Annotated in this window: 99 protein-coding genes and 4 tRNA genes; 47 read left to right on the top strand and 56 right to left on the bottom strand. The window is 56.4% G+C overall.

Annotation, left to right across the window (positions count from 1 at the left end; translation table 11 throughout):
* Positions 1–116 precede the first annotated feature (116 nt).
* Complete coding sequence (locus tag AB6V08_RS17180) at positions 117–500, bottom strand: winged helix-turn-helix transcriptional regulator (RefSeq protein WP_368544024.1); 384 nt, start codon at positions 498–500, stop codon at positions 117–119.
* 84 nt (positions 501–584) lie between these two features.
* Between AB6V08_RS17180 and AB6V08_RS17175 the strand changes: the two genes are divergently transcribed.
* The 3 genes from AB6V08_RS17175 (at position 585) to AB6V08_RS17165 (ending at position 3,380) form a co-directional block, all read left to right on the top strand.
* On the top strand, positions 585–1,433 hold the full coding sequence (locus tag AB6V08_RS17175) for an SDR family oxidoreductase (protein WP_368544023.1): 849 nt from the start codon (positions 585–587) through the stop codon (positions 1,431–1,433).
* An 81-nt stretch (positions 1,434–1,514) separates the two neighbouring features.
* Positions 1,515–2,339, top strand: coding sequence for an AraC family transcriptional regulator (locus AB6V08_RS17170; protein ID WP_368544022.1), 825 nt, complete (start codon positions 1,515–1,517; stop codon positions 2,337–2,339).
* A gap of 75 nt (positions 2,340–2,414) precedes the next feature.
* The gene (locus AB6V08_RS17165) at positions 2,415–3,380 is read left to right on the top strand and encodes a DMT family transporter (protein WP_368544021.1); all 966 of its coding nucleotides are present in this window, start codon (positions 2,415–2,417) and stop codon (positions 3,378–3,380) included.
* Positions 3,381–3,457: 77 nt separating this feature from the next.
* Here AB6V08_RS17165 and AB6V08_RS17160 read toward each other — a convergent pair whose 3' ends face one another.
* The gene (locus tag AB6V08_RS17160; protein ID WP_368544020.1) at positions 3,458–5,107 is read right to left on the bottom strand and encodes a methyl-accepting chemotaxis protein; all 1,650 of its coding nucleotides are present in this window, start codon (positions 5,105–5,107) and stop codon (positions 3,458–3,460) included.
* A gap of 247 nt (positions 5,108–5,354) precedes the next feature.
* Between AB6V08_RS17160 and ytfE the strand changes: the two genes are divergently transcribed.
* A complete protein-coding gene (ytfE, locus tag AB6V08_RS17155; protein ID WP_368544019.1) occupies positions 5,355–6,017 on the top strand; it encodes an iron-sulfur cluster repair protein YtfE in 663 nt (220 codons plus the stop codon).
* Between the two features lie 95 nt (positions 6,018–6,112).
* On the opposite strand, the gene cycA is transcribed toward ytfE, so the two are convergent.
* A complete protein-coding gene (cycA, locus tag AB6V08_RS17150; RefSeq protein WP_368544018.1) occupies positions 6,113–7,522 on the bottom strand; it encodes a D-serine/D-alanine/glycine transporter in 1,410 nt (469 codons plus the stop codon).
* Positions 7,523–7,832: 310 nt separating this feature from the next.
* The gene (gene fklB, locus AB6V08_RS17145; protein ID WP_368544017.1) at positions 7,833–8,453 is read right to left on the bottom strand and encodes an FKBP-type peptidyl-prolyl cis-trans isomerase; all 621 of its coding nucleotides are present in this window, start codon (positions 8,451–8,453) and stop codon (positions 7,833–7,835) included.
* Positions 8,454–8,686: 233 nt separating this feature from the next.
* Here fklB and AB6V08_RS17140 point away from each other — a divergent pair, with 233 nt between their 5' ends.
* Positions 8,687–9,331: an OapA family protein gene (locus AB6V08_RS17140; RefSeq protein WP_368544016.1), complete on the top strand. Its 645-nt coding sequence runs from the start codon at positions 8,687–8,689 to the stop codon at positions 9,329–9,331.
* Positions 9,332–9,375: 44 nt separating this feature from the next.
* Here the strand turns inward: AB6V08_RS17140 and AB6V08_RS17135 are convergent, their stop codons facing one another.
* From AB6V08_RS17135 to rpsF, 5 genes are all read right to left on the bottom strand, one after another.
* The gene (locus AB6V08_RS17135) at positions 9,376–10,305 is read right to left on the bottom strand and encodes a DMT family transporter (protein ID WP_368544015.1); all 930 of its coding nucleotides are present in this window, start codon (positions 10,303–10,305) and stop codon (positions 9,376–9,378) included.
* Positions 10,306–10,457: 152 nt separating this feature from the next.
* Positions 10,458–10,907, bottom strand: a complete 450-nt coding sequence (gene rplI, locus AB6V08_RS17130; RefSeq protein ID WP_234673016.1) for a 50S ribosomal protein L9 — start codon at positions 10,905–10,907, stop codon at positions 10,458–10,460.
* Positions 10,908–10,948: 41 nt separating this feature from the next.
* Positions 10,949–11,176 carry a 30S ribosomal protein S18 gene (gene rpsR, locus AB6V08_RS17125; protein WP_000135199.1) on the bottom strand — a complete coding sequence of 76 codons (228 nt, stop codon included), beginning with the start codon at positions 11,174–11,176 and terminating at the stop codon, positions 10,949–10,951.
* 4 nt (positions 11,177–11,180) lie between these two features.
* Positions 11,181–11,495 (bottom strand): primosomal replication protein N, encoded by a 315-nt coding sequence (priB, locus tag AB6V08_RS17120; protein WP_014068638.1) that lies wholly within the window; start codon positions 11,493–11,495, stop codon positions 11,181–11,183.
* A 6-nt stretch (positions 11,496–11,501) separates the two neighbouring features.
* Positions 11,502–11,897, bottom strand: a complete 396-nt coding sequence (gene rpsF, locus AB6V08_RS17115; RefSeq protein WP_014068637.1) for a 30S ribosomal protein S6 — start codon at positions 11,895–11,897, stop codon at positions 11,502–11,504.
* Between the two features lie 343 nt (positions 11,898–12,240).
* Here rpsF and yjfY point away from each other — a divergent pair, with 343 nt between their 5' ends.
* Positions 12,241–12,516 (top strand): DUF1471 family protein YjfY, encoded by a 276-nt coding sequence (yjfY, locus tag AB6V08_RS17110; protein ID WP_368544014.1) that lies wholly within the window; start codon positions 12,241–12,243, stop codon positions 12,514–12,516.
* Between the two features lie 135 nt (positions 12,517–12,651).
* Here yjfY and AB6V08_RS17105 read toward each other — a convergent pair whose 3' ends face one another.
* Genes AB6V08_RS17105 through ulaA form a run of 6 tightly spaced genes read right to left on the bottom strand, consistent with a single transcriptional unit; the run spans position 12,652 to position 17,059 of the window.
* Positions 12,652–13,338 (bottom strand): L-ribulose-5-phosphate 4-epimerase, encoded by a 687-nt coding sequence (locus AB6V08_RS17105; RefSeq protein ID WP_368544013.1) that lies wholly within the window; start codon positions 13,336–13,338, stop codon positions 12,652–12,654.
* Entirely contained in the window at positions 13,325–14,191 is an 867-nt protein-coding gene (locus AB6V08_RS17100; RefSeq protein WP_368544012.1) for an L-ribulose-5-phosphate 3-epimerase, read from the bottom strand. Before AB6V08_RS17100 ends, AB6V08_RS17105 begins: the two co-directional genes overlap by 14 nt.
* Positions 14,192–14,200: 9 nt before the next feature.
* Entirely contained in the window at positions 14,201–14,851 is a 651-nt protein-coding gene (gene ulaD / locus AB6V08_RS17095; protein WP_368544011.1) for a 3-keto-L-gulonate-6-phosphate decarboxylase UlaD, read from the bottom strand.
* Between the two features lie 12 nt (positions 14,852–14,863).
* Entirely contained in the window at positions 14,864–15,331 is a 468-nt protein-coding gene (gene ulaC, locus AB6V08_RS17090) for a PTS ascorbate transporter subunit IIA (RefSeq protein WP_368544010.1), read from the bottom strand.
* Between the two features lie 9 nt (positions 15,332–15,340).
* A complete protein-coding gene (gene ulaB / locus AB6V08_RS17085; protein WP_002885682.1) occupies positions 15,341–15,646 on the bottom strand; it encodes a PTS ascorbate transporter subunit IIB in 306 nt (101 codons plus the stop codon).
* Positions 15,647–15,658: 12 nt separating this feature from the next.
* A complete protein-coding gene (gene ulaA, locus AB6V08_RS17080; RefSeq protein WP_368544009.1) occupies positions 15,659–17,059 on the bottom strand; it encodes a PTS ascorbate transporter subunit IIC in 1,401 nt (466 codons plus the stop codon).
* 359 nt (positions 17,060–17,418) lie between these two features.
* On the opposite strand from ulaA, the gene ulaG reads away from it, so the two are divergent.
* The gene (ulaG, locus tag AB6V08_RS17075) at positions 17,419–18,483 is read left to right on the top strand and encodes an L-ascorbate 6-phosphate lactonase (protein WP_023299142.1); all 1,065 of its coding nucleotides are present in this window, start codon (positions 17,419–17,421) and stop codon (positions 18,481–18,483) included.
* A gap of 109 nt (positions 18,484–18,592) precedes the next feature.
* Complete coding sequence (gene ulaR / locus AB6V08_RS17070; protein WP_368544008.1) at positions 18,593–19,348, top strand: HTH-type transcriptional regulator UlaR; 756 nt, start codon at positions 18,593–18,595, stop codon at positions 19,346–19,348.
* Here the strand turns inward: ulaR and yjfP are convergent.
* On the bottom strand, positions 19,345–20,070 hold the full coding sequence (gene yjfP / locus AB6V08_RS17065; protein ID WP_368544007.1) for an esterase: 726 nt from the start codon (positions 20,068–20,070) through the stop codon (positions 19,345–19,347). The genes ulaR and yjfP overlap by 4 nt on opposite strands.
* 137 nt (positions 20,071–20,207) lie before the next feature.
* Between yjfP and bsmA the strand changes: the two genes are divergently transcribed.
* From bsmA to AB6V08_RS17050, 3 genes are all read left to right on the top strand, one after another.
* Complete coding sequence (bsmA, locus tag AB6V08_RS17060; protein WP_368544006.1) at positions 20,208–20,537, top strand: biofilm peroxide resistance protein BsmA; 330 nt, start codon at positions 20,208–20,210, stop codon at positions 20,535–20,537.
* 148 nt (positions 20,538–20,685) lie between these two features.
* Positions 20,686–20,961, top strand: coding sequence for a DUF1471 family protease activator YjfN (yjfN, locus tag AB6V08_RS17055; protein ID WP_368544005.1), 276 nt, complete (start codon positions 20,686–20,688; stop codon positions 20,959–20,961).
* 170 nt (positions 20,962–21,131) lie between these two features.
* Positions 21,132–23,063, top strand: a complete 1,932-nt coding sequence (locus AB6V08_RS17050; RefSeq protein WP_368544004.1) for a methyl-accepting chemotaxis protein — start codon at positions 21,132–21,134, stop codon at positions 23,061–23,063.
* Here AB6V08_RS17050 and AB6V08_RS17045 read toward each other — a convergent pair.
* Entirely contained in the window at positions 23,060–24,682 is a 1,623-nt protein-coding gene (locus AB6V08_RS17045) for an isovaleryl-CoA dehydrogenase (RefSeq protein WP_368544003.1), read from the bottom strand. The genes AB6V08_RS17050 and AB6V08_RS17045 overlap by 4 nt on opposite strands.
* Before the next feature lie 207 nt (positions 24,683–24,889).
* Between AB6V08_RS17045 and AB6V08_RS17040 the strand changes: the two genes are divergently transcribed.
* On the top strand, positions 24,890–26,164 hold the full coding sequence (locus tag AB6V08_RS17040; RefSeq protein ID WP_368544025.1) for an MFS transporter: 1,275 nt from the start codon (positions 24,890–24,892) through the stop codon (positions 26,162–26,164).
* A gap of 90 nt (positions 26,165–26,254) precedes the next feature.
* Here the strand turns inward: AB6V08_RS17040 and rlmB are convergent, their stop codons facing one another.
* The 5 genes from rlmB to AB6V08_RS17015 form a co-directional block, all read right to left on the bottom strand.
* The gene (gene rlmB / locus AB6V08_RS17035) at positions 26,255–26,989 is read right to left on the bottom strand and encodes a 23S rRNA (guanosine(2251)-2'-O)-methyltransferase RlmB (RefSeq protein ID WP_010427468.1); all 735 of its coding nucleotides are present in this window, start codon (positions 26,987–26,989) and stop codon (positions 26,255–26,257) included.
* A gap of 69 nt (positions 26,990–27,058) precedes the next feature.
* Positions 27,059–29,503 (bottom strand): ribonuclease R, encoded by a 2,445-nt coding sequence (rnr, locus tag AB6V08_RS17030; RefSeq protein ID WP_368544002.1) that lies wholly within the window; start codon positions 29,501–29,503, stop codon positions 27,059–27,061.
* Between the two features lie 38 nt (positions 29,504–29,541).
* Positions 29,542–29,967, bottom strand: a complete 426-nt coding sequence (gene nsrR / locus AB6V08_RS17025) for a nitric oxide-sensing transcriptional repressor NsrR (RefSeq protein ID WP_014068620.1) — start codon at positions 29,965–29,967, stop codon at positions 29,542–29,544.
* Positions 29,968–30,159: 192 nt separating this feature from the next.
* The gene (locus AB6V08_RS17020; protein ID WP_006178975.1) at positions 30,160–31,458 is read right to left on the bottom strand and encodes an adenylosuccinate synthase; all 1,299 of its coding nucleotides are present in this window, start codon (positions 31,456–31,458) and stop codon (positions 30,160–30,162) included.
* A gap of 103 nt (positions 31,459–31,561) precedes the next feature.
* Positions 31,562–31,759 carry a DUF2065 domain-containing protein gene (locus AB6V08_RS17015; RefSeq protein ID WP_003855996.1) on the bottom strand — a complete coding sequence of 66 codons (198 nt, stop codon included), beginning with the start codon at positions 31,757–31,759 and terminating at the stop codon, positions 31,562–31,564.
* Between the two features lie 293 nt (positions 31,760–32,052).
* Here AB6V08_RS17015 and AB6V08_RS17010 point away from each other — a divergent pair, with 293 nt between their 5' ends.
* Positions 32,053–32,343, top strand: a complete 291-nt coding sequence (locus AB6V08_RS17010; protein ID WP_368544001.1) for a hypothetical protein — start codon at positions 32,053–32,055, stop codon at positions 32,341–32,343.
* A gap of 58 nt (positions 32,344–32,401) precedes the next feature.
* Here the strand turns inward: AB6V08_RS17010 and hflC are convergent, their stop codons facing one another.
* The 9 genes from hflC to nnr all read right to left on the bottom strand — a co-directional run bounded on the left by hflC (position 32,402) and on the right by nnr (position 42,611).
* On the bottom strand, positions 32,402–33,406 hold the full coding sequence (gene hflC / locus AB6V08_RS17005; RefSeq protein WP_368544000.1) for a protease modulator HflC: 1,005 nt from the start codon (positions 33,404–33,406) through the stop codon (positions 32,402–32,404).
* 2 nt (positions 33,407–33,408) lie between these two features.
* Positions 33,409–34,671 (bottom strand): FtsH protease activity modulator HflK, encoded by a 1,263-nt coding sequence (gene hflK, locus AB6V08_RS17000; protein ID WP_368543998.1) that lies wholly within the window; start codon positions 34,669–34,671, stop codon positions 33,409–33,411.
* Positions 34,672–34,727: 56 nt separating this feature from the next.
* Positions 34,728–36,008: a ribosome rescue GTPase HflX gene (gene hflX / locus AB6V08_RS16995; RefSeq protein WP_368543997.1), complete on the bottom strand. Its 1,281-nt coding sequence runs from the start codon at positions 36,006–36,008 to the stop codon at positions 34,728–34,730.
* A gap of 74 nt (positions 36,009–36,082) precedes the next feature.
* On the bottom strand, positions 36,083–36,394 hold the full coding sequence (hfq, locus tag AB6V08_RS16990) for an RNA chaperone Hfq (protein WP_368543996.1): 312 nt from the start codon (positions 36,392–36,394) through the stop codon (positions 36,083–36,085).
* 85 nt (positions 36,395–36,479) lie between these two features.
* On the bottom strand, positions 36,480–37,430 hold the full coding sequence (gene miaA, locus AB6V08_RS16985) for a tRNA (adenosine(37)-N6)-dimethylallyltransferase MiaA (protein WP_368543995.1): 951 nt from the start codon (positions 37,428–37,430) through the stop codon (positions 36,480–36,482).
* The gene (gene mutL / locus AB6V08_RS16980) at positions 37,423–39,270 is read right to left on the bottom strand and encodes a DNA mismatch repair endonuclease MutL (RefSeq protein WP_368543994.1); all 1,848 of its coding nucleotides are present in this window, start codon (positions 39,268–39,270) and stop codon (positions 37,423–37,425) included. Before mutL ends, miaA begins: the two co-directional genes overlap by 8 nt.
* 9 nt (positions 39,271–39,279) lie before the next feature.
* Positions 39,280–40,614 (bottom strand): N-acetylmuramoyl-L-alanine amidase AmiB, encoded by a 1,335-nt coding sequence (amiB, locus tag AB6V08_RS16975; protein WP_368543993.1) that lies wholly within the window; start codon positions 40,612–40,614, stop codon positions 39,280–39,282.
* A gap of 16 nt (positions 40,615–40,630) precedes the next feature.
* Complete coding sequence (gene tsaE, locus AB6V08_RS16970; protein WP_368543992.1) at positions 40,631–41,092, bottom strand: tRNA (adenosine(37)-N6)-threonylcarbamoyltransferase complex ATPase subunit type 1 TsaE; 462 nt, start codon at positions 41,090–41,092, stop codon at positions 40,631–40,633.
* The gene (gene nnr / locus AB6V08_RS16965; protein ID WP_368543991.1) at positions 41,085–42,611 is read right to left on the bottom strand and encodes a bifunctional ADP-dependent NAD(P)H-hydrate dehydratase/NAD(P)H-hydrate epimerase; all 1,527 of its coding nucleotides are present in this window, start codon (positions 42,609–42,611) and stop codon (positions 41,085–41,087) included. The genes tsaE and nnr overlap by 8 nt, the downstream gene beginning before the upstream one ends.
* Between nnr and queG the strand changes: the two genes are divergently transcribed.
* Positions 42,610–43,749 (top strand): tRNA epoxyqueuosine(34) reductase QueG, encoded by a 1,140-nt coding sequence (gene queG, locus AB6V08_RS16960; RefSeq protein WP_368543990.1) that lies wholly within the window; start codon positions 42,610–42,612, stop codon positions 43,747–43,749. The genes nnr and queG overlap by 2 nt on opposite strands.
* A 270-nt stretch (positions 43,750–44,019) precedes the next feature.
* On the opposite strand, the gene AB6V08_RS16955 is transcribed toward queG, so the two are convergent.
* The 4 genes from AB6V08_RS16955 to orn all read right to left on the bottom strand — a co-directional run bounded on the left by AB6V08_RS16955 (position 44,020) and on the right by orn (position 45,307).
* Positions 44,020–44,095, bottom strand: a tRNA-Gly gene (locus AB6V08_RS16955).
* A 156-nt stretch (positions 44,096–44,251) separates the two neighbouring features.
* Positions 44,252–44,327, bottom strand: a tRNA-Gly gene (locus AB6V08_RS16950).
* A 162-nt stretch (positions 44,328–44,489) separates the two neighbouring features.
* Positions 44,490–44,565 (bottom strand) — tRNA-Gly (locus AB6V08_RS16945).
* A 196-nt stretch (positions 44,566–44,761) separates the two neighbouring features.
* Entirely contained in the window at positions 44,762–45,307 is a 546-nt protein-coding gene (gene orn / locus AB6V08_RS16940) for an oligoribonuclease (RefSeq protein ID WP_368543989.1), read from the bottom strand.
* 107 nt (positions 45,308–45,414) lie between these two features.
* On the opposite strand from orn, the gene rsgA reads away from it, so the two are divergent.
* The 3 genes from rsgA (at position 45,415) to mscM (ending at position 50,876) form a co-directional block, all read left to right on the top strand.
* On the top strand, positions 45,415–46,467 hold the full coding sequence (rsgA, locus tag AB6V08_RS16935) for a small ribosomal subunit biogenesis GTPase RsgA (protein ID WP_368543988.1): 1,053 nt from the start codon (positions 45,415–45,417) through the stop codon (positions 46,465–46,467).
* Positions 46,468–46,564: 97 nt separating this feature from the next.
* Complete coding sequence (asd, locus tag AB6V08_RS16930; protein ID WP_368543987.1) at positions 46,565–47,533, top strand: archaetidylserine decarboxylase; 969 nt, start codon at positions 46,565–46,567, stop codon at positions 47,531–47,533.
* A gap of 19 nt (positions 47,534–47,552) precedes the next feature.
* Positions 47,553–50,876: a miniconductance mechanosensitive channel MscM gene (mscM, locus tag AB6V08_RS16925; protein ID WP_368543986.1), complete on the top strand. Its 3,324-nt coding sequence runs from the start codon at positions 47,553–47,555 to the stop codon at positions 50,874–50,876.
* A gap of 47 nt (positions 50,877–50,923) precedes the next feature.
* Here mscM and AB6V08_RS16920 read toward each other — a convergent pair whose 3' ends face one another.
* The 3 genes from AB6V08_RS16920 to epmA form a co-directional block, all read right to left on the bottom strand.
* Positions 50,924–51,241 (bottom strand): YjeO family protein, encoded by a 318-nt coding sequence (locus AB6V08_RS16920; RefSeq protein ID WP_368543985.1) that lies wholly within the window; start codon positions 51,239–51,241, stop codon positions 50,924–50,926.
* Positions 51,241–51,948, bottom strand: coding sequence for a hypothetical protein (locus tag AB6V08_RS16915; protein ID WP_368543984.1), 708 nt, complete (start codon positions 51,946–51,948; stop codon positions 51,241–51,243). The genes AB6V08_RS16920 and AB6V08_RS16915 overlap by 1 nt, the downstream gene beginning before the upstream one ends.
* A 163-nt stretch (positions 51,949–52,111) precedes the next feature.
* Positions 52,112–53,089 carry an elongation factor P--(R)-beta-lysine ligase gene (gene epmA, locus AB6V08_RS16910; protein WP_368543983.1) on the bottom strand — a complete coding sequence of 326 codons (978 nt, stop codon included), beginning with the start codon at positions 53,087–53,089 and terminating at the stop codon, positions 52,112–52,114.
* Between the two features lie 311 nt (positions 53,090–53,400).
* On the opposite strand from epmA, the gene frdA reads away from it, so the two are divergent.
* From frdA to AB6V08_RS16880, 6 genes are all read left to right on the top strand, one after another.
* A complete protein-coding gene (gene frdA / locus AB6V08_RS16905) occupies positions 53,401–55,191 on the top strand; it encodes a fumarate reductase (quinol) flavoprotein subunit (protein WP_368543982.1) in 1,791 nt (596 codons plus the stop codon).
* A complete protein-coding gene (gene frdB, locus AB6V08_RS16900; RefSeq protein ID WP_028016426.1) occupies positions 55,184–55,918 on the top strand; it encodes a fumarate reductase iron-sulfur protein in 735 nt (244 codons plus the stop codon). Before frdA ends, frdB begins: the two co-directional genes overlap by 8 nt.
* A 10-nt stretch (positions 55,919–55,928) precedes the next feature.
* Positions 55,929–56,324 (top strand): fumarate reductase subunit FrdC, encoded by a 396-nt coding sequence (frdC, locus tag AB6V08_RS16895; protein WP_234673157.1) that lies wholly within the window; start codon positions 55,929–55,931, stop codon positions 56,322–56,324.
* 10 nt (positions 56,325–56,334) lie between these two features.
* A complete protein-coding gene (gene frdD, locus AB6V08_RS16890; RefSeq protein WP_000609653.1) occupies positions 56,335–56,694 on the top strand; it encodes a fumarate reductase subunit FrdD in 360 nt (119 codons plus the stop codon).
* A gap of 110 nt (positions 56,695–56,804) precedes the next feature.
* Positions 56,805–57,947, top strand: coding sequence for a CMY2/MIR/ACT/EC family class C beta-lactamase (gene ampC / locus AB6V08_RS16885; RefSeq protein ID WP_368543981.1), 1,143 nt, complete (start codon positions 56,805–56,807; stop codon positions 57,945–57,947).
* A 102-nt stretch (positions 57,948–58,049) separates the two neighbouring features.
* On the top strand, positions 58,050–58,580 hold the full coding sequence (locus tag AB6V08_RS16880; protein WP_368543980.1) for a lipocalin family protein: 531 nt from the start codon (positions 58,050–58,052) through the stop codon (positions 58,578–58,580).
* On the opposite strand, the gene sugE is transcribed toward AB6V08_RS16880, so the two are convergent.
* On the bottom strand, positions 58,577–58,894 hold the full coding sequence (gene sugE / locus AB6V08_RS16875) for a quaternary ammonium compound efflux SMR transporter SugE (RefSeq protein WP_014068595.1): 318 nt from the start codon (positions 58,892–58,894) through the stop codon (positions 58,577–58,579). The genes AB6V08_RS16880 and sugE overlap by 4 nt on opposite strands.
* 262 nt (positions 58,895–59,156) lie before the next feature.
* Between sugE and AB6V08_RS16870 the strand changes: the two genes are divergently transcribed.
* Positions 59,157–59,756 (top strand): helix-turn-helix transcriptional regulator, encoded by a 600-nt coding sequence (locus AB6V08_RS16870; protein WP_368543979.1) that lies wholly within the window; start codon positions 59,157–59,159, stop codon positions 59,754–59,756.
* A 29-nt stretch (positions 59,757–59,785) separates the two neighbouring features.
* Here the strand turns inward: AB6V08_RS16870 and ecnB are convergent, their stop codons facing one another.
* The 3 genes from ecnB to efp form a co-directional block, all read right to left on the bottom strand.
* Positions 59,786–59,932 carry a lipoprotein toxin entericidin B gene (ecnB, locus tag AB6V08_RS16865; RefSeq protein ID WP_003855942.1) on the bottom strand — a complete coding sequence of 49 codons (147 nt, stop codon included), beginning with the start codon at positions 59,930–59,932 and terminating at the stop codon, positions 59,786–59,788.
* A 108-nt stretch (positions 59,933–60,040) separates the two neighbouring features.
* On the bottom strand, positions 60,041–60,172 hold the full coding sequence (locus AB6V08_RS16860) for an entericidin EcnA/B family protein (protein WP_368543978.1): 132 nt from the start codon (positions 60,170–60,172) through the stop codon (positions 60,041–60,043).
* A 59-nt stretch (positions 60,173–60,231) separates the two neighbouring features.
* Positions 60,232–60,798, bottom strand: a complete 567-nt coding sequence (efp, locus tag AB6V08_RS16855) for an elongation factor P (RefSeq protein WP_010427766.1) — start codon at positions 60,796–60,798, stop codon at positions 60,232–60,234.
* 41 nt (positions 60,799–60,839) lie between these two features.
* Here efp and epmB point away from each other — a divergent pair, with 41 nt between their 5' ends.
* Positions 60,840–61,871: an EF-P beta-lysylation protein EpmB gene (gene epmB / locus AB6V08_RS16850; protein ID WP_368543977.1), complete on the top strand. Its 1,032-nt coding sequence runs from the start codon at positions 60,840–60,842 to the stop codon at positions 61,869–61,871.
* A gap of 87 nt (positions 61,872–61,958) precedes the next feature.
* On the opposite strand, the gene AB6V08_RS16845 is transcribed toward epmB, so the two are convergent.
* Positions 61,959–62,528, bottom strand: a complete 570-nt coding sequence (locus tag AB6V08_RS16845) for a transcriptional regulator (RefSeq protein WP_368543976.1) — start codon at positions 62,526–62,528, stop codon at positions 61,959–61,961.
* A gap of 792 nt (positions 62,529–63,320) precedes the next feature.
* Between AB6V08_RS16845 and AB6V08_RS16840 the strand changes: the two genes are divergently transcribed.
* The 8 genes from AB6V08_RS16840 to yjeJ all read left to right on the top strand — a co-directional run bounded on the left by AB6V08_RS16840 (position 63,321) and on the right by yjeJ (position 73,522).
* The gene (locus AB6V08_RS16840) at positions 63,321–63,881 is read left to right on the top strand and encodes a fimbrial protein (protein ID WP_368543975.1); all 561 of its coding nucleotides are present in this window, start codon (positions 63,321–63,323) and stop codon (positions 63,879–63,881) included.
* A gap of 54 nt (positions 63,882–63,935) precedes the next feature.
* The gene (locus AB6V08_RS16835; protein ID WP_368543974.1) at positions 63,936–64,628 is read left to right on the top strand and encodes a molecular chaperone; all 693 of its coding nucleotides are present in this window, start codon (positions 63,936–63,938) and stop codon (positions 64,626–64,628) included.
* Positions 64,629–64,661: 33 nt separating this feature from the next.
* Positions 64,662–67,217 carry a fimbria/pilus outer membrane usher protein gene (locus AB6V08_RS16830; RefSeq protein WP_368543973.1) on the top strand — a complete coding sequence of 852 codons (2,556 nt, stop codon included), beginning with the start codon at positions 64,662–64,664 and terminating at the stop codon, positions 67,215–67,217.
* A 15-nt stretch (positions 67,218–67,232) separates the two neighbouring features.
* The gene (locus tag AB6V08_RS16825; RefSeq protein ID WP_368543972.1) at positions 67,233–68,252 is read left to right on the top strand and encodes a fimbrial protein; all 1,020 of its coding nucleotides are present in this window, start codon (positions 67,233–67,235) and stop codon (positions 68,250–68,252) included.
* A 518-nt stretch (positions 68,253–68,770) separates the two neighbouring features.
* Positions 68,771–69,145, top strand: coding sequence for a hypothetical protein (locus tag AB6V08_RS16820; protein ID WP_368543971.1), 375 nt, complete (start codon positions 68,771–68,773; stop codon positions 69,143–69,145).
* Between the two features lie 91 nt (positions 69,146–69,236).
* Complete coding sequence (locus AB6V08_RS16815) at positions 69,237–70,523, top strand: HlyD family secretion protein (RefSeq protein WP_368543970.1); 1,287 nt, start codon at positions 69,237–69,239, stop codon at positions 70,521–70,523.
* A complete protein-coding gene (locus tag AB6V08_RS16810) occupies positions 70,516–72,642 on the top strand; it encodes a peptidase domain-containing ABC transporter (protein WP_368543969.1) in 2,127 nt (708 codons plus the stop codon). Before AB6V08_RS16815 ends, AB6V08_RS16810 begins: the two co-directional genes overlap by 8 nt.
* Positions 72,643–72,664: 22 nt before the next feature.
* Positions 72,665–73,522 carry a YjeJ family protein gene (yjeJ, locus tag AB6V08_RS16805; protein ID WP_368543968.1) on the top strand — a complete coding sequence of 286 codons (858 nt, stop codon included), beginning with the start codon at positions 72,665–72,667 and terminating at the stop codon, positions 73,520–73,522.
* 101 nt (positions 73,523–73,623) lie between these two features.
* Here the strand turns inward: yjeJ and AB6V08_RS16800 are convergent, their stop codons facing one another.
* The 3 genes from AB6V08_RS16800 to AB6V08_RS16790 form a co-directional block, all read right to left on the bottom strand.
* Complete coding sequence (locus tag AB6V08_RS16800) at positions 73,624–73,977, bottom strand: DUF4156 domain-containing protein (protein ID WP_368543967.1); 354 nt, start codon at positions 73,975–73,977, stop codon at positions 73,624–73,626.
* A 152-nt stretch (positions 73,978–74,129) separates the two neighbouring features.
* Entirely contained in the window at positions 74,130–75,773 is a 1,644-nt protein-coding gene (groL, locus tag AB6V08_RS16795) for a chaperonin GroEL (RefSeq protein ID WP_368543965.1), read from the bottom strand.
* 38 nt (positions 75,774–75,811) lie between these two features.
* Positions 75,812–76,105 carry a co-chaperone GroES gene (locus AB6V08_RS16790; RefSeq protein WP_003855929.1) on the bottom strand — a complete coding sequence of 98 codons (294 nt, stop codon included), beginning with the start codon at positions 76,103–76,105 and terminating at the stop codon, positions 75,812–75,814.
* Positions 76,106–76,283: 178 nt separating this feature from the next.
* On the opposite strand from AB6V08_RS16790, the gene yjeH reads away from it, so the two are divergent.
* The gene (yjeH, locus tag AB6V08_RS16785) at positions 76,284–77,522 is read left to right on the top strand and encodes an L-methionine/branched-chain amino acid transporter (protein ID WP_368543964.1); all 1,239 of its coding nucleotides are present in this window, start codon (positions 76,284–76,286) and stop codon (positions 77,520–77,522) included.
* Positions 77,523–77,599: 77 nt separating this feature from the next.
* Here yjeH and AB6V08_RS16780 read toward each other — a convergent pair whose 3' ends face one another.
* Entirely contained in the window at positions 77,600–78,064 is a 465-nt protein-coding gene (locus AB6V08_RS16780; protein WP_368543963.1) for an FxsA family protein, read from the bottom strand.
* A gap of 333 nt (positions 78,065–78,397) precedes the next feature.
* Between AB6V08_RS16780 and aspA the strand changes: the two genes are divergently transcribed.
* From aspA to AB6V08_RS16755, 5 genes are all read left to right on the top strand, one after another.
* Entirely contained in the window at positions 78,398–79,834 is a 1,437-nt protein-coding gene (gene aspA, locus AB6V08_RS16775) for an aspartate ammonia-lyase (protein ID WP_003855923.1), read from the top strand.
* A 117-nt stretch (positions 79,835–79,951) separates the two neighbouring features.
* Entirely contained in the window at positions 79,952–81,253 is a 1,302-nt protein-coding gene (locus tag AB6V08_RS16770) for an anaerobic C4-dicarboxylate transporter (protein ID WP_368543962.1), read from the top strand.
* Positions 81,254–81,366: 113 nt separating this feature from the next.
* Positions 81,367–81,690 (top strand): divalent cation tolerance protein CutA, encoded by a 324-nt coding sequence (gene cutA / locus AB6V08_RS16765; protein WP_368543961.1) that lies wholly within the window; start codon positions 81,367–81,369, stop codon positions 81,688–81,690.
* Positions 81,666–83,369 (top strand): protein-disulfide reductase DsbD, encoded by a 1,704-nt coding sequence (locus tag AB6V08_RS16760; RefSeq protein ID WP_368543960.1) that lies wholly within the window; start codon positions 81,666–81,668, stop codon positions 83,367–83,369. The genes cutA and AB6V08_RS16760 overlap by 25 nt, the downstream gene beginning before the upstream one ends.
* Before the next feature lie 49 nt (positions 83,370–83,418).
* Positions 83,419–83,994: a transcriptional regulator gene (locus AB6V08_RS16755; protein WP_368543959.1), complete on the top strand. Its 576-nt coding sequence runs from the start codon at positions 83,419–83,421 to the stop codon at positions 83,992–83,994.
* Here the strand turns inward: AB6V08_RS16755 and AB6V08_RS16750 are convergent.
* Both AB6V08_RS16750 and AB6V08_RS16745 read right to left on the bottom strand, forming a co-directional pair.
* A complete protein-coding gene (locus AB6V08_RS16750) occupies positions 83,991–84,581 on the bottom strand; it encodes a LysE family translocator (RefSeq protein WP_368543958.1) in 591 nt (196 codons plus the stop codon). The genes AB6V08_RS16755 and AB6V08_RS16750 overlap by 4 nt on opposite strands.
* 37 nt (positions 84,582–84,618) lie before the next feature.
* Entirely contained in the window at positions 84,619–85,464 is an 846-nt protein-coding gene (locus tag AB6V08_RS16745; RefSeq protein ID WP_368543957.1) for an AraC family transcriptional regulator, read from the bottom strand.
* Between the two features lie 169 nt (positions 85,465–85,633).
* Here AB6V08_RS16745 and AB6V08_RS16740 point away from each other — a divergent pair.
* A tRNA-Phe gene (locus tag AB6V08_RS16740) sits at positions 85,634–85,709 on the top strand.
* Between the two features lie 243 nt (positions 85,710–85,952).
* Here the strand turns inward: AB6V08_RS16740 and AB6V08_RS16735 are convergent.
* From AB6V08_RS16735 to AB6V08_RS16720, 4 genes are read right to left on the bottom strand one after another with little or no spacing between them, the layout of a single operon-like run.
* Complete coding sequence (locus AB6V08_RS16735) at positions 85,953–86,630, bottom strand: vancomycin high temperature exclusion protein (protein ID WP_368543956.1); 678 nt, start codon at positions 86,628–86,630, stop codon at positions 85,953–85,955.
* A gap of 18 nt (positions 86,631–86,648) precedes the next feature.
* Positions 86,649–87,842: an SGNH/GDSL hydrolase family protein gene (locus tag AB6V08_RS16730; RefSeq protein WP_368543955.1), complete on the bottom strand. Its 1,194-nt coding sequence runs from the start codon at positions 87,840–87,842 to the stop codon at positions 86,649–86,651.
* Positions 87,835–88,941 carry an SGNH/GDSL hydrolase family protein gene (locus AB6V08_RS16725; protein WP_368543954.1) on the bottom strand — a complete coding sequence of 369 codons (1,107 nt, stop codon included), beginning with the start codon at positions 88,939–88,941 and terminating at the stop codon, positions 87,835–87,837. Before AB6V08_RS16725 ends, AB6V08_RS16730 begins: the two co-directional genes overlap by 8 nt.
* Entirely contained in the window at positions 88,928–90,319 is a 1,392-nt protein-coding gene (locus AB6V08_RS16720) for an MBOAT family protein (protein WP_368543953.1), read from the bottom strand. Before AB6V08_RS16720 ends, AB6V08_RS16725 begins: the two co-directional genes overlap by 14 nt.
* Before the next feature lie 376 nt (positions 90,320–90,695).
* On the opposite strand from AB6V08_RS16720, the gene AB6V08_RS16715 reads away from it, so the two are divergent.
* Both AB6V08_RS16715 and AB6V08_RS16710 read left to right on the top strand, forming a co-directional pair.
* Positions 90,696–91,649 carry a nickel/cobalt transporter gene (locus tag AB6V08_RS16715; protein ID WP_368543952.1) on the top strand — a complete coding sequence of 318 codons (954 nt, stop codon included), beginning with the start codon at positions 90,696–90,698 and terminating at the stop codon, positions 91,647–91,649.
* Positions 91,650–91,791: 142 nt separating this feature from the next.
* Positions 91,792–93,705 carry a tyrosine-protein phosphatase gene (locus AB6V08_RS16710; protein WP_368543951.1) on the top strand — a complete coding sequence of 638 codons (1,914 nt, stop codon included), beginning with the start codon at positions 91,792–91,794 and terminating at the stop codon, positions 93,703–93,705.
* 50 nt (positions 93,706–93,755) lie between these two features.
* Here the strand turns inward: AB6V08_RS16710 and proP are convergent, their stop codons facing one another.
* Positions 93,756–95,258: a glycine betaine/L-proline transporter ProP gene (proP, locus tag AB6V08_RS16705; protein ID WP_368543950.1), complete on the bottom strand. Its 1,503-nt coding sequence runs from the start codon at positions 95,256–95,258 to the stop codon at positions 93,756–93,758.
* 649 nt (positions 95,259–95,907) lie between these two features.
* Here proP and kdgT point away from each other — a divergent pair.
* Entirely contained in the window at positions 95,908–96,900 is a 993-nt protein-coding gene (kdgT, locus tag AB6V08_RS16700) for a 2-keto-3-deoxygluconate transporter (protein WP_368543949.1), read from the top strand.
* Between the two features lie 514 nt (positions 96,901–97,414).
* On the opposite strand, the gene AB6V08_RS16695 is transcribed toward kdgT, so the two are convergent.
* Both AB6V08_RS16695 and crfC read right to left on the bottom strand, forming a co-directional pair.
* Positions 97,415–98,290: a diguanylate cyclase regulator RdcB family protein gene (locus AB6V08_RS16695; RefSeq protein ID WP_368543948.1), complete on the bottom strand. Its 876-nt coding sequence runs from the start codon at positions 98,288–98,290 to the stop codon at positions 97,415–97,417.
* Entirely contained in the window at positions 98,287–100,641 is a 2,355-nt protein-coding gene (gene crfC / locus AB6V08_RS16690; protein ID WP_368543947.1) for a clamp-binding protein CrfC, read from the bottom strand. Before crfC ends, AB6V08_RS16695 begins: the two co-directional genes overlap by 4 nt.
* Positions 100,642–101,239: 598 nt before the next feature.
* Between crfC and AB6V08_RS16685 the strand changes: the two genes are divergently transcribed.
* From AB6V08_RS16685 to phnD, 4 genes are all read left to right on the top strand, one after another.
* Positions 101,240–101,575: a zinc ribbon domain-containing protein YjdM gene (locus tag AB6V08_RS16685; RefSeq protein ID WP_368543946.1), complete on the top strand. Its 336-nt coding sequence runs from the start codon at positions 101,240–101,242 to the stop codon at positions 101,573–101,575.
* Positions 101,576–101,695: 120 nt separating this feature from the next.
* The gene (gene yjdN, locus AB6V08_RS16680; protein ID WP_368543945.1) at positions 101,696–102,130 is read left to right on the top strand and encodes a VOC family metalloprotein YjdN; all 435 of its coding nucleotides are present in this window, start codon (positions 101,696–101,698) and stop codon (positions 102,128–102,130) included.
* A 136-nt stretch (positions 102,131–102,266) separates the two neighbouring features.
* Entirely contained in the window at positions 102,267–103,055 is a 789-nt protein-coding gene (gene phnC, locus AB6V08_RS16675) for a phosphonate ABC transporter ATP-binding protein (RefSeq protein WP_368543944.1), read from the top strand.
* 23 nt (positions 103,056–103,078) lie between these two features.
* Positions 103,079–104,095, top strand: a complete 1,017-nt coding sequence (gene phnD / locus AB6V08_RS16670) for a phosphonate ABC transporter substrate-binding protein (protein ID WP_368543942.1) — start codon at positions 103,079–103,081, stop codon at positions 104,093–104,095.
* Positions 104,096–104,254 lie beyond the last annotated feature (159 nt).

Raw genomic sequence — 104,254 nt, 5'->3', positions numbered from 1 at the left:
TAAGATTATCTTTTATGCAGGCAATGAAATCGCTGTAGTCACTCATCGCTCGATCGGTCCCCTCTCCCTGTGGGAGAGGGTTAGGGTGAGGGCACCAGCCCGCATTGCACCTGCATTTACGCCGCCCTATCGTCCCGATTCGCCAGCACCTGCGGCGTATGAACCTCGATCCAGTCCGCCAGCGCAGCCACCTTCTCGCTCACCTCAAACCCCAACGGCGTCAGGCTATACTCCACGTGTGGCGGCACCACCGGATACGACACGCGATCGACAAATCCGTCCTGCTCCAGCGCCTGTAGCGACTGGGCCAGCATTTTTTCGCTCACTCCGCCCATCTTGCGGCGCAGATCGCTGAAACGGTGCGTGCCCTCGCGTAACGCCACCAGAATCAACACGCCCCAGCGGCTGGTGACGTGCTTTAACACTTCGCGCGACGGGCACTGCTCGGCGAACAGGTTTCCGTCACGCAGCTGTTCGCTCAGGGTTGGGGTCGTTTTCATACTTACCTTTTTGTACGTACTTACTAAAAGTTAGTGATGGTGATAGTGTGCCACAACACCAGACAAACACGAAGGAGTTCTCTCATGATCGCGATTACCGGCGCCACCGGCCAGCTTGGCCAACTCGTTATCGAACAGCTGCTGAAAACCGTTGCGGCAGATAAGATCGTCGCCATTGTGCGTAACCCGGCAAAAGCCGCGGCGCTGAGCCAGCAGGGCATTGTCGTGCGTCAGGCGGACTACACCGACCAGGCGGCATTCACTCAGGCGCTGAACGGCGTGGACAAACTGCTGCTGATCTCGTCCAGCGAAGTGGGCCAGCGCGCCGTGCAGCACCAGAACGTCATTAACGCGGCGAAAGCGGCGGGCGTGAAATTCATCGCTTACACCAGCCTGCTGCACGCGGATACCTCCCCGCTCAGCCTGCACGTTGAGCACGTCGCCACCGAGAAGGCGCTGGCCGAGTCCGGCGTGCCCTACGCCCTGCTGCGCAACGGCTGGTACACCGAAAACTACCTGGCGAGCGCGCCGCCTGCGCTGGAGCACGGCGTGTTTATTGGCGCCGCCGGAGAAGGCAAAATTGCCTCCGCGACCCGCGCTGACTACGCGGCAGCCGCGGCGAAAGTGATTTCCGAAGACGGTCACGCAGGCAAGGTGTACGAGCTGGCGGGCGACAGCGCGTGGACGCTGAGCGAGCTGGCGGCCGAGCTGAGCAAGCAGAGCGGCAAAAACGTGACCTACCAGAACCTGAGCGAAGCCGACTTTGCCGCCGCGCTGAAGGGCGTGGGTCTGCCTGCCGGACTGGCAGATATGCTGGCCGACTCCGACACCGGCGCCGCGAAGGGCGGTCTGTTCGACGACAGCCGCACGCTGAGCGCGCTGATCGGTCGCCCGACCACAACGCTTGCCCAGAGCGTCAGCGCCATCCTGTAATTGTTAAAAATTGGTTATTTTTTGTGGCATCCCCCGGGGTCATCTCTGATAATGAAGCGATGACCCACGAGGAGGCTCACCGTGCAAGGCGTACCGGAACAGTTCATTGATGAGAGAGACAGCGCGCGCTTTCGCCACCTGGCGCAGGTGCCGGGCATCGAACTTTATCATGCGCATATCTCAGACTACGCCTTTGAGCCTCACACCCATGAAGCCTTCGGCATTGGCACGATAGAAACCGGTGCCGAGCGCTTTCGCTATCGCGGGACGCAGCACCTCGCCCCCGCACAGTCCGTTGTCACCATGAATCCCGACGAGATCCACACCGGTGAGTCCGCCACCGACGACGGCTGGCGCTACCGGATGGTCTATCTCGAACCCGCCCTGCTTGAAGAGGTCACCGGCCTTCGCCACTGGTGGTTTAGCGAGGTAACGCGCCACGACCCGCTGCGCTCGCAGCAAATCGGTCGGCTGATCTACGGCCTGTGGCACACGGACGATCCGCTGGCGCAAAAAGGGCTGCTGCTGGAGCTTATCGACACGTTCCAGCCCTTCGCCCGTCACGAGCCGGAGGTTCGGGAAGGGGCGCACCGCTTCGAGCGCGTGCGCGACTATCTGCACGACAACTATATGCACCCGGTCACCCTGGACGAACTGGCGAACGTGGTGTCGCTGAGCCCGTATCATTTTCAGCGCCAGTTTAAAGCCCACTTTCACGTGACCCCGCACCAGATGCTGATGGCGATCCGCCTGTGGCGCGCCAAAGCCTTTCTCACCCACGGCATGCCCGCCGCAGAGGTGGCGGCGGCGACCGGCCTGACGGATCAGTCCCACCTGACCCGCGCCTTTACTCACCGCTACGGCATTACCCCCGTGCGCTACCAGAAACAGGTGGCGAAGCGCTAATGCGCAACCTCATACAATACGCCCGCCCTCTCCCCACCTACACTGGACGCAGAGTGAATCAATAGGGATGGAAAGATGGTTAGCGGCGTGTTGTATGCCCTGCTTGCAGGCTTAATGTGGGGGCTGATTTTTGTCGGCCCTTTGATCGTTCCGGAATACCCGGCGATATTGCAGTCCACCGGGCGCTATCTGGCGCTCGGGCTGATTGCCCTTCCTCTGGCGTGGCTCGGGCGGGCGCGTTTGCGCCAGCTGAGCCGCAGGGACTGGGGAACCGCCCTGGCGCTGACCATGATGGGCAATCTCATCTATTACGTCTGCCTCGCCAGCGCCATTCAGCGTACCGGCGCGCCGGTGTCGACCATGATTATCGGCACGCTCCCGGTGGTGATCCCGGTCTTTGCCAACCTGCTTTACAGCCACCGCGACGGCAAGCTGGCGTGGTCGAAGATGGCCCCCGCGCTGGCGTGTATCGCCGTTGGGCTGGCGTGCGTGAACGTTGCCGAGCTAAGCCACGGCCCGGTGGATTTCGACCCGTGGCGTTACGGTACGGGCATTGTGCTGGCGTGCGTGTCGGTGGGGTGCTGGGCGTGGTATGCCCTGCGCAACGCCCGCTGGCTGCGGGAGAACCCGGATAAACACCCGATGATGTGGGCAACGGCGCAGGCGCTGGTGACGCTGCCGGTGTCGCTGGTGGGATACGCGGGCGCCTGCGCGTGGCTGGGCATACAGCAGCCGGCATTCGCCCTGCCGTTTGGCCCGCGTCCGTGGCTGTTTGTCGGGCTGATGGTGGCTATCGCGGTGCTGTGCTCGTGGGTAGGGGCGCTGTGCTGGAATATCGCCAGCCAGAAGCTGCCGACGGTGATCCTCGGACCGCTGATCGTCTTCGAAACTCTGGCCGGGCTGCTGTATACCTTCCTGATTCGCCAGAGCGTACCGCCGCTGCTGACGGCCTGCGGCATCGCGCTGCTGGTAGTGGGGGTGGTGATTGCGGTGAGAGCGAAGCCGGAAAAACCGAGCGTGGTTCCGGCTTCGGAGATGTGAGAATGCCCGGCGGCGCTGCGCTTGCAGGGCCTACAAGACCGTAGGCCCGGTAAGGCGCAGCCGCCACCGGGCGCGGTTTAGAAGGTTTCCCAGTTCGCTTCCGACATCGCCGCCGCCGGTTTTGCCGTGGGGACGAACGCCTTCGCGACCGGGGTCTTCACCGCCTGGTAACGGGTAATTTTAAACACCGCCACCGCCTCGTTCAGGCGCGCAGCCTGGTCTTCCAGCGCCGCCGCCGCTGCGGCAGACTCTTCCACCAGCGAGGCGTTTTGCTGCGTCACGCGATCCATCTCGGCCACCGCCTGCCCGACCTGGTCAATGCCGCGGCTCTGCTCGTCGGAGGCCGAGGCGATCTCGCCCATGATGTCGGTCACGCGGGTCACCGCATTCACAATCTCCGCCATCGTCGCGCCCGCCTCGTTCACCAGCTGAGAGCCCGCGCTCACGCGCTCGCCGGAATCGTCGATCAGCGCCTTGATCTCCTTCGCCGCCTGGGCGCTGCGCTGGGCAAGGGTACGCACTTCACCCGCCACCACCGCAAAACCGCGGCCCTGCTCGCCCGCGCGCGCCGCTTCCACCGCCGCGTTCAGCGCCAGAATGTTGGTCTGGAAGGCAATGCCGTCGATCACGTTGGTGATCTGCGCAATCTTGCTGGAGCTGGTGGCGATCTCGTCCATCGTGCGCACCACGCCCTCCACCACGTTGCCGCCCTTCTTCGCGGTGGACGAGGCGTCCAGCGCCAGACGGGAAGCCTGACGCGCGTTATCGGCGTTCTGCTTCACGGTGGCGGTCAGCTGTTCCATGCTGGCGGCGGTCTCTTCCAGAGAAGCGGCCTGCTGCTCGGTACGGGAAGAGAGATCGTTGCTGCCCGCGGAAATCTCACCCGCGCCGGTGTAGATGGTGTCCGCACCTTCGCGCACCACGCCGACGGTGTTCGCCAGAGAGGTTTGCATCTCCTGTACGTTGCGCGCCAGGATCGCCATTTCGTTTTTACCCTGCGCCTGAATCGGCTGGGTTAAATCCCCCGCCGCGATAGCGCGGATATGGTTGATCACCTCTTCCAGCGGCAGCAGCAGCACGCGGCGCATCGCGATCCAGCTGGAGATAATCACCGCCACGACGAGGATCATCACCGCGGAAAGGATCCACAGGATGCGCTTATAGTCGCTTTCATTATCCTGGATACCTTTATTGGTCAGCGCGGCCTGCGCCTCGCGCCACTCGCGATACACCTTTTGCATCGCGGTCTGCTTCTGCTCGGCGTTCTGCTTAAACATATCTTCCAGGTTGCCCTGGCCCAGCAGCACGTTCATTTGCGTCAGGGTCGCGGAATAGATGCGGTACTGCTCCTCCAGCCGGCTCGACAGCTTCTCGTCCAGCCCCGGGGTTTCCGGCAGCGCGTAGTATTTATCGTAATGGGCCTGGGCATCGGCCAGCAGGTTTTTCGCGGTATTAACCAGCTCGTTCAGCTGACCGCCGTTAATCTGCGAGGCCATGCTGCTTTGCAGGCGCAGCATGCCGCGGTTGAGGGTGACTCGCGCCTGGTTCAGGCTTATCCACGCGTCGGTAAATTCCGCCACGTTCTGGCTCGACACCTGCGACACGGTGAAATTGTCTTTATCGTTGTTGAGCGCATTAATGAAAATGCCCGCGGAGATCAGCTGCATGATGCCGAGCACCAGCAGCACCGAGACCAGAAGGGTAATGACTTTTATACGTTTAAACATGCGTTGCCTTTTTTATATGCAGGATATTGTCTGACCTGTATCTATCGGCAGGCAGGCCGGCTTATTTACGCTTTCTTCAGTTTCAAAACCTCTGTTTCGGTAATTTTTCGAATTCATTCAGCACGTTAAAGGGCAATAAATTTTGTGATCTCTTTCACATATTCAACCGTGCCCCTAAAGGGTTATAGCCACGCCGAAAAGATGCATTTAAAATGCATCTTATATTTTTGATGATGAGGTAACTGCTATGGCCTTCCGCGACCAACCCCTCGGCGAGCTGGCGCTCTCCATCCCCCGCGCGTCTGCGCTGTTTCGTAAATACGACATGGACTACTGCTGCGGCGGTAAGCAAACGCTGGCGCGCGCGGCCTCCCGCAAAGCGCTGGACGTCGACTCGATTGAGGCCGAGCTGGCTAAGCTTGCCGAGCAGCCGGTTGAAAAAGACTGGCGCAACGCCGCGCTGGCGGAAATCATCGACCACATCATCGTGCGTTACCACGACCGCCACCGCGAACAGCTGCCGGAGCTGATTTTACAGGCGACCAAGGTTGAGCGCGTTCACGCCGACAAACCCTCCGTTCCGCGCGGTCTGGCGAAGTACCTGACCATGCTGCACGAAGAGCTCTCCAGCCACATGATGAAAGAAGAGCAGATCCTCTTCCCGATGATCAAACAGGGCATGGGCAGCCAGGCGATGGGGCCCATCAGCGTGATGGAAAGCGAACACGACGACGCAGGCGAGCTGCTGGACGTCATCAAACATACCACCCACAACGTTACGCCGCCGCCGGAAGCCTGTACGACGTGGAAAGCGATGTACAACGGGATTAATGAACTGATCGACGATCTGATGGAACACATCAGTCTGGAGAATAACGTTCTTTTTCCGCGGGCATTAGCGGGGGAATAAAAAGGCCACCGAAGCCTGATGCCCTCACCCCGGCCCTCTCCCACGGGGAGAGGGGGCAAAAACTAAAAACGGCAACCGAAGTTGCCGTTTTGCTTTTACCTTACGCCAGCCATACGTTTCTTACCGATAAACAGCCAGCCCAGACCCAGCGCGATAAACCACAGCGGGGTCACGATCAGCGCCTGGCGGGTATCATCTTCCAGCGTCAGCAGCACGATGACGAACGCGAAGAACGCCATGCACACCCAGCACATCAGCTTGCCCAGCGGCATCTTGTAGATCGATTTCTCATGCAGGTGCGGACGCTGTTTGCGGTACACCAGGTACGAGCACAGGATGATGGTCCAGACGAACATGAACAGGATCGCCGACACCGTGGTGATCATGGTGAATGCGCCAATCACGCTCGGGTTAACGTAGAGCATCACCACGCCGCCCAGCAGGCACATGCAGGAGAAGGTCAGCCCTTTCGCCGGAACGGCACGCTTGGACAGCTTGGCAAACGCGCGCGGCGCCACGCCTTCCTGCGCCAGACCAAACAGCATACGGCTGGTGGAGAACACGCCGCTGTTGGCAGAGGACGCGGCAGAGGTCAGCACCACGAAGTTAATCAGGCTTGCGGCTGCAGGCAGCCCTACCAGGACGAACAGCTCAACGAACGGGCTCTTGCTTGGTACAACCGAGCTCCACGGCGTCACCGACATAATGATAATCAGCGCGAACACGTAGAACATAATGATACGCACCGGAATGGAGTTAATGGCGCGCGGCAGCGACTTCTCCGGATCTTTGGTTTCCGCCGCCGTGGTGCCCACTAGCTCGATCCCCACAAACGCGAACACCGCGATCTGGAAGCCAGCAAAGAACCCGCTGATGCCTTTCGGGAACCAGCCGCCGTCATTCCACAGATGGGTAAAGGACGCCTGGACGCCGGTTGGTGACTGGAAGTGGGTCAGAACCATCACCAGGCCGACAACAATCAGCCCCACGATGGCGACGATTTTGATCATCGCGAACCAAAACTCCATCTCACCGAACATTTTCACGGTGGCGAGGTTCAGGCTCAGCAGCAGGATAATCACCGCCAGCGAAGCCACCCAGTCCGACAGCCCGGGGAACCAGAACTGCGCGTAGGCGGTGATCGCCACGACGTCGGCCATGCCCGTCACTACCCAGCAGAACCAGTATGTCCAGCCGGTGAAATAACCCGCCCACGGCCCTAAAAGGTCGGAGGCAAAGTCGCTAAAGGATTTGTATTCGAGATTCGAGAGCAGCAATTCACCCATTGCGCGCATCACGAAGAACAGCATGAAGCCGATGATCATATAAACGAAGATGATCGACGGCCCGGCAAGACTGATGGTTTTACCCGACCCCATAAACAGCCCGGTGCCGATGGCACCGCCGATGGCGATAAGCTGGATATGACGGTTTGTGAGATTGCGCCGTAGCGACTGTTCAGACGGTGCCTCTTCATCGGCAACGACTTTTACCTGATCTACCATTTGATATTTTCCTGTTATGCCTGTCTGTGTTGTTAAGGCTCTTCTGGCCTTTAAATACGTCAACGAATGACTGTCCCCTGTAGGGGCTAATCGATATTAGGTAAGAATCGGCGGGATGAATACTATGATTTGGATATTATGTTAACAATATGTTGAAAGTGAGTGTCATATCACTCATACAGCGCGAAACAGCTCACAAAAATACACGCAACAGTTTCGTTTGCAAGATAAAATGTTGATTACGTCGTAACTATAGGTTTTATCACTATTTTCCTCTCCCCGGGCGGAGAGAGGAAATAAGCAAAGCCGATTACAGGATTTCCAGCAGCTCGACTTCAAACACCAGGGTGCTGAATGGCGGGATGGACGCACCAGCGCCGCGCTCGCCGTAGGCCAGGTTCTGCGGGATAGTCAGTTCCCATTTAGAGCCAACCGGCATCAGGGTCAGCGCTTCGATCCAGCCTGCGATAACGCCGTTGACCGGGAATTCAGCCGGTTCGCCGCGCGCCACGGAGCTGTCGAACACGGTGCCGTCGATCAGCTTACCGGTGTAGTGAACGCGAACGTGGTCAGTGCGCGCCGGGATTGGGCCATCGCCCTGGTTGATCACGCGGAACTGCAGGCCGGACTCGGTGCTGTTCACGCCTTCGCGCTCGCGGTTCTCTTCCAGGAACTTAACGCCTTCTGCCGCCATCTCTTCGAAGCGCGCGCGACGTACCGCGTCAGCACGTTCGTGGATTTCACGCAGCGCACGGTGAACAACGTCTACCGGAACCGCAGGCTGTTTGCCTTCCAGCGCGTCAGCGATACCCGCCACCAGTGCTTCCGGTAACAGACCTTCCAGGCCGGATTCGCTCAGTTGCTGTCCTACCTGCAAGCCGATACCGTAGCTTGCCTGCGCTTCGATAGTGTCAAAAGTCGGGGTGGTCATGGGTTTTCCTTCCATCACATTTAAAGTAGCGGGCAGCATAACAGTCACACCCCATCCGGTAAAACTTTGTCTTAAGTTAAGATGACAAATTGCGGGGAAACAGAAACAATAGAGTCAGTCAGGAATTTTCCCAAATATGTGTCACGGAAGGCCACTTTGTTACGCCCGTCAGGCAGTTAGCAAACTACACTTCTCAGGACAGGATAAAAAAGACGCGGAGCAGGAGGACAGCCATGCCCGGGCGATTTGAACTGAAACCTACCCTGGTGAAAATCTGGCACGCGCCAGATAACTTTCGCATTATGGATCCGCTGCCGCCCTTGCACCGCAGAGGCATCATTATCGCGGCGCTGCTGGTGATCGTTGGCTTCCTGCTTCCTTCCGGCGGCGATGATAGCGTGAGCGAGCCGGTTACCCGCAACGCCCAGCTGGATATCCAGTCTCAGGCGCAGCCGCAGCCTGACGCTCAGCCGATGCAGACGCAGCTGGTGGCACCAACAAACGATCCGGGCCAGGTCGCGCCGGTGGAGCCTGAGCCGATTCAGGACGAACAGCCGCAGGAGCAGACCGCCGCCCCTGAGCAGACCCAGGCGCAGCAGCCGACCGGTATCGAGCAGCAATGGCGTTCGTATCGCGTCGAACCAGGCAAAACTCTCGCACAGCTGTTCCGCGACCATAATCTGCCGCCGACCGACGTCTACTCAATGGCGCAGGTTGAAGGGGCGGGCAAACCGCTCAGCAATTTGCAGAACGGCCAGATGGTACAGATCCGCCAGAACGCCAGCGGCGTGGTGACCGGGCTGACGATTGACGCCGGGAACGGCCAGCAGGTGCTGTTCACCCGCCAGCCCGACGGCAGCTTTATCCGGGTTCGCTAACGTTTTCATGCCGGGCAAGCGCCAGCGCTGCCCGGCAATCACGCCTAAGCGCTACGCTTGTTCACCCACCAAATCCCGGAACACACCAGCACCAGCGCAATCGCGTACTTCACGTCGAGTATGTTTTCGCCGAGGAAAATGGCGGAAAGCACCGTGCCCGCCACGGGAACCACGAAGTTGAAAGGCGCGATCATACTGACGCGGTTCACCTTCAGCAGCACGCTCCACAGCGCAAAGGCCACGGACGAGAGCAAGGTCAGATAGCCGAGCACCGCCACCGCCGCCAGGCTGTGAACCTCCAGCGTTCCGCCCGTTCCGTAGCCTCCCGCCACCAGCACCGCACCGCCGATGGCAAGCTGCCATCCGGTCATCACCGTCGGGTCGACGGTCTGGGAGATGCGTTTTCCGTAAAGCGTCGCGGCGGAGAGAATAAAGGCCGCCAGCACCACGAAGCCGTCGCCGTTCCACACGAACCTGAACTCGCTCAGCCCGCTGTGGAAGTTCACCAGCATCACCCCGCCAAAGCCGAGAATACAGCCAAGCGCCTTGTTATAGCTGAGCCTGTCGTTGTGGTAGATGAAGTGCGCCAGCAGCACGCTGAAGAAGGTGCCGGTGGCGTTCATGATGGAGCCGTTGACGCCGGTGGTATAGGCCAGGCCGATATAAAAGAAGGTGTACTGGATTGAGGTCTGAGTCAGGCCAAGGATCGTGAGCTGGCCAAACTGTCCGGGCGTTAGCCGGGCAATCGGCTTGCGCTGGGCAAGGGCGAACAGCAGCAGGAGCAGGCCCGCGAAGAGAAAACGGTATCCGGCAAAGACAACTTTAGAGGGGATATCGTCCGTCGCAATATTAAACAGCTCATAGCCGCTTTTGATTGCCGGGTAAGAGCTACCCCACAGCAAGCAGCACAGCGTGGCGCAGGCATAAGCGACGTTTTTACGGGCGAAAATCGGTGCGGATAAGGGGGTGTCCATAGCAAATCTCAAAGATAAAATTGCGTTTCATTTTATTATCTGAGAATGCGCCAGGAATAGCTACCATACAAGATGAAAAGGCGGAATGGGGTCGCGCTAAAAAGCAAAACGCCGGCACAAGGCCGGCGCTTCGACGTGAGCAGAGTAAAAAATTACTCAGCTACAACGTTAACTACCAGTTTAGCGAACACTTCGCTGTGAACCTGGAAGTCCACTTCGTGCTCACCAGTGGTACGCAGAACGCCGTTCGGCAGACGAACTTCGCTCTTAGCAACGTTCACGCCAGCTGCAGTTACAGCGTCAGCGATGTCGCGAGTACCGATGGAACCGAACAGTTTACCTTCGTCGCCAGATTTGGAAGCGATGGTAACGGTACCCAGTGCGTTGATTGACTCAGCGCGAGCGTTAGCAGCCGCCAGAACGTCAGCCAGTTTGGCTTCCAGTTCAGCGCGACGTGCTTCGAAAAACTCTACGTTTTTCTTGGTAGCTGGAACAGCTTTACCCTGTGGAACCAGGAAGTTACGAGCGTAGCCCGCTTTAACGTTTACCTGATCACCCAGGCTGCCCAGGTTTGCTACTTTATCAAGCAGAATAACTTGCATTACCTTATCCTCTTAAAGTCGTATTAATGGACCGTGCCCGATTACTGATGACGATCAGTGTACGGCAGCAGAGACAGGTAGCGAGCGCGTTTGATAGCGCGAGCCAGCTGACGCTGGTATTTTGCACGAGTACCGGTGATACGGCTTGGGACAATCTTACCGCTTTCGGTGATGTAGTTTTTCAGCGTTGCGATATCTTTATAGTCGATCTCTTGAACGCCTTCCGCGGTGAAACGGCAGAACTTGCGACGACGGAAATAACGTGCCATATGGCTAGTCTCCAGAATCTATCAAATCAATCTGCTCGGCATGCAGAACCATTTTGCTCAGACCGTTCTTTGCCTTGTGGCAAGAGATGAACCCCTGAACGATTACTGCACTACCGACCGTTATACTGTGAGTAATGGCCTGGTTTTCGTGTCCGCTAATAATAACGGGCATTTGGCACCACGCCTGCCGGTGAAACCCGGCTTCCTCTTGCACAGAACGATGCTCAAGCACGAACTGGCAATGCGGAATTCCTGATGGACTGACCTTTCGAAGGGGGGTCCTGCACACTGTGCCTGACAACACCAGACGGTTGGTCATCAGAAATTACTCTTCAGAATCCCCAGCATCAGAATCATCTGCGGTTTCGTTTGCGAAATCATCGCGACGCTCACGGCGCTCGTCTTTCGCTTTAACCATCGGAGATGCTTCGGTAACTGCGTTTTTGGTACGCATAACCATGCTGCGGATAACGGCATCGTTGAAGCGGAAGGTAGTTTCCAGCTCATCGATCACTTCCTGCGGAGCTTCAACGTTCATCAGAACGTAGTGTGCTTTGTGCAGTTTGTTGATCGGGTAAGCCAGCTGACGGCGGCCCCAGTCTTCCAGACGGTGGATCGTACCTTCTGCACCAGTGATGGCAGCAGAGTAACGCTCGATCATACCCGGAACCTGTTCGCTCTGGTCAGGATGGACCATAAAAACGATTTCGTAATGACGCATCGAATTGCTCCTTACGGATTATTCAGCCTCCTGTCTGGGTCAGCCGAGGCCCGGGGAGGCAAGGAACGTGTTAAAGGTCGGCTGAAAAATTGACGCGTCATAATACTTGCGCGCCCCTGGAAACTCAAGCTGATTGCACAAATAATTCGCACAAAGCGTAAAGCTGGACTAAGTGGATGATTTAAAATTAATCACATTCGAAAGCGTTGTTTTTTTGAACAACAGCATCAGAAATGGTCACCAATCCCCATCAGAGAAGCGATTACACTTTAATCAGAGACCATCCAAAGGCAGAAGGAGAAGTATCAACCGTCACACAGCACGCAGTCGTGGAGCGCATATCATGAAAAAAATCGCAATTGCCATACTGGCTGCGCTTTTGCTTAGTGCAAACGCGATGGCAGCCATCAAAATAGACGGCCGACAGGCCAGAAACATGGATGATGTGCAAAGCTTGGGCGTAATCTACATCAATCATAATTTCGCCACAGAAAGTGAAGCAGATCAGGCACTCAATGAAGAAACCGATGCACAGGGCGCGACCTATTATCACGTGATGCTCACGCGCGAGCCCGGCAGCAACGGCAATATGCACGCCAGTGCGGATATCTACCGGTAACGCTTTAACGCTAGCACCAGGAAAGCCAACAAAGACAAATAGCCATAGTTTGATTTGCCCCCTGCCCGGGGGCATTTTTTTGGATGGCTCTGAAATACCCCCGGTTACAACATTTTGGTATTCCAGAGCACTTTTTCACTTCTGCCCGTAGTAGGCGTTCGGGCCATGCTTGCGCATGAAATGCTTGTTCATCAGGTAATCATCAATGCCCTGAAGCTGCGGGTTAATGCCGCGGGCAATCCACGCCATTCTCGCCACCTCTTCCATCACCACCGCGTTGTGTACGGCGTCGTGGGCATCTTTTCCCCAGGAGAACGGACCGTGCTGATACACCACAATCCCTGGCGTATGCAGCGGTTCACGTTCACCGAGCGTTTCCACGATCACATGCCCGGTGTTGAGCTCGTACTGCCCTTCCACTTCCGCCTGAGTGAGCGCTCGCGTGCAGGGAATATCACCGAAGAAATAGTCTGCGTGAGTGGTGCCCAGCGCCGGAATCGACAGCCCCGCCTGCGCCCAGGCCGTGGCATGGGTTGAGTGGGTATGCACTACGCCGCCGAGGGACGGATAACGCCGGTAAAGCGCCAGATGGGTCGCGGTATCCGAAGATGGACGCCATTTTCCCTCGACGACATTTCCCTCGAGATCCACGACAACCATATCGTCAGCCGTCATGGTGTCGTAAGCCACTCCGCTGGGCTTGATGACAACCCGTCCCTGCTCGCGATCGATAGCGCTGACGTTGCCCCAGGTGAACGTCACCAGGCCATAGCGCGGGAGATCCATGTTGGCTTCATAAACCTGCTGCTTAAGCTGCTTCATGTTTAGCCTCCAGCAAACCGGCCCGCACCATGCGTTCGCGCACCCAGTCTCGCGCCTTCGCCACCTCGCCCGCCGGATCGTCTGACGTTTCACTCCACATCTCAATCAGCCAGGGCCCGCAATAGCCAGCCTGCTTGAGGGTCTGGAAGCACCGTTCGAAATCCACCACCCCGGTGCCGAACGGAACATTTTTGAACACGCCAGGACGCGTATCCTTCACATGCACGGCGACGATATGGCCCATCCCGGCCTGTAGCTCCATCTGCACATCGTTATCCCATGCCGACAGGTTGCCGATATCAGGATAAAGCTGGAACCACGGGTTGTTCAGGTAGTGGGCGTAACCCAGCGCCTTGCTGATGGAGTTCATGAGCGGATAGTCCATGATCTCCATCGCCAGCGTGACCTGCGCACGGCTGGCCATCTCCACGCTCTCTTTCAGCCCATCGCGGAAGCGGCGGCGGGTTTCGTCGTTGGCTTCCTGATAGTAGACATCGTAGCCCGCCAGCTGGATAACGCGGATCCCCACGTCCTGCGCAAACTGAATCGCCTTGCGCATGATCTCCAGCCCCTGAGCGCGCACCGCATCATCTTCGCTCCCCAGCGGGAAACGGCGGTGGGCGCTCAGGCACATTGAAGGCACGCGCACGCCCGTCTCAGCCACTGCGCTTACCAGCGCCAGACGCTGCTCGCGGCTCCAGTCCAGGCGGGACAGGCGTTCGTCGGTTTCATCGACGGACATCTCGACAAAATCGAAGCCCAGCTGCTTCGCAAGCTGCAAGCGCTTTAACCAGCACTCCCCCGCGGGGAGCGCCTTTTCATAAATGCCAAGCGGGACCTGTTTCGACAACATACCCACTCCTTAGCCCCACAGCTGAGCGATAGAGCGTTTGAACTGGCGTGCTGCTTCTACTGGAGAAGCCGCGTCACGGATGCTGCGTCCGGCGATGAAGACGTGAACAGGGATGCCTTTGAACAGCGGCAAATCTTCCAGCGCCAGGCCACCGGTTACGGTCACTTTGAAGCCCATATCCGCCAGACGTTTGATGGCGCTGATATCCGCCTCGCCCCAGGCCACACCTGCGGCCTGCGCATCGCGGCTGCGGTGATAAACCACCTGCTGAATGCCCGCATCGCGCCACTCTTGCGCCTGCTCCCAGGTCCAGAAACCGGTCAGCTCAATCTGCACGTCGCCGTTGAACTCTTTCGCCACATCCAGCGCGCCTTTGGTGGTGTTGATATCCGCACAGCAGATCACGGTGACCCAGTCCGCGTTGGCTTCAAAGCACATGCGAGAGAGGATTTTCCCGGCGTCGGCAATTTTGGCGTCGGCCAGCACGATTTTGTGCGGATACAGCGCTTTCAGGTCGCGAACGGCGCGAACGCCTTCGGCAACGCAAAGAATGGTGCCCACTTCAATAATGTCCACTTCATCAGCAATCAGGCGCGTGGTTTCATAGGCAGAAGACATTGATTGGTTATCCAGCGCAACCTGCAACATGGGTAATGACATTTGAAATTCCTCTTAAACAGCCGCCGCAGTGGCGTTATCAATTAAATCCAGCACTTCCTGCTCGGTACGGCAGGCGCGTAAACGGTCGAAATTGGCTTCGTCATCAAACAGATTCACGATCTGCATGATGCCCACTTCCTGGTGGGTATTGGCGTCGACGGCAGCCATGGTGATCAGAATATCGACCGGGTCGTTATCTTCGTGGTTGAACACCAGCGGCTCTTTGAGCGTCACCAGCGCGAATCCCGTTTTCTTAACGCCCTCTTCCGGGCGGCCATGCGGCATCGCCAGCCCTGGCGCAATCACAAAGTAAGGACCATGTTCCGCCACGCCATCGAGGATGGCCTGGTAGTAGCGCGGCTCAACCACGTCAGCCTTAACCAGCAGGTCAACGCTCAGCTTTACCGCTTCCTGCCAGGTGCTGGCCTCGGCCTGCAGCAGAATCGAATTATTCTCGACCAGAGAATCACGTAGTTTCATGTGCCGTCCTTACTTCACGTCTTGTGGGAAGTGCGCTTTGATCACTTCCAGCAGCTTTGGACCGAAATCGGCAGGCGACAGCATATTGCGCACGCCCACGACGTGTTTGTTGCCTGATACGGTAATTTCACCGGCGATATGGGTAGAGGCGATGATGATGTCCGCGCCGTTCAGTTCACTTTTGTATTCCCCCACCGCGCAGCTGTTCACCGTGTGGTCGATGTTTGACTGGGTTAAAAACTGGTCCACTTTCATCTTCATGATCATGGAGCTACCTTGCCCATTGCCACACACAGCCAGGATACGTACGGTCATAATCGAAACTCCTTAGTGAGCAGACACTTCTGCTGTTTGTTTTTCCGCATCTTCTTCAGCCCGCAGCGAGCGACCAGCGAAGAACATATAAGCCAGAGCAATCAGGATGATGACGGCCATTGAGATCAGCCCGACAGAGAAGAAACCTTGCATCATCGGCGGTGCCAGAATTGACCAGTCAGCCATGCCCATCCAGGCGCTCATGCCGGTCAGCTTGACGGCCCATACGCAGCCGAAGATTTCAACCATGCCCATCACCAGACAAATCTTGAGCGCTGCTCGCCAGCCGCCAAAGTGGTTAGCGAATACGCCAATGGTGGCGTTAGAGAAGAACATCGGGATGAAGCCAGGGATGATAAGAATGGAGGAGCCGCAGCCGACCAGGATGCCGACGGCAATCAGCTGACCGATGGTGCCCCACATAAAGCCCCACACCACGGCGTTTGGCGCAAAGCTATAGATAGCCGCACAGTCGATTGCCAGCACCGCACCCGGAATTAATCGCTGGGAGATACCGTTGAAGGCTTCGGACAGCTCGGCCACGAACATACGCACGCCCTGAGTGATGATGAAAATCGCCACGGCGAACGAGAAGCCGGTTTGCAGGATGTAGATAGTCCAGTGGGTTTTACCCGCCATCGCCTGAACCACGTCGATACCGAAGGAGAGCAGGATGGCACCGAAGAAGATGGTCATGACAATCGCGGTAGAGACAATGTTGTCATGGAAGATGTTCAGCCAGCCCGGCAGCTTGAGATCTTCAACGCTCTCTTCTTTTTTACCTAGGAACGGGGCGACTTTATAGGCAATCCAGGAGGCAAACTGCTGCTGGTGACCGATGGAGAAACCGCAGCCGTCGGTCACTTCCTGGGTCGGCTTGTACATCATATTGGAGGTAATGCCCCAATAGAGCGACACCAGAATCGCCGTGCAGATAATGGTCGTCCACATCGGATAACCGAAGATAAAGAGGGAAACCGCAATCAGCCCGGCCTGCTGGAACATGATATGACCGGTGAGCATGATGGTGCGGATACCGGTGATACGGCGCAGCAGAACGTAAATAATGTTGAGCGCCAGGGCGAGCAGAACGGCATACCCGACCCAGCTGTAGGCATCACCCATGCGGTCGATAGTGGCCATCATGGAGGCGTAGGTGTCAGAGATGGCGCCGTTGATGCCGTACACTTCCGACATTTTGGCAACGACAGGCTTGAACGTGCCGGTCAGAATGCCAGACCCCGCCTGTAACAGCATGAAACCTATAATAGTTTTAATCGTGCCTTTAATTATCACACTCACGCTTTTACGTAACAGGATATAGCCCAGACACGTCACGATACCCAGCAAGAGCGGAGCATTTGTCATTACCTGGTTAAAGAAGACGGTAAAGACGCTGTAGAGAATTTCCATAACACTCTCCAGAAAGTGGATACACGAGGTAACCCCCGTGCGGTTGGTGTCATCACTCTAGTAATCACAAATAATCACCACAAGATTGCATTTGATTATTTGTGAGCCATCACGCAAATTATTTCCCCATACTTAATAGTGATTTTCATTTAGATACAAATCGCCAACATTATTTCTTTAAATTCATACAATTAATCATTTACAGGCTTTATCTGTGTACGCATACATCAAACCCATCCTGCGTCCACCTGGCAAATCAAAGCGAAAAAACAGCATTGCAATGTTGATTTAATGGTGACAACATAAATCACAACATGTCACCATGTGATTACATTTGATTTTTTAGAGGGAGTACGACGATGAGTAAAGTGAAAACCATCACCCGCGAATCATGGATTCTGAGCACCTTCCCTGAGTGGGGCAGCTGGCTGAATGAAGAGATTGAACAGGAACAGGTTGCGCCGGGCACATTCGCCATGTGGTGGCTTGGCTGTACCGGTATCTGGCTGAAATCAGAGGGCGGCGCCAACATTTGCGTCGATTTCTGGTGCGGCACGGGCAAACAGAGCCACGGCAACCCGCTGATGAAAAAAGGCCACCAGATGCAGCGCATGGCGGGCGTGGAAAAGCTTCAGCCAAACCTGCGTACCACGCCGTTTGTGCTCGATCCGTTCGCCATTCGCCAGATCGACGCGGTGCTTTCTACCCACGATCACAACGATCACATCGACGTGAACGTGGCGGCAGCGGTCATGCAGAACTGCGCTGACGACGTGCCGTTCATCGGGCCGCAGACCTGCGTCGATCTGTGGATCGGCTGGGGCGTACCGAAAGAGCGCTGCATCGTCATGAAACCAGGCGATGTGGTAAAAATTAAAGACGTTGAAATTCATGCTCTTGATGCATTTGACCGTACCGCGCTGATCACTCTCCCGGCGGATCAGAAAGCGGCAGGCGTGCTGCCTGACGGCATGGACGAGCGTGCGGTGAACTACCTGTTCAAAACCCCTGGCGGTTCGCTCTATCACAGCGGTGATTCCCACTATTCCAACTACTACGCGAAGCACGGTAACGAGCATCAGATCGACGTTGCGCTGGGTTCATACGGTGAAAACCCGCGCGGTATCACGGACAAAATGACCAGCGCCGACATGCTGCGCATGGCGGAAGCGCTGAACACCAAAGTGGTGATTCCGTTCCACCACGATATCTGGTCAAACTTCCAGGCCGATCCGCAGGAGATTCGCGTGCTGTGGGAGATGAAGAAAGACCGCCTGAAGTATGGCTTCAAGCCGTTCATCTGGCAGGTTGGCGGCAAGTTCACCTGGCCGCTGGATAAAGACAATCTTGAATACCACTATCCACGCGGTTTTGATGATTGCTTCACCATTGAACCCGATCTGCCGTTCAAATCGTTCCTGTAATTGCACGACCATCGCCAGACCCGCGTGTCTGGCGATTTTATATTTTGCTTAGTAATTTCAGGCTATTTCAAATATCATCTTTAAAAATCAATTCTCATCGGAATAGCTCATGACGGAAGCGCAACGGCATCAAATTTTACTGGAACTACTGGCGCAAACAGGGTTTGTCACCGTCGAACAAGTGATTGAGCGCTTAGGGATTTCCCCGGCAACCGCGCGGCGTGATATCAATAAACTGGATGAAAGCGGAAAGCTCAAAAAAGTCCGCAATGGCGCGGAAGCCATTAGCCAGCAGCGTCCACGCTGGACGCCGATGAATATCCATCAGGCGCAGAATCACGATGAGAAAGTCCGCATCGCCAGAGCCGCATCGCAGCTGGTGAACCCGGGCGAGAGCGTGGTCATCAACTGCGGCTCTACCGCGTTTCTGCTGGGTCGTGAGATGTGCGGAAAGCCGGTGCAGATCATTACCAACTACCTGCCGCTGGCGAACTACCTTATCGATCAGGAACACGAAAGCGTGGTGATCATGGGCGGGCAGTACAATAAGAGCCAGTCCATTACCTTAAGCCCGCAGGACAGTGAAAATACCCTTTATGCCGGGCACTGGATGTTCACCAGCGGCAAAGGCCTGACCGCCGACGGCCTGTATAAAACCGATATGCTGACGGCGATGGCCGAACAGAACATGCTGAACGTGGTGGGCAAGCTCGTGGTGCTGGTCGACAGCAGCAAAGTCGGCGAGCGCGCCGGGATGCTGTTCAGCCGTGCGGAGCAAATCTCGATGGTTATCACCGGCAAAAGCGCCGACCCCGTGATCCTCCAGAAGCTGGAAGATCAGGGCGTCACCGTTCTGCGCGTTTAAAGGTGTTGGCGGAAAAACGCCACCGTTGCATCCAGCGCCGCTGGCGTGATCCGATGGCGTACACCGGCTTCCCACAGGCAGGTGAGGTTTTTATCTAACCCTTCGCGGATCAGCGCCTGCTGCAGGCGGAAGGTTTCCCCCGCAGGCACAACGTCGTCGGCTTCGCCGTGCCACAGGAACAGAGGCCTGTTTGCCAGGTTTGGCAGCGCGTAGCTCACTTCCCACTCCGCCAGCGAGGCGATTACGGCTTCTGCATCATCCTGCGGGGGAAACAGCGTCTGCGCCAGCGAAGTGAAGTACCCCGAGCCCATCAGACAGGCCACGGATTTGACCTCCGGATGGCGCGTCATTATCCCCAGCGCCGTCATGCCTCCCATCGACGCCCCGGCCACCGCCAGGCGGTTGTCGGCCACCAGCCCGGCCTGATACAACGCATCGCGCAGCGCGGCGAACTCCACCAGGCTGCCGCGCAGAATCTGCCAGAACTGCCCGAGCCGCGCCTGCTCGTTACCCGTGAAGCGCGCGCCGTGATCGGGCGCATCCGGCATCACTACGCGAAAGCCGGCCTGCGCAAGCGCCACGGCAAAGTAGCTGTAAACCAACTTAGAGGAGGTAAACCCATGATAAAAAACCACAACGGGCAACGGCTGGTCGCCTTTTCCCGCCGGAAATGCGTGGAGAATTTCGTGCTCGCCGAGGCGCTGCGTTTGAAGTTCAATCATTGTCGATCCTGTGCAAATGAATGATTCATAATGTTGAGAACTGGGTTACGCTTTCACGATATTTTCATTCGAAATATACGCCCCAGATAACACTTCGGGAACATTCCCCCAAAACTAAATTTACAGACAACTACACTATGGCTATCAGGAAACGAGATATGGTTATGCGCAGGTTTGCTGCTTTATTGCTGGTATCACTGCTCTGTGGCTGTAGCGCGTTGCAAGGCACGCCGCAACCCGCTCCCCCGGCTACCGATCGTCCGCAGGAAATTCGTCGTAATCAGACGGAAGGATTACAGCGAATGGGAACGATCTCCGCGATGGTTCGCGGTTCCCCGGATGATGCCCAGGACGCCATCAGAGCGCAGGCCGCCGCAGCAAAAGCAGATTATTACGTCATCATTATGGTGGATGAAACCATCATTACGGGACAGTGGTATTCACAGGCGATTTTGTACCGTAAGTAATGGTCATCATTTGAACGACATTTACACTGCTTTGCGTCCATAGACATTTTCCTGTCCACAATAAACTCCATGCCCGCACCAATGGAAGTGAGTTTATTTGCGAAGGATTGCCCGGCGGATACCGGAGACATGTGAAATGGAGCTGACGATGAAACGAACCCTTGCTTTGACCTCTCTGTTGCTTTCTGCAGGCCTTGTAAGCACGACCGCTCAGTCAGCTGAATTTGCCAGCGCTGATTGTGTGACGGGCCTGAATGAAATCGGCCAGATCTCCGTCAATAATATTTCGGGGAGCCCGCAGGACGTTGAACGTGTAGTTGCATTAAAAGCAGATGAACAGGGCGCTTCCTGGTATCGCATCATCCAAATGCAGGAAGATAACCATGTCGATCAGTGGCGGGTACAGGCCATTCTCTATGCTTAATTGTCCATGATAAAAGCCACTCAGTTTTAGTGGCTTTTATTTTTTGCAAATCTTTTATCTCAAAACAAACCTCTCAAAAACAATTAAATAATATTTTGTTACATTAATTTGATAAATGTTATCCCCGCCCTGCCGTTGAAGAGCCATACCTTTTCAATAATGAGCAATTTATGATCAATTCTTTTCGCCGTGCGGGTCTGGGCACTAAGCTATCGCTGCTTACCGGCGTCAGTGTCGCAATGCTTTTTCTGTTCTTCACGTTTTTGCTGAGCCATAAAACCAGCCAGCAGCTGGAATCTCTGGCGGTGGAAGATCTGCATAACCAGTCCTCCGGGATGGTCGATATGGTGCAGATGTTTAACACCAGCCTGAGCGAAGAGGTTGAAAGCTACACCAGACTGTTCAGCACCTTCCTGCCGCAGCCTCTTAATATCGATACCAGCCAGAGCCGTACCATTAACGGTATGAATGTCCCGCTGTTGAAAGGCGGCGACAGCGAGCTTCATGAAAACAACACCTTCTCTGACGACTTCCTGAGCCGCACGGGGGCGATCTCGACCCTGTTTGTTCGCAGCGGGAACGACTTTATTCGCGTGGCCACCTCGCTGCGCAAAGAGAACGGCGACCGCGCGATGGGCACCGTGCTGGATGCTGCAAGCCCGGCCTTCGCCGCCGTGAGCAACGGCGAGGTTTACCGCGGCCTGGCGCTGCTGTTTGGCAAACGCTACATCACCCAGTATCAGCCGGTGAAAAATAGCGAGGGCCAGGTCATCGCGATCGTCTTTGTCGGCGTCGATATCACCCACTCCTGGAACGTGATGCGCGAGAAAATCCTTAACCGCCGCCTGGGCGAGAGCGGCCATTTCTTCGTGCTGGATCGCAGCAATGGCAAAACGCGCGGGCAGTACCTGTTCCACACCCGCGAAGAGGGGCAGCTGCCGAAGTGGGATAACGCCGTTCAGCAGCAGCTGCTGAGCGATAAATCCGGCACGCTGGAGCGCGTCAGCGACGACGGCCGCACGCTGAAAATGGCCTGGACGCCGCTGCCGGGCTGGAACTGGACCATCGTCGGCGAAGTGGATAAATCGGTGCTGCTGTCCAGCATCAACACGCTGCGCGACCGCTTCCTGCTGGCCGGGTTAGCGCTTTCGGCGCTCTTCGCGGGCCTGTTTGTCTTTATCATTCGCCGGATGCTGACCCGCCCGCTGCGCGACGTTATCCATCTCGCGCGCCAGTATGCCGACGGCGATCTTCGCGCCAACCTGCCCGTCACGCGCCAGGATGAGGTCGGTCAGCTGATCGTCGCGATCAACGGCATCGGCGGCGGATTGCAGAAAATCGTTCGCCAGGTGCGCGAGGCCGCAGGCGAGATCCACATGGGCACTAACGCGCTGGCATCGGACAGCGGGGAGATCTCCGAGCAGATCAACAAGCAGGCCAGCAGCGTGGAGGAGACCTCCGCCAGCATGGAGCAGCTGGCCGCCACCGTGCAGCAAAACGCGGCGAACATGGCGCAAACGCAGCAGCTTGTTGGGGAAACGTCCCGCGCGGTGCATCAGGGCGGTAAAACGGTGACCCACGCGGTCGCCACGATGGACGATATCCGCGATGCCTCGAAACGTATCGAAGACATCACCCGGGTGATTGAGTCGATTGCCTTCCAGACCAACATCCTGGCGCTGAACGCCGCGGTTGAGGCGGCGCGCGCAGGGGAGCATGGCAAAGGCTTTGCGGTAGTGGCTCAGGAAGTTCGCGCCCTGGCGGCACGCAGCGCCAATGCGGTGAAAGAGATTGAGCAGCTGATAGGCGATACGCTCAATAAAGTCAGCGAAGGCCACGCGCTGTCAGAGCAAACGCGGCTGGCGATGAACGACATCATCGTTCACATCGATAACATCAGCCAGCTGGTCACCGAGATTAACCACGCCTCGCACGAGCAATCGGCGGGTATTCACCAGGTTAACCTCGCCATGACGCACATCGGCGAAGCATCGCACATCAACGCCGACCGGGTTTCCCGCAGCGAACAAACGGCGCAAACGCTGCGCGAGAAGGGCTCCCACCTCACGCAACTGGTCAGCCTGTTCCAGCTGAAAGGCTAGCCCACTCTGCCCGTGGCGCGCAGCAGCAGGTCGTTTTGCACCTGCTCGCTGATAAGCGACCCGCCGCGGGCATCCAGCATCATGCGACACCACGCCTGCGCCACCGGCGGCGAGGCGTGTCGCAGCATTTGCCCGCCAGCGCCCAGTAAAAAGAGCTGATGCGTAATCTCCCTGCCCTGCGCCTCCTGGGGCCTACGCAGCTTTTGCTGAAGCTGGCGCCAGCTGCGGTCGAAATGCCTGTCCTGCCCCTTCACCTGGGCAAAATCGTCACTTAACAGCTCGAGAATCCCCGGCTGTTTCATCAGCACCCGCAGCACGTCCAGGCACATGATATTCCCGGAGCCTTCCCAGATGCTGTTCACCGGCATTTCCCGGTACAGCCGCGGGAGTTCGCTCTCTTCGCAATAGCCGGTGCCGCCGAGCACCTCCATCGCCTCCGCCACAAACGGGATGCCGGCTTTACAGACGCTGTACTTCGCCGCCGGGGTGAAAAGCCGGGCCCAGGCCGCTTCCTGCGCGTCTTCACGCTTATCCCAGGCGCGCGCAAGACGAAACAGCAGCGCGGTTTGCCCCTCCAGCACCAGCGCCATACGGCTCAAAACGTCGCGCATGAGCGGCTGATCGATAAGGTTTTTGCCGAACGTTTGCCGCTGATGGGCATGATAAAGCGCCACGGATAGCGCCCGGCGCATCAGCCCGTGGCTGCCCAGCGCGCAGTCGAAGCGCGTCAGGCCGCCCATTTTGAGGATTTGCCGGACGCCTTCCCCCTCTTCGCCCAGCAGCCAGCCGCTGGCGTCGAGAAACTCCGCTTCGCTGCTGGCGTTCGAGCGGTTGCCGAGCTTATCTTTCAGCCGCTCCAGGCGCACGCCGTTGCGCAGCCCGTCGGGCAAAAAGCGCGGCACGAAGAAGCAGGAGAGCCCTCCTTTCGCCTGCGCCAGCACCAGATGCGCATCGCTTTGCGGCACCGAGAAAAACCACTTGTGGCCCACCAGCCGATAGCTGCCGTCATCGCATTTTTCCGCCCGGGTGGTATTGCTTAGCACGTCGGAGCCGCCCTGTTTTTCGGTCATCCCCATGCCGATCAGCAGCCCGCGCTTTTGCCCGCCCGGCGCAAGATGCGGATCGTAGCGATCGCTCATCAGCGGCGTGAGCCAGTCCTGAAACGCTTTCGGAAGCGACTGCTGCAGCAGCGGCGTGGCGGCAAAGGTCATGGTCACCGGGCACAGGGTTCCGGCTTCGACCTGCGAATGGAGGATAAAACGGGCGGCTCGGGCCACAAACGATCCTTTGCGCGCCTCCTCCTCCCACGCCAGATTGTGGACCCGGTTGGCGCATAGCCCCTGCATTAACAGGTGCCACGCCGGGTGAAAACGCACGTCATCGAGGCGCTCGCCGGTGGCGTCGTAGCGCAGCAGCTCCGGGGGATTAACGTTCGCCAGCCTGCCCAGCTCCAGCGATTCCGCCGTACCCAGCTGCTGCCCGATGCTGGCGAGAAGCTCCATATCCCACTCGGCGCCTTCGCGGCTCACGGCGTCGCGCAGCGCGCAGTCAGAGAGGAAAAGATTGCTGTTAGTGAGCGGTGCAGGCTGATTAAAAACGGTATGCGTGTGCCAGCGCATGGTGTGTCCCTCCTTCAATGGCAATGAAGGTAAGTATGGACAGGGTGCGGAGGCGCTGCATGGGAGTGGGGTCACACGCTGGCGATCCCGCTGAAATCATTCGTGAATTAGCTCACAGAACATAAGAATAAACTATTTCACCCGCGATTATTTGTTGAATAATTTATTCAAACACTTTCAGTGAGGATCGCTATGCAACCTACAGCCGTGGCACCGGACGCACACAAACGCGCGCTCATCGCGGGCTCTATCGGGAATTTCATCGAATGGTATGAATTCGCGGTCTACGGTTTTCTGGCAACCGTGATTGCGAAGAATTTCTTCCAGCTTGAAGGGGAAGCGGGGCTGACCAGCCTGATCCTCACCTATGCGTCGTTTGCGATTGCCTTTTTCTTTCGCCCTCTGGGGGCGGTGGTGTTTGGCCGCATCGGGGACAAAATTGGCCGTAAGCCCACGCTGATCGTCGTGCTGGTGCTGATGACGCTCGCCACCGCCGCCATCGGCGTTGTGCCGGTGTATGCCAGCATCGGGATTGCCGCCCCGCTGATTATCACGCTGCTGCGCATATTGCAGGGGCTGTTCGCGGGCGGGGAATACGGCGGGGCCGTCTCGCTGATGACCGAATTTGCCCCGCGCGGCAAGCGCGGCCTGTACGGTGCCTGGCAATCCTTTACCGTGGCGCTGGGGCTGTTAGCGGGCGCGGGCATCGTGGCGCTGCTCTCCGCCCTGCTCACGCCCGAAGCGCTGCACGACTGGGGCTGGCGAATCCCCTTCTTCCTGGCCCTGCCGATGGGCGTGGTGGCCCTCTGGCTGCGCGTCAGCATGGAAGAGACGCCGAGCTTTGTGCATCAGCAGGAAAAGCCCGTCGTGGCGCAGGCGCAAACGGCTGCCACGCTAAAAGCCATCGTGATGGGGATCGGGCGAGTCATGGCGTGGTCCGCTGCGGGGTATACCTATCTGGTGATTATGCCGACCTATCTGCAGTCGGCGCTGCACACCGGGTTCAACCAGGCGCTGCTGATTGCGGTGATTTCCAACATCGGGTTTGCGCTGACGATCATTCCGTCCGGGATGCTGAGCGACAGGCTGGGCCGCCGCACCGTGATGCTTATCGCCACCGGGCTGCTGCTGATCCTCGCCCTGCCGCTGCTTAAAATATTGCAGGCCGAGTCCAGCACGCTGGCGATTAAGGCGATGGTCGTGCTGATCGCGGGCGGCCTGGTGGGAATGCTGGCAGGGCCGGGCCCGGCGATGCTGTCCGAAATGTTCCCGACCCGCGTGCGTTACACCGGTCTTGGGCTGGCCTATTCGTTGTCGAACGCGATTTTCTCGGGCTGTGCGGGGCTGATTATCACCGGGCTGATTAAAGAGACAGGCAATCTGGATATTCCGGCGTACTACGTGATGGCAACGGCGGCGGTGAGTATTGTGGCGCTGATGACGCTCAGAAAGGATGACCATTTGCGGTCGTTAGAGGAGTGAGTTTGTCACCGTCTGGTGCCCTCACCCCGGCCCTCTCCCACGGGGAGAGGGAGAAAACACTAAAGGCCGTCCTTTGGACGGCCTTGCTGTTTATTCTCCGCGCTGACGCACCGCTTCAAACAGGCAGATACCCGTTGCGACCGACACGTTCAGGGACGACACGCTGCCCGCCATCGGGATGCTAATCAGCTCGTCGCAGTGCTCGCGCGTCAGGCGGCGCATACCTTCACCTTCCGCCCCCATCACCAGCGCCAGGCGGCCGGTCATTTTGCTCTGGTAAAGGGTGTGATCCGCTTCACCCGCCGTCCCGACGATCCAGATGTTCTCTTCCTGCAGCAGACGCATGGTGCGCGCCAGGTTGGTCACGCGGATCAGCGGCACGTTTTCCGCTGCGCCGCAGGCCACTTTCTTGGCCGTTGCGTTCAGCTGCGCGGAGCGATCTTTCGGCACGATCACCGCATGGACGCCAGCGGCATCGGCGCTGCGCAGGCAGGCGCCCAGGTTATGCGGATCGGTGACGCCGTCCAGGATCAGGAAGAACGGATTATCCAGTTCGGCGATCAGATCCGGCAGATCGTTTTCCTGATACTGACGGCCCGGCTTCACGCGAGCGATGATGCCCTGGTGTACCGCGCCCTCACTTTTCTCATCCAGGAACTGGCGGTTTGCCAGCTGGATCACCACGCCCTGCGCTTCCAGCGCGTGGATCAGCGGCATCAGACGTTTATCTTCACGTCCTTTCAGAATAAACACTTCCTGAAAACGCTCAGGTGCGCGCTCCAGCAGGGCCTGCACCGCGTGGATGCCGTAAATCATTTCACTCATTGATGGTTCTCGTTATGACTGTACTTTTCCCTCTCCCCGCGGGGGAGAGGGTCAGGATGAGGGGAGAATTTACTCCGCCTGCTGTTTCTTTGCAGCACGCTTCGCTTTGGTCGCGGCGGCTATCTTTTGCGTTTTAGCGGAAGGTTTTTTCGCTGAACGCGCCTCTTTCTTCTCGGCCTTCGGCTTTTTCTTCTTCTCGCCGCGGAAGGCGCTGTCCGGCTCGAAGTTTACCTTCTTGCCCGCCTGACGACGTTTACCGCCGCCCGGTTTACCGTTACCGCCTTTTTTCGCTTTCTCACGCTCGGTTTTGCCGACGTTACGCGGGGCGCGCTCGCTGGAGATCAGGCTGAAGTCGATTTTACGCTCGTCCATGTTCACGGCTTCAACCTTCACTTCCACGCGGTCGCCCAGGCGGTAGGTCTGGCCGCCGGATTCGCCAATCAGGCGCTGCCCGACCTGGTCGAAGCGGTAGTAGTCGTTATCCAGGCTGGAGACATGCACCAGGCCGTCGATAAACAGCTCGTCCAGACGCACGAAGAAACCAAATCCGGTCACGCTGGCGATCACGCCTTTAAAGACGTTCCCAACCTGATCCAGCATAAAGTCGCATTTCAGCCAGTCGGAGACTTCGCGGGTCGCTTCATCGGCGCGACGCTCGGTCATGGAGCAGTGCTGGCCCAGCTGCAGCACCTCTTCCATCGAATAGTGATACCCGCCGGTTTCGGTGGTGTTGCCTTTGTGGCCCTGCTCTTGCGCCAGCAAATACTTAATCGCGCGGTGCAGGGAGAGATCCGGGTAACGGCGGATAGGCGAGGTGAAGTGCGCGTAGGACTGCAGCGCCAGGCCAAAGTGACCGCGGTTTTCCGGATCGTAAATCGCCTGCTTCATGGAGCGCAGCAGCATGGTTTGCAGCATTTCTGCGTCAGGACGATCGCTGATGGACTCCAGCAGCTCGGCGTAATCGCGCGGCTCCGGCTTGCTGCCACCCGGCAGTTCAAGACCCAGCTCGGCCAGAACGGAGCGGAAGGCGGTAATCGCTTCGGTGGTTGGTTTGTCGTGAATACGGAACAGCGCAGGCTCTTTCGCTTTTTCAACGAAGCGGGCGGCTGAGATGTTCGCCAGGATCATGCACTCTTCGATAAGCTTGTGCGCGTCGTTACGCTGGGTCTGCTCGATACGCTCAATGCGGCGTTCCGCGTTGAAGATAAACTTCGCTTCTTCGCTCTCAAACGAGATCCCGCCGCGCTCTTCGCGCGCCTGATCCAGGGTTTTATACAGGTTGTGCAGTTCTTCGATGTGCTTAACCAGCGGGGCGTACTGCTCGCGCAGATCCTGGTCGCCCTGGAGCATATGCCAGACTTTGGTATAGGTCAGACGCGCGTGAGAGCTCATCACCGCTTCGTAGAACTTATACCCGGTCAAACGCCCTTTGGTGGAGATGGTCATCTCACACACCATACACAGGCGGTCAACCTGCGGATTCAGGGAGCACAGGCCGTTAGAAAGCACTTCCGGCAGCATCGGCACCACCTGCGACGGGAAGTAGACCGACGTACCGCGGCTGCGCGCTTCGTTGTCCAGCGGCGTGTGCGGACGGACGTAATAGCTCACGTCGGCAATCGCCACCCACAGACGCCAGCCGCCACCGCGTTTCTTCTCGCAGTAAACGGCATCATCGAAGTCGCGGGCATCTTCGCCATCGATGGTGACCAGCGGCAAATCACGCAGATCCACGCGGCCCACCTTCGACTCTTCAGGCACCTCTTCGCGCAGGCCTTCGATTTGGTCTTCTACGGCTTTCGGCCACACGTAAGGGATTTCATGGGTGCGCAGGGCCATGTCGACGGCCATGCCGGTGCCCATGTTGTCGCCGAGCACTTCAACAATTTTACCCACGGCTTTGGTGCGGCGGGTCGGGCGCTGGGTCAGTTCAACGACCACCACAAAGCCCATGCGCGCGCCCATCACCTCTTCCGGTGGAATCAGGATGTCGAAGCTCAGGCGGCTGTCATCCGGGACGACAAAGCCAACGCCCGCATCGGTAAAGTAGCGGCCCACAATCTGGCTGGTTTTCGGCACCAGCACGCGAACGACGCGCGCTTCGCGGCGGCCCTTACGATCGGCCCCCAGCGGCTGCGCCAGGATCTGATCGCCATGAATACACATCTTCATCTGTTCAGATGAGAGATAGAGATCGTCTTTACGGCCTTCGACGCGCAGGAAGCCAAAGCCATCGCGGTGACCAATGACTATGCCTTTCACCAGGTCGAGGCGTTCTGGCAGCGCGTAGCACTGGCGGCGGGTAAAGACCAGCTGCCCGTCGCGCTCCATTGCGCGCAGGCGGCGGCGAAGGGCTTCAGTTTGCTCTTCACCTTCAATATTTAATTCAACGGCAAGTTCTTCACGATTGGCGGGTTTTTCGCGTTTGGTTAAGTGTTCAATGATGAACTCGCGGCTTGGGATGGGGTTCGCGTATTTTTCAGCTTCGCGTTCCTGGAAAGGATCGTGTGACATATCGGTTCCTCCGTTGTCAGCTCCGGTGGAAATTTTCTTCATTCCACCAGCAATAATTTATAAAGCGGTTGATTCTCTTCAACCAAATCGGCCAGCGTGTAGTTATCCAGTTCCTTGAGAAAACTTTGCACGGCCTTAGAAAGCGCCTGTTTCAGGCGGCAAGCGGGCGTAATGTGGCAGAACTCGCTGCTGCAATTCACCAGAGACAGCGGCTCCAGTTCACGTACCACATCCCCAACCCGGATACTCTGCGCCGGTTTCCCCAGGCGGATCCCACCATTTTTCCCGCGGACGGCAGCAACGTATCCGGCACGACTAAGTTGATTGATTATTTTGACCATATGATTACGGGACACACCGTAGACCTCTGTTACTTCAGAGATACTGGTCATCTTCCCATCGGGTAACGACGCCATGTAGATCAGCGCACGTAAGCCGTAATCGGTGAAACTTGTTAACTGCACATCAACCTCAGGAAAAAGGGAAATCGCGGACAAACCGCAGAGATATTCATTAATGATGATAAACCAGCCAGATAGTTAGCGGCTAATTTATTTGACAGACGGGGCGAAAAAGCGGAGATCCAGGAGCGGTCGCCGGATGGCGCTACGCTTATCCGGCCTACGGGTCTCCCCGCAGGCCAGCAGTCACGAAGATTATGCGTCGAACGGGTCGCGCAGGATCATCGTTTCAGTACGATCCGGGCCGGTAGAAATAATATCGATCGGCACTTCGGTCAGTTCTTCAATACGCTTGATGTAATCCAGCGCCGCCTGCGGCAGGCCGCTACGCTCTTTCACGCCGAAGGTGGTTTCGGACCAGCCCGGCATGGTTTCGTAGATTGGCTCAATGCCTTCCCAGTCGTCAGCTGCCAGCGGAGTGGTGGTCACTTCGCGGCCATCTGGCATACGGTAGCCTACGCAGATTTTCACTTCTTTCAGGCCGTCCAGCACGTCCAGCTTGGTCAGGCAGAAGCCGGACAGGGAGTTGATCTGCACTGCACGACGCACTGCAACCGCATCCAGCCAGCCGGTACGACGACGACGACCGGTGGTCGCGCCAAACTCGTTACCCTGCTTGCACAGGAACTCGCCGGTTTCATCAAACAGCTCGGTCGGGAATGGACCTGCACCCACGCGAGTGGAGTACGCTTTGATGATACCCAGAACGTAATCAACGTAACGTGGACCCAGGCCAGAGCCGGTCGCCACGCCACCTGCGGTGGTGTTGGAAGAGGTTACATACGGATAGGTACCGTGGTCGATATCCAGCAGCGTACCCTGCGCACCTTCAAACATGACGAAATCGCCACGCTTGCGCGCCTGGTCGAGCAGATCGGAAACATCAACAACCATACCGGTCAGGATGTCAGCAATCGCCATGACGTCATCCAGTACTTTCTGGTAGTCAACCGCGTCAGCTTTGTAGAAATTCACCAGCTGGAAGTTGTGATATTCCATCACTTCTTTCAGTTTTTCAGCGAAGGTCGCTTTATCAAACAGGTCGCCCACGCGCAGACCGCGACGTGCAACTTTGTCTTCGTAAGCCGGGCCGATACCACGACCGGTGGTGCCGATAGCTTTCGCGCCGCGTGCTTTTTCGCGCGCAACGTCCAGCGCCACGTGATAATCCAGGATCAGCGGGCAAGCTTCAGAGAGCAGCAGACGCTCACGAACAGGGATACCACGGTCTTCCAGACCTTTCATCTCTTTCATCAGTGCAGCAGGAGACAGCACAACACCGTTACCGATGATGCTGGTCACGTTTTCGCGAAGAATGCCTGATGGAATAAGATGGAGGACGGTTTTTTCACCGTTGATTACGAGAGTATGGCCTGCGTTGTGACCGCCCTGGTAGCGTACAACATATTTAGCCCGTTCAGTCAGAAGATCAACAATCTTCCCTTTACCTTCGTCACCCCATTGGGTGCCCAGTACGACGACGTTGTTACCCATTTTTTCAAAATCACCGTTTGCTTAAAAATGGATTCTACCATCGCTTTTTCAGATATACAGCACTTTTTGACCCTTAAATGTGCCAAATCCGACCACTTTTTGATCAGCCAATCGTTTTCCTCAACATGTAGTAGATAACGATACCGGCAACCACAAGTCCGCCACCGAAACGGCGCAAAATATTATCGGGAAGCTGGCTCATGGTGGCGATCATTCGACGCCAGGCACGCGGGTACAGCATCGGGCCTAACCCTTCCAGGACTAAAACCAGCGCCAATGCCAGCCAGATTGTTGAATTCATTTTTCACCCTTATGTAAGCCCAGCGGGATGCTGGCCATCTCTTATCTTTTCTCACTTCATAAACGCTTCACATTGTCAGTTAACATCGCCCTTCTATGAAATGACTTTGTGAAGTGGAATATGTAACCCATTGTTTCTTATCACTTCATAATGACATCAGCGCCAGCCCAATTATGAAGTAACCTCACGAAATAAAATTCATAATCAACTGTATTGAAAGAAATTATTAAAATTGCAAGTATGCCACCGCGTATCAAGCTGGATACGAATATAAGATAATTAGGATGATTATAATGAGAGTATTAACCGCAACTGAAATTGAAACGGTAAGTGGTGCTGGCTGGCTGAAAAACAACCTGGCCTCTCTGGGAAGCAAAATTGGCGCAGCGGTTTGGGCAAACAGCGGCAGCCTGTTTGACATCTCTCTGCCACTGGTTGGCACCGTTAGCCTGACCACTCTGGCACCAGATCTGGGCAAAACCATCGGCGAATCTATGGGTGCAAACCTGGGCGCTGACATCGAAAACACCCTGGCAAACGTGCCGGTGATCGGTGGCCTGCTGAACAAACTGCTGGGCAACTAATCCCGTCAAGATATAAAAAAGGCGCCCTGTGAGGCGCCTTTTTTTATTTCATCGTCAATCAACGCGTGGTCGTTTCCGGTGATTTCATGTAGCGGAAGAAATCGCTGTCCGGGCTCAGCACCATCACATCCTGATTGCTCTGGAAGCTGCTTTCATAGGCGCGCAGGCTACGGATAAAGGCGTAGAAGCCTGGATCCTGGCTGAATGCATCCGCAAACAGCTTAGCGGCTTCGGCATCGCCTTCACCACGAAGGATACGGCCCTGGCGCTCAGATTCAGCAAGCGTCTTGGTGACTTCGTAATCTGCCGCCGCGCGCAGTTTCTCAGCTTCTTCCTGACCCTGCGAACGGTGACGACGCGCTACCGCTTCACGCTCGGCGCGCATACGGTTGTAGATCGCTTCGGACACTTCCGCAGGCAGGTTGATCTGCTTGATACGCACATCGACAACTTCGATACCCAACGCCGCCATACTGTTCGGGTTGATTACCGGAACTTTACCGTTGGTTTCAGTCTGAACACGCTCAGCGGCTTTGGCGATAGCGTCATCCGCTGCCGGCGTAGCCACTTCGTCTTCCGTGCCCGCTGTACCGGAGTTCAGCGCGTCGCGCACTTCCAGGGTCAAACGACCGCGGGAGTCGGTCACGATGTCCTTCACGTCCAGACGACCAATCTCGGAACGCAGACGGTCAGAGAACTTACGTTTCAGCAGAACTTCTGCCTGAGAAACGTCACCACCGCCCGTTGCCAGGAAGTAGCGGCTGAAATCACTGATGCGCCATTTGATATAGGAATCGACGATCAGGTCTTTCTTCTCTTTGGTCACGAAGCGGTCAGCCTGGTTATCCATGGTCTGAATACGCGCGTCCAGCGTTTTCACGGACTGGATAAACGGCACCTTGAAGTGCAGACCCGGCTCATAAATCACCGGACGCTTGTCGCCGTCACGCACCACGCTGCTGAACTGGAACTTGATGCCGCGCTCGCCCTCTTTCACCACAAAGATAGAGGTATAAAGCACGACCAATACGATAACGATGATCGCAATAACTGACTTACGCATCCTTATTCCCCCTGACGCTGGTAGTCGTTACGCTGCGCGTTAGCACGGCGTTGGTCCATGATGTCACCATCGTTCGAAGAAGGCGTTGTTGTCGCGCTGGAGCTACCAGAGGACGCTGGCGGCAGACGCAGCAGGTTGTTTGCACCGCTGTTATCCGCCTTTGACGCAGGGGCAGAGCCGCCTTTCAGCATCTGATCAAGCGGAAGCACCATCAGGTTTCCACCTTTGCTGTCGTTAACCAGCACTTTACGCGTATGGCTCAGCACTTTTTCCATTGTCTCGATATACAGACGCTCGCGGGTAATTTCCGGAGCCGCTTTATATTCCGGCAGGATCCTCGCGAAGCGAGCCACTTCACCCTGAGCTTCCAGGATGGTCTGGGTCTTGTACGCGCGCGCTTCTTCAAGAATACGCTGCGCCTGACCGTTAGCACGTGGCTGAACTTCGTTGGTGTACGCTTCCGCTTCACGGATGTACTGCTGTTCGTTTTCACGCGCGGCAATCGCATCGTCAAACGCGGCTTTCACCTCTTCCGGCGGACGAGCGGCCTGGAAGTTGACGTCCAGCAGGGTGATACCCATGTTGTACGGGCGAATGGTCTCTTCCAGCTCGCGCTGGGTATCGCTACGAATAACGGTACGACCTTCGGTCAGAATACGGTCCATGGTGTATTTACCAATCACGCCGCGCAGGGCGCTATCGGTCGCCTGACGCAGGCTGTCATCGGCACTGGTCACGCTAAACAGATAACGTTCTGGATCGGTCACGCGGTACTGCACGTTCATCTCAACGCGCACGACGTTTTCGTCAGAAGTCAGCATCACGCCTGATGCCGCCAGCTCGCGAACGGATTCCACGTTGACGGCGGTGACGTCGTCAATGAAGGTCGGTTTCCAGTTCAGGCCCGGCTCAACCAGATGGCTGAACTTGCCGAAACGGGTTACCACGCCGCGTTCTGCTTCTTTAATGGTGTAGAATCCGCTGGCAGCCCAGATGATTACCACCGCCGCGGCAACGATGCCCACGATGCGGCCACCCATTTGCGGGCGCGGCCCCTGAGTGGAGTTTCCACCCGAGCCATTACCTTTTCCTCCGCCAAGGCCACCAAGCTTTTTGCTCAGCTTGCGGAAGATATCATCCAGATCCGGCGGCCCCTGCTCGCGACCACCTTTGTTGCCATTTCCCCCAGAGTTGCCGCCTTGATTATTGCTGCTTCCCCACGGGTCGCGGTCTTGTCCGTTGTTACCGGGCTGATTCCACGCCATGTATATGCTCCATATTTGTTATGCAAGGGCGAATTATTCAGGCATCCCCTTTCTGATCAGACGATATAGTCGACCAGCGCAGGTTCTTGTTTACAGAGGCGACGCCAGTCAACGATCGGCATACGCACCTGCATCCCCACGCTGCCGTCATCCTCCATCCACTCTTTTTCTATCGCCTGAAGCTGATAAAACCGGCTGCGCAGCCTGCCTTCCTGTGGCGGCAATCGCAGCGTGTGCTGGGCTACCTCACCGGAAAGACGTTCTGTCAAAGCCTGGAAAAGCAGTGGCACACCAACACCGGTCTGGGCAGAAAGCCAGACCCGAATCGGTTTGTTCTCTTCATCTCTGTCGATACGCGGTTCGAAATCGTCCAGCATATCGATCTTGTTCATCACCAACAGCGTTGGGATTTCGTGGGCGTCGATCTCTTCGAGCACCACATTTACGGCATCAATGTTGTCCTGCACACGCACGTCTGCGGCGTCTATCACGTGCAGCAGCAGCGTTGCCTGTCGCGTTTCCTGCAAGGTGGCCTTAAAGGCCGCCACCAGGTCATGCGGCAGATGGCGAATAAAGCCTACGGTATCCGCCAGAACGGTTTCACCGACGTCCGCTACGTCAATACGACGCAACGTTGGGTCCAGAGTCGCAAACAGCTGGTCTGCGGCATAAACCTGGGCCTCAGTAATCTGGTTAAACAGGGTGGATTTACCGGCGTTGGTATACCCCACCAGCGACACCGTCGGGATGTCGGCCTTCGTGCGCGAACGACGTCCCTGCTCACGCTGTTTCTCAACGCGTTCGAGGCGCGAGAGGATCTGGGTAATACGGCCACGCAGCAAACGGCGGTCGGTTTCGAGCTGGGTTTCACCCGGACCGCGCAAACCAATCCCGCCTTTTTGTCTTTCAAGGTGGGTCCAGCCACGCACGAGTCGCGTCGCCAGATGGCGCAGCTGCGCCAGTTCAACCTGCAACTTACCTTCGTGGGTACGCGCACGCTGAGCAAAAATATCTAAAATCAACCCCGTGCGATCGATAACACGGCATTCGCAAAGAGCTTCCAGGTTGCGTTCCTGGGCCGGAGACAGCGCATGATCAAACAACACGACTGATGCGCCGGTTGCTTTTACGGCATCCGCAATTTCAACTGCTTTACCTTCACCAACAAAATACTTTGGGTGCGGCGCTTTACGGCTACCGGTAATCACCTGCATTGCTTCGACACCGGCGGAAGAGACCAGAGCTTCAAACTCCTGGAGGTCTTCCATATCTTTGTCTTGCGAAAAATAGATGTGTACCAGCACCGCCTGCTCACCGGCATCATAACGGTCAAACAAGCGTAAACCTCTCTAAAAAGATCAGCGGGGAACGCAGGATCCCTGGCTCCCCGTGTGGATAACAGCCAGAGACCTTATTCGTTCTCTTCGCTGTCCTGCGCAGGAGCAGAAGAACCCTGCGCGTTGCTGCCGTGATGGTAGTTACTACCAGTGCCGCCGCCAGCGTTATTGCTGTGATGGGATACCGGACGGGACGGAACAACAGTAGAAATAGCGTGCTTGTAGACCATCTGGCTGACCGTGTTTTTCAACAGGATCACGAACTGATCGAAAGATTCAATCTGACCTTGCAGCTTAATACCATTCACCAAATAAATAGAAACTGGAACACGTTCCCGACGCAATGCGTTCAGGAACGGATCTTGTAAAGATTGCCCCTTAGCCATTCTATCTTTTCCTTATATGCTTGTTTTGTACTTAGAACCTTGCGATTCTGAAAAATTGCGCACGATACGGCTTAATTGTACACATTCAGTGAGCGATATCACCAACAACCTGAATGACTTCGTTTAGCGCTTGTTGTGGTTTTTCACTGTCTAACCAATGAACTCCTTCCCAACCGCGTAACCAGGTTATCTGGCGCTTCGCTAACTGCCTCGTGGCGCAAACACCTCGATAAACCATTTCATCGTATGAAATCTCACCTTCAAGATACGACCACATCTGGCGGTATCCCACACAACGAATGGAAGGCATGTCCGTATGCAAATCTCCACGGGCAAAAAGCGCCCGCACTTCTGCTTCAAAATCTGAAGCTAACATCTGATGAAAACGCTGCTCAATTCGCTGATGGAGCAGTTCACGGCTCGCCGGGGCGATGGCGAACTGATGCACCTGATACGGCAGAGCTTCTCCTGACGTTTGCGTCAGTTCCGTTAAAGTTTTACCCGAAATGAAAAAAACTTCCAGTGCCCGGGAAAGCCTTTGCGGATCATTTGGATGAATCCGTGCTGCGGCAACCGGGTCAATCTCCGCCAGTTGCTGATGCAAAACGTCCCAACCCTGCTCTGCTGCCTGCTGCTCAATTTTGGCTCTCACTTCCGGATCGGCTGATGGCAGAGGCGATAAACCCTCCAGCAGCGCCTTGAAGTAGAGCATTGTTCCGCCAACCAGTAGCGGTATGCGCCCCGCGGCGGTGATCTCGGCCATCTGTTCCAGCGCATCGCGGCGAAAATCTGCTGCTGAGTACGCCTGTGCCGGGTCGAGAATGTCCAGCAAGCGGTGCGGTGCCGCGCGCAGTTCCTCTGCGTCTGGCTTTGCCGTACCGATGTCCATCCCTCGATAGATGAGGGCAGAATCAACGCTAATCAACTCTACAGGCAAAACTTTACGTAACTCAATGGCTAACGCCGTTTTGCCGGAGGCCGTTGGCCCCATTAAAAAAATTGCCTTAGGCAGGCTCGCCTTGCTTACGTCAATCATGTTTTAGGGCGGTCATCGCCGTTTGTAAATCAACAGGTTGTAATAATCCACCCGGCGGCGCTTTTACCAGGTGCGGGCAAAGGCGTTCAACCTCAGCCAGCACGGTAATGGCCTGCGCCATACTCCACGGATTGTGCTCGCTCGCCAGATGGCGGGCGATCCACTGCGCGGTGTTAGCGGCATCAAACGTCGTTTGTTGCGCCAGGTAGCCTATCAGTTCAGGAATCAAGTTTTGTAAATTTTGTTGGCGTAAGGGTAAAGGCACTGCACGAATTGTCACATGTTGCGCCTCTAACACAAACTGAATGCCCATTTCAGCCAGCAGCGCCGTAGCCTGCTGTAATACAACCATTTCCTGTGGGGATATCTTCAGGCGAACCGGAATTAACAGCGGCTGCGCGCAGGCGGCATTGGCCCCAGGCGTAAGCTGCACCTGCTTAAGCCAGCGCTCCGCAACCGGCAGCGCCAGCAGCATCAGCTTGCCATCGCGTTCGAGCAGCGCCATGTCCGGGGCAATAATCGTCAACACCCGGCCAAAGCTCTGGCTGTGTCCATCCAGCGACGGGGCGGGCGCCACAACGGGCTCTTTGCGCTCCAGCGCTGGCGTATCCAGCAGCTTGCGGTACAGCGCCCCCTGCTGTTTTTGGTAGCCAGGCTGCGCGTTCGGGTAGTTCGCCCCGGTAGGACGTGGCGCGCTGCTGCCCGCCGCGGTATAACGCGGCGCGGCGGTTTCACGCGCCTCGGCAGGTTCGGCAAAATGGTTACGCCCCGCCGCGACGCGGTTTTCAGGGATCGGACGCGGCGCAGCGGGCTCGTTTTCCAGCGGCAGCGTCGGCTCGGTCTGCTGCTGCAGTACGCTCAGCACGCCCTGATAGATGAAATCATGCACCAGCCGCGACTGATGGAAGCGCACCTCGTGCTTGGCGGGATGCACGTTAACGTCAACCTGATGGGGATCGATTTCCAGATAGAGCACGAAAGCGGGCTGCTGATCGGCGCCCAGCTTGTCTTCGCAGGCCTGGCGGATCGCATGGTTTATCAGGCGATCGCGCATCATTCGGCCATTCACATAGCAGTACTGTATCTCGGTGAAGGCCGCGCTCGACACTTTCGGATCGGCCACCCAGCCGCGCAGGGCCAGATCGCCGTGCTGCCATTCGATAGCCAGCGCCTGTTCCAGAAACGGCGTTCCGCAGATAGCCCCTAAGCGGCGCTCCTTCTGACCGCCCTCCGCCACGGCGCGATACTGGCGTATCACTTTGCCGTTATGGCTGAGGTTGATAGTGACATCGAAACGGGCCAGCGCGATGCGGCGGATAATCTCATCGATATGACCAAACTCAGTCTTCTCGGTACGCATAAACTTGCGTCGGGCAGGCGTGTTGTAGAAGAGATCCAGCACTTCCAGCGTCGTCCCCACCGGGTGCGCGGCGGGTTTTACCGTCACGTCCATGTCGCGCCCTTCGGCGTAGGCCTGCCAGGCTTCCTGCTGTTCGGCGGTGCGGGAGGTGAGCGTCAGACGGGAGACAGAGCTGATACTGGCCAGCGCCTCGCCGCGAAACCCGAGGCTGATAATAGCTTCGAGGTCGTCAAGGGAGGCGATTTTACTGGTGGCATGACGCGCCAGCGCCAGCGCCAACTCGTCCTTTTTGATACCACAGCCGTTGTCGCGAATGCGGATAAGCTTTGCGCCACCGCGTTCGATATCAATATCGATGCGGGTTGCGCCCGCATCGAGGCTGTTTTCCACCAGCTCTTTCACTACCGACGCAGGGCGTTCCACCACCTCACCGGCGGCGATTTGGTTCGCGAGCTGCGGCGGTAGAACCTGAATCGGCATGACTTCTCCTTAATTTGTTGCGGTCATCTCGCCCGGCACGGCGGCGCTGGCCGTCTGAGCGGCGCCGCCCTGCGGTGCGGACTGCAACGGATGGGCGTCAAAGTATTGACGCAGGCCGTTATAAATCGCCTCGGCAATCTTCTGCTGATAGCTGTCGCTGCCCAGCAGGCGCTCTTCACCGTTGTTACTGATGAAGCCGGTTTCCACAAGAATGGACGGAATATCCGGTGAGCGCAGTACGCCCAGGCTGGCGTGTTCCGGACGGCGCTTATGCAGCACGCCCACGCTTTGCAGCTGGCTCAATACGTTAGTGGCGACATCATACCCGACCCGCTGCGAATGACCGAATTGTAAATCCAGCACCGCCTGGCTGAGATACGGGTCGGCCTGGCTATTGGCCAGCACGTCTCCGGCACCGCCCAGCAGTTCAGACTGTTTCTCGTGCTGCTCAAGCCAGCCGGCCATTTCGCTGTTCGCGCGGCGGTTGGAGAGCACCCAGACGGAAGCCCCGGTCGCATCGCGGTTCGGCGCGGCGTCCGCGTGGATCGACACCAGGAAGTTCGCGTTCTGCTTGCGCGCCACGTCGGAGCGCCCCATCACGGAGATAAAGTAATCGCCGTCGCGGGTCAGCACGCCTTTAAACATCGGGTCGTCGTTCAACAGCGCGCGAAGCTTGCGGGCGATGGCAATGGTGACATTTTTTTCCTGCGTGCCGCCCGGGCCGATGGCGCCAGGATCCTGCCCGCCGTGCCCGGCATCGATCGCGATAATGACCTTATCGCCGCTTACCGCACGCGCGGTCGCCGCAGGACGGGTTACCGTGTTGCTGCTGGTCACGCTGGTGATGCGGTCGCTGTCGGATTTAAACGGATTGCGCGCAGGTGCGGAGGGACGCGGTGTATAAACCGGTTCTTCGACGCGTTTCGCCACAACCGGAGGCGGCGGCGGTGGAGGCGGCGCGTCAGCGTTGATGGTAAAGACCACAGTATAATTGGCGCCATTCTGCTGCTTCACCGCCTGCGTCTTGCCCTTTTCGGTCAAATCGACCACCAGCCTTAACGACTGGTCGTCTTTTGGCGTCCCGGAGCGAATGCGTTTAACCAGGTTATTCCCGCTAAACTGGAGCGGTAGCCCCTGGATCACGCCGGACTGTTTGATATCCAGCGCGACGCTGTGGCTATCGACTTGTGAAAAAGCATACTCAGGATCGCCCATGAAGCTGAACGTGATCCGGGCCTGATTCTCCCCGTTCGACACCTGAATATCCGAGAGGCTTGCCGCACCGGCGTGCGCGCACAGCAGCACCGTTGCAGCCAGTAACCAACCTTTAACGCGATTAATCATCCCGTCATCCCTAAGCTTAACCGGCTAAACGAGCCAGTAAGGAATTACCTGATGAGGAAACAGCACTGATGCGTGCCTCACGCCCTTGTGCCTGGTAATCTAAGTGAATTTTGACATCCGGGTCAGGCAACACACCCGCACCTTGTTGCGGCCACTCCACCAGGCAGATGGCATCGTTGGCAAAGTAATCACGGATCCCCATAAATTCCAGCTCCTCCGGGTCCGCAAGGCGATATAAATCGAAGTGATACACCATTAAATTTTCGAGCGTATACGGCTCAACCAGGGTATAGGTCGGGCTTTTCACGTTCCCGCTATGGCCTAACGCCTGCAAGAAACCGCGGCTGAAGGTTGTTTTACCCGCGCCTAAATCACCGTACAGATAAATGACGGTTGCACCCTGACAGGCCTGCGCCACGCGCTTGCCGAGATCTAAAGTGGCTTGTTCATCAGGTAAAGGAATCGCTCGATTAGTCATTTTCTACGTCAATCACATCCGGGTTAACAACACGCCGCAGCGTGCAAAAAAGATCGGTGGCCAGCATGCCGCGCGTTCCGTACCGCGCCGCAAGCCTGTCTGCGGCGGCACCGTGAACCACGCAGCCCGCGCAGGCTGCATCATAAGGGGTAAGTTTCTGTCCGAGCAATGCGCCGATGATGCCGGAGAGCACATCGCCCATACCGCCGCTCGCCATGCCCGCATTCCCGGCATCGATGATCCCCATCGCGCCAGATTCACAGGCGACGACCGTTCCCGCCCCTTTCAGGACTGCAACACCCCCGTAACGTTTTACCAGACGCTGAGCAGAAAGTAAGCGATCGCTTTCAATTTCTGCGACGCTACAATTGAGCAATCGCGCGGCTTCGCCGGGGTGTGGCGTCAGGATGCGATTGTGACGCTTATCAGGGTTGATTGCCAGAAGGTTCAGCGCGTCGGCATCCCAGAGCATCGATTTACGAAAATTCTCGACCTTTTGCAGCGCCTGCTTGCCCCAGGCCTGCTGTCCCAGCCCCGGACCGATCGCCACCACATCCGCCCATTCGAGGCTCTCCTCCAGCGACTGCGGCGTGAGCTCATGCACCATCAGCTCCGGCCTGGCGGTAATAATCGGCGCAATATTTTCGCTGCGCGTGAGCACCCGCACCAGCCCGGCGCCGCTGCGCAGAGCGGCTTCTGCGGTCATCCGAATAGCCCCCGCCGTGCCGTGGTCGCCGCCGATAATCACCAGCTTGCCGTGATCGCCCTTATGGGACGTGGGGCGACGCGGCGGGAGCCACTGCGAAAGCTGCGAAGCATCAAACCGGGTGAGGCGGGTTTCCTGCCCGGCAAGCCAGCTCTCCAGCCCTAACGCGTTGTGGTGTAGCTCTCCCACCACATCCCGCGCTTTTCCGGTCAGCAGGCCGGGCTTGAGGGCAATAAAGGTCACCGTATGAGCAGCCTGGATCACCGCGCCCGGCGTCGCTCCGGTCTGAGCGATTAATCCCGAGGGAATATCCAGCGCTACCACCGGCGCAGGATGCGCGTTCGCGCGTTCAATCAGGGTGGCAGCCATGTCGCGCGGGGCGCTCTGGAGCCCGGTGCCGAGCAGGCCATCGACGATAAGGTCAATCTCGTCAGGCCAGATGATATCTGCGGCATGAATAACGCCGCCCGCGTTCAGCCAGGCCTCCCGCGCCTCACTGGCCTCTTCCGGCAAAGGTTTATCGCTTTCAAGCGCCAGCAGGGTGACGCCTATCCCCGCCGCTACCGCCAGACGCGCCACCACGTAGCCATCGCCGCCGTTATTGCCGTGGCCGCATAGGATAAGCCAGTGCGTCGAATCGGGATACGCGCCGCGGGCAGCGGTGAAAGCCGCCTCGCCTGCGCGGAGCATCAGTTCATAAAGGGTTATGCCGAGAGCGTCAGCGGCCTCTTTTTCAGCGCGCCGGAGGTCATCCGCATCCCAGATGGAATGTGGTATACTTGCGGGGTTTTTCTTCACAGTATGGTCCGTCATGTCACAGCCCCTCGATCTCAATCAGTTAGCGCAAAATATCAAACAGTGGGGCGCTGAGCTTGGCTTCCAGAAAGTCGGCATTACGGACACCGACCTTTCCGCCAGCGAGCCGAAACTGCAGGCCTGGCTGGACAAACAATACCACGGCGAAATGGAGTGGATGGCGCGTCATGGCATGATGCGTGCGCGTCCACACGAGCTTCTGCCGGGCACGTTGCGCGTCATTAGCGTGCGGATGAACTACCTGCCAGCTAACGCGGCCTTTGCCCGCACGCTGAAAAATCCCTCGCTGGGTTACGTCAGCCGTTACGCCCTGGGGCGTGATTACCATAAGCTTCTGCGTAACCGCTTAAAAAAACTCGGGGAAATGATTCAGCAGCACTGTGTTTCGCTGAATTTTAGACCCTTTGTGGATTCTGCGCCTATTCTTGAGCGCCCGATCGCTGAAAAAGCCGGGCTTGGCTGGACAGGTAAGCACTCACTTATCTTGAGCCGCGATGCCGGGTCATTCTTCTTTCTGGGCGAGCTGCTCATTGATTTACCGCTGCCGATTGACGGCCCGGTAGAAGAAGGCTGCGGGCGCTGCGTGGCCTGCATGACCATCTGTCCAACGGGCGCTATCGTCGAGCCTTACACCGTTGACGCACGCCGCTGCATCTCGTATCTCACCATTGAGCTGGAAGGGGCGATCCCGGAAGAATTTCGCCCGCTGATCGGCAACCGTATCTACGGCTGCGACGACTGCCAGCTGATCTGCCCGTGGAACCGCTATTCGCAGCTCACTGATGAAGAAGATTTCAGCCCGCGTAAGGCGCTGCACGCCCCGCCGCTCATCGAGCTGTTCGCCTGGACCGAAGCCTGGTTCCTGAAGGTGACGGAAGGCTCTGCTATCCGCCGTATCGGGCACCTGCGCTGGCTGCGAAACGTGGCCGTCGCGCTGGGCAACGCCCCCTGGGATGAAGCCAACATTCAGGCGCTCGAAAGCCGCAGAGGTGAGCACCCACTTCTCGACGAACACATTGAGTGGGCGATTGCGCAGCAAATTGAGAAGCGAAATGCCTGCGTCGTGGAAGTGCAGTTGCCGAAAAAACAGCGTCTGGTGAGGGTGATTGAAAAAGGTCTTACGCGGGATGCCTGATATATTCACAGCCTGTGTATAAAAATACAAACTCAGCTGCCATCAGGCTTTGCAAACAGATCAAGTGATCTCAATAACATTTTGAAATCAAATTTTAGCCAATAAATTCAAATTGTTATGAAGATACTATTCACCCTGCGAAGTTTTCATGCCTTTCAGAAAAACCGCGCCATCTGTGGATAAGTCTGTTTAAAAGAGTATTTCAGATGAAATAGAAAACGTCCCCAACGAGTGATTTCGCTGTGGATAATTTAGAGAGTGAGAAGAATTTGGAGCGGGAAACGAGACTCGAACTCGCGACCCCGACCTTGGCAAGGTCGTGCTCTACCAACTGAGCTATTCCCGCTTAATCTGTGTCTTTCAAGCTGCCACTGCGTTGGCTGCCTTCACTCACCTTAGTCACTTACTTAAGTAAGCTCCCAAGGATTCGTTCAGTTGCCGCCTTGTTGCAACTCGAAATCCCACGATTTGGTGGTCTGTATCTTGCGATACTTTCAAATTTTGGAGCGGGAAACGAGACTCGAACTCGCGACCCCGACCTTGGCAAGGTCGTGCTCTACCAACTGAGCTATTCCCGCTTAATCTTCGTCTTTCAAGCTGCCACTGCGTTGGCTGCCTTCACTCACCTTAGTCACTTACTTAAGTAAGCTCCCAAGGATTCGTTCAGTTGCCGCCTTGTTGCAACTCGAAATACTGCGATTGGGTGGTACTGCATGTATCTTGCGATACTTTCCAAATTTTGGAGCGGGAAACGAGACTCGAACTCGCGACCCCGACCTTGGCAAGGTCGTGCTCTACCAACTGAGCTATTCCCGCAAATCTGTACTTATTTTGTTGCTGTCGTAACGTGTAATTCTCTGTCGTTACGGGAGGCGCATTATACGAGAATTCCTTTTGCCTGCAACCCCCCTTAAAGCGATTTTTTTGAAATTCAGTTCAAATGCTTATTAAATCGGCAAGCTGCACAATTTAACGGCAAAAACCCGGCCACGCAAGGCGCCGGATCGCAAAATCACAGCTTAATAAAGTTTTCGCGGTAGTAGGAAAGCTCCGCCACGGACTCACGAATATCGTCCATCGCCTGATGCGTGCCCTGCTTTTTGAAGCCATCGAGGATTTCAGGCTTCCAGCGGCGCGCCAGCTCTTTCAGCGTGCTCACGTCCAGGTAGCGATAGTGGAAGTAAGATTCCAGTTCAGGCATGTACTTAAACAGGAAACGGCGATCCTGTCCGATGCTGTTGCCGCAAATCGGTGATTTCCCGGCGGGAACCCACTGCTTCAGAAATTCAATGGTCGCCAGCTCGGCTTCGCGGTCGCCCTGGGTGCTGGCCTTCACGCGCTCAACCAGCCCGCTGCCGGTGTGGGTACGCACGTTCCACTCATCCATCAGCGCCAGTTGTTCATCGGATTGATGAACCGCAATGGTCGGCCCTTCTGCCAGAATATTCAGGTTAGCATCGGTCACCAGCGTGGCAATCTCAATAATGCGATCGCGCTCGGGATCCAGCCCGGTCATTTCAAGATCAATCCAAATCAGGTTGTTTTCATCTGCGCTCATGTTATTTTCCACCCTTCTCGCATAACCGGCAGTAGCAGGTTAACTAGTATTAATTAGAGTGTATCATAGAGGTTTTGCCCATTACGGGCGACCAGGAGCCAGTGCGATTGAGTAAAAATAAACTCTCCAAAGGGCAGCAGCGCCGCGTAAAAGCCAACCACCAGCGCCGTTTAAAAACCACTTCGGAGAAGGTCGATTACGACGACAACCTGTTTGGCGAACCAACCGAAGGCGTGGTAATCAGCCGCTTCGGTATGCACGCCGATGTGGAATCCGCTGAGGGTGGCGTTCACCGCTGCAACATCCGTCGAACGATTCGCTCGCTGGTCACCGGTGACCGCGTCGTCTGGCGTCCGGGCAAAGAGGCCGCAGAAGGCGTAACGGTTAAAGGCATCGTTGAGGCCGTCCATGAACGTACCTCCGTCCTGACCCGCCCCGATTTCTACGACGGCATCAAGCCAATTGCCGCCAACATCGACCAAATCGTGATTGTTTCCGCGATCTTGCCGGAGCTGTCGCTCAACATCATCGACCGCTACCTTGTTGCCTGCGAAACCCTGCAAGTTGAGCCGATTATCGTCCTGAACAAAATCGATCTGCTGGATGACGACGGCATGGCCTTTGTAAACGAGCAGATGGATATCTACCGTAACATCGGTTATCGCGTGCTGATGGTGTCCAGCCACACCAAAGATGGCCTGAAGCCGCTTGAAGAGGCGCTCACGGATCGCATCAGCATCTTTGCGGGCCAGTCCGGCGTGGGCAAATCCAGCCTGCTGAACAACCTGCTGGGCCTGCAAAAAGAGATCCTGACCAACGATGTCTCGGACGTATCGGGTCTGGGCCAGCACACCACCACCGCCTCGCGTCTGTACCACTTCCCGCACGGCGGCGATGTGATCGACTCCCCTGGCGTGCGGGAATTTGGCCTGTGGCATCTCGAACCGGAACAAATCTTCAACGGTTTTGTCGAATTCCATGACTATTTAGGCGCGTGTAAATATCGCGACTGCAAACACGATAACGACCCGGGTTGCGCTATTCGCGAAGCGGTTGAGAACGGGGAAATTGCAGAGACTCGCTTTGAAAATTACCACCGCATTCTGGAAAGCATGGAAGACGTAAAAACGCGTAAAAACTTTTCTGATTCTGATAACTGACAACTAAGCTAAGCATCGCTAAAATCGTCCCCTTTTTTCAGGTTCCGGCTCGTTGAAGCCGGATCAGGAACGACAAAACAATGGCCTGGAGGCTACCTTGTTAAACTCATTTAAACTTTCGCTTCAATACATTCTGCCAAAACTGTGGCTCACTCGCCTGGCGGGCTGGGGCGCGAGCAAACGAGCTGGTTGGCTGACCAAACTGGTCATCGACCTGTTCGTGAAATACTACAAGGTCGACATGAAAGAGGCGCAGAAGCCGGACACCGCCAGCTATCGCACCTTCAATGAATTCTTTGTGCGCCCACTGCGTGATGAAGTTCGCCCGCTGAACACCGATCCGAACGTGCTGGTCATGCCTGCCGACGGCGTTATCAGCCAGCTGGGTAAAATCGACAACGACAAAATTCTGCAGGCCAAAGGCCACAACTACAGCCTGGAAGCGCTGCTGGCGGGTAACTACCTGATGGCGGATCTGTTCCGCAACGGTTCTTTCGCTACCACCTACCTGTCGCCGCGCGACTATCACCGCGTCCACATGCCGTGCAACGGTATCCTGCGCGAGATGATTTACGTGCCGGGCGACCTGTTCTCCGTGAACCACCTGACGGCGCAGAACGTCCCGAACCTGTTTGCCCGTAACGAGCGCGTCATCTGCCTGTTTGATACTGAATTTGGCCCAATGGCGCAGATTCTGGTGGGCGCGACCATTGTAGGCAGCATCGAAACCGTCTGGGCGGGCACCATCACTCCGCCGCGCGAAGGCGTGATCAAGCGCTGGACGTGGCCTGCGGGCGAAGCGGAAGGCTCTGTGGCGCTGCTGAAAGGCCAGGAGATGGGCCGCTTCAAGCTGGGCTCCACCGTTATCAACCTTTTTGCGCCGGGCAAAGTTAACCTGGTTGAACAGCTCGAAAGCCTGTCCGTGACCAAGCTTGGCCAGCCGCTGGCGGTCTCTGCCGAAACCTTCACCGCCCCGGACGCAGCGCCTGCGCCGCTGGCAGAAGAAGAGATCAAAGCCGAGCACGATGCCAGCCCGCTGGTTGACGACAAGAAAGACGAAGGCTAACTACAGAAGGATCGCTGACGTGCGCCCGATTATCGTTCTACTGATGGCCTGGTGCCTCAGCATGGGGGCGTACGCAGCGACAGCCCCCGACGCCAAACAGATAACCCAGGAACTGGAGCAGGCAAAAGCGGCGAAACCCGCTCAGCCGGATACCGTTGAGATACTCCAGGCCGCGCTGAACGCGCTTGAGGAGCGAAAAGGCTCTCTTGAGCGCGCCCAGCAGTATCAGCAGGTTATCGATAACTTCCCCAAACTCTCGCAAACCCTGCGCACGCAGCTCACTAACCTGCGCGACGAACCCCGCGACGTGCCTGCGGGCATGACGTCCGATGCGCTGAACCAGGAGATCCTCCAGGTCAGCAGCCAGCTGGTGGAAAAAAGCCGCCAGGCGCAGCAGGAACAGGAGCGCGCCCGCGAAATTGCCGACTCGCTCAGCCAGCTTCCGCAGCAGCAAACCGACGCCCGCCGCCAGCTCAACGAAGTGGAGCGCCGCGCCGGAACAGTTTCAGGCAATACCGCGCAAAATCAGGCGCAGAATCTCAACATTCAGGCGGAATCCGCCCGGCTCAAGGCGCTGGTCGATGAGCTGGAGCTGGCGCAGCTTTCTGCCAACAACCGCCAGGAGCTGGCGCGCATGCGCTCCGAGCTGGCGCAAAAGCAGAGCCAGCAGCTCGACGCCTACCTGCAGGCCTTACGCAATCAGCTGAACAGCCAGCGCCAGCGTGAAGCCGAGCGCGCCTTAGAAAGCACCGAACTGCTGGCCGAAAACAGCGATAACCTGCCGGTGGGGATCGTCGATCAGTTCAAGGTTAACCGCGAACTGTCCGCCGCCCTGAACCAGCAGGCGCAGCGTATGGATTTAGTGGCGTCCCAGCAGCGCCAGGCCACCAATCAAACCCTTCAGGTTCGTCAGGCGCTCAACACCCTGCGCGAACAGTCCCAGTGGCTGGGCTCCTCTAACCTGCTTGGTGAGGCGCTACGCGCGCAGGTGGCGCGTCTGCCGGAGATGCCAAAGCCGCAGCAGCTTGATACGGAGATGGCGCAGCTTCGCGTTCAGCGCCTGCACTTTGAAGATCTCCTCAACAAACAGTCGCAAATCCGCCAGATCCGTCAGGCCGACGGGCAACCGCTCACCAGCGAGCAGAACCGCATTCTGGACGCCCAGATGCGCACCCAGCGCGAGCTGCTGAACTCCCTGCTGCAGGGCGGCGATACGCTCATTCTGGAACTCACTAAGCTGAAAGTGTCCAACAGCCAGCTTGAAGACGCGCTGAAAGAGGTCAACGAGGCGACGCACCGCTACCTCTTCTGGACGTCCGACGTGCGCCCGATGACCTTCGCCTGGCCGATTGAGCTGGTGCAGGATCTGCGCCGTCTGATCTCACTGGATACCTTCAGCCAGCTGGGACAGGCCAGCGTGATGATGCTCACCAGTAAAGAGACCATCTTCCCGCTGCTGGCCGCGCTGATTCTGGTGGGCTTTAGCATTTATTCGCGCAGGCACTTCACCCGTTTCCTGGAGCGTTCAAGCGCGCGCGTCGGCAAGGTGACTCAGGATCACTTCTGGCTCACGCTGCGCACCGTGTTCTGGTCAATTCTGGTGGCCTCGCCGCTGCCAGTGCTGTGGATGACGCTGGGCTACGGCCTGCGCGAGGCCTGGCCTTATCCGCTTGCGGTGGCGATTGGCGACGGCGTGACCGCCACCGTGCCGCTGCTGTGGGTGGTAATGATCTGCGCCACCTTTGCCCGTCCGAATGGCCTGTTCATCGCCCACTTTGGCTGGCCGCGTAACCGGGTGGCGCGGGCGATGCGTTATTATCTGATGAGCATCGGGCTTATCGTGCCGCTGATTATGGCGCTGATCATGTTCGATAACCTCAACGACCGGGAGTTCTCCGGCTCGCTGGGCCGCCTCTGCTTTATGCTGATTTGCGGCGCGCTGGCGATTGTCACGCTCAGCCTGAAACGCGCGGGGATCCCGCTGTACCTCGATAAGACGGGCAGCGGCGATAACATGTTTAACCGCCTGCTGTGGAACCTGCTGCTTAGCGCCCCGCTGGCGGCGATCCTGGCTGCGGCGGTCGGCTATCTGGCGACGTCGCAGGCGCTGCTGGCGCGTCTTGAAACCTCGGTGGCGATCTGGTTCCTGCTCCTGGTGGTGTATCACGTGATTCGCCGCTGGATGCTCATTCAGCGCCGCCGACTGGCCTTCGACCGCGCCAAGCACCGACGGGCGGAAATCCTGGCCCAGCGCGCGCGCGGCGAGGAAGAGCCTAACCATATCAACAGCACCGAAGGCACCGCAGAGGCGGATGAAGTCGAGCTGGATCTGGACGCCATCAGTACCCAGTCCCTGCGTCTGGTGCGCTCGATTTTGATGCTGATTGCCCTGCTCTCGGTCATTGTCCTGTGGTCGGAAATTCACTCCGCGTTTGGCTTCCTGGAGAACATCTCGCTGTGGGATGTGACCTCTACGGTGCAGGGAGTAGAAAGCCTTGAGCCGATTACGCTGGGCGCGGTGCTGATTGCGATACTGGTGTTTATCATCACCACGCAGCTGATACGTAACTTCCCTGCGCTTCTGGAGCTGGCGCTGCTGCAGCATCTGGATCTGACTCCGGGAACGGGCTATGCGATCACCACCATCACCAAGTATCTGATCATGCTGCTTGGCGGGCTGGTTGGCTTCTCGATGATTGGTATTGAGTGGTCCAAGCTGCAGTGGCTGGTCGCCGCGCTCGGCGTGGGGTTAGGCTTTGGCCTGCAGGAGATTTTCGCCAACTTTATTTCGGGCCTGATCATCCTGTTTGAAAAACCGATCCGCATCGGCGATACGGTGACGATCCGCGATCTGACCGGCAGCATCACGAAGATCAACACCCGCGCCACGACGATCAGCGACTGGGATCGCAAAGAGATCATCGTGCCGAACAAGGCGTTTATTACCGAGCAGTTTATCAACTGGTCGCTGTCCGACTCCGTCACCCGCGTGGTGCTGACCGTACCGGCTCCGTCGGATGCCAACAGCGAAGAGGTGACGCAGATCCTTTACACCGCCGCGGAGCGCTGCTCGCTGGTTATCGACAACCCGCCGCCGGAAGTGTTCCTCGTGGACCTGCAGCAGGGGATTCAGATTTTCGAGCTGCGTATTTACGCCGCCGAAATGGGACACCGTATGCCGCTGCGCCATGAGATCCACCAGCTAATTCTGGCGGGCTTCCGCGAGCACGGCATCGATATGCCGTTCCCACCGTTCCAGATGCGTCTGGAAAGCCTGGACGGTCGTAAGACGGGAAGAACGCTAACGTCAGCGGCGCGAAAACGCCCGGCGGGAAGTTTGTAGCCAACAAAAACCGGTCATCTAACGTGACCGGTTTTTTTCGACGGCGATTACCACAGGCAGAGCTGATAGCGGATAAAGAACTGCCATAGCCAGTACCCGCTAATCAAAAGAGTGATCAAATAGACAAACCAGTACCGTGTTCTTTTAATAAGGATGGCATAAATTGCGGGGAAAAATACAGGTAGAGAAAAGAAAACCCTAACATCACGTGAATCATCATTCTCGATGTATTTCATGAGATCACAAATATTTTTTATCTCCCCCTGTCCTATCCACCACTCTTTATCCTGAATTGAACAAAACACAATCCAAAACAGGGATGTGATGCACCATAAAAAACCTAAAGTGAAAACTTTCCAGGTCATTATCTTCCCTCCAGTATTTTCATTATTGTCTCTTTCTTTTTTAGAATCTGACGTCCGTACTCGCTGTACTCACGCGAAGATGAACCTATCGGGGCATAAATAGAATTAATAATATCAGCAGCGTTTCTTTGTATTCCACGGTTGTAACGAGAACCAGCCAATATAAATTGTTCATCTGTTATTTTAGACGTATCAATGCCGGGATTGTCATACAAAATTAAGTCTCGCAGATGAAAAGCTACTACCCGAATATTGAAGCTATTATCTAATAAGCACTGAGCAAGCCTGAATTGCTGGAAATGGTCGAGCGTATCAGGATCGATGCCCAGCGTTTGTGCCGCGACTCCAAGCTGGATGGCGATAGAACCAACAGAGGTAGTATTAGAGTATTTATTATTTTCGTCCAGAATTTCATCTATAACCTGCTTTGCCTGTAAAACCCCTAGCCCCTTAAATCGTTCAGGCATTCCCCCTACTTCAGATACAGCAACCCCAGCCAATAAAAGCTCAGGAATTCCAGCTTCTTTTGCATACTGCCTAATCATATCTCTGTGATATATAAACCAAGCGCTTTTATAAAGCCATAGATATGCATCACCGGTCATAAATTCCCAACTTGTGGGAAGAATGTACCAACGAAAAGCATCGAAACCATCCCAATGAGGGAAACCATACTCATCAATTTTGCAATAAATGAAGTCTTTCATTATCATTTTGCATCCTAATTAAAGTTTGCAAAATATCATTGCTACACATTTAAAATGTGACGATCGCAACAAAAAAATAATGAGATAAGTCGTTTTCCATACCCTTTATAAATTGCATGCAATCTATAAAGGGTATGGATATAAAATAGTTGTATTCGCTAAATCAGGCGCGATCGACCGTAAACGCTATCACGTCGCCCAGCTGTTCTGCGCCCAGCGCCAGCATGACCAGACGATCCACGCCCAGCGCCACGCCGGAGCAATCCGGCAGACCGGCTTTTAACGCTTCCAGCAGGTTGGTATCAATCGGCTGCTGCGGCAGGCCGCGGGCGGCACGCTTGCGGTTGTCCTGCTCGAAGCGCTGCTGCTGTTCGCGCGCGTCGGTCAGCTCGTGGAAGCCGTTCGCCAGCTCGATGCCCTTGTAATACACCTCAAAACGCTCCGCCACGCGGTGATCTTCGGTGCTGATCAGCGCCAGAGAAGCCTGGCTCGCCGGGAAATGATAGACAAACGCCGGGCGATCTTTGCCAATTTGCGGCTCAACGCCAAAGGTGAACAGCAGCTGCAGCAGCGTGTCGCGATCTTCTTCGGTATCGGCGACGTTGCTGAGACCCAGCTTTGCCGCCACTTCGCGCAGCTGCGCTTTGTCGGCGGACAGCGGGTCAATTTCCAGATAGCGCTGGAATGCCTGCTGGTAGGAGAGCGTCTCGGCTTCGGCGCAGTCCAGCACCTGCTGCAGCAGATCGTCCACCTCGTTCATCAGGCGGTACATATCGTAGTGCGGGCGATACCACTCCAGCATGGTGAATTCAGGGTTGTGATGACGCCCCATCTCTTCATTGCGGAAGCTGCGGCACAGCTGATAGACCGGGCCACATCCTGCGGCCAGCAGGCGCTTCATGTGGTATTCCGGGCTGGTCATCAGATACAAATTCATGCCCTGAGAGTGGCCTGGGCCAACAAAACGGGTTTCGAACGGGACCAGATGAATATCGGTTACCGTTGCCTGGCTCATGCACGGCGTTTCCACCTCAAGGACTCCGCGATCGGCAAAGAAACGGCGAATTTCCGTCATGATGGCCGCGCGTTTTAACAAATTAGGGATGGACGCGCTCGGCTGCCAGGTGGCCGTTTCGCTCATGGGTTTTTCTCCGATTTCAAACAAGGGCACGAAGTCTACTCGTTAGCCGGGGCAGAGACAAATTTTGCGCAGCAAATGGGTCGTTTTCATTCACTGTTATAATTTCGTGACGCAATTCATCAATCACAGTGATAAAACCGCCGAACAGAACAGCAAAAAAATCGAACACGTCAAATTTCCCTGATTTACACGCGGTTATACTGTTTTACCCATAAAGGAGCAGTGGATACGCTTTCGCGATAGCCCATCCGGGCAGGTGAACTACCTTTAGGTCATCGCATTGCGAAATAACAAAAATCTGGAGGAATGTCGTGCAAACTTTTCAAGCCGATCTTGCCGTAATAGGCGCTGGCGGAGCTGGATTACGCGCTGCGATTGCCGCAGCACAAGCTAATCCAAACGCTAAAATCGCTCTGATTTCAAAAGTCTATCCGATGCGCAGCCACACGGTTGCCGCAGAGGGAGGATCCGCCGCCGTTGCGCAGGATCATGACAGCTTCGAATACCATTTCCACGACACGGTTGCAGGAGGCGACTGGCTGTGCGAACAGGATGTGGTCGACTACTTCGTGCATCATTGCCCGACGGAAATGACCCAGCTCGAACAGTGGGGATGCCCGTGGAGCCGCCGTCCGGACGGCAGCGTGAACGTTCGACGCTTCGGCGGAATGAAAATCGAACGAACCTGGTTCGCCGCCGACAAAACCGGCTTCCACATGCTGCATACCCTCTTCCAGACCTCTCTCCAGTTCCCACAAATTCAGCGCTTTGACGAACATTTCGTTCTCGACATCCTGGTGGATGACGGCGAAGCCCGTGGCCTGGTGGCGATGAACATGATGGAAGGCACGCTGGTGCAGATCCGCGCGAAAGCGGTGGTGATGGCAACGGGCGGTGCGGGCCGTGTTTATCGCTATAACACTAACGGCGGCATCGTGACCGGCGACGGTATGGGCATGGCGCTCAGCCACGGCGTTCCGCTGCGCGATATGGAGTTCGTGCAGTATCACCCGACCGGTCTGCCGGGCTCCGGCATTCTGATGACGGAAGGCTGCCGCGGTGAAGGCGGTATCCTGGTCAACAAAAACGGCTATCGCTACTTGCAGGATTACGGCATGGGCCCGGAAACCCCGCTCGGCGAGCCGAAGAACAAATATATGGAACTCGGCCCGCGCGACAAAGTGTCCCAGGCGTTCTGGCACGAGTGGCGCAAGGGCAACACCATTTCGACCCCGCGCGGCGATGTGGTCTATCTCGACCTGCGTCATCTGGGCGAGAAGAAGCTGCTGGAACGTCTGCCGTTCATCTGCGAACTGGCGAAAGCCTACGTTGGCGTCGATCCGGTCAAAGAGCCGATCCCGGTGCGTCCAACCGCGCACTACACCATGGGCGGTATCGAAACCGATCAGCAGTGTGAAACCCGCATTAAAGGGCTGTTCGCCGTCGGCGAATGTTCTTCCGTTGGCCTGCACGGCGCTAACCGTCTTGGCTCTAACTCGCTGGCAGAGCTGGTGGTGTTTGGCCGCATGGCGGGCGAGCGCGCCATGGAGCGTGCGTCAACGGCAGGCGAAGCCAACGGCGCCGCGCTGGATGCCCAGGTGGCTGACGTTGAAAAACGCCTCAAAGACCTGGTGAACCAGGAAGGCACCGAGAACTGGTCGAAAATTCGCGATGAAATGGGCCTGTCGATGGAAGAGGGCTGCGGTATCTACCGTACCCCTGAGCTGATGCAAAAAACCGTCGACAAGCTGGCGGAACTGCAGGAGCGCTTCAAGCGCGTTCGCATCACCGACACCTCCAGCGTCTTCAATACCGACCTGCTCTATACCATCGAATTGGGCCACGGCCTGAACGTGGCGGAATGTATGGCGCACTCCGCGCTGGCGCGTAAAGAGTCACGCGGCGCGCACCAGCGTCTGGATGAAGGTTGCACCGAACGTGATGACGTCAATTTCCTGAAACACACCCTCGCCTGGCGCGATGCGGATGGCACCACGCGTCTGGACTACAGCGACGTGAAGATCACCACCCTGCCGCCAGCTAAACGTGTATACGGTGCAGAAGCAGAAGCCGCCGAGAAGAAGGAGAAGGCGAATGGCTGAGATGCAAAAACTGAAAGTTGAAGTGGTGCGCTACAACCCGGAAGTGGACACCGCACCGCACAGCGCTTTCTATGAAGTCCCTTACGACGAGCAAACCTCTCTACTGGATGCGCTCGGCTACATTAAAGATAACCTGGCGCCGGACCTGAGCTACCGCTGGTCCTGCCGCATGGCGATTTGCGGCTCCTGCGGCATGATGGTGAACAAGGTGCCGAAGCTGGCCTGTAAAACCTTCCTGCGCGATTACACCAAAGGCATCAAGGTTGAAGCTCTGGGTAACTTCCCGATCGAGCGCGATTTGGTGGTCGATATGACCCACTTTATCGAGAGCCTGGAAGCCATTAAGCCGTACATCATCGGCAATCCGCGCACGCCGGATCAGGGGCCAAACACCCAGACCCCGGCACAGATGGCGAAGTACCACCAGTTCTCCGGCTGCATCAACTGCGGCCTGTGCTATGCCGCCTGCCCGCAGTTTGGCCTGAACCCGGAGTTCATTGGCCCGGCCGCGATTACGCTCGCGCACCGCTATAACGAAGACAGCCGCGACCACGGCAAAAAGGAACGTATGGCGCAGCTCAACAGCCAGAACGGCGTATGGAGCTGTACGTTTGTGGGTTACTGCTCCGAAGTGTGTCCGAAGCATGTCGATCCGGCCGCCGCTATTCAGCAGGGGAAAGTGGAAAGCTCGAAAGACTTTCTTATCGCTACCCTGAAACCACGCTAAGGAGTGCATGATGACGACTAAACGCAAAGCCTACGTGCGGCCAGTGCCGTCCACCTGGTGGAAAAATCTGCCGTTTTATCGCTTCTATATGCTGCGTGAAGGCACCGCTGTTCCTGCGGTCTGGTTCAGCATTGAACTGATGTACGGCGTGTTCGCCCTGAAGCACGGTCCGGAAACCTGGATGAGTTTTGTGGGCTTCCTGCAAAACCCGATCGTGGTGATCCTGAACCTCATCGTGCTGGCAGCGGCTCTGCTTCATACCAAAACCTGGTTTGAACTGGCGCCAAAAGCGGCGAACATCATCGTAAAAGGCGAGAAAATGGGGCCAGAGCCGGTTATCAAAGGGCTTTGGGCAGTGACGGCGCTCGTCACTGTTGTCATCCTGTTTGTCGCGCTGTTCTGGTAAGGAGACTACCGTGATCAATCCAAATCCTAAACGTTCCGACGAGCCGGTCTTCTGGGGTCTGTTTGGCGCAGGCGGTATGTGGAGCGCCATTATCGCGCCGGTCATCATCCTGCTGGTGGGCATTATGCTGCCGCTGGGGCTGTTCCCGGGCGATGCCCTGAGCTATGAGCGCGTTCTGGCCTTCGCGAGCAGCTTTATCGGCCGCGTGTTCATCTTCCTGATGATCGTCCTGCCGCTGTGGTGTGGCCTGCACCGTATTCACCACGCCATGCACGACCTGAAAATCCACGTGCCGAGCGGCAAATGGGTGTTCTACGGTCTGGCGACCATCCTGACCGTGGTGACGCTGATAGCGGTCGTCACCATTTGAGTATTCAGGCCCGCCGTTCGGTGGGCCTTTTATTTTTCCGCGTTATCCAACACACTCTCCTCTTCTGATGGGCCGGACATCCCTTGCCCCGCAATTACGGAAGATGACTCATGAAAAAATCCCTTTGCAGCCTGCTGCTGCTCACCGCCTCCTGCTCTGCTTTGGCCGGAACGATGTCGGACAAACAGCTGGCTGACGTCGTGGAACGCACCGTTACCCCGCTGATGAAGCAGCAGGCTATCCCCGGTATGGCAGTGGCGGTCATTTATCAGGGTAAACCCCACTTCTTTACCTTCGGTAAGGCCGATATCGCAGCCGATAAGCCCGTCACTCAGCAGACGCTGTTCGAGCTCGGCTCCATCAGCAAAACCTTCACCGGGGTGTTGGGCGGCGATGCGATAGCGCGCGGTGAGATTTCACTGAACGATCCGGCGACCAAATACTGGCCCGAGCTGACGGGCAAGCAGTGGCAGGGCATCCGCCTGCTGGATCTGGCGACCTATACCGCAGGCGGGCTGCCGTTGCAGGTGCCGGATGCGGTAACCGACAGCGCCTCGCTGCTGAACTTCTACCAGACCTGGCAGCCGCAGTGGAAGCCCGGCACCACCCGCCTTTATGCCAACGCCAGCATCGGCCTGTTTGGCATGCTGGCGGTGAAGCCTTCCGGGCTGAGCTTCGAACAGGCGATGACCCAGCGCGTATTTAAGCCGCTGCAACTCTCCCATACCTGGATTAACGTGCCGAAGTCAGAAGAGCAGCACTACGCCTGGGGCTATCGCGACGGGAAGGCGGTTCACGTATCGCCGGGAATGCTGGACGCCGAAGCCTACGGCGTGAAAACCAACATCGGCGATATGGCAGGCTGGGTGATGGCAAACATGCAGCCGGACAGCGTTAAGGACGCCTCGCTGAAGAAAGGCATTGCGCTGGCGCAGTCCCGCTACTGGCACGTGGGCTCGATGTATCAGGGGCTGGGCTGGGAGATGCTGAACTGGCCGGTTGACGCTAAAACCGTCGTGGACGGCAGCGACAACAAGGTCGCGCTGGCGCCGTTGCCTGCAGCGGAAGTGGTACCGCCTGCGCCGTCAATGAAGGCATCCTGGGTGCATAAAACCGGCTCTACCGGCGGTTTCGGCGGCTACGTGGCCTTTATCCCGGAAAAGAACCTCGGGATCGTGATGCTGGCGAATAAGAGCTACCCGAACACGGCGCGGGTCGAGGCGGCCTACCGTATTCTGGAAACGCTGCAATAAGACGCTGCCGGGCGCAGCGCCGCCCGGCAAAACCTCCCGCACAAAACCCGCATTTTTCCTGCTGTCATCTACACTTAACAAAAAACCAGTAAGGAAACACCTATGCGCATTTTGCCTGTTATTGCCGCAGTAACAGCCGCGTTTTTAGTGGTTGCCTGCAGTTCTCCTACCCCGCCTCCCGGCGTCACCGTCGTCAGCAACTTTGATGTTCAACGCTTCCTTGGAACATGGTATGAAATCGCCCGTATGGACCATCGGTTCGAACGGGGATTAGAGAAAGTCACCGCGAATTACAGCGCGATGGATGACGGGGGGATCCAGGTCGTCAACCGGGGCTATAACCCCGATCGCGAAATGTGGCAGCAGTCGATCGGCAAAGCCTACTTTACCGGCAGCCCGACCCGCGCCGCGCTGAAAGTCTCATTTATCGGCCCCTTCTACGGCGGCTATAATGTGATTGCCCTCGACAGAGAGTACCGGCACGCGCTGGTCTGCGGGCCGGATCGCGACTACCTGTGGATACTCTCGCGCACGCCAACGATATCCGATGAAATGAAACAGCAGATGCTGAACGTCGCGACCCGGCAGGGGTTTGATGTAGCGAAGCTAATCTGGGTTAACCAGCCCCGTTAATGGGCGCTGAGCTTTAAGCCGATAATTCCGGCCACAATCAACGCGAGGCTGGCGATACGCGCCAGGCTCGCGGATTCACCCAGCAGTAAAATCCCCGTAATCGCCGCGCCAACGGCGCCGATCCCCGTCCAGACCGCATAGGCCGTGCCAACGGGCAGCGTCCGCATGGCCCACGACAGCAGCGCAATGCTGACCACCATCGCCGTAACCGTAATCAGGCTGGGCATCAGGCGGGTAAAACCGTGGGTGTATTTCAGGCCAATGGCCCATACCACTTCGAGCAAACCGGCGATAACAAGAATAATCCAGGACATATCAGGCTCCTTAACTTAACTGAAAGTTGGGGCCGTCCCCGGTGAAAGAGGCGCTTACGGGTCGTCCCGTAAGGCAGAGATTAGGCGTCATATTTTGGTTAACGGATGATTTTTTTTCAATACCTTTGTATGGCTGAAGTTAAGGCGAGAAATAGCCTCAGTATGGCGCGGAGTTCACGCTTTTAGCACTCATCCGACTTCTCTATGATGGTGTGCTTTCTGATGGCAGGAAGCCAAACCACCAGCCGACTGCGAATAAAACATGTTCAAAATTTTATTGATTGACCGTTGTCACTTCACCCGCGCAGGGTTTGAAGCATGGCTCAATCATTCAGGCCTGTTTCCGGGTCACTACGTCGTAACCGGACTCAATAACCTTTTCCTCGCCAGAGAGCATATCCTGCAGTGGAAGCCCACGCTGGTCATCGCTGACCTGCACGGCTTCAGGCAGGACACGCACCCCTTCCAGCAAATCAACGCGCTGATGAAGGCCTGCGCCACACAGCCCTTTATCCTGCTGCAGTCGGACGACGCGCCAGAGATGAAAGAGCATCTGGCACCGTACCCGATATGGTCATCGCTGCTGAAAAATACCGGGCTTGAACAGCTGGCAACCGTCATTAACGATGCCCTTGCCGCCTGCGCCAGCGTCGAAATACCGCAAATCGCCGCGCCGCTCTTAACCCGCCAGGAAGAGAAAGTGCTGAATATGTGGATGGATGGCGCCAGCAACCAGAAAATCGCCAGCTATTTGAGCATCAACGGGAAAACGGTTTATACCTATAAGCGAAATATCCGCATGAAGCTTCACATGGATACGCGCTTCTCGCCGTTTCTCTCTCTACAGGGTGCAGAAAATTGACGGTACGATAACGTACCGTCTTTGCTTCGTTAGTTCTGAGCTTTTGTCGCAGCACCGGAAATGGCGTTACCACCGTCGGAGATATCTTCCCCTACGCCGCGGGTGGTATTACATGCGGTCAGTACTGAAGAAAGCACCAGGACAGAAAAGATCGCTGCAATTGTTTTCTTAACCATAATATCTTCCTTTTATAGCCAAAGTTATTTTGTGTATAGCAACTTAAGGATAGACAAGATCCCGACGTTTGACGGAAAAGGAAGCATTTTTAGGAGAATTGGAAGCAGTCAGCTGGCAGCGTGAGAAATCACGTGACCCAGATCTTTGATGTCTTCACCTACGCCGCGCGCGGTGTTACAGCCGGAAAGGAAGGTGCTGGCGAGCACAAACAGAAGCAGAATTTTAACGGTACGTTTCATCATCCCTGCCTGAGTCAATCAGGCGCAGCGGGCGCTGCGCCTCAAATCATTCACATGAATTACTTCACGCGTGATACGTATTCGCCGGAGCGGGTATCAACTTTGATCACTTCGCCAGTCTGAACGAACAGTGGCACTTTAACCACTGCACCGGTAGACAGCTTAGCCGGCTTGCCGCCAGTACCCGCGGTGTCACCTTTCAGACCTGGATCGGTTTCAACGATTTCCAGTTCAACGAAGTTTGGTGGCGTCACAGCGATAGGCTGGCCGTTCCACAGGGTCACGATGCACTCTGCCTGATCCAGCAGCCATTTAGCGCTATCACCTACTGCTTTCTCATCAGCTGACAGCTGTTCGAAAGTAGAGTTGTTCATGAAGTGATAGAATTCACCGTCGTTGTACAGGTAGGTCAGGTTCATATCAACTACGTCTGCGCCTTCTGCAGAGTCGGTTGATTTGAAGGTTTTCTCTACGCGAGTACCGGTCAGCAGGCGGCGCAGCTTAACGCGCGCGAATGCCTGGCCTTTGCCTGGTTTAACGAATTCGCTGGCTTCAACCGCGTACGGTTCGCCGTCCATCATGATTTTAAGACCAGCACGAAAATCGTTGCTATAGTAAGTCGCCATAAGGCCCTCTGAAAATTGTTAACTGGTAGCTAAGCCACAAAATGGCGCATATTGTAACCCTAAATACCCCGTCCAGAGAAGATTGGTTATCGCAACTTGCCGATGTAATCACCAGTCCTGATGAATTGCTGCATCTTTTAGACCTGGATAAGCACGAAAATTTACTCGCTGGCCGTGAGGCGAAACGCCTCTTCCCCCTGCGCGTTCCCCGCGCGTTTGTCGCCCGCATGGAGAAAGGTAATCCTGACGATCCGCTGCTAAAACAGACGCTTACCCTACAGGATGAGTTTGTTACCGCGCCGGGTTTCAGCACCGATCCGCTGGAAGAACAGAACAGCGTGGTGCCGGGTCTGCTGCACAAATACATGAACCGCGCGCTGCTGCTGGTGAAAGGCGGCTGTGCGGTAAATTGTCGCTACTGCTTCCGCCGCCACTTCCCGTATGCCGATAATCAGGGCAATAAGCGTAACTGGCAGGCGGCGCTGGACTACATTGCGGCGCACCCCGAGCTGGATGAGATTATCTTTTCCGGCGGCGATCCACTGATGGCGAAAGATCGCGAGCTCGACTGGCTGATCGACCAGCTTGAGGCCATCCCGCACATCAAACGCCTGCGCATTCACAGCCGTTTACCGATCGTCATCCCGGCGCGCATTACCGACGCCCTGGTTGCCCGCTTCGAACGCGCGTCGCTGCAAATTCTGCTGGTAAACCATATCAATCATGCCAACGAGATTGACGATGCGTTTCGTCAGGCAATGAGCAAGCTGCGCAGGGCGGGCGTTACGCTGTTGAACCAGAGCGTGTTACTGCGCGGCGTTAACGACAATGCGCAGGTTCTCGCCAACCTCAGCAACGCGCTGTTTGACGCCGGCGTGATGCCTTACTACCTGCACGTTCTGGATAAAGTGCAGGGCGCCGCGCATTTCATGGTATCGGACGATCAGGCCCGGGCGATTGTGCGCGAGCTTTTGACGCTGGTCTCCGGCTATATGGTGCCGAAGCTGGCGCGCGAGATTGGCGGTGAGCCAAGCAAAACGCCGCTGGATTTGAAGCTGAAGCAGGGTGAATAAAACTTGTCTGGCCGATTGCCAGACAAGTTAACACCGCGTTCAGACGCCACGATAAAAGAGAGATTTCACATCAGGAGGAGTTTTTATCTATTTTCTTAAGTAACTCCCAATAAGCGAAAAGAGTTCGACCAACGTGAAGAATATGAAAAGCGAAATGAACCACTTCGGTATTTTTAGCTCAACTCGGGGCATTCCCAGCGACGAGTCCTTTTTCCGGGTTTGCACGAGTGAGCGAGAGAATTCAGGTAATGCAGGATGTTGAATCTTAGAAACGACGTGGGATGCAGGGGCAGAGTGGCGAACATTACTATCATCTAAAATTTCAACGCGCGTTCCTGACGACAAAATGAAACCTTTACTACGCACCGTCACCACGATGTCAGAGCTCAGACCAGATTTTTTAAGTGACTTACGTAAAAGGGAAATATTTTGGTAGAACGTATTTTGCGAAACAACAATGCCTCTGGCCTGCCAGACCTCTTCAAGGAAATTATCTCTGGAAACAACTTCCCCTCTTTTTTCCAGCAACAGCTGTAAACATCGTGCGGTCGGTGAATTAAGCGTTATAATCTCCCCGTGATCATCCAGTGGCCTTAATTCACAAGAATTCACATCAAAAATTATTTCGCCATTGATCATAAATAAATTCATTGACATGGTTCGAGAGCCTTCCTTGTAGGTTGAATTTAGTCAATAGATAACCGCCCATCCCGGACTACTTTAAGTTGGCATTAGAAACAAACGAAAGTGAAATCACCTATTCACAGTATTTATCTCACATGACCCGGGCATCCTACCATAATATCCAAGATATAATAAAGGTTTTAAAAGCTTTAAATATAATATGCGAGGCTTTCATCCAATCATATGTTAAACGGATAATTAAATATCGCTAGCCGCTAATATCACGTCTGCAAACCTAACAGAACCGTGACATAGCCACACATGCGGGCATAAAAGTTATAACAATTTGCACTCATATTACCCAATAAACCCAGAATAGATAAAAACCAAAGAAACCAAGAACATGTAGCTTATCCCATCCAATCACCCGCTGAAAGCGGCGGGTTTTTAGCAAATTCCAGTGGTTTTAAAGCTTAACTCATAATCACAACAAATACTTTCAATCAAACCATATTAAATTTTAATGCATGAAATGCTAAATTAAATATTTCAGGCATTTTACCTTTCCACCTAATCAAACTTCAGAAAAAAGATTCAACATTATTCACAAGCCATCGGAATTAAAACGCTTTACCTTATATTCCACTTCGCCCCGACGCGCCAATGTATTTATTTATATGCGACAACCGCAGTGGTAATTACGTCAGCCGAGAAAGCGAAGTAAAGAAAACAGGTAAAGCTGGCAAAGCCTTCGTGAGATTAAATGCGATCGCATCGTCATGCTACAGGAACCGCTAATTAATTTTAGTCAAATGGATCAAGTAAATGAAAAAAAATATTCTCGCCGCAATCATTACCGCTACCGTTGTTCTGAGCTCACAGGCTTTTGCAGCGAATACCGCTCAGCTGGTTATTCACGGTACCGTAACTGACACCGATAACACCTGTAACGTCACGCCATCTGGTGCCATCACTGGCGGTACCGTTGTGCTGGATGATATTAAAGTTTCTGCCCTGGAAGCGCTGGCAGTTAACAGCCCATCTCTGGCCTCTGCCAAAGACGTGACCTACAAAGTAGAAGACTGTAAGAAAGACGGTAAAGATTACGACGGTAATCTGAACGTTAGCGTAGCGGGTGACTATATTTCCGGCTCCCCAGATATTCTGACCAACCAGGCGGCTTCTCCGGCTAAAAACGCCGCTCTGGCGCTGATGAACAGCAACGATTCTTCCCGCGTTAAATTCGACGGCTCTACTGCTCAGACCGTTGCTTATACTGCGGGCACGCCAGCCACGCTGAAATATAAAGCAGCCTACGTGAAAACCGCTGCCGGTGTAGAAGCGGGTGACGTTAAAGGTGTTGCCACCTTTACTATCACTTACTAATGCACGAAAGAGCCTGCTCAATGCAGGCTCTGTTTTACTTTCAGGGATTGAATTATGCGAATGTCATTATCAAAGCTGGTGGCGGTTATTACGTTAGCCGTGAGCGGCGTAGCGCACGGCGGCGTGGTTATCGAATCCACGCGCTATTTGTTAAAAGAAGGCTCGCGCGAAATTAGCGCGCAGATGGAAAATAAAGACGACGCGCCTTTTTTAATGAAATCCTGGGTTGAGCCCGCCGAGGGCAGCAAAACCTCTTATTTCATGGTCACGCCCCCGCTTTTCCGCCTTGAGGCCAGGCAGCGTAATACCGTGCGTATTTTCCCGAATGCTGACATTGTTCACGCGCCAAAAGACCGGGACAGCGTCTATTACTTTAACGTGATGTCGATTCCCCCTACGAATAATGACATTGAAAGTGAGAACAAGCTGCAGCTCGCCGTGCGCCACAGAATGCGCCTGGTATATCGCCCCGCCGCCATCCAAAGCCTGTCGCTGGATAAAGAAGCACAAAAGCTGGAATGGAATAAATCCGGCAGTGCGGTGACGTTGAAAAACCCGACGCCGTTTTTTCTCTATTTCAAGTCGGTCCAGATCGGTGGGAAAGAGCTGAAAGAAACCATTTCCACAATAGAAGCCTATTCAACAAAGCGCTTTGAATTACCTGCGAATATCAATGGCCGTGAGATTTCCTGGAAGGTTGCAACAGAAGTTGGGGGCAGTGGCTCACTACATACCTCATCCATTTAACAATGACAACCACTGGCTATCCTGGTAAAAAACATGGCTGCATTTAACAAAAAATGGAATCATTTATTTCTTAAACGATATTCGCAGTGTGTCGCACTCGCGCCCGCGCTCTTACTCGGTTTAAATAGCGGTGCGCTTGCGCGTGATTTTTTTGACCCGGCATTTATGAAGTCCGTTGGGCAAAGCGATCCCTCTTCCGTTCCTGATTTATCCATTTACTCCAGCAAAGATGCGCAGTCACCCGGCGATTATCGTGTCGAAGTATTATTAAATAACGACTATCAGGAAACTGCCACGATCCGCTTCGTTGAAGCGAAAAGCGCTATCCCGGGTGAAGAGAATAATACGGTCCTGGCGCCCTGCTTAAGCCTGGACAGGCTGGCCAGCTATGGGCTGCGCCTTAACGCCTTTCCCTATCTGAAAGAGAACGCCGACGGCTGCGCCAACACCGAAATCATTCCTGACTTTGCCGCGGAATTTAACTTCAACACCCAGCAGCTGTTTGTCTCTATTCCCCAGGCGGCGCTCACCAGCGTTGCCCAGGGGTTTATTCCAGAATCTGATTTCGACGACGGCATTAATACCCTGCTGGCGAACTACCAGTTTAACGCCAGCAAAGATTTTGAATCAGAAAACGAGAGCTACGGCCTTAACCTCCAGTCTGGCCTGAACCTTGGCCCGTGGCGCCTGCGTAATCTCGGCAGCTGGAACAAAGAGGCCGGGAATAGCGGCAGCTGGGAATCGGTCTATCTGTACGCCCAGCGCAATATTATTCCGCTGAAAAGTACGCTGGTTGTCGGCGAAAGCTCCTCGCTTTCGAGCATTTTTGATAGCGTCCCTTTTACCGGCGTTCAGCTCGCCAGCGATATCGATATGCTGCCCGAAAGCCTGCGCGGCTATGCGCCTATCGTGCGCGGCATCGCGAAGACCAACGCCCGCGTGGTGGTCAAACAGAACGGCTATCAGATTTACCAGGCCTTTGTTGCGCCCGGTGCCTTTGAAATTAAGGACATGTATGCCACGGGCGGTAACGGCGATCTGTACGTTACCGTGGAGGAGGCCGACGGCTCGCAGCAAAACTTCATCGTGCCCTTCGCCTCCCTGCCGCTCATGCTGCGCGAAGGCCAGGTGGAGTATGAAATCACCTCCGGTAAATACCGCCCCTACGATGGCGATATCGATGAAACGCCCTTTACCCAGGCAACGGTGACCTACGGCGCGTTTAGTAACACCACGCTCTATACCGGTATGCAGGCCGCCGCGAACTATCAGGCTCTGGCCTTCGGCGTGGGGCATAACCTCGGTTACCTGGGGGCGGTATCGGCGGACGTTACCCAGGCCTGGTCGACGCTAAAGGATGAAGACAAAACCACCGGGCAGTCCTGGCGCGTGCGTTACGGCAAGAACATTCTTGATACCGGCACCAACGTCACCATTGCGGGCTATCGCTACTCTACCGAAGGCTACCGCACGCTCTCTGAGGTACTTAACACCTACAGCAACAGCGAGGGCATCAGCACCTATCGGCTGGTGAGAAACAGAACCAACCTGACGGTTAACCAGAGTTTGGGGCAAGGTCTGGGCAGCATTTCCGTTACCGGACTTTTAGAAGACTACTGGGACAGCAAGCGCCGAAACAGCTCCCTCAGCCTTGGCTACAACGGCGGCTGGAACCGGGTGAACTTCTATCTTGGCTACAGCTACAGCCGTTACACCTGGCAGGACAGCAACTACACCCGCGAGAAAGAGGACGATCATCTCTTCTCGTTAACCGTCTCGGTGCCAATCGGCGAGTGGCTGCCGAACGCGTATGTCTCTTACCAGATGACCAACAGCAATCCGGGCTCAACGGATCAGTATGTCTCCCTCTCCGGCGTGGCGATGGAGAACAACAATCTGGACTGGAGCGTGCAGGAAGGTTACAGCAACCGGGAGAGCACCAGCGGCGGCGTGTACGGCACTTACCGCGGCTCTCAGGGCACGGTCAACGGCAGCTACAACTACAACCAGCACAGCAAGCAGATTAACTACGGCGCCAGCGGCGGCATACTGCTGCACGCGAACGGCCTGACCCTGGGCCAGGAGATGTCTGATACGGCAGCGCTGATCAAGGCGCCGGGGCTGAGTGGCGTGCGTCTTGAAACCGACCCGACCATCAAAACGGATTATCGCGGTTATGCCATCGTTCCGTACCTGAGCCCCTACCGGCGCACCAGTATCACGCTGGACAGTACCACCCTTGCAGGAAATATGGAGCTGCCGAACGCCACCCAAAAAGTGGTGCCGACGCGCGGGGCGATCGTGCGCGCCGACTTCGAGGGCAATATCGGCCATCGGGCATTCCTGATCCTTAAGCAACCCAACGGGCGCTACGTGCCGTTTGGCGCCACGGCCACGCCGCTGGCAGGCAAAGGAACCCAGGCCAGTATCGTCGGGGATAACGGCATGGTGTATCTGTCAGGCCTGAAAGAGGCGGGCGAGATCCTTGCCAAATGGGGCCCTGATTCCGGCCAGTCCTGCAAAGCTGACTATAACCTTCCGGCCACAAATGAAGGGGTTGTTCAGGCGACCGTCATTTGCCGTCAATAAGAAGCGAGCAACATTATGAAAAAGCGTCTTTTCCTCATCGCGCTACTCTTTCTCTTTCAACACACAGCCTCGTTGGCCTGCAGCTACACCGGCTCGGAACAAAAGATTAACTTCAACTTCAAAGGCGTCAAGCTGCTCTCCGACGACAGCCTGCCGGTCGGCAGCGTGCTCGCCGTGAAAAAAGTCGGCGGCAACGTCGCGAACATGAAAAGGTTCGCCAACTGCTCGGCAGGCGACGTGTACGCCGTCCTCGCCTCTGCCGGCCTGACGGAAGCGCCGGGCGTGAGGGGCGTGCAGGGCGGAATTGTGTACGAAACCGGGATCCCGGGCATCGGTTTTCAGATATCCGACGCCATCAGCGGGACAAACCTGCGTCCCGTTCCGGCCGTCTTCCAGACCGTGTCTGCCCAGGGGCTAAGCAGCGGCAGCGTCGAGCAAATTACCGTCTGGCTGGTGAAGACCCGTGACAAGATCGATCCCAGCGAAACCGGCAATAACGCCACCGTGTCGTTTAAAGCCGGGCCGGCAAATCAGATCCAGCGCAGTGAATACCTGCTATTGCAGATTAACCTGGCGTTTGGCCCGTTCACCTACAAAAAGACCTCCTGCAACGTTACGCCTCGAGGCGGCGGGACGGTAACCCTACCGAAGATAGAAGCGAAAGTGCTGCGTAATAAAGCCGCTGGCGCAACGACGGACAGTAAGCAAGATATCAATCTGGATATCAGCTGCCCGGCCGACTCGGTGGGGACAAAGTATATCTACTGGTTTAACCCCATCACCGCGAACTCCACCACCAGCAACGGCGTTCTGCTGAATAACATCAGCTCTGCTGCCGGCGGGGCGAAGAATGTCGGCGTTATCATCAAAAAGGATGGCACCGCCATCAGGTTTTACGACTACAGCGCTTACGGATTCTCTAAAATCAAAAGCAACGAGGTGATCTCCCTGACGGCTGATTATTATAAAACGGCCTCACCCCTCGAGCCCGGACAGGTGCAGGCAATTTTTGAAGTGATACTTCAGGAGGAATAATCGCGCCAAATCAAAACCTGAGCAAATATAAACAAACACCATCATCACGCAAATTTATAAATACCGCGCAAAATATCTTCTCATGCGTATTCCTCCCAATGTGAACTCTCATTTGATGCGAGTTCACATTGTCTTTTTTACGTTAAAAACGCCGCTTTCAGGCGCTGTACCCCACCGCCTGCCAGAACGGCAGTTCTCCGCTATAACATTATGACTTTCAGCGTGTTAAGATGTCCTCCATTCTAAAGCGCGCTTCCCGCCCTGGCCGGACATAATATGAAATTCAACGACGTATTTCATTAATACATCATGCAGGTAAATAATTTTTCATTTTAGATATGAAATATTTTGTTCATCATTAATATCCGTGACGTTTGCCATTATACTCAGCGACGAATTTTATACAGAAGCCCATCCTGTCTGTTAATATTCACGCATTAAAATCATCACTGATTATTATATAATTTTCAGATCACCTCTCTGTTTGAAAATTATCTTATATATAAGGAAAGTATATAATGAAAGAACTTACATTAGTTGAAATGAACGATGTCACCGGCGCCGGGATTCAGGACATCCTGGCGGGTAACTTCTCTGGTTTTGGCGGCTTCATGAGCGAAGTCGCTGACGCTCTGATGGGCGGCATTCTGGGCGCAGTCTCCTTCTCCTCTATCGGCGGCCTGCAGGGCGTGACTTCCGGTGCAAGCAAAGGCGGCGGCCTGCTTGGTTTCGGCGTGATCACCATGGCGGTAGGGTCCATCTGGGGCGCCATCGAAGGCGGCATCTGGGGGGCTATCGCCGGCGCTTACAATGGCGCTGATTGGGCGAACACCACCATGCAAACCTTGATTGACAGCGTCATCAACGGGACTGGCGGCGGCTATAAGATCTAAGCCCGACAACTGAAAATTATGCAGAAAACATGCAGGTTTTTACCTGCAGGTTTTCTTATTGTTTTTGCCATCCACCAACAAGTGAAAATACATGAGAAACAGTCTTTATCGCAGGGAAGCGATTGAATATAAAAAGAACCACTGGAAGGGAAAAGCATTACTCCTGGCCGGGATGCCCGCCTGGCTCATTAGCCTGCTCGCCTTTGTTTTTATGCTTATTTTGGTCTCATCACTGACCTTTTGCAGCTATACGCAGCGTATCGATATGCGGGGAGAAGTGATTACGCTGCCCCACTCAATTAACGTTTTTGCGCCTCAACAGGGCTTTGTGGTCAAAAAGCATGTCGAAACGGGCGATATTGTCAGCAAAGGCACGCCGTTATATGAACTGGATGTTTCACGTAATACCGTAAGCGGTAACGTGACCGACGCGCTCAACGCGGTGATTAGCGCCAAAATTTCCAACGCCGAAGAGATCATCGAGAAAATCCATAAAAACAAAGCCGAAACGCTGGAGGCTCTGGATACGCAGGTCAAGCAGTATGAAAGCTCGCTGCGCGAAACCAACGCCATGCTGGCGAACGCCGATGCGGGCTTAAAGAAAATGAAAAGCAACCTGGCCAGCTACGACTCGTATCTGAAGCAGGGGCTTATTACCAAAGATCAGTACAACTATCAGCACTCGCTCTATTTCCAGCAGCAAAGCACCTATCAGTCTCTGGTCAGCCAAAAAATGCAGCTCGATTCCCAGCTCACGCAGCTCAAAAGCGACCGGGTGATTAAAGCGGCCGATTTCGATAACCAGATTTCCAGCCAGAAAAATCAGATCAACGATTATAAAAATCAGGAAGTGGAATCTAACGCCAACGGCAACGCGGTGATAAAAGCGACGGCGGCGGGCAAAATTGAATCTGTTGCCGTGACCGTCGGGCAAATGGTCGATAAGGGCAGCAGCCTTGCGCAAATAAAACCCACCGGGAATATTGAATATTACCTGATCCTCTGGCTGCCCAATAACAGCATTCCCTACGTAAAGGCGGGCGATATTGTCAACATTCGCTACGACGCCTTCCCGTCGGATAAGTTTGGTCAATTCCCCGGGGAAGTGGTGTCTATTTCCTCGGTTCCGGCATCGCGTCAGGAAATGGCGGAATACACCAACGTTGCCTCTGGCCCCAGCCAGCAGGAGCTGGCGCTGTATAAAGCCATCGTGAAAATCAAACATAAAACCTTTCACTACAACGGAAAAACCCTTGAACTTTCTAATGGATTAAAAGCCCAGGCGATTGTTTTTCTGGAAGAGCGCCCGCTTTATATGTGGATGTTCACTCCGGTGTATAAAATTACCCAGAGCGTGAGTGGCCCAATCCATGAATAAAACCCTCTTTAACTCCATCACGGAAAAACTGAATTTTTCATTACGGAAAACCACGCCGGTTATTTTGCAGTCTGAAGCCAATGAGTGCGGTATTGCCTGCCTGGCGATGATCGCCGGTTTTTACGGCCTGGCGATCGACCTGTTCAACTTCCGCCAGCGCTTTGGCAGCCCTTCGCAGGGCGCGTCCCTGCTCTCGCTCAGCCATACCGCCCAGCGCGCCGGTTTACAGAACCGCGCGCTGTCGCTGGATCTGGATGAGATCAAGCAGCTCAAGCTGCCCTGCGTGCTGCACTGGGGCATGAACCACTACGTGGTCCTGACCAAAGTGAAGAAATCGAGCTTTATCGTTCACGATCCGGCGCTCGGCAAACGCGTGATCGGCATGCAGGAGATGTCGAACTTCTTCACCGGCGTGGCGCTGGAGCTGTGGCCAGACCAAAGCTTCAGGCAGGAAAAAGCCAAGTCGCGGCTGCGCCTGCTCGATTTAATGCGCAATATCGTTGGGCTGAAAGGCACCCTCATCAAGATATTCGCCTTCTCGGTGGTTATCGAGGCCATCGGACTGCTGTTGCCGATTGGTACGCAGCTGGTCACCGACCACGTGATTATGGCCCACGACCAGAGCCTGCTCTCGGTTATCTGTATCGGCCTGGTGTCGTTTACCCTGTTCCGCACCTTCATCAGCATGCTGCGGGCGTGGACGTCGCTGACGCTCAACACGCTCACCAACATCCAGTGGAAAACCACGCTCTTCGATCACCTCACCAGCCTGCCGCTGTCGTTTTTTGAAAAGCGTCACCTGGGAGATATTCAGTCGCGCTTCTCCTCGCTGGACACCATCCGCTCGACCTTCACCAACAGCATTGTGTCGGGGGTGATTGACTCGATCATGACGGTGGGGCTGCTGATCATGCTGACCCTGTACGGCGGCTGGCTGGTGTGGGTGGTGGTCGGCTTCACCGCCTGCTACGCCATCATGCGTTTAGCCACCTACCGCTTCTACCGCCGGGTGTCGGAGGAGCAGGTGATCAAAGGCGCGCGCTCCAGCTCGCACTTTATGGAATCGCTCTACGGCATCGCCACCGTGAAAGCGCTGAACCTGAAAGAGCGCCGCTCTAAGCACTGGCTGAACATCAACATTGACGCCTGCAACGCCGGGATCAAGCAGACCCGCTTCGACATGATGTTCAGCGGCATCAATACCTTTATCTCGTCTATCGATCAGGTGGTGATTCTGTGGCTTGGGGCGCTGATGGTTATCGACAACAACATGACGCTCGGGATGTTCATGGCGTTCAACGCCTATCGCGGCCAGTTCTCCCAGCGCGCGTCGAGCCTGATCGACCTTGTGATGCAGGTGCGGATGCTCTCGCTGCATAACGAACGTCTGTCAGAGATCGCCTTCAGCGAGCCCGAAGCGGAAATGCCGGTTCGCCGCATTTTTGAAGAGAACACGGGGGTAAAGCTGGAGCTGAAAAACCTGAGCTATCAGTACGATCCGTTCTCGCAGCCGATCTTCTCGAATCTGGATCTCACCGTCACGCCGGGGGAATCGCTGGCGCTGGTTGGCCCTTCCGGGGTGGGTAAAACCACGCTGCTGAAGGTGATGTGCGGCCTGCTGGCCCCGACCAGCGGCGACGTGATGGCCAACAATCTGGACATCAACAAAATCGGCCTCAACAACTACCGCCTGAGCACCGCCTGCGTGCTGCAGGAAGATCGCCTGTTCTCCGGCTCTATCGCGGAAAACATCAGCGGGTTTGAAGACAACGCCGACCAGGCGTTTATTGAAGCCTGCGCGCGCAACAGCAACATTCACGATGAAATCATGAAAATGCCGATGGGCTATGAAACGCTGATTGGCGAGCTGGGGCTGGGGATTTCCGGTGGCCAGAAGCAGCGCCTGCTGATCGCCCGCGCCCTGTACCGTAAGCCGAGCATTCTGTTTATGGACGAGGCCACCAGCCATCTCGATTTAAATAACGAATCATGCATTAACCAGGCGATTTCAAACCTGAGCATTACCCGCGTGATCGTCGCGCACCGTCCGTCGACCATTGCGTCCGCCGACCGTGTTATCGATCTATCCGCATACAGCACTCAACGCCACGCCCACTGACAGGAAAGGGAAATCTACGATTATGGCAATTAAAGGCATCAACACCGCACCGATTAAAAAAGACAATCGCCTGCACGTCATGACCTTCAAAATTCGCGACGAGCACAGTCAGGATCGCATTATCTATATGCAGTTAACCACGCTGGTGGACTTCCTGATTATTCTGCGCAGCCGCACGGTAAAGCTCGCGCAGCGTCTGGAGAATAACGACGAAGCGTGCAAAGCAGAGCTGATGGCGGCGGCAGAGGCGTTGGTCGCGAATATCCCGCAGGTGATTGAGTCCGAAGTGATGCAGCCGGACGCGGGCAATCTGGTGATGACGTTTGCGCCGAAAATGAAAGAGGACGGCTTCTCTCTCATTATGAGCATGCAGAATGAGCAGGTGGTGATGATTGATATTGAAGACGCGCAGGTCGAATTTATCATCATGGCGATTCGCCGGGCCATTGAGGTGATTGAAGATAAAGAGAGCATGAATATTATCGCCGCGCTGCTCGATTTTATTCTGCTCTATTTCGCGGACATGTCTTCGATGGACAACCTGAACTACCGCGAAGTGGCTCATGAAGCCTGGAAACAGGCGCTATTCAGCGATCACTATGCGGTCTTATATTGCTTCGATACCGAGCAGGGCAAGAAAATCCTCGGCGGAACGATGATGAAATGCAGCGCGCAGCCGGGCTCAGAGGAGCTGGACAGCGTGGTGAAACGGATTGCGGTGTTGACGCCGGGGCTCCAGGCGCTGCAGCAAAAGAATAAGATCTGCCAGACCTTTATGCGCAAAATTCCGACCGAGCCGGGCCAGATATTAACGAAAGAGTTTTGTCTTAAGACGCTGCACGATTTCTGCCTCGAGACGCAGGCGAGCCTGAGCGCATAACCGATTTGGGATCCTACAAGGACGTAGAAGCAACGGTGATCCTCTCCCACCGTTGTCCCGGGTTCCCCTCTCCTTCGGGAGAGGGTTAACCCGCGCTCACATCAGTTCGGGCACTTATACACCTGGCCGTTCATCTGGCTGGCCGTTGGAACAAAGCTCGACAGCATCCCCTGCGTTGGGCTGCTCACGCCATAAATCACGTTACCGCCCATTGCCGCAGCCTGGTTACGCAGTGCGTTCGCCGCGCCGCGCATAGAGCCGCCCTCTTCACCGTGCTGGCCTGACATCCAGTTGCTCTGCTCACCCGTTGCGGTGCCTAACAGCTGGCATTCACTGCCCGGCTTATCTTCCACAAAGCGAACACCCTGGCCCGCTGCCGTCAGCTCGTTGCTGGAGCTACAACCCGCCAGCAGCAATGCTGCCCCTACGATCCCTGCACAGACTTTTACGCGCATGTTATTCCTCGTTTTCAATAAGCTGGACAGTAGTTGTCCGTGTGTAAACCTTATACCTAAAAGATGACCAAAAGAAAAACCCCCAGACATTTCTGCCCGGGGGTTTTTCAATTCTGGGAGGTACGCCCTGAACACGCCAGGGCGCAGGGCAATTACATCATGCCGCCCATTCCACCCATGCCGCCCATGCCAGCAGCACCTAAGTCAGGCGCGTCGCCTTTTGGCAGGTCGGTTACCATGCATTCGGTAGTGATCATCAGACCCGCTACAGATGCCGCGTACTGCAGAGCAGAACGGGTAACTTTCGTTGGGTCCAGGATACCGAAGTCGATCATGTTGCCGTATTCTTCAGTTGCCGCGTTGTAACCGTAGTTACCTTCGCCCGCTTTCACGTTGTTCGCAACAACAGATGGCTCTTCGCCGGCGTTAGAAACGATCTGACGCAGAGGCGCTTCCATTGCGCGCAGCGCAACTTTGATACCCACGTTCTGATCTTCGTTCTGCGCGGTCAGGCCAGACAGTTTCGCCGCAACGCGAACCAGCGCAACGCCACCGCCTGCAACAACGCCTTCTTCAACCGCAGCACGGGTCGCGTGCAGGGCATCGTCAACGCGTGCTTTTTTCTCTTTCATTTCAACTTCGGTAGCAGCACCAACTTTGATTACCGCAACGCCGCCTGCCAGTTTCGCTACGCGCTCCTGCAGTTTTTCACGGTCGTAATCAGAGGTGGCTTCTTCGATCTGCTTACGGATCTGACCCACGCGGCCCTGAATTGCGGATTCTTCACCCACGCCATCGATGATGGTGGTGGTGTCTTTGTTGATCACAACGCGTTTCGCCTGACCCAGGTCTTCCAGAGTTGCTTTTTCCAGCTCCATACCGATCTCTTCAGAGATAACGGTACCGCCGGTCAGGGTAGCGATATCCTGCAGCATCGCTTTACGACGGTCGCCGAAGCCAGGTGCTTTAACCGCAGCCACTTTCACGATGCCGCGCATGGTGTTAACCACCAGCGTTGCCAGCGCTTCGCCTTCAACGTCTTCAGCGATGATAACCAGCGGTTTGCCTGCTTTCGCAACGGCTTCCAGCACTGGCAGCATTTCGCGGATGTTGGAGATTTTCTTGTCAGCCAGCAGGATGAACGGGCTTTCCAGCTCAACAGCGCCAGTCTCTGGCTTGTTGATGAAGTATGGGGACAGGTAGCCGCGGTCGAACTGCATACCTTCAACCACGTCCAGTTCGTCTTCCAGACCGGTACCGTCTTCAACGGTGATCACGCCTTCTTTACCGACTTTGTCCATCGCTTCCGCGATCAGTTTACCTACGGTTTCGTCGGAGTTAGCGGAGATAGTACCAACCTGAGCGATAGCTTTAGAGTCAGAGCACGGTACGGACAGGGTTTTCAGCTCTTCAACGGCAGCAGCGACAGCTTTGTCGATACCACGTTTCAGATCCATTGGGTTCATGCCCGCAGCAACGGCTTTCAGACCTTCGGTGATGATTGCCTGCGCCAGTACGGTCGCGGTGGTGGTACCGTCGCCTGCAGCGTCGTTCGCTTTAGAGGCAACTTCTTTCACCATCTGCGCGCCCATGTTTTCGAATTTGTCTTCCAGTTCGATTTCACGTGCTACAGAAACACCATCTTTCGTGATGGTTGGCGCGCCGAAGGATTTATCCAGCACTACGTTACGGCCTTTCGGGCCCAGGGTTACTTTAACTGCGTCTGCCAGTACGTTTACGCCGCGGAGCATTTTGACACGAGCGTCGTTACCGAATTTTACGTCTTTAGCTGCCATGTTCTTATTTCCTCAAATTCGTACAGTTTCGTGCGTAATTACGCTTCAACAATTGCCAGGATGTCGCTTTCGGACATGATCAACACTTCTTCATTGTCGATCTTCTCGGATTTCACGCCGTAGCCATCGTTGAAAATGACGATGTCACCAACTTTAACGTCCAGTGGCTGCACAGTTCCGTTTTCCAGGATGCGGCCCTTACCGACAGCGATGATTTCGCCACGCGTTGATTTTGCTGCCGCAGAACCGGTCAGAACGATGCCGCCAGCAGATTTGGTTTCAACTTCTTTACGTTTGACGATCACACGATCATGTAACGGACGAATACTCATTGATAGCTCTCCTTTGAGAAAGTCATTATCAGTTATGGATGACGCCGGTCCGTACACGGTTTTCCGGCTAGTGCCCTGAGAGATGGGGATAGGTTTTTACCCCTTCAAGGGGTAGTCGAAAAAAAATTTGTGAAAGTGTTACCATCGCCCCTCTTTGAACGGTGGCAGGACGATGTAAATGAGTGGACTCAGGCAGGAATTGGGGCTGGCACAGGGGGTTGGATTACTTTCAACGTCGCTGCTCGGCACGGGCGTTTTTGCGGTACCCGCACTGGCGGCGCTGGTGGCCGGAGACAACAGCCTGTGGGCGTGGCCGGTTCTGATTGTGCTGGTGTTTCCGGTGGCGATTGTGTTTGCGGTTCTCGGGCGACACTTCCCGAGCGCGGGCGGCGTGGCGCACTTTGTCGGCATGGCCTTTGGCCCGCGTCTGGAGCGCGTCACCGGCTGGCTGTTTCTCTCGGTGATCCCCGTTGGCCTGCCAGCCGCGTTGCATATCGCCACCGGCTTCGGTCAGGCGCTGTTTGGCTGGCATGACGAACAGCTGCTGTTTGCCGAGCTGGGAACGCTGGCGATTGTCTGGTGGGTGGGCTCGCGCGGGGCCAGCTCCAGCGCCAACCTGCAAACCCTGGTGGCGGTGCTTATCGTCGCGCTGATTGTCGCCATCTGGTGGGCAGGCAATATTACCGTGGCAGAAATTCCCTTCCCGGCCGTTACCGATGTCGATCGTTCGCAGCTTTTCGCCGCGCTTTCGGTGATGTTCTGGTGCTTTGTCGGCCTGGAGGCCTTCGCGCACCTGGCGTCCGAGTTTAAGCAGCCGGAGCGCGATTTCCCCCGCGCGCTGATGATCGGCCTGCTGCTGGCGGGCTCCGTGTACTGGGCCTGTACCGTGCTGGTGCTGCACTTCAACGCCTTCGGGGAAGATAAAGCCGCCGCCGCGTCGCTGCCGGGGATCGTGGTGCAGCTGTTCGGGGTAAAAGCGCTGTGGGTGGCCTGCGTGATTGGCTATCTCGCCTGCTTTGCGAGCCTCAATATCTACATTCAGAGCTTTGCCCGCCTGGTGTGGTCGCAGGCGCAGTACAAGCCTGAAAGCCCGCTCGCCCGCCTGTCAAAACGTCAATTGCCGCTCAATGCGCTGAACGCGGTGCTGGGCTGCTGCGTCGTGAGCACCCTGTGCATCTACTGGCTGGAGATCAATCTCGACGCGCTGATTGTGTACGCCAACGGCATTTTCATCATGATCTACCTGCTGTGCATGCTGGCGGGGTGTCGTCTGCTTAAAGGGCGCTTTAAAGCGCTGGCGGTTATCGGCGGGGTGCTCTGTTTACTGCTGCTGGCGATGGTTGGCTGTAAGAGCCTGTACGCCATTGTGATGCTGGCGGGGCTGTGGATGCTGCTGCCGAAGCGCAGCGTCGTCTAGTTGCCGGATGGCGCTGCGCTGTTCCGGCCTGCAAACGCCGTAGGCCCGGCAGGCGCAGCGCCACCGGGCAAAGAGAATCAACGATCGTCTTTATGGTCTAATCGGTCGTGCTGGTCGTCCTTACGCTGATATTCCCCGTCGAAGGTATCGCCCGGCCCGGTGCTGAACCCGCCGCCCGGCATGCGGCTAAAGCGCAGGTGCGGCATCAGCTTCAGCGTCAGGAGCTTTTGCACGGGCGGAACGAGCAGCAACAGGCCCAGGAAGTCGGTAAAGAAGCCTGGAATAATCAGCAAAATACCGCCGATAATCAGCGATACGCTTTTGATCATCTCGGCCGCCGGGCTTTCGCCTGCTGCCATCTTCTGCTGCATTATCAGGAAATTTTTGAAACCCTGATTACGCACCAGCGACATACCAATCACCGACGTGAAGATCACCAGAATCAGGGTCAGCAGGACGCCAAGCACGTGGGCGACCTGAATAAAAATCGAAATCTCAATGTAGACATAGAGAAAAATGGCAATAAACGGTATCCAGCGCACTGGCATCTCCTGTGTGGCAGAGGCGCGCGCCCCTGTCTGAATGTGTTCGCAACTCGCGTAAAGGTGAGATGGGGGTGGATAGCCAAAATTCAATCAGTTTGCACGGATATTTTTTTTGGAAATATTAAAGCGGTGACTCATTTCACAGATTAATAATTATCATGTAACGGGCTCGATAATAAGTGATCCAGATTACGGCAATTCGCTATCATCAGCATATGATCTCGAGCATCTGGCTGATTGAGGGAATAATCGTCGGTCAGCAAATAGTGAAAACCACATATCTACTGTGTGTTTAGTACAATCCATCGGCAGCTTTAAAAGAAGGTTCACATGTTAAACAACATTCGTATCGAAGAAGATTTGTTGGGTACCAGGGAAGTTCCAGCGGATGCCTACTATGGTGTTCACACTCTGAGAGCGATTGAAAACTTCTACATCAGCAACAGCAAAATCAGCGACATCCCTGAGTTTGTCCGTGGCATGGTGATGGTGAAGAAAGCCGCAGCGCTGGCAAACAAAGAGCTGCAAACCATTCCGAAAAGCGCCGCTAATGCGATTATCGCCGCGTGCGATGAAGTGCTGAACAACGGCAAATGCATGGATCAGTTCCCGGTTGACGTCTATCAGGGCGGCGCGGGCACCTCCGTCAACATGAACACCAACGAAGTGCTGGCAAACATCGGCCTGGAGCTGATGGGTCACCAGAAAGGTGAATACCAGTACCTCAACCCGAACGACCACGTAAACAAGTGCCAGTCCACCAACGACGCTTACCCAACCGGCTTCCGCATCGCGGTTTACGCCTCCGTGGTGAAGCTGGTCGACGCGATTAACCAGCTGGGCGATGGCTTCCAGCGCAAAGCCGTTGAGTTCCAGGACATCCTGAAGATGGGTCGTACCCAGCTGCAGGACGCGGTGCCGATGACCCTCGGCCAGGAATTCCACGCGTTCAACGTGCTGCTCAACGAAGAGACCAAAAACCTGCTGCGCACCTCCGAGCTTCTGCTGGAAGTGAACCTGGGCGCAACGGCAATCGGTACGCGTCTGAACACCCCGGACGGCTACCAGCAGCTGGCGGTTCAGAAGCTGGCGGAAGTGTCTAACCTGCCGGTTGTGCCTGCGGAAGACCTGATTGAAGCCACGTCAGACTGCGGCGCCTACGTCATGGTACACAGCGCCCTGAAGCGTCTGGCGGTGAAACTGTCCAAGATTTGTAACGACCTGCGCCTGCTCTCCTCCGGCCCGCGCGCTGGCCTGAACGAAATCAACCTGCCAGAGCTGCAGGCGGGTTCTTCCATCATGCCGGCGAAAGTGAACCCGGTGGTGCCAGAAGTGGTGAACCAGGTGTGCTTCAAGGTCATCGGTAACGACACCACCGTGACCATGGCGTCTGAAGCGGGTCAGCTGCAGCTGAACGTGATGGAGCCGGTCATTGGCCAGGCGATGTTCGAGTCAATCCACATCCTGACCAACGCCTGCTACAACCTGCTGGAAAAATGCATCAACGGCATCACCGCTAACAAAGAGGTGTGTGAAGGTTACGTCTACAACTCCATCGGGATTGTGACCTACCTGAACCCGTTCATCGGCCACCACAACGGCGATATCGTCGGTAAGATTTGTGCCGAAACCGGTAAGAGCGTGCGTGAAGTGGTCCTGGAGCGCGGTCTGTTGACCGAAGCCGAACTAGACGATATCTTCTCGGCGCAAAACCTGATGCACCCGGCCTATAAAGCGAAACGATATACCGATGAAAGCGAACAGTAGCAGTACAGGCTAAGCTTCCGAAAGGCACGTCACTTGTGACGTGCCTTTTTTCTTTTTAAGCATTACCAATTACACAACAATTTAATATCAACTTGTTAATAAACAAGGAAGGCACTTATGTTTGGAGCAGAACTCGTCATCGTCTTGCTGGCGATATATTTGGGGGCACGACTCGGGGGTATTGGCATTGGTTTCGCCGGTGGTCTTGGGGTGCTCGTTCTTACCCTACTCTTTCAGATTAAACCCGGCGCAATCCCGTTTGACGTTATCGAAATCATCATGGCGGTTATCGCTGCCATCGCCGCCATGCAGGTGGCGGGCGGTATGGACTACCTGGTGAGCCTGGCGGAGCGTATGCTGCGCCGTCATCCAAAATACATTACCTTCCTTGCTCCGCTGGTGACCTGGTTTATGACCATCCTCGCCGGTACGGGCCACACGGCGTTCTCTACGCTGCCGGTTATCACCGAAGTGGCAAAAGAGCAGGGGATTCGCCCTTCTCGTCCGCTTTCCATTGCCGTGGTGGCCTCGCAGATTGCGATTACCGCCTCGCCAATTTCCGCGGCGGTGGTCTTCTTCGCCGGGATCCTTGAGCCAATGGGCGTGAGCTACCTGACGCTGCTGGCCATCTGTATTCCGGTCACCCTGATTGCGGTGATGATTACTGCCGTGCTGTGTAACTTCCTCGGCGCCGAGCTGAAAGACGATCCGGTTTACCAGGAGCGTCTGGCAAAAGGCGAAGTGAAGCTGCGCGGCAGCCAGGTCTTCGAGCTGAAACCTCACGCAAAACGCTCGGTGCTGCTGTTCCTGATCGGTATCGTCGCGGTGATGTTCTACGCCACCGCCATCAGCGATACCGTGGGCCTGATCCAGAACCCGGTGCTGCCGCGTAACGAAGCGATTGTTGTCTTCATGCTGACCATCGCTACGCTTATCAGCATCACCTGTAAAATCGACACCAGCGAAGTGCTGAACGCCAGCACCTTTAAATCCGGCATGAGCGCCTGCGTGTGCGTGCTGGGCGTGGCATGGCTTGGCGATACCTTCGTGAAAGCGCACATCTCTGACATTCAGACCGTTGCGGGCGATCTGCTGCACAACTACCCGTGGCTGCTGGCGGTGGTGCTGTTCTTCGCGGCGACCCTGCTTTACTCCCAGGCGGCGACCACCAAAGCGCTGATGCCTGCGGCGCTGATGCTGGGCGTGACCCCGCTGACGGCGATTGCCTCCTTCGCGGCGGTGTCTGCGCTGTTCGTTCTGCCTACCTACCCAACCCTGCTGGCGGCGGTAGAGATGGACGATACCGGCTCGACCCGTATCGGTAAGTACGTGTTTAACCATGCGTTCCTGATCCCGGGCGTGGTGGCGATTTCGCTGTGCGTCGTCCTCGGCTTTATCATCGGCGGCGTGGTGCTGTAAATCCTTACGGGTTGTAAAAATAGTTAAAATCGGGCCGCTCAGCGGCCCGATTCATTAATGAGCAGCGGCCCCGCGTGATATAGTGGCTTTTTTCGCGATAACGAGGTCGACCTGTGAATACGCCAGACGCTGTTGTTGTGCTTTGTACCGCTCCTGATGAAGCTTCCGCCCAGGACCTCGCCGCCAAAGTGCTGGCAGAAAAGCTGGCCGCGTGCGTCACGATCCTCCCCGGCGCCACCTCCCTCTACTACTGGGAAGGCAAGCTGGAGCAGGAGTACGAAGTGCAAATGCTGCTGAAAACCAACGGGGCGAATCAGCAGGCGCTCCTCGATTGTCTCAAGTCACACCATCCTTACCAAACCCCGGAACTGCTGGTTCTGCCAGTCGTCCACGGCGATAACGATTATCTCTCATGGCTCAACGCGTCCTTACGCTGATCCTGCTGCTGTGCAGCACGTCAGTTTTTGCCGGGTTATTTGATGCACCCGGCCGCTCGAACTTTATTCCCGCCGACCAGGCGTTCGTCTTCGACTTCCAGCAAAACCAGCACGATCTTAACCTCACCTGGCAGGTGAAAGATGGCTATTACCTCTACCGCAAGCAGGTGAGCATTACGCCTGCACAGGCGAAGGTCGGCCAGCCGCAGCTGCCGAACGGCGAGTGGCACGAAGACGAGTTCTACGGCAAAAGCGAGATTTACCGTCACCAGCTGAGCGTGCCCGTGACCGTGGAGCAGGCCGACAAAGGCGCGACGCTGACCGTCACCTACCAGGGCTGCGCCGACGCGGGGTTCTGCTATCCGCCGGAGACCAAAGTCGTCCCGCTTAGCGAAGTGAAAGCCGCTGCCGCCGTTTCCGCACCTCCCGCCGAGAAGCGCGCGATTCCTGAGGGTAAAGCCGGTGCAGCGCTGCCTTTCTCCGCCCTCTGGGCGCTGCTGATCGGTATCGGCATCGCCTTTACGCCGTGCGTGCTGCCGATGTATCCGCTGATCTCCGGCATCGTGCTGGGCGGTAAACAGCGCCTGTCCACCGCCCGCGCGCTGCTGCTGGCCTTTATCTACGTGCAGGGCATGGCGCTGACCTACACGGCGCTCGGCCTCGTGGTCGCTGCCGCCGGGCTGCAGTTCCAGGCGGCGCTGCAGCATCCTTACGTGCTTATCGGGCTGTCCGCAGTGTTTACCCTGCTGGCGCTGTCGATGTTTGGCCTGTTCACCCTGCAGCTGCCCTCTTCCCTGCAAACCCGCCTGACGCTGATGAGCAATCGCCAGCAGGGCGGCTCGGCGGGCGGCGTGTTTGCAATGGGCGCAATCGCCGGGCTGATTTGCTCGCCGTGCACCACCGCGCCGCTGAGCGCCATCCTGCTGTACATCGCCCAGAGCGGTAACATGTGGCTGGGCGGCGGCACGCTGTACCTTTACGCGCTGGGCATGGGCCTGCCGCTGATCCTCGTGACCGTATTTGGCAACCGCCTGCTGCCGAAGAGCGGCCCGTGGATGGAAACGGTGAAAACGGCGTTCGGCTTTGTGATCCTGGCGCTGCCGATTTTCCTGCTCGAACGCGTTATCGGCGACGTGTGGGGGCTACGCCTGTGGGCGATGCTCGGCGTGGCCTTCTTCGGCTGGGCGTTTATCGTCAGCCTTGGCGCGAAAAGGCCGTGGATGCGGCTGGTGCAAATCCTGCTCCTCGCCGCCGCGCTGGTGAGCGTTCGCCCGCTGCAGGACTGGGCGTTTAGCGCCCCGGCCGCGCAGAGCCAGGCGCACCTGAACTTCACGCAGATTGCCAGCGTCGACGAGCTTAACCACGCGCTGGCGCAGGCAAACGGCAAGCCGGTGATGCTCGACCTGTACGCCGACTGGTGCGTGGCGTGCAAAGAGTTTGAAAAATACACCTTTAGCGATCCGCAGGTGCAAAACGCCCTGAAAGATACCGTGCTGCTGCAGGCCAACGTGACCGCCAATAACGCGCAGGACAAGGCGCTGCTGCAACAGCTGAACGTGCTCGGCCTGCCGACCATTCTGTTCTTCAACGAACGGGGCGAGGAGCAGCCCGCCGCGCGGGTGACCGGGTTTATGGATGCGGCGGCCTTCAGCGCGCATTTGCGCGATCGCCAACCGTAAACGACACTTTAGACGGGAGAAACCGTTGGGACTAACGGAGGAGAGAACCGTGCAACGCGAAGACGTACTGGGGCAAGCCCTGCAATTGCTTGAGATTCAAGGGATCGCCAGCACCACGCTTGAGATGGTAGCCGACCGTATCGATTATCCTCTCGACGATCTCAGGCGTTTCTGGCCTGACAAAGAGGCGCTGCTTTACGACGCCCTGCGCTATCTCAGCCAGCAGGTTGATATCTGGCGCAGACAGCTGATGCTGAACGAAGAGCTGACGGCTGAGCAAAAGCTGCTGGCGCGCTATACCGCCCTCACCGACTGCGTGAGCAACAACCGCTATCCGGGCTGCCTGTTTATCGCGGCCTGTACCTATTTTCCGGATCCGGGGCATCCTATCCACCAGCTGGCGGATCAGCAGAAGCGGGCGGCGCATGATTTTACGCATGAGCTGCTCACCCGGCTTGAAGTGGACGACCCGGCGATGGTCGCGAAGCAGATGGAGCTGGTGCTCGAAGGGTGCCTGAGCCGTATGCTGGTCAACCGCAGCCAGGCAGACGTCGATACCGCGCACCGCCTGGCGGAAGATATTTTGCGTTTCGCGCAGTGCCGCTCGGGCGGGGCATTAACCTAAGCCAGCATTCCGGCCCAGGCTGAAATGAACAGACACAGCGCCATCAGGCGCTGAAAGCGCACCATAGCCACGGTGGTGCGAAAGACTCTGTTAACCGCCTTCCCCAGCCACGCCCAGCACAGCAGGCACGCAATCGAAATCACCAGAAAGCAGAACGCCATCAGCGCAATATCCCGCATCGGGTGGCTGCTCGCGGGCGCGAACAGGCTGACCACCGCCAGCGCCAGCATCCAGGTTTTCGGGTTCACTATCTGCAATAGCGCCGCGGCCCGCGGGGTAAACCGGCTATGGCTTTTCACCGATACATTCGCGGCGGGCGCGCTGAACAGCTGCCAGCTCATCCAGCTTAGCCACAGCATTCCGACCCAGCTCATCACCTGACGGATCAGCGGATAGTGGCGCAGCATTTCTCCCGCCCCGGCACCGGAGATCAGCACGATCAGGCTCGCCGCCAGGCAGCCGCTGAGAATCGCGGGAACGGTATTTTTCACGCCAAAATGCTGGCTGTTGGAAAGAACCAGAATGTTGGTCGGCCCCGGGGTAATCGAGGCGACAAAGGCGAACAGCAGGAAGGGGATCAGGCTCACAGGTGGCTCCTTTATTATTAGAGCCATGAATGTGCCGCTATTTTCTGGAAACGTCTGGAAGGTTTGTGCACAACCGACGGTAATGCGCGGGCGAGATGCGGTAAGCCCGCTGGAACCAGCGCCCAAGATGGCTCTGATCGGCAAAGCCCAGCGCCGCCGCGACGTCGACCGGCGGCTCTCCCCGCGCCAGCCGCTGCCGCGCTTTTGCCAGCCGCAGCTGGATCAGCCAGGCGTGCGGCGCAAGATGGAACTCGCGCTTGAAGCAGCGCGTCGGGGTGAAGCGGTCGGTGCCGGTTTCACGCGCCAGGTCGGACAGGCCGATATTGTCGCCGATATGGGCGTACAGATAGTCCCGCGCCCGGTGCGCCACCGCCGCGCTCTGAATCTGCGAGGGTAGCCTTTTGCGCCAGTGGCAGTGCGAGGTGATCTGCGCCAGCAGGCCGTCCATCGTGCTCTGCTGGACAATCTTCATCTCGTCGTTGTGCAGCGCGGCAAACGTCTCGTTAATCGACCGCACCAGCTGCGGCTCGCGCGTCAGCGTCTGCGCAAAGTGCAGCGAGTAGCTGCCGGGGGTGGATTCATACAGCCTGTGCAGGGTTTTCGTCAGCCACTGCTCGTCGAGGTAAAACGTCAGATACGTAAAACCGCCCTCCACGGGGGCATCGCCGTCGTGGATCTCGCCCGGCTCCAGTAAAAACGCGTCCCCCGGACGGCTGTGATGGCGCTCACGACGGCAGTGAAACTGCTGCGTGCCGGAAAGGGTGATCCCCACCAGATAGCTGTCGTGCCAGTGCGGATCGAAGGCATGGCCTTCAAAATGCGCTTTGATGGTTTCAATACCCGTGTCTGAATGCTGACGCAGCTCAAGCCAGTCGTTTGCCATACTGCCCTCCTCTCAGCTCCAGCATTGCCACAACGCCCCCGCCCGGTCTGGAAGATTTGTGCAATTTCGACGAGCAAACCGACAGATTGCCGCAAAGTTAAGCAGTTGAACAGCTTTTCCCGAAATAGTGTTGACGACCGTGCGCGATTGCGGTTTAATGCGCCCCGTTGCCCGGATAGCTCAGTCGGTAGAGCAGGGGATTGAAAATCCCCGTGTCCTTGGTTCGATTCCGAGTCCGGGCACCACTATTTAGAAAACCCAGCCTATGGCTGGGTTTTTGCTTTTGGGGGTTTCGGCAGAGTTCTGACCTCCCTGTCAACCTGCGTCGTTATCTCAAACCTTTTCCAGCCCACCGATATACATCAACCATCGATACTGGATATCACCACGCGCAAAAACAGATCCCGTCATTATAAACGGGGTAATAAGCCGCGAAAAGGCGGCTTTCATTCCGCTTTCCACCATTCCACTATTCGCTCCGAAGAAATTTATCCTCTGCCCTCAACACACCCTTCCACCGCCACATCCCCCGGAATAATTTTCGGGCCGCCAAAATGCGGCCGTCGATTCAGCAGGGAAGTATCAAGCACGGCGCGACCGCGGGCGACGTACTCGCGCAGGCTGCCAAGCCAGTAGCGGTGTTCAGATCCGACGTCGGCAGCGTTAATCCCGATAGCCTGGACGCGGTTTTGTCGGGCGAGATAAATGGCTCGCTGATTCTGAAACGCCTGAGAAATAATCGTGACTTCGCTCTGGCCAAACACATCCCTGGCTCTCAGCACGGTATCCAGCGTGGTAAATCCGGCGTAGTCGCAGTAAATGGCGCTGGCGGGAACACCTTTCTTAACCAGCGCCTTTTGCATCTCGAGCGGCTCGTTGTAATTCTCCCGGCGGTTATCCCCGCTGACGATTAACCATTTCACTTTCCCCGCGTGATACAGCGCTGCGGCCATTTCAATGCGGTTGGCGAAATAGAAGCCGGAAGGTTTTGTTCCCGGGACGACGCCCACGGCCTTAAACGGCACGCTTTCGGTTGAAGAGTAAAGCCAGGGGCTGGCGGTATCGACAACCGTCTTGTTTGAGTACGCCAGAAAACACCACGCCGCTAACGCCGCCGCGCAAATCACGCACAGCAGGCGTATTACCGTTTTTCGACTGATGAGCATGGCTACCGTCCCTTTCACTTATTGCTCCAGCTTGTATTCCAGATCCCGCCACAGCGCTGCCGCGCTCGCCTGATACCCTTCGGCCGTGAGATGAATCAAATCAGGCCGTGCCATTCCCTGCTGCGCCAGGCGCTCAATGGAACAGTCGCCGCCCATCCACGCAAACCAGTCCCAGAACAGGGTCTGCTCTGACCTGGCGACCTGCTTTTGCACCTCGATAATCGGCTTGAGCAGCGCGGGCTGTCGTTTCTCACAGCTCGCCGCGCCCTTGTGCATAATGCTGCTGCCCGGGCCGATCAGCATAATAGCCGCCCCGGGCTCCGCTTTGCGTATTTTCTTTATCTGCCGCACCAGCGTCTGGCGGTATTCGCTGAGGGATAAATCAGTATTGAACGCCTCATTTGTCCCGTAGGCCAGAATCACCAGATCGGGGTTCAGCATGCTGAGCGTGCCGGGCCAGTCGTCCTGCCATTTATCCAGCATCGAAATCTGGGCGCCGTTGATGCCCAGCGCGCTGACGATAACGCCCTTTGGCTGCGCGGCGGTGAGCCACAGCCCGGCAAGCTCGGTTTCATTTTCACCCGAGACGGAAACGGAGAACGAGAGCGGCACCCGCGCCGCCTCCGAAAGCTCCCAGCGCCCCTGGCTGTCGGCAAGCGGGATGGCGCGCCCCTGAAGCTGTAATGTCGCGCCGCCCAGCGAGCGATACAGCGCCTGCGCGTTGATGCTGGACTCGCCTTCCAGCGCCGTCACGCGCGTTTCGCTGTCCCAGGAAAGCGGTGTGGCGATATTTCCGCCCAGCGTGAAGCGAGGATTGCTCTGCCGACGGCTGTTCACCGCCTGCCAGCCCTTCGTGCGGCTGAACTTCACGTTGCTGTAGCGATTGCCGGGCACGGCCAGCGGGCTGATAAAACCGATGCCGCCGTTGCCGTACCTGTGCTGAAACTGCCGACGAAGCTGGCCCGAGAGAAAATCGGCCGCCGTGTGCGAATCGCCGATCACCACGATGTGGGTCAGCTTGCGGCGGCTGTTGTGCAGCCTGGCGGAGAGCGCCTGCATGCCCTTCTCGCCGTAATCGGTCAGATAACCCCGCGTCTGCACGCTGGGTGACGACGGTTGCGCCTGCACGGGCTGCGTTTTCTTGCAGGAGGTTAAGGCCAGGCCGGACAGGGCCAACAGCATCAGGCCGGAGATCAGAACGCGTTTATTCATCCAGCGCCTCTTCCGGGGCCAGCGGCATAACATGAATATTTTCCATAATGGCGTTGGCAATCACGCTGATACCTGCACCGGAGTAGTGAATGCCGTCGCTGGCCCGGACGTTGATCTGCTTGCCATCAATCAGCGCTTTCGCTGAATAAGCCGTTTCCTGATAGCCGAACAGCGTATTCACGGACAGCGCAATCCCGCCTGCCGCCTTGACCTCAGACTCGTAGAGCCCGCTCAGCACCGCCATTCGCTGGTTCAGCTTCTCTTTACGCATATTCGGCGGCAGCACCCAGATCACCGGGATGGAATACTTCTCAGCAAGGGCGAGGATCTGGCGGATACGGGCGCGGTACTCCTCCTGCCACTCGTCGCTGCCAAACGTCAGATACGGCTGGCCTTTCGCCACGGGCATATCCCAGGGATCGTTCGGCCCGAGGAACACGACCAGCAGGCCAATATCTTTATGCGCCTCCAGCGCTTTGGCGGTGGCGTCCGGCCAGTTAAAGAAGCCCGGATAGGCAAGCCCGGTGCTGCGCTTGCTGAGGTTAATGCCACGCACCTGATGCTCATCTTTCAGCAGCGCGATCGCGCGCGGCGCCACGCCTTCCATCATCGAGTCGCCGATAAACAGCACCTGCTTATCCGCCGCCAGCAGCGCAGAGCCTTGCTCGTCGTACAGCGCCTCAGAGGGCTGCAGCTCGGGCTGCATATTGTCCGCGTCGCGCTGCGCCGTTAGCCAGCGGCTGAGCTGATGGGCATCCTTCGGGTGTTCAGAGGCGACAACCGCCTCTTTCTTAAACACGGGATTTTCTTTCAGAACCGGCAGCGGTTTAATCTCCGGCTCGACCGGAGCCGGTGGCGCATCAGACAGGCTGGCAACAAAGGCCTCTTTCGCCGCCTCGGCCGCGTTCATCACCTTCGCACCCTGTTTCCAGGCCGGAGAAGTGATGTCTCCCCACGGGCTTTCCCGGTGGAAATGCTGCACCCAGTACTGCTCCAGCGACTGCTGGTTGAGCCATACCAACCCCAGCAGGCAGGTCAGGATCAGGCATGACGCTTTGCCTATTTTAATAATGACTTTTGAATACTTAGAAGTTTGCATAAATAAACCCAGGCACGCCGGACGGTGCGAAGAAAAAAGCAAAGGTGAGAACAGGAACAATAATAAAGGGGATGGCGTACCACCTGATGACGCTGACCATTTCTACCGCGCGGAGGCGTAAATTAACCAGCCGCGGATAAAACACCACCAGCAGAATAAAGGCCGCGATGCTCCACATTTGAGCAGAGGTTAAGGTGAGCAGACTGCAGCTCTGAATATTATGCAAAAGCACCCACGCATCCTCGACGCTCTCGGCGCGGAAGAATATCCACGCCAGGCAGACGTAGTGGAATGTAAGCAGTCTCGCCAGAGTTTCAGGTAGCGGACGCGGACGCCAGGCGCGCCAGAGATTATAAATAATCAGCCCGACGCCATGAATCGCGCCCCACAGCATAAAATTCACCCCCGCCCCGTGCCAAAGCCCGGAAATCACCATCGCCAGCAGGACGTTGATCTGCGTGCGGGACATGCCCTTTCGGCTGCCGCCCAGCGGGAAGTAAATATAATCCCGTATAAAGTTCGACAGGCTGATATGCCAACGGTGCCAGAACGCCTGGAGCGACGCGGCTGCGTACGGATGGGCAAAGTTTTTCGGCAGCCGATAGCCGAGCAGCATGCCCAGCCCCGTCACCAGGTTGGTATAGCCGGAGAAGTTTAAATAGATATTCCACGCCCAGCCGTAGACGCCAATCACCGTCTCCCAGCCGCTATGTTCCGCAGGCTGGTTGAAGACCGGATTTACCAGCGTGTCGCACAGCCAGGTGCTGAGCAGGAAAAGCTTTATCAGCGCCAGCGCGATGAGGCAAAAAGCGGTTTTGAGATCGAGCACGTGGCGTCGGGCGGCGCGAATTTGCGGCATCAGATCCACCGCGCGGTTCACCGGCCCTGCCACTAACGTCGGGATAAAGCTAACGTAGAGCAGCACGCTGAGCAGATCCGGCGGGGCGATCTCCCTTTTCGCCACCGAGCGAACCAGGCTCAGGGAGTTAAAGAGGTAGAACGACAGCCCAAGCGGTAACAGAATCTCGACGACAGGCAGCGGCCAGGAGGCATTGAGGCTCTCGAGAACTCCTCGCAGCCAGTCCGCCAGCGGCATCCAGTATTTAAAGGCGATAAAATAGCCCAGCATCAGCAGCACGAGGAGAGCGGTAGCCGCGGATCCGCATTTTCTTTTCTGCGCCAGCTTCACCAGCAGCCAGACGCACAGGCTCCAGGATAATAAAATCAGCAGCGAATACGCGCTTATATGATAGACAAAATAATATCCGCCGAGCAGCAGCAGGCCATTCTGAACCTTTGGCAGCGGCGCCACCAGCCAGTACAGAATAAAGAACATCCAGAATCCGAATAAAAACTCAATAGTAAACAAGACCGCCATCCGCTAAAGTCCTTTTCCCCTGCCTGCGAGACCCGAGATAATATTGCACCCGATACGGGTTTATCAAATATTCCGCGCACCAGGATAACTTGAGGAATACCTTATATTTTCTTAAAGCTGGATTATTCACTTATCATTTCGAACCAAAATTGCAAATTATAAGCTGGTTTTAGAACGGACATATAAATCATAAGAATAAATATTGACAAACAGCGCTGAAAATAAGCAATAAAAAATCAGAAAATAAATTCATACCAGACAATTATAAAATTAAGGGTAAATATATAACCCGTTTATGTTCCTGCCCAATGCCGAAGATCGCGACCGGCTAACTTGCTATACTTCCTGAAAATCCTTTCCCGTTGCAGGCCTTATCATGACCACACAACGTCTTTCCCATGACTGGCGCCTCCCCACCGCGGGGCTGATGCTGCTGGCCGTTCTGGCTGCAGGGTTTACGCTGCACAGCCACTGGAACGCCTTTATTCAGTGGTGCCTCGCGACCCAAATCACGCTGCATCGCTATCTGGTGATGTATCTGCTGCAGCTCAATAATCACCAGTACAGCGGCGGGCTGTGGCTGCTGACCGGCGCGTTCTTTTACGGCGTGCTTCACGCCATCGGCCCGGGGCACGGCAAATTCATCGTCACCACCTACCTCAGCACCAACAAAGAGAGCCAGCTTGCCGCCCGCGTAGTGCCGTTTCTCGGCAGCCTGATGCAGGGCGTCAGCGCCATTTTGTTCGTCTTTATTCTCGCCGTCGGGTTTAACCTGGCCTCGGGCGATCTCAGCGCCAGCCGCTGGTATGTGGAGAAAATCAGCGCCGTGCTAATCGGCGCATTCGGGGCCTTTGTCATTTACCAGGCGCTGAAAAGCCTGCGTCCGCGAAAAATGGCGATTACGGCCATCGGGCCACTGCATCAGCACGATGAGCACTGCGGCTGCGGCCATCATGGCGTGGGGGCGGATCTCACCAGGGGCGACTGGAAAACGCGTCTGGGGGTGATTCTGGCGATTGGCGCGCGTCCGTGCAGCGGGGCGATCATGATCTTACTGTTCTCCAACGCGCTGGGCATTGTGACCTGGGGAATTGCCGCCGTGATGACCATGTCGCTCGGCACGGCGCTGTCGATCATGGGGCTTTCGCTGGCGGTGCGCTACGCCCGCGAGCGCACGGTGGCGTATTTCGGCGGCGGTTCCTCCCTGAGCTGGCTGCTGCCGGCCGTCAAAATCGCGGGCGGGATTGTGCTGATCCTCTTTGCCACGGTGCTGTTCCTGACGGTCATCCCCATCAGCGCGAACGGCGATTACATCGCGGCGGGGTGCTAACTGTTCAGCTGGGCTTAACGACTGCTTAAGCCCATATAATCATTAAATTATTTCACGATGGATAATTTCAACTGTCATAATTAGTTAACAATGCATTTCTATACTCCGCGCCGGTTTACCTTCACTGACAAGGAGTTATGTTTTGAAATCATCCCTGAGCCCTCTGGCGGCACTCGTTATGATGTCCTGCTTCAGCGCCCACGCTGCAGACGCGGTGCTGAATACCCCCCACCTTTCCGGTATGGATAACTTTCGCGATATCGCCGGCCTGATCTCTGCCTATACCACAACTCATAACGGCGTGATGCGGCCCGGCGTGTTTTATCGCTCCAACGCCCTGACCCCAACGGGCGACGATCTGTCTACCCTTGAAAAGCTGAACGTCACCACCGTGGTGGATCTGCGAACCCCTGCGGAAATCGCCGCGCAGGCGGATACGCTTCCGGCGGGCAGCCGCTACACGGCAGTCGATTTGATCGGCAATAACGGCGCCTTTGTTATCGACCTCAGCAAAATGAGCGTCACCGACGTGGACGCCATGATGGAGGACGGCGAGCGCAGCTTTGTCACCAGCGATTACGCCCGTCGGGGGCTGAGCCAGGTCTTTCGCGAGCTGGCGGCTGCGGATGATGCCGCCCTGTTCCACTGCACCGCCGGGAAAGACCGCACCGGCTGGGTGAGCGCCGTTTTGCAGACCATCGCGGGCGTCAGCGACGAGAACATCATGGAGAACTATCTGGCGACCAACGACTACACCGCCGCGCGCATCAATGCCACGCTGCCCTACCTGCCCGAGTCGATGCGCGATACCTACGGCGCCCTGATGGGCGTACGCGCCGGCTGGCTGCAGGCCGGGCTGGATCAGGTGGTGGCGAGCTACGGCTCGATGGACAACTACCTGACGGAGGGGCTGGGGCTGGATCGGGCGACGATTTACGTCCTGCGCGGCAAGATGGTGCGCTACGCCACTCTGCCGGGAGAAAGCGCGCTCAGAGGCAACGCGGCGGAGGGCGCCGCGGTGCTGAACGCCTTACAGGATTCGCCGCTGTCGGGCAAATACACCGCCTATAACTATTATCTGCAAAATGCCATCGACCAGGGCACGCTGGGCGGAGTGGAGCGTCAGGTTGGCGGCCAGGTCTTTGCCGACGCCAGCAGCTATCTGCTGCGCCAGCCGTCGCGCCTGTACGATGCCCTTGCGCCCGTCACCACCGGACGCGGCATGCAGGATGAACAGTCCCAGGTGTGGCTGCAGGGGCTGGCGGGTTACATGGGAACAGAAAGCAGCAGTGACGCCCGCTCAAGCAGCGAACACAGCTGGGGATCGATGGTCGGCGTCACGCACCGCTTCAACGCGCGCAGCGCGGCAAACGGGGCGATTGGCTACGGCTACGGATCGGTTTCGGCGGCGGGCGGTAACGTCAAAACGCATACGCCCACGCTGTCGCTCGGCGCTCGCTACGGCTTTCGCTCGCTGGAAAGCGGCCCCTGGGTCGGCTTGCAGGGCAGCGCGGGCGCGATTGATTACGAGAGCGAACGCCACCTCGGCGGCGGCTTAGGGACGGCAACGGGCGACTCGCGCGGGCAACTCTACAGCGCGCGGGGCTCTCTGGGCTGGGTGAATACCGTTTCAGGCTTAACGCTGGACCCGGTTCTTGGCGTGCAGGTCGCGCACCTCAGCCTGGATGGTTTTCGCGAGCGCGGCAGCGAGCTGGCGCTGAACGTCGACAGCGTCAGCGAAACGCAAACCAGCCTGACGGCGGATCTGGGGATCGGTATTACGCCGCAGCAGGCCGGAAGCTGGACGCTGCAGCCCGGGATTGCCCTGGGCTATGAGCGCCTGCTCAACGACGCGAACACCGCCAGTCACGCCAGCCTGTATACGGTGGGCGTTGACCAGACCTCGGCGTTTGGCAGCAAAGATCTGTACAAAGCGGGCGTCCAGCTGCGTGCGGGCTATCAAAACGTCACCGTCGGTACGCGCGTGGACTACCTGACGGCGGACACCCGCTCCGATGGCGTATCGGCCCAGCTCAACGTGGCGGTCGCGTTCTGATAAAAAAAGGGGTGCTATAGAAGCACCCCTTTTCGGTTCAACCGGCAGGATTATTCGTTAATGCGCGGGTGTTGATCCACCAGGCGAGAACGTTTTTTCTGCAGCTCTTCGATTTCAACGTCGATGTCTTCAATCTTCTGCTCTACGTTGTCGTAGTGCTCGCGCAAAATCTCTTTTGCTTCCTGGATATCGGACGCCGCCGGGGTTGCCCCTTTCAGCGGACGGTTTGCCGTTTCCTTCATCGTCAGGCCGGTTGCCAGACCCACTACCGCGATAACCATCAGGTAATACGCTGGCATCATCAGGTTCTGCGTGCTTTCAACCAGCGACGCCGCAAGCGTTGGGGTCAGACCCGCAATCAGTACCGAGATGTTAAAGGCCGCCGCCAGCGCGCTGTAGCGAATGTGCGTCGGGAACATGGCCGGAAGCGTTGAGGCCATCACCCCGATGAAGCAGTTCAGGATCACCGCCAGCATCAGCAGACCGGCAAAAATCAGCCCCAGCACGTTACTGTTGATCAGCACGAACGCCGGAATGGACAGTGCAAACAGCGCCACGCTGCCCAGGATGATGAACGGTCGACGGCCAAAGCGGTCGCTCAGCAGCCCCATAATCGGCTGGACAAACAGCATCCCGACCATGATGGCGATAATAATCAGCACGCCGTGATCTTCCGAGTAGTGCAGGTTATGCGACAGATAGCTCGGCATGTAGGTCAGCAGCATGTAGTAGGTGACGTTGGTGGAGATAACCAGACCAATACAGGTCAGCAGGCTGCGCCAGTGCTTGGTGGCAATCTCTTTGAACGACACTTTCGGGCCTTCCTGCAGGCCTTCACGATCGCCCTGCTCCAGCTTATCAACGTGCTGCTGGAAGGCAGGCGTCTCTTCAAGCGCATGACGCAGATACAGGCCAATCACGCCCAGCGGCAGTGCCATGAAGAACGGAATACGCCAGCCCCAGTCGAGGAAGTTTTCTTCACCGACGACGGTTGAGATCAGCACGACGACGCCCGCACCCAGCACGAACCCGGCAATAGAGCCGAAGTCCAGCCAGCTTCCCATAAACCCGCGCTTACGGTCCGGGGAGTACTCCGCGACGAAGATCGACGCGCCGGTATACTCACCGCCGACGGAGAAGCCCTGCGCCATCTTACACAGCAGCAGCAGGATAGGTGCCCAAATGCCGATGGTGGCATAGGACGGTATCAAACCAATACAGAACGTACTGATCGACATAATCACAATGGTGATAGCGAGTATCTTCTGGCGACCGTATTTGTCGCCGAGCATGCCGAAGAACAGGCCACCCAAAGGACGGATCAGGAAGGGAACGGAGAACGTACCGAGTGCAGCAATCATCTGTAAGCTGGGGTCGGCACCGGGGAAAAATACTTTACCTAACGCATAGGCGACAAAGCCGTAGACACCAAAATCGAACCATTCCATCGCGTTGCCGAGCGAGGCGGCGGTGATGGCTTTACGCAGTTTCGCGTCGTCAATAATGGTGACATCGCGAAGGGTGATGGGTTTAACCTTTTTCCTTTTAAGCATTGCTATCCTCGTAGACTTAGCCCTGTCCTAACCACAGAAATTTTGGCGGTCTGTGGACCTGGTGAGCGCTTCGTGCGCATCCCCATATTCAAGCGTAGCAGGTTTACTTACATTGACGTTTTACGTCTATACAACCGAACCTGTTGACGCCTGTGTGGGCAGTTAATGACCTCTTTACCCTACCAGTGTTTATATTTGTGATCAACTTCACACCAAATATGAGCGTGCGTCAGTTGGCTTCAGGTTTTGTCAATTTTGTCGCATCAGGACTTTCTCAAGCCCGCTCCTGAAAATACGCTTTCGCCCGTCACTATTCCTCTGCGAATAAAATAAACCCACGGTTTTTCACATCGAATTTACACAAATTTTAATTCTCAACGCGCGCCGGGAATGTTTACACAAAATATGTGATTCAGATAACTAAAACGCTGTTTTATTTTCATTGAATCATCATTCCGATGATCGCATGATAAGTCCGCACACCACTTTCTGAGTACTTTCCGCTGACGGTTAACGGAGAGAACTTATTTAAATTTATTGCATGGATAACGAATTATCGGCCAGAAAACGCTCTCAATTCGTTGAATTTATTGATTTATTTAATTCACCCTTTTCGCCAATCACGCAGGGTGAGATGTGAGGACTCGACATGAAAATTAAAGCCACCATTGAGCGCATCCCTGGCGGGATGATGCTGGTTCCGCTGGTGCTTGGCGCCATCTTAAATACCCTTGCTCCGAACACCGGCGCTTATTTCGGCGGGTTCACAAAAGGGATGATCACCGGAACCGTTCCGATTCTGGCGGTGTGGTTCTTCTGTATTGGGGCTTCAATTAATTTACGCGCAACCGGCACGGTGCTGCGTAAATCCGGGACCCTGGTTATCACCAAAATTGCCGTTGCGTGGGTAGTGGCAATGGTCTGCGCCCTGTTTATTCCGGAGAACGGCGTACAGACCGGGTTCTTCGCCGGATTATCCGTGCTGGCCATCGTGTCGGCGATGGATATGACCAACGGCGGGCTGTATGCCAGCCTGATGAATCAGTACGGCACCAAAGAAGAGTCCGGCGCGTTCGTGCTGATGTCTCTGGAATCCGGCCCGCTGATGACCATGCTGATCCTCGGCTCTGCCGGACTGGCAACCTTCGAGCCGCACCACTTTATCGGCGCCGTGCTGCCGTTCCTGATTGGCTTTGCGCTGGGCAACCTCGACCATGATCTGCGTGATTTCTTCAGTAAAGCCACCCCGGTGCTGATCCCGTTCTTCGGCTTCGCGCTGGGTAACACCATCAACCTGAACGTGATCCTCGAAACCGGTCTGCTGGGCATTGTGCTGGGCGTGGCGGTGATTGTGATCACCGGTATTCCGCTGATTATTGCCGACCGCGTGATTGGGGGAGGAAACGGAACCGCAGGCGTTGCCGCGTCGTCCGCCGCCGGTGCCGCCGTGGCTAACCCGATGATTATCGCCCAGATTAACCCGGCGTTCGAACCGGTTGCCGCATCGGCTACGGCGCTGGTTGCCGCCAGCGTGATTGTGACCGCGATTCTGGTGCCGATTATTACGGCGCTGTACGCAAAACGGTTTGGGAAGGTGCCGGAGGTGCAGGGGGAAGTGAAGACGGTAGAGATGCATCACTAATCCTGATGACGAGCGGTCGAAGCGATGAAAAGAGGTTCATTGAGGTAAAGGCGTTACCGCGACACCCTGTTCCGGCCGAAAATCGCCGAAGCGTTTCCGTAAGGCCGGGGCGAGGCGCAGGGACGCGCCGAGAGGGCATAGCCTGCAGGGATGCAGGCTGGTGCCCGACCCGATAGCCTGGAGGAATAAGCTGAGGACAAAATTGCCGGGAGCAATTTTGGACAGCGCTTGCGCTGGCCCCGAAGGGGTGAGTCCCATGGATGGGACGAACAATCCGCGAAGCGACGATTTTCTTGCCGGGAGCCAGGGTGGTCAGGGAGGCGGCGGCGAGCCTCCCTGACACGTTCACAGGTCGTGTGGTAACAGAGAAGCAGGGAACGTAAGGTGAACGGAACGACTACCAGAGCCGTATGTTCCCCCTCACCCCTGCCCTCTCCCAAGGGGAGAGGGAGTCGTCTGTGCGAACATGATTTTGTGAGGACCCCGCAGCCCGGGCGAGTATGAAACATCACCCCTACCCAAAAATCTCCTCCACCATCCCATCCACCAGCCGTTTTGCGGAACACAGCCTCGGCATCCCCAGCGCTACGGTCTGCCAGTTCTGCGTCACAGACCAGCTCACCGGGTGCTTATCGGCCTGACACCAGTCCCCCAGCCACCCCAGCATATCCTTATGATCCACCAGCCCCGGCGACGCGGGGGTGGTCAGCCACTGGTGGTAAAAATGGCGGGTCGTGGGCGACGCGTTAATCCCCTGGGCGAGGTAGTTCGCCGCCATGCTGCGCAGGTTGTCTTTCAGCATCCCGGAAACATCGTCATTTGCCAGACGACACGCATCGCCAAACGCGCCCCAGCGCAGCTCTTCCAGCACAATGTAGCAGCGCCCGGCCAGCGACCAGCCGTCGTAGTGCCCGGCGCGCCAGCGGGTAAAAATCTGCTCGCTATGCTCACCGGCCTGCACCGTCAGGCCGCGCTGGGTTAAGGCTTTCTCTTTATACGCGGCGCGCTGCTGAAAATGCGCGGAGAGTTCGTCGTACTGCTGCATCAGCCCCGGCGACTGCGGGGAGCGAGGGTTAGCCTGCAAACGCAGCGCCGTCAGCCTGTCGGTCATGCGGGTCAACGCCAGATGCCCCGGGTCGAGCATGCCGGCCAGTTTTTCCGCCAGCCCCAGGCGCAATGCCGCATTTTCGTTGAGCATTCCCGCCATCGCCCACGGCCTCAGCCGGGTGTGCGTTACGATCTCCTGCGTCAAACGCTCACGAAACTGCAGCTGCTGCGGCCCCAGAGGGGCATGACGCACCGCGTCCACCCCCTGAACCAGATCGACCATAAATTTTGGATGAATACACTCCAGCGTCCGCCCGGGACCGTCCAGTAGCTGTGTTGTCATGGTTGCTCTGCCGCGAATAGGGTTTGAATATCATCGCGTAACAGTCGGGTATCTTCCTGAATCCACGTCGCGGTGGTAATGCTCTGCTTCAGCAGCTGGCTGAGCGATCGGGTCGAATGCTCATTCTGCTGGCGCACCGCGAGGCTATCACGCAAGCTTTCCTGTAACCCGGTCAGGCATAGCGAAAATTCAGCAAAGAACGTCGCCATACCTGCCGTAACAGAGACATCGACCTGCGCCGCCAAAGCTTTACGGATTTGTTCACAAAACTCATCAATATGGTGTTTAAACTTCCCGTGCAGCTGCGCCACATCAATCACGTACCGGGTGCGGGTCACCACGCAATCATCCCAGCCCCAGCCCGGATTATTCAGCCAGCGGGACACGGTTTCCCGCACGCTTCCCGCGGCGGAAGGCTGCCCGGCGGGGCGATTGTCCGTGGCGATAGCGTCCGTGAACAGCGCGCGGGTGTTGAAGTTCAGCTGATTGGGCTGAAAGGCCGGGAAGCTAATCCGCGCCCGGAACCCGGCGTGGCTGAGCTGCTCCTTGATGCGGTTTTCGATAGGACGCATCGCCTCGTTGAGCGAACGCGCCAGCGTCGACTCCAGCTGATCGAAGCGCAGCGCCAGCTCGCGGCTGATTTTGCTCTGGGCGTCCAGCATGATCAGCTCGCAGGAGGAGCGGATCTTGCTCAGCACGATCTGCGCCTGCCCTTCGTCTTCCAGTACCAGTTGCTTAAAGTCACTCTGCTCGCCGGCGCGCAGGTTCAGCGGCGGGATCCCCGCCAGATCCAGAATATGGCCCTGGCCAAAGACGCGATCGATCGCCGTTTGCAGCTCCACCTTTTGCTCGGCAATAAAGAAATCCGTCGCGCACAGCGCCTGCTCGACCTCGTGCTGCACCTCGTCACTCACCGCGCCCTGACGGGTCTGGAGCAGGGTCATGTCCTCCTCCAGGCGGGCGATATTCAGCTCCAGCGCCTCAAAGGCTATCGTCAGCCCCTGATAGCGAAAATCGAGGTACTCTCTGGCGTTCTGCGCGTAGTTCAGCAGCTTGTGCGACGCCGAACGCAGGGCGAACAGCGACGCGTTGGCATACGCGGCGTAGATAAGCTTGCGGATCGGCTGCTCAAAGAGCGAGTCTTCCCACAGCAGGTCGGCGGCGTGGCGAATATGGTCGATATCGTCCAGATCCGCCGTGCGCCAGCGGCGTCCAAGCGCCGCTTCGGCAAAATCCTGCACCCAGCGCTGCTCCTGGTGATTGGGCAGGCAACCGTTGGTGGCCAGCTCATAGCGCGCGCGGTTGGCTAAATAGGCCCACATCGACGAGACCGGATAGATCTGCCCCGGCGAAATATTGCCCTTCATGAGGGTGCCGGAAATCATCGCCCGAACCTGTTCTTCATCGTCGCTGTTGCGGTCTTTTTGATCGAACTTATTCACCAGCGCGTACAGAGGCACGGATTTCCCGACGGCGGAAATCGCCTGGCGCACCTCTTCATCAGAAATCGATTTCAGCTGGGTATAGTCCATCACCGCCAGCACCGCGGAGGCGCGCGCGAGCTGCTCGCTGAGCATTTTTTGCAGATGGGGCTGCCCGGCCTCGTTTGGCCCCGGCGTGTCCAGCAGGGTCAGCTGTCCGAGATGCGCGTCGAGCCCCGCAAGATGCACAAACTCCACTTCAATGACCGGAATATGTTCGATAGCCGCATATTCGGTAAACGGAAAATCGACGCCCAGCGCCAGGGATAAGCGCACTAAATCGTTCAGGCTTTTTAAGCAGTGGAATATCGGCTCGGCGCCCAGGTGGTGTTTTTCAAACGCCTCGCCTTTCTCAATGCGCCCTAACAGCGCGTTCATGTCTTTATCAATTTCCAGGCGGCGCGTCAGCTTGCCGCGGTCGTAGTTGCACAGCCTTTGCTGAAGCTGCTGCAGCAGGGCGTCAATCGGCGACACGTGGGTAAAATGCAGCACCGGCTCTTTCTGGCCGGGAGTATGGCGGATAAGCGTCGGCAGCGCGGTCATCGGCCGATTGCGGTTCGGTAAGACCTCGGTGCCCACAATCGCGTTAATGGTGGTGGATTTACCCGCTTTCATGGTGCCGACAATCGCCAGAACCATTTCAAGCCGCGTTATTTTACGTAATTCATTATTCAGCATCGCCTGCTGGGCGTCGACACCGCGCGCGCTGAAATGCAAAGGCAGGACGTTGTTATTCACACCAGCAATAGCTGCAGTGGTACTGTCCAGCATCGCCGTGGGCATTGATTTTAATGTATCGAGATTCTGTAACGCGAGCTGAAGCAAACGCTCAGCTTCCTGGCTTAATTCGAAAATGGTCTGTGTGTGCATGATAAAAGCCTTTCCTTAACGCAAATTTATTACTTTTATTAAGCCACTTCGTTTTTATTATGGTGTTTCGGCTTATATGATCACGTGTGGAAAACATGTTCACATAAATATAACTCTATGAAGATAATCAAAATTATATTTAATGTCGCGGTATAACGTGTAAAGCCCCCTCCTGGCCGGAAAACCAAAAGATAAAAAGCGTAGCGCATTTTTGGGAAACTTCAGGATATATCATCATTATTTACCCACCTAAAAAGAGAGGTAATTTACCGCCGCCAAATGCGGTATGGCGGGAGAGGTTGTGGGTTAATAACGATATACCGCTTCACCTTATCCGAAATGGACAAGGGTAGCAATTTGATGCAATAAAATAATTGATATAATTAGCATCAATGTTTTCCACCGCCTAATTGCACTCAGCATCGCTTATCTGACTGACAGGAAGTGTCATTCCAGAGACAAATGTTGCTCTGTTTTATATAGCGAATATCACCGACAAGATTGTGGATTTACGCTATACTTGCCGCCTTTTTCGGCACCATGCCGTCATTTAGCTGGCACTTTCCAGCCTGTTAAGCACTTTTTTGAGGATACCGACATGCAACTCCCACACTGCCCGAAATGCAATTCTGAATATACCTACGAAGATAATGGCATGTTCATCTGCCCGGAATGCGCCCATGAATGGAACGATGCAGAGCCGTCCCAGGACAGCGATGCGCTGATCGTAAAAGACGCGAACGGCAACCTGCTGGCCGACGGCGACAGCGTGACCGTGGTGAAAGATCTGAAGGTCAAAGGCAGCTCTTCCATGCTGAAAATTGGCACCAAAGTGAAGAACATCCGTCTGGTGGAAGGCGATCACAACATCGACTGCAAAATTGACGGCTTCGGCCCGATGAAACTCAAATCTGAGTTCGTGAAAAAGAACTGATTTCTGTTTTTTGTCGGCCGGATAAGCGCAGCGCATCCGGCAAAAGCGCCCGGTGGCGCTTCGCTTACCGGGCCGACAACAACTAAACTTAACGGGCTTCTCTTACCTGAGGTAATGATTATGCCGTTAAGTCCCTACATCTCATTCGCCGGCAACTGTGCAGAGGCAAGCGCCTTTTACCAGCAGGCCGTCGGCGCAGAACTCCTCTACAAAATCACCTTCGGCGAAATGCCCAAAGACGATAGCAGCGAAGAAGGCTGCCCGTCCGGCATGCAGTTCCCGGATTCCGCCATCGCCCACTCCAACGTCCGCATCGCGGGCAGCGATATCATGATGAGCGACGGCCTGCCGCCGGGCAGCAGCGCCCAGTATGCGGGCTTTACCCTGGTGCTCGACACGCAGGACGTGGAAGAAGGCAAACGCTGGTTCGACAACCTGGCGGCGGGCGGTAACGTGGAAATGGCCTGGCAGGAGACCTTCTGGGCGCACGGATTCGGTAAGGTCACCGATAAATACGGCGTGCCGTGGATGATTAACGTCGTGAAACAGCAGTAGCCGTCCGGCGGTGGGCGGTCCGCCCCCGCCTGTCATCAAACTCCCCTCAACTCTTCAAATTCCCGCAACCCACACTTAACCCAAATGTCATATTGATGCGCCAGCATGAGGCCACATTTATCGTGAGGCCCCGCACATGCAAACTGTCATCCGCGTCGAAAAGCTCAGCAAGACCTTTCACCACAACAGGGCGCTGCATGCCGTTGATCTGACCGTCCAGCAGGGCGAAATGGTGGCGCTGCTGGGGCCGTCCGGTTCAGGTAAATCCACCCTTCTGCGCCACTTAAGCGGGCTTATCACCTGCGATAAAACGGCGGAAAGCCACGTTGAGCTGCTGGGCAATACCGTGCAGCACGCGGGGCGACTGGCGCGCGATATCCGCAAAAGCCGCGCCCAGACGGGCTACATCTTCCAGCAGTTCAACCTGGTGAACCGCCTGACGGTGCTCGAGAACGTGCTGATTGGCGCGCTCGGCAGCACCCCGTTCTGGCGCACCTGCCTGCGCTGGTTCTCCCCCTCTCAGAAGCAAGAGGCGCTCCAGGCGCTGACCCGCGTCGGCATGGCGCACTTCGCCCACCAGCGCGTGTCCACCCTCTCCGGCGGACAGCAGCAGCGCGTGGCGATTGCCCGGGCGCTGATGCAAAAAGCCAAAATCATTCTGGCCGACGAGCCTATCGCGTCGCTGGATCCGGAATCCGCCCGCATCGTCATGGAAACCCTGCGCGACATTAACCAGAACGACGGCATCACCGTGGTGGTGACGCTGCATCAGGTGGATTACGCCCTGCGCTACTGCGAACGCATCGTCGCGCTGCGCCAGGGGCACGTATTCTTCGACGGCGCGAGCCACCAGTTTGATAACGAACGTTTTGACCATCTCTACCGCAGCGTTAACCGCGTCGAAGAGCGCGCGCAGGCTGCTTAACGCCCCCACTACGAGGAATGGAAATGAGCTATAAAACGGTTGCCGCGCTGGCCTTCACCAGCCTGTTCAGCATCAGCACCCTGTTAAGCCCGGCGTTTGCACAAGAACAGGAAAAAGCGCTGAACTTCGGCATTATTTCGACGGAATCACAGCAGAACCTGAAGCCTCAGTGGGAACCGTTCCTGAAAGATATGGAAACCAAACTGGGGATTAAGGTGAACGCCTTCTTCGCCCCGGACTACGCGGGCATCATCCAGGGGATGCGCTTCAACAAGGTGGATATCGCCTGGTACGGCAACCTCTCGGCAATGGAAGCCGTCGACCGCGCCAACGGGCAGGTCTTCGCCCAGACCGTGGCGGCAGACGGTTCGCCGGGCTACTGGAGCGTGCTGATCGTCAATAAAGACAGCCCGATCAACAACCTCAGCGACCTGCTCGCCAAACGCAAAGATCTGACCTTTGGTAACGGCGATCCGAACTCCACCTCCGGCTTCCTCGTCCCTGGCTATTACGTCTTTGCCAAAAACAACGCCTCCGCCAGCGACTTCAAGCGCACCGTCAACGCCAGCCACGAAACCAACGCTCTGGCCGTGGCGAACGGGCAGGTGGACGTGGCCACCAACAACACCGAAAACCTCGACAAGCTGAAGACCTCCGCGCCGGACAAGCTGAAAGAGATCAAGGTTATCTGGAAATCGCCGCTGATCCCGGGCGACCCGATTGTGTGGCGTAAAAACCTCTCCGAAAGCACCAAGGACAAGGTGTACGACTTCTTTATGACCTACGGCAAAACGCCGGAGGAGAAAGCGGTTCTGGAACGTCTGGGCTGGGCGCCGTTCCGCGCCTCCAGCGACCTGCAGCTGGTGCCGATTCGCCAGCTGGCGCTGTTCAAGCAGATGCAGGGCGTGAAGGACAACAAGGGGCTTAAGGAGGAGGAGAAGACCAGCAAAGTGTCTGAGATTCAGGCGCAGCTGGACGATCTCGATCGCCTGACCGCCGCGCTGGGTGCGATGACCAGCGTGAATAAAGCGGTGCAGTAAGGCCTTTCTTCCCCTCACCCTGCCCTCTCCCCAAAGGGGAGAGGGTGTTCAAGTTCCCTCTCCCTTGAGGGAGAGGGTTAGGGTGAGGGGGAAATGCACGCGCTGATGCCCTCACCCCGGCCCTCTCCCACAGGGAGAGGGGGTTCAACTTCCCTCTCC

This window comes from Enterobacter soli, from assembly GCF_964208575.1.
Classification (GTDB): Bacteria; Pseudomonadota; Gammaproteobacteria; order Enterobacterales; family Enterobacteriaceae; genus Enterobacter; species Enterobacter soli_A.
This window is presented reverse-complemented; position numbering and strand designations above follow the sequence as displayed.

Bases quoted from the DNA above. Each gene is read 5' to 3' on its own strand.
- hflK (WP_368543998.1), bottom strand. From the start codon at position 34,671: ATGGCGTGGAATCAGCCCGGTAACAACGGACAAGACCGCGACCCGTGG.
- ecnB (WP_003855942.1), bottom strand. From the start codon at position 59,932: ATGGTTAAGAAAACAATTGCAGCGATCTTTTCTGTCCTGGTGCTTTCT.
- tsaE (WP_368543992.1), bottom strand. From the start codon at position 41,092: ATGACTAATCGAGCGATTCCTTTACCTGATGAACAAGCCACTTTAGAT.
- hflC (WP_368544000.1), bottom strand. From the start codon at position 33,406: ATGCGTAAGTCAGTTATTGCGATCATCGTTATCGTATTGGTCGTGCTT.
- AB6V08_RS16685 (WP_368543946.1), top strand. From the start codon at position 101,240: ATGCAACTCCCACACTGCCCGAAATGCAATTCTGAATATACCTACGAA.
- crfC (WP_368543947.1), bottom strand. From the start codon at position 100,641: ATGCACACACAGACCATTTTCGAATTAAGCCAGGAAGCTGAGCGTTTG.
- epmA (WP_368543983.1), bottom strand. From the start codon at position 53,089: ATGAGCGAAACGGCCACCTGGCAGCCGAGCGCGTCCATCCCTAATTTG.
- AB6V08_RS17180 (WP_368544024.1), bottom strand. From the start codon at position 500: ATGAAAACGACCCCAACCCTGAGCGAACAGCTGCGTGACGGAAACCTG.
- mutL (WP_368543994.1), bottom strand. From the start codon at position 39,270: ATGCCGATTCAGGTTCTACCGCCGCAGCTCGCGAACCAAATCGCCGCC.
- rpsF (WP_014068637.1), bottom strand. From the start codon at position 11,897: ATGCGTCATTACGAAATCGTTTTTATGGTCCATCCTGACCAGAGCGAA.
- AB6V08_RS16840 (WP_368543975.1), top strand. From the start codon at position 63,321: ATGAAAAAAAATATTCTCGCCGCAATCATTACCGCTACCGTTGTTCTG.
- ulaD (WP_368544011.1), bottom strand. From the start codon at position 14,851: ATGTCATTACCCATGTTGCAGGTTGCGCTGGATAACCAATCAATGTCT.
- AB6V08_RS16810 (WP_368543969.1), top strand. From the start codon at position 70,516: ATGAATAAAACCCTCTTTAACTCCATCACGGAAAAACTGAATTTTTCA.
- AB6V08_RS16790 (WP_003855929.1), bottom strand. From the start codon at position 76,105: ATGAGTATTCGTCCGTTACATGATCGTGTGATCGTCAAACGTAAAGAA.
- AB6V08_RS16870 (WP_368543979.1), top strand. From the start codon at position 59,157: ATGTTCAAAATTTTATTGATTGACCGTTGTCACTTCACCCGCGCAGGG.
- bsmA (WP_368544006.1), top strand. From the start codon at position 20,208: ATGGCTATCAGGAAACGAGATATGGTTATGCGCAGGTTTGCTGCTTTA.
- AB6V08_RS17140 (WP_368544016.1), top strand. From the start codon at position 8,687: ATGCCCGGGCGATTTGAACTGAAACCTACCCTGGTGAAAATCTGGCAC.
- AB6V08_RS17160 (WP_368544020.1), bottom strand. From the start codon at position 5,107: ATGTTTAAACGTATAAAAGTCATTACCCTTCTGGTCTCGGTGCTGCTG.
- orn (WP_368543989.1), bottom strand. From the start codon at position 45,307: ATGAGCGCAGATGAAAACAACCTGATTTGGATTGATCTTGAAATGACC.
- cycA (WP_368544018.1), bottom strand. From the start codon at position 7,522: ATGGTAGATCAGGTAAAAGTCGTTGCCGATGAAGAGGCACCGTCTGAA.
- ytfE (WP_368544019.1), top strand. From the start codon at position 5,355: ATGGCCTTCCGCGACCAACCCCTCGGCGAGCTGGCGCTCTCCATCCCC.
- frdB (WP_028016426.1), top strand. From the start codon at position 55,184: ATGGCTGAGATGCAAAAACTGAAAGTTGAAGTGGTGCGCTACAACCCG.
- rlmB (WP_010427468.1), bottom strand. From the start codon at position 26,989: ATGAGTGAAATGATTTACGGCATCCACGCGGTGCAGGCCCTGCTGGAG.
- efp (WP_010427766.1), bottom strand. From the start codon at position 60,798: ATGGCGACTTACTATAGCAACGATTTTCGTGCTGGTCTTAAAATCATG.
- ulaC (WP_368544010.1), bottom strand. From the start codon at position 15,331: ATGAAACTACGTGATTCTCTGGTCGAGAATAATTCGATTCTGCTGCAG.
- AB6V08_RS16920 (WP_368543985.1), bottom strand. From the start codon at position 51,241: ATGACCTGGAAAGTTTTCACTTTAGGTTTTTTATGGTGCATCACATCC.
- frdC (WP_234673157.1), top strand. From the start codon at position 55,929: ATGACGACTAAACGCAAAGCCTACGTGCGGCCAGTGCCGTCCACCTGG.
- proP (WP_368543950.1), bottom strand. From the start codon at position 95,258: ATGCTTAAAAGGAAAAAGGTTAAACCCATCACCCTTCGCGATGTCACC.
- queG (WP_368543990.1), top strand. From the start codon at position 42,610: ATGTCACAGCCCCTCGATCTCAATCAGTTAGCGCAAAATATCAAACAG.
- yjfY (WP_368544014.1), top strand. From the start codon at position 12,241: ATGAAAAAAATCGCAATTGCCATACTGGCTGCGCTTTTGCTTAGTGCA.
- AB6V08_RS17050 (WP_368544004.1), top strand. From the start codon at position 21,132: ATGATCAATTCTTTTCGCCGTGCGGGTCTGGGCACTAAGCTATCGCTG.
- AB6V08_RS16815 (WP_368543970.1), top strand. From the start codon at position 69,237: ATGAGAAACAGTCTTTATCGCAGGGAAGCGATTGAATATAAAAAGAAC.
- yjdN (WP_368543945.1), top strand. From the start codon at position 101,696: ATGCCGTTAAGTCCCTACATCTCATTCGCCGGCAACTGTGCAGAGGCA.
- AB6V08_RS17105 (WP_368544013.1), bottom strand. From the start codon at position 13,338: ATGAAGCAGCTTAAGCAGCAGGTTTATGAAGCCAACATGGATCTCCCG.
- AB6V08_RS16830 (WP_368543973.1), top strand. From the start codon at position 64,662: ATGGCTGCATTTAACAAAAAATGGAATCATTTATTTCTTAAACGATAT.
- AB6V08_RS16695 (WP_368543948.1), bottom strand. From the start codon at position 98,290: ATGACAACACAGCTACTGGACGGTCCCGGGCGGACGCTGGAGTGTATT.
- groL (WP_368543965.1), bottom strand. From the start codon at position 75,773: ATGGCAGCTAAAGACGTAAAATTCGGTAACGACGCTCGTGTCAAAATG.
- yjeJ (WP_368543968.1), top strand. From the start codon at position 72,665: ATGGCAATTAAAGGCATCAACACCGCACCGATTAAAAAAGACAATCGC.
- hfq (WP_368543996.1), bottom strand. From the start codon at position 36,394: ATGGCTAAGGGGCAATCTTTACAAGATCCGTTCCTGAACGCATTGCGT.
- AB6V08_RS16720 (WP_368543953.1), bottom strand. From the start codon at position 90,319: ATGGCGGTCTTGTTTACTATTGAGTTTTTATTCGGATTCTGGATGTTC.
- AB6V08_RS17135 (WP_368544015.1), bottom strand. From the start codon at position 10,305: ATGGACACCCCCTTATCCGCACCGATTTTCGCCCGTAAAAACGTCGCT.
- AB6V08_RS16730 (WP_368543955.1), bottom strand. From the start codon at position 87,842: ATGAATAAACGCGTTCTGATCTCCGGCCTGATGCTGTTGGCCCTGTCC.
- AB6V08_RS17100 (WP_368544012.1), bottom strand. From the start codon at position 14,191: ATGTTGTCGAAACAGGTCCCGCTTGGCATTTATGAAAAGGCGCTCCCC.
- ulaG (WP_023299142.1), top strand. From the start codon at position 17,419: ATGAGTAAAGTGAAAACCATCACCCGCGAATCATGGATTCTGAGCACC.
- epmB (WP_368543977.1), top strand. From the start codon at position 60,840: ATGGCGCATATTGTAACCCTAAATACCCCGTCCAGAGAAGATTGGTTA.
- ulaA (WP_368544009.1), bottom strand. From the start codon at position 17,059: ATGGAAATTCTCTACAGCGTCTTTACCGTCTTCTTTAACCAGGTAATG.
- AB6V08_RS16820 (WP_368543971.1), top strand. From the start codon at position 68,771: ATGAAAGAACTTACATTAGTTGAAATGAACGATGTCACCGGCGCCGGG.
- AB6V08_RS16825 (WP_368543972.1), top strand. From the start codon at position 67,233: ATGAAAAAGCGTCTTTTCCTCATCGCGCTACTCTTTCTCTTTCAACAC.
- AB6V08_RS16760 (WP_368543960.1), top strand. From the start codon at position 81,666: ATGGCTCAACGCGTCCTTACGCTGATCCTGCTGCTGTGCAGCACGTCA.
- AB6V08_RS16725 (WP_368543954.1), bottom strand. From the start codon at position 88,941: ATGCAAACTTCTAAGTATTCAAAAGTCATTATTAAAATAGGCAAAGCG.
- AB6V08_RS17010 (WP_368544001.1), top strand. From the start codon at position 32,053: ATGAGAGTATTAACCGCAACTGAAATTGAAACGGTAAGTGGTGCTGGC.
- nnr (WP_368543991.1), bottom strand. From the start codon at position 42,611: ATGACGGACCATACTGTGAAGAAAAACCCCGCAAGTATACCACATTCC.
- ulaB (WP_002885682.1), bottom strand. From the start codon at position 15,646: ATGACCGTACGTATCCTGGCTGTGTGTGGCAATGGGCAAGGTAGCTCC.
- AB6V08_RS16835 (WP_368543974.1), top strand. From the start codon at position 63,936: ATGCGAATGTCATTATCAAAGCTGGTGGCGGTTATTACGTTAGCCGTG.
- aspA (WP_003855923.1), top strand. From the start codon at position 78,398: ATGTTAAACAACATTCGTATCGAAGAAGATTTGTTGGGTACCAGGGAA.
- phnC (WP_368543944.1), top strand. From the start codon at position 102,267: ATGCAAACTGTCATCCGCGTCGAAAAGCTCAGCAAGACCTTTCACCAC.
- rplI (WP_234673016.1), bottom strand. From the start codon at position 10,907: ATGCAAGTTATTCTGCTTGATAAAGTAGCAAACCTGGGCAGCCTGGGT.
- AB6V08_RS16880 (WP_368543980.1), top strand. From the start codon at position 58,050: ATGCGCATTTTGCCTGTTATTGCCGCAGTAACAGCCGCGTTTTTAGTG.
- AB6V08_RS16715 (WP_368543952.1), top strand. From the start codon at position 90,696: ATGACCACACAACGTCTTTCCCATGACTGGCGCCTCCCCACCGCGGGG.
- AB6V08_RS16845 (WP_368543976.1), bottom strand. From the start codon at position 62,528: ATGTCAATGAATTTATTTATGATCAATGGCGAAATAATTTTTGATGTG.
- kdgT (WP_368543949.1), top strand. From the start codon at position 95,908: ATGAAAATTAAAGCCACCATTGAGCGCATCCCTGGCGGGATGATGCTG.
- ampC (WP_368543981.1), top strand. From the start codon at position 56,805: ATGAAAAAATCCCTTTGCAGCCTGCTGCTGCTCACCGCCTCCTGCTCT.
- fklB (WP_368544017.1), bottom strand. From the start codon at position 8,453: ATGACCACCCCGACTTTTGACACTATCGAAGCGCAGGCAAGCTACGGT.
- AB6V08_RS16745 (WP_368543957.1), bottom strand. From the start codon at position 85,464: ATGGCAAACGACTGGCTTGAGCTGCGTCAGCATTCAGACACGGGTATT.
- AB6V08_RS16860 (WP_368543978.1), bottom strand. From the start codon at position 60,172: ATGAAACGTACCGTTAAAATTCTGCTTCTGTTTGTGCTCGCCAGCACC.
- yjfN (WP_368544005.1), top strand. From the start codon at position 20,686: ATGAAACGAACCCTTGCTTTGACCTCTCTGTTGCTTTCTGCAGGCCTT.
- AB6V08_RS16800 (WP_368543967.1), bottom strand. From the start codon at position 73,977: ATGCGCGTAAAAGTCTGTGCAGGGATCGTAGGGGCAGCATTGCTGCTG.
- rnr (WP_368544002.1), bottom strand. From the start codon at position 29,503: ATGTCACACGATCCTTTCCAGGAACGCGAAGCTGAAAAATACGCGAAC.
- AB6V08_RS16915 (WP_368543984.1), bottom strand. From the start codon at position 51,948: ATGAAAGACTTCATTTATTGCAAAATTGATGAGTATGGTTTCCCTCAT.
- rpsR (WP_000135199.1), bottom strand. From the start codon at position 11,176: ATGGCACGTTATTTCCGTCGTCGCAAGTTCTGCCGTTTCACCGCGGAA.
- amiB (WP_368543993.1), bottom strand. From the start codon at position 40,614: ATGATTAATCGCGTTAAAGGTTGGTTACTGGCTGCAACGGTGCTGCTG.
- AB6V08_RS17015 (WP_003855996.1), bottom strand. From the start codon at position 31,759: ATGAATTCAACAATCTGGCTGGCATTGGCGCTGGTTTTAGTCCTGGAA.
- priB (WP_014068638.1), bottom strand. From the start codon at position 11,495: ATGACCAACCGTCTGGTGTTGTCAGGCACAGTGTGCAGGACCCCCCTT.
- AB6V08_RS16770 (WP_368543962.1), top strand. From the start codon at position 79,952: ATGTTTGGAGCAGAACTCGTCATCGTCTTGCTGGCGATATATTTGGGG.
- miaA (WP_368543995.1), bottom strand. From the start codon at position 37,430: ATGATTGACGTAAGCAAGGCGAGCCTGCCTAAGGCAATTTTTTTAATG.
- yjfP (WP_368544007.1), bottom strand. From the start codon at position 20,070: ATGATTGAACTTCAAACGCAGCGCCTCGGCGAGCACGAAATTCTCCAC.
- AB6V08_RS17020 (WP_006178975.1), bottom strand. From the start codon at position 31,458: ATGGGTAACAACGTCGTCGTACTGGGCACCCAATGGGGTGACGAAGGT.
- AB6V08_RS17175 (WP_368544023.1), top strand. From the start codon at position 585: ATGATCGCGATTACCGGCGCCACCGGCCAGCTTGGCCAACTCGTTATC.
- yjeH (WP_368543964.1), top strand. From the start codon at position 76,284: ATGAGTGGACTCAGGCAGGAATTGGGGCTGGCACAGGGGGTTGGATTA.
- ulaR (WP_368544008.1), top strand. From the start codon at position 18,593: ATGACGGAAGCGCAACGGCATCAAATTTTACTGGAACTACTGGCGCAA.
- AB6V08_RS17045 (WP_368544003.1), bottom strand. From the start codon at position 24,682: ATGCGCTGGCACACGCATACCGTTTTTAATCAGCCTGCACCGCTCACT.
- AB6V08_RS16735 (WP_368543956.1), bottom strand. From the start codon at position 86,630: ATGCTCATCAGTCGAAAAACGGTAATACGCCTGCTGTGCGTGATTTGC.
- phnD (WP_368543942.1), top strand. From the start codon at position 103,079: ATGAGCTATAAAACGGTTGCCGCGCTGGCCTTCACCAGCCTGTTCAGC.
- sugE (WP_014068595.1), bottom strand. From the start codon at position 58,894: ATGTCCTGGATTATTCTTGTTATCGCCGGTTTGCTCGAAGTGGTATGG.
- AB6V08_RS17165 (WP_368544021.1), top strand. From the start codon at position 2,415: ATGGTTAGCGGCGTGTTGTATGCCCTGCTTGCAGGCTTAATGTGGGGG.